Annotated in this window: 95 protein-coding genes, 12 tRNA genes and 2 pseudogenes (2 of these 109 cut by a window edge); 63 read left to right on the forward strand and 46 right to left on the reverse strand. The window is 40.6% G+C overall.

Translation table 11 applies throughout. The features are described 5' to 3' along the window. From prfC to deoD, 7 genes are all read left to right on the forward strand, one after another. Positions 1–705 carry the end of a peptide chain release factor 3 gene (gene prfC / locus HQQ94_RS05850; protein WP_173293526.1) on the forward strand. It extends 882 nt beyond the left edge of the window, so only the last 705 of its 1,587 coding nucleotides appear in the window; its start codon lies off the left edge, out of view; the stop codon is at positions 703–705. A 272-nt stretch (positions 706–977) separates the two neighbouring features. Then, a complete protein-coding gene (locus HQQ94_RS05855) occupies positions 978–1,742 on the forward strand; it encodes a TatD family hydrolase (protein ID WP_173296536.1) in 765 nt (254 codons plus the stop codon). A gap of 176 nt (positions 1,743–1,918) precedes the next feature. Next, positions 1,919–3,178: a NupC/NupG family nucleoside CNT transporter gene (locus HQQ94_RS05860; protein WP_173293527.1), complete on the forward strand. Its 1,260-nt coding sequence runs from the start codon at positions 1,919–1,921 to the stop codon at positions 3,176–3,178. 227 nt (positions 3,179–3,405) lie between these two features. After that, a complete protein-coding gene (locus tag HQQ94_RS05865; protein ID WP_173293528.1) occupies positions 3,406–4,245 on the forward strand; it encodes an outer membrane protein OmpK in 840 nt (279 codons plus the stop codon). A 175-nt stretch (positions 4,246–4,420) separates the two neighbouring features. Further along, a complete protein-coding gene (deoC, locus tag HQQ94_RS05870; RefSeq protein ID WP_173293529.1) occupies positions 4,421–5,191 on the forward strand; it encodes a deoxyribose-phosphate aldolase in 771 nt (256 codons plus the stop codon). 235 nt (positions 5,192–5,426) lie between these two features. Further along, entirely contained in the window at positions 5,427–6,644 is a 1,218-nt protein-coding gene (locus HQQ94_RS05875) for a phosphopentomutase (RefSeq protein WP_173293530.1), read from the forward strand. Between the two features lie 111 nt (positions 6,645–6,755). Continuing rightward, positions 6,756–7,466 (forward strand): purine-nucleoside phosphorylase, encoded by a 711-nt coding sequence (deoD, locus tag HQQ94_RS05880; protein ID WP_173293531.1) that lies wholly within the window; start codon positions 6,756–6,758, stop codon positions 7,464–7,466. Positions 7,467–7,563: 97 nt separating this feature from the next. On the opposite strand, the gene HQQ94_RS05885 is transcribed toward deoD, so the two are convergent. Continuing rightward, positions 7,564–8,196, reverse strand: a complete 633-nt coding sequence (locus tag HQQ94_RS05885; protein ID WP_173293532.1) for an AhpA/YtjB family protein — start codon at positions 8,194–8,196, stop codon at positions 7,564–7,566. 79 nt (positions 8,197–8,275) lie between these two features. Between HQQ94_RS05885 and serB the strand changes: the two genes are divergently transcribed. After that, positions 8,276–9,256 carry a phosphoserine phosphatase SerB gene (gene serB, locus HQQ94_RS05890; protein WP_173293533.1) on the forward strand — a complete coding sequence of 327 codons (981 nt, stop codon included), beginning with the start codon at positions 8,276–8,278 and terminating at the stop codon, positions 9,254–9,256. A 13-nt stretch (positions 9,257–9,269) separates the two neighbouring features. Here serB and HQQ94_RS05895 read toward each other — a convergent pair whose 3' ends face one another. Beyond that, on the reverse strand, positions 9,270–11,666 hold the full coding sequence (locus HQQ94_RS05895) for a PilZ domain-containing protein (protein WP_173293534.1): 2,397 nt from the start codon (positions 11,664–11,666) through the stop codon (positions 9,270–9,272). Between the two features lie 436 nt (positions 11,667–12,102). On the opposite strand from HQQ94_RS05895, the gene radA reads away from it, so the two are divergent. Next, positions 12,103–13,476 (forward strand): DNA repair protein RadA, encoded by a 1,374-nt coding sequence (gene radA / locus HQQ94_RS05900; RefSeq protein ID WP_173293535.1) that lies wholly within the window; start codon positions 12,103–12,105, stop codon positions 13,474–13,476. A 119-nt stretch (positions 13,477–13,595) separates the two neighbouring features. On the opposite strand, the gene HQQ94_RS05905 is transcribed toward radA, so the two are convergent. The 6 genes from HQQ94_RS05905 to HQQ94_RS05930 all read right to left on the reverse strand — a co-directional run bounded on the left by HQQ94_RS05905 (position 13,596) and on the right by HQQ94_RS05930 (position 22,176). Further along, positions 13,596–14,078 (reverse strand): GNAT family N-acetyltransferase, encoded by a 483-nt coding sequence (locus HQQ94_RS05905; RefSeq protein ID WP_173293536.1) that lies wholly within the window; start codon positions 14,076–14,078, stop codon positions 13,596–13,598. An 861-nt stretch (positions 14,079–14,939) separates the two neighbouring features. Then, positions 14,940–15,653 carry a hypothetical protein gene (locus HQQ94_RS05910; protein ID WP_173293537.1) on the reverse strand — a complete coding sequence of 238 codons (714 nt, stop codon included), beginning with the start codon at positions 15,651–15,653 and terminating at the stop codon, positions 14,940–14,942. 200 nt (positions 15,654–15,853) lie between these two features. Beyond that, a complete protein-coding gene (locus tag HQQ94_RS05915) occupies positions 15,854–16,330 on the reverse strand; it encodes a hypothetical protein (RefSeq protein WP_173293538.1) in 477 nt (158 codons plus the stop codon). A gap of 26 nt (positions 16,331–16,356) precedes the next feature. Further along, positions 16,357–17,307 carry a DUF2971 domain-containing protein gene (locus HQQ94_RS05920; RefSeq protein ID WP_173293540.1) on the reverse strand — a complete coding sequence of 317 codons (951 nt, stop codon included), beginning with the start codon at positions 17,305–17,307 and terminating at the stop codon, positions 16,357–16,359. Between the two features lie 355 nt (positions 17,308–17,662). Beyond that, entirely contained in the window at positions 17,663–21,418 is a 3,756-nt protein-coding gene (locus HQQ94_RS22965; RefSeq protein WP_173293542.1) for a hybrid sensor histidine kinase/response regulator, read from the reverse strand. 65 nt (positions 21,419–21,483) lie between these two features. Beyond that, positions 21,484–22,176, reverse strand: a complete 693-nt coding sequence (locus tag HQQ94_RS05930; protein WP_173293543.1) for a response regulator transcription factor — start codon at positions 22,174–22,176, stop codon at positions 21,484–21,486. Between the two features lie 258 nt (positions 22,177–22,434). On the opposite strand from HQQ94_RS05930, the gene HQQ94_RS05935 reads away from it, so the two are divergent. Together HQQ94_RS05935 and HQQ94_RS05940 are read left to right on the forward strand one after the other, a co-directional pair. Next, positions 22,435–25,926 (forward strand): tectonin domain-containing protein, encoded by a 3,492-nt coding sequence (locus tag HQQ94_RS05935; protein ID WP_173293545.1) that lies wholly within the window; start codon positions 22,435–22,437, stop codon positions 25,924–25,926. 149 nt (positions 25,927–26,075) lie between these two features. Next, a pseudogene (locus HQQ94_RS05940) lies at positions 26,076–26,525 on the forward strand (transposase); the annotation flags it as partial. A gap of 940 nt (positions 26,526–27,465) precedes the next feature. Here the strand turns inward: HQQ94_RS05940 and HQQ94_RS05945 are convergent. The 5 genes from HQQ94_RS05945 to rpsT form a co-directional block, all read right to left on the reverse strand. Beyond that, a complete protein-coding gene (locus HQQ94_RS05945; RefSeq protein WP_173293546.1) occupies positions 27,466–28,455 on the reverse strand; it encodes a hypothetical protein in 990 nt (329 codons plus the stop codon). Positions 28,456–29,283: 828 nt separating this feature from the next. Continuing rightward, positions 29,284–29,913: an MAE_28990/MAE_18760 family HEPN-like nuclease gene (locus tag HQQ94_RS05950; RefSeq protein ID WP_173293548.1), complete on the reverse strand. Its 630-nt coding sequence runs from the start codon at positions 29,911–29,913 to the stop codon at positions 29,284–29,286. 9 nt (positions 29,914–29,922) lie between these two features. Next, positions 29,923–30,993 carry a DUF262 domain-containing protein gene (locus tag HQQ94_RS05955; RefSeq protein ID WP_173293549.1) on the reverse strand — a complete coding sequence of 357 codons (1,071 nt, stop codon included), beginning with the start codon at positions 30,991–30,993 and terminating at the stop codon, positions 29,923–29,925. A 1,378-nt stretch (positions 30,994–32,371) separates the two neighbouring features. Then, positions 32,372–33,769 (reverse strand): M28 family metallopeptidase, encoded by a 1,398-nt coding sequence (locus HQQ94_RS05960; protein ID WP_173293551.1) that lies wholly within the window; start codon positions 33,767–33,769, stop codon positions 32,372–32,374. Positions 33,770–33,959: 190 nt separating this feature from the next. Further along, on the reverse strand, positions 33,960–34,226 hold the full coding sequence (gene rpsT, locus HQQ94_RS05965) for a 30S ribosomal protein S20 (RefSeq protein ID WP_173293553.1): 267 nt from the start codon (positions 34,224–34,226) through the stop codon (positions 33,960–33,962). 246 nt (positions 34,227–34,472) lie between these two features. On the opposite strand from rpsT, the gene murJ reads away from it, so the two are divergent. The 12 genes from murJ to HQQ94_RS06025 all read left to right on the forward strand — a co-directional run bounded on the left by murJ (position 34,473) and on the right by HQQ94_RS06025 (position 48,415). Further along, positions 34,473–36,032, forward strand: a complete 1,560-nt coding sequence (murJ, locus tag HQQ94_RS05970) for a murein biosynthesis integral membrane protein MurJ (protein ID WP_173293554.1) — start codon at positions 34,473–34,475, stop codon at positions 36,030–36,032. Between the two features lie 96 nt (positions 36,033–36,128). Beyond that, entirely contained in the window at positions 36,129–37,064 is a 936-nt protein-coding gene (gene ribF / locus HQQ94_RS05975) for a bifunctional riboflavin kinase/FAD synthetase (RefSeq protein WP_173293556.1), read from the forward strand. 35 nt (positions 37,065–37,099) lie between these two features. Beyond that, entirely contained in the window at positions 37,100–39,922 is a 2,823-nt protein-coding gene (ileS, locus tag HQQ94_RS05980; RefSeq protein ID WP_173293557.1) for an isoleucine--tRNA ligase, read from the forward strand. 116 nt (positions 39,923–40,038) lie between these two features. Then, positions 40,039–40,566: a signal peptidase II gene (gene lspA, locus HQQ94_RS05985; RefSeq protein ID WP_173293558.1), complete on the forward strand. Its 528-nt coding sequence runs from the start codon at positions 40,039–40,041 to the stop codon at positions 40,564–40,566. 5 nt (positions 40,567–40,571) lie between these two features. Then, complete coding sequence (fkpB, locus tag HQQ94_RS05990) at positions 40,572–40,994, forward strand: FKBP-type peptidyl-prolyl cis-trans isomerase (protein WP_173293559.1); 423 nt, start codon at positions 40,572–40,574, stop codon at positions 40,992–40,994. 3 nt (positions 40,995–40,997) lie between these two features. Next, on the forward strand, positions 40,998–41,948 hold the full coding sequence (gene ispH / locus HQQ94_RS05995) for a 4-hydroxy-3-methylbut-2-enyl diphosphate reductase (RefSeq protein ID WP_173293560.1): 951 nt from the start codon (positions 40,998–41,000) through the stop codon (positions 41,946–41,948). Between the two features lie 202 nt (positions 41,949–42,150). Next, a complete protein-coding gene (pilV, locus tag HQQ94_RS06000) occupies positions 42,151–42,726 on the forward strand; it encodes a type IV pilus modification protein PilV (protein WP_217274002.1) in 576 nt (191 codons plus the stop codon). Next, complete coding sequence (locus HQQ94_RS06005) at positions 42,727–43,707, forward strand: PilW family protein (protein WP_173293561.1); 981 nt, start codon at positions 42,727–42,729, stop codon at positions 43,705–43,707. 46 nt (positions 43,708–43,753) lie between these two features. Further along, positions 43,754–44,182, forward strand: a complete 429-nt coding sequence (locus HQQ94_RS06010; protein WP_173293562.1) for a PilX N-terminal domain-containing pilus assembly protein — start codon at positions 43,754–43,756, stop codon at positions 44,180–44,182. A 2-nt stretch (positions 44,183–44,184) separates the two neighbouring features. Then, positions 44,185–47,712, forward strand: a complete 3,528-nt coding sequence (locus tag HQQ94_RS06015; protein ID WP_173293563.1) for a pilus assembly protein — start codon at positions 44,185–44,187, stop codon at positions 47,710–47,712. Between the two features lie 26 nt (positions 47,713–47,738). Further along, the gene (locus HQQ94_RS06020; RefSeq protein WP_173293565.1) at positions 47,739–48,125 is read left to right on the forward strand and encodes a type IV pilin protein; all 387 of its coding nucleotides are present in this window, start codon (positions 47,739–47,741) and stop codon (positions 48,123–48,125) included. Continuing rightward, on the forward strand, positions 48,125–48,415 hold the full coding sequence (locus HQQ94_RS06025) for a TapY2 family type IVa secretion system protein (RefSeq protein ID WP_173293566.1): 291 nt from the start codon (positions 48,125–48,127) through the stop codon (positions 48,413–48,415). The genes HQQ94_RS06020 and HQQ94_RS06025 overlap by 1 nt, the downstream gene beginning before the upstream one ends. 52 nt (positions 48,416–48,467) lie before the next feature. Here the strand turns inward: HQQ94_RS06025 and HQQ94_RS06030 are convergent, their stop codons facing one another. Further along, entirely contained in the window at positions 48,468–48,995 is a 528-nt protein-coding gene (locus HQQ94_RS06030; protein WP_173293568.1) for a GspH/FimT family pseudopilin, read from the reverse strand. A gap of 130 nt (positions 48,996–49,125) precedes the next feature. Further along, positions 49,126–49,638, reverse strand: a complete 513-nt coding sequence (locus HQQ94_RS06035) for a GspH/FimT family pseudopilin (RefSeq protein WP_173293569.1) — start codon at positions 49,636–49,638, stop codon at positions 49,126–49,128. Between the two features lie 306 nt (positions 49,639–49,944). Here HQQ94_RS06035 and glnB point away from each other — a divergent pair, with 306 nt between their 5' ends. Next, on the forward strand, positions 49,945–50,283 hold the full coding sequence (glnB, locus tag HQQ94_RS06040) for a nitrogen regulatory protein P-II (RefSeq protein ID WP_173293576.1): 339 nt from the start codon (positions 49,945–49,947) through the stop codon (positions 50,281–50,283). Positions 50,284–50,363: 80 nt separating this feature from the next. On the opposite strand, the gene HQQ94_RS06045 is transcribed toward glnB, so the two are convergent. Next, positions 50,364–51,404, reverse strand: a complete 1,041-nt coding sequence (locus tag HQQ94_RS06045; protein ID WP_173293578.1) for a LacI family DNA-binding transcriptional regulator — start codon at positions 51,402–51,404, stop codon at positions 50,364–50,366. 424 nt (positions 51,405–51,828) lie between these two features. On the opposite strand from HQQ94_RS06045, the gene HQQ94_RS06050 reads away from it, so the two are divergent. From HQQ94_RS06050 to nagP, 6 genes are all read left to right on the forward strand, one after another. Further along, positions 51,829–54,450, forward strand: a complete 2,622-nt coding sequence (locus HQQ94_RS06050; protein WP_173293580.1) for a TonB-dependent receptor — start codon at positions 51,829–51,831, stop codon at positions 54,448–54,450. A 326-nt stretch (positions 54,451–54,776) separates the two neighbouring features. After that, positions 54,777–57,449, forward strand: coding sequence for a family 20 glycosylhydrolase (locus HQQ94_RS06055; RefSeq protein WP_173293582.1), 2,673 nt, complete (start codon positions 54,777–54,779; stop codon positions 57,447–57,449). A gap of 378 nt (positions 57,450–57,827) precedes the next feature. Beyond that, positions 57,828–58,745 (forward strand): N-acetylglucosamine kinase, encoded by a 918-nt coding sequence (gene nagK / locus HQQ94_RS06060; RefSeq protein WP_375335691.1) that lies wholly within the window; start codon positions 57,828–57,830, stop codon positions 58,743–58,745. Between the two features lie 49 nt (positions 58,746–58,794). Next, positions 58,795–59,931, forward strand: coding sequence for an N-acetylglucosamine-6-phosphate deacetylase (nagA, locus tag HQQ94_RS06065; RefSeq protein WP_173296538.1), 1,137 nt, complete (start codon positions 58,795–58,797; stop codon positions 59,929–59,931). 99 nt (positions 59,932–60,030) lie between these two features. After that, positions 60,031–61,167, forward strand: a complete 1,137-nt coding sequence (gene nagX / locus HQQ94_RS06070) for a transmembrane glucosamine N-acetyltransferase NagX (protein ID WP_173293585.1) — start codon at positions 60,031–60,033, stop codon at positions 61,165–61,167. A 241-nt stretch (positions 61,168–61,408) separates the two neighbouring features. Then, positions 61,409–62,716: an N-acetylglucosamine MFS transporter NagP gene (gene nagP, locus HQQ94_RS06075; protein WP_375335692.1), complete on the forward strand. Its 1,308-nt coding sequence runs from the start codon at positions 61,409–61,411 to the stop codon at positions 62,714–62,716. A gap of 372 nt (positions 62,717–63,088) precedes the next feature. Here the strand turns inward: nagP and HQQ94_RS06080 are convergent. The 4 genes from HQQ94_RS06080 to HQQ94_RS06095 all read right to left on the reverse strand — a co-directional run bounded on the left by HQQ94_RS06080 (position 63,089) and on the right by HQQ94_RS06095 (position 65,748). Next, a tRNA-Thr gene (locus tag HQQ94_RS06080) sits at positions 63,089–63,164 on the reverse strand. A gap of 7 nt (positions 63,165–63,171) precedes the next feature. Then, positions 63,172–63,247, reverse strand: a tRNA-Phe gene (locus HQQ94_RS06085). A gap of 507 nt (positions 63,248–63,754) precedes the next feature. Continuing rightward, entirely contained in the window at positions 63,755–64,939 is a 1,185-nt protein-coding gene (locus HQQ94_RS06090) for a hypothetical protein (protein WP_173293587.1), read from the reverse strand. Between the two features lie 482 nt (positions 64,940–65,421). After that, complete coding sequence (locus tag HQQ94_RS06095; RefSeq protein ID WP_217274003.1) at positions 65,422–65,748, reverse strand: helix-turn-helix domain-containing protein; 327 nt, start codon at positions 65,746–65,748, stop codon at positions 65,422–65,424. Between the two features lie 83 nt (positions 65,749–65,831). Here HQQ94_RS06095 and HQQ94_RS06100 point away from each other — a divergent pair, with 83 nt between their 5' ends. The 4 genes from HQQ94_RS06100 to HQQ94_RS06115 all read left to right on the forward strand — a co-directional run bounded on the left by HQQ94_RS06100 (position 65,832) and on the right by HQQ94_RS06115 (position 68,254). Then, positions 65,832–66,122 (forward strand): YciI family protein, encoded by a 291-nt coding sequence (locus HQQ94_RS06100; RefSeq protein WP_173293589.1) that lies wholly within the window; start codon positions 65,832–65,834, stop codon positions 66,120–66,122. Positions 66,123–66,622: 500 nt separating this feature from the next. Then, on the forward strand, positions 66,623–67,048 hold the full coding sequence (locus HQQ94_RS06105) for a GFA family protein (protein ID WP_173293590.1): 426 nt from the start codon (positions 66,623–66,625) through the stop codon (positions 67,046–67,048). Positions 67,049–67,138: 90 nt separating this feature from the next. Continuing rightward, positions 67,139–67,984: an MBL fold metallo-hydrolase gene (locus HQQ94_RS06110; RefSeq protein ID WP_173293591.1), complete on the forward strand. Its 846-nt coding sequence runs from the start codon at positions 67,139–67,141 to the stop codon at positions 67,982–67,984. A gap of 108 nt (positions 67,985–68,092) precedes the next feature. After that, the gene (locus HQQ94_RS06115; protein ID WP_173293592.1) at positions 68,093–68,254 is read left to right on the forward strand and encodes a hypothetical protein; all 162 of its coding nucleotides are present in this window, start codon (positions 68,093–68,095) and stop codon (positions 68,252–68,254) included. A gap of 6 nt (positions 68,255–68,260) precedes the next feature. Here the strand turns inward: HQQ94_RS06115 and rpiA are convergent, their stop codons facing one another. Then, a complete protein-coding gene (rpiA, locus tag HQQ94_RS06120) occupies positions 68,261–68,917 on the reverse strand; it encodes a ribose-5-phosphate isomerase RpiA (RefSeq protein ID WP_173293593.1) in 657 nt (218 codons plus the stop codon). 266 nt (positions 68,918–69,183) lie between these two features. Here rpiA and HQQ94_RS06125 point away from each other — a divergent pair, with 266 nt between their 5' ends. The 3 genes from HQQ94_RS06125 to HQQ94_RS06135 all read left to right on the forward strand — a co-directional run bounded on the left by HQQ94_RS06125 (position 69,184) and on the right by HQQ94_RS06135 (position 73,261). Beyond that, positions 69,184–70,113, forward strand: a complete 930-nt coding sequence (locus tag HQQ94_RS06125) for a DUF808 domain-containing protein (protein WP_173293594.1) — start codon at positions 69,184–69,186, stop codon at positions 70,111–70,113. Positions 70,114–70,396: 283 nt separating this feature from the next. Further along, complete coding sequence (locus HQQ94_RS06130; RefSeq protein ID WP_173293595.1) at positions 70,397–70,972, forward strand: phosphoribosyltransferase; 576 nt, start codon at positions 70,397–70,399, stop codon at positions 70,970–70,972. A 420-nt stretch (positions 70,973–71,392) separates the two neighbouring features. Then, on the forward strand, positions 71,393–73,261 hold the full coding sequence (locus HQQ94_RS06135; RefSeq protein WP_173293596.1) for a methyl-accepting chemotaxis protein: 1,869 nt from the start codon (positions 71,393–71,395) through the stop codon (positions 73,259–73,261). A 73-nt stretch (positions 73,262–73,334) separates the two neighbouring features. Here the strand turns inward: HQQ94_RS06135 and lnt are convergent, their stop codons facing one another. From lnt to miaB, 5 genes are all read right to left on the reverse strand, one after another. Beyond that, entirely contained in the window at positions 73,335–74,876 is a 1,542-nt protein-coding gene (lnt, locus tag HQQ94_RS06140; protein WP_173293597.1) for an apolipoprotein N-acyltransferase, read from the reverse strand. 40 nt (positions 74,877–74,916) lie between these two features. After that, positions 74,917–75,792, reverse strand: a complete 876-nt coding sequence (gene corC / locus HQQ94_RS06145; protein WP_173293598.1) for a CNNM family magnesium/cobalt transport protein CorC — start codon at positions 75,790–75,792, stop codon at positions 74,917–74,919. Positions 75,793–75,843: 51 nt separating this feature from the next. Further along, positions 75,844–76,320 carry an rRNA maturation RNase YbeY gene (ybeY, locus tag HQQ94_RS06150; protein WP_173293599.1) on the reverse strand — a complete coding sequence of 159 codons (477 nt, stop codon included), beginning with the start codon at positions 76,318–76,320 and terminating at the stop codon, positions 75,844–75,846. Continuing rightward, positions 76,317–77,354 (reverse strand): PhoH family protein, encoded by a 1,038-nt coding sequence (locus HQQ94_RS06155; RefSeq protein ID WP_173293600.1) that lies wholly within the window; start codon positions 77,352–77,354, stop codon positions 76,317–76,319. The genes ybeY and HQQ94_RS06155 overlap by 4 nt, the downstream gene beginning before the upstream one ends. A 141-nt stretch (positions 77,355–77,495) precedes the next feature. Continuing rightward, positions 77,496–78,920, reverse strand: a complete 1,425-nt coding sequence (gene miaB / locus HQQ94_RS06160) for a tRNA (N6-isopentenyl adenosine(37)-C2)-methylthiotransferase MiaB (protein WP_173293601.1) — start codon at positions 78,918–78,920, stop codon at positions 77,496–77,498. 442 nt (positions 78,921–79,362) lie between these two features. Between miaB and HQQ94_RS06165 the strand changes: the two genes are divergently transcribed. The 13 genes from HQQ94_RS06165 (at position 79,363) to HQQ94_RS06225 (ending at position 84,375) form a co-directional block, all read left to right on the forward strand. Further along, the gene (locus HQQ94_RS06165; protein ID WP_217274131.1) at positions 79,363–80,499 is read left to right on the forward strand and encodes an FAD-dependent monooxygenase; all 1,137 of its coding nucleotides are present in this window, start codon (positions 79,363–79,365) and stop codon (positions 80,497–80,499) included. Positions 80,500–80,644: 145 nt separating this feature from the next. Next, positions 80,645–81,229, forward strand: coding sequence for an aminoacyl-tRNA hydrolase (pth, locus tag HQQ94_RS06170; RefSeq protein WP_173293603.1), 585 nt, complete (start codon positions 80,645–80,647; stop codon positions 81,227–81,229). Between the two features lie 145 nt (positions 81,230–81,374). After that, the gene (gene ychF / locus HQQ94_RS06175) at positions 81,375–82,466 is read left to right on the forward strand and encodes a redox-regulated ATPase YchF (protein WP_173293604.1); all 1,092 of its coding nucleotides are present in this window, start codon (positions 81,375–81,377) and stop codon (positions 82,464–82,466) included. Positions 82,467–82,733: 267 nt separating this feature from the next. Continuing rightward, positions 82,734–82,810 (forward strand) — tRNA-Met (locus tag HQQ94_RS06180). A 109-nt stretch (positions 82,811–82,919) separates the two neighbouring features. Then, positions 82,920–83,004: transfer RNA gene (locus HQQ94_RS06185), tRNA-Leu, on the forward strand. 42 nt (positions 83,005–83,046) lie between these two features. Next, positions 83,047–83,121: transfer RNA gene (locus HQQ94_RS06190), tRNA-Gln, on the forward strand. A gap of 16 nt (positions 83,122–83,137) precedes the next feature. Further along, a tRNA-Met gene (locus HQQ94_RS06195) sits at positions 83,138–83,214 on the forward strand. Between the two features lie 187 nt (positions 83,215–83,401). Then, positions 83,402–83,486, forward strand: a tRNA-Leu gene (locus HQQ94_RS06200). A 41-nt stretch (positions 83,487–83,527) separates the two neighbouring features. After that, positions 83,528–83,602: transfer RNA gene (locus tag HQQ94_RS06205), tRNA-Gln, on the forward strand. Positions 83,603–83,741: 139 nt separating this feature from the next. Then, a tRNA-Leu gene (locus HQQ94_RS06210) sits at positions 83,742–83,826 on the forward strand. 41 nt (positions 83,827–83,867) lie between these two features. Further along, a tRNA-Gln gene (locus HQQ94_RS06215) sits at positions 83,868–83,942 on the forward strand. Positions 83,943–84,174: 232 nt separating this feature from the next. Continuing rightward, a tRNA-Leu gene (locus tag HQQ94_RS06220) sits at positions 84,175–84,259 on the forward strand. 41 nt (positions 84,260–84,300) lie between these two features. Next, positions 84,301–84,375 (forward strand) — tRNA-Gln (locus HQQ94_RS06225). Between the two features lie 196 nt (positions 84,376–84,571). Here HQQ94_RS06225 and HQQ94_RS06230 read toward each other — a convergent pair. From HQQ94_RS06230 to lolB, 3 genes are all read right to left on the reverse strand, one after another. Further along, on the reverse strand, positions 84,572–85,519 hold the full coding sequence (locus HQQ94_RS06230; protein WP_173293605.1) for a ribose-phosphate pyrophosphokinase: 948 nt from the start codon (positions 85,517–85,519) through the stop codon (positions 84,572–84,574). Between the two features lie 66 nt (positions 85,520–85,585). Next, positions 85,586–86,440 carry a 4-(cytidine 5'-diphospho)-2-C-methyl-D-erythritol kinase gene (gene ispE, locus HQQ94_RS06235; RefSeq protein ID WP_173293606.1) on the reverse strand — a complete coding sequence of 285 codons (855 nt, stop codon included), beginning with the start codon at positions 86,438–86,440 and terminating at the stop codon, positions 85,586–85,588. Beyond that, positions 86,437–87,084 (reverse strand): lipoprotein insertase outer membrane protein LolB, encoded by a 648-nt coding sequence (lolB, locus tag HQQ94_RS06240; protein ID WP_173293607.1) that lies wholly within the window; start codon positions 87,082–87,084, stop codon positions 86,437–86,439. The genes ispE and lolB overlap by 4 nt, the downstream gene beginning before the upstream one ends. 265 nt (positions 87,085–87,349) lie before the next feature. Here lolB and hemA point away from each other — a divergent pair, with 265 nt between their 5' ends. The 8 genes and pseudogenes from hemA to HQQ94_RS06280 all read left to right on the forward strand — a co-directional run bounded on the left by hemA (position 87,350) and on the right by HQQ94_RS06280 (position 93,717). Then, complete coding sequence (gene hemA / locus HQQ94_RS06245; RefSeq protein ID WP_173296541.1) at positions 87,350–88,600, forward strand: glutamyl-tRNA reductase; 1,251 nt, start codon at positions 87,350–87,352, stop codon at positions 88,598–88,600. 12 nt (positions 88,601–88,612) lie between these two features. Continuing rightward, positions 88,613–89,698 carry a peptide chain release factor 1 gene (gene prfA / locus HQQ94_RS06250; protein ID WP_173293608.1) on the forward strand — a complete coding sequence of 362 codons (1,086 nt, stop codon included), beginning with the start codon at positions 88,613–88,615 and terminating at the stop codon, positions 89,696–89,698. 60 nt (positions 89,699–89,758) lie between these two features. Further along, positions 89,759–90,601 carry a peptide chain release factor N(5)-glutamine methyltransferase gene (gene prmC / locus HQQ94_RS06255; protein WP_173293609.1) on the forward strand — a complete coding sequence of 281 codons (843 nt, stop codon included), beginning with the start codon at positions 89,759–89,761 and terminating at the stop codon, positions 90,599–90,601. A 98-nt stretch (positions 90,602–90,699) separates the two neighbouring features. Continuing rightward, positions 90,700–90,969 (forward strand): annotated as a pseudogene (locus HQQ94_RS06260) (GFA family protein); the annotation flags it as partial. Between the two features lie 158 nt (positions 90,970–91,127). Beyond that, positions 91,128–91,535, forward strand: a complete 408-nt coding sequence (locus tag HQQ94_RS06265) for a GNAT family N-acetyltransferase (protein ID WP_173293610.1) — start codon at positions 91,128–91,130, stop codon at positions 91,533–91,535. A gap of 63 nt (positions 91,536–91,598) precedes the next feature. Then, positions 91,599–92,636: an oxidoreductase gene (locus HQQ94_RS06270; RefSeq protein ID WP_173293611.1), complete on the forward strand. Its 1,038-nt coding sequence runs from the start codon at positions 91,599–91,601 to the stop codon at positions 92,634–92,636. Between the two features lie 230 nt (positions 92,637–92,866). After that, positions 92,867–93,256: a cupin domain-containing protein gene (locus tag HQQ94_RS06275; RefSeq protein WP_173293612.1), complete on the forward strand. Its 390-nt coding sequence runs from the start codon at positions 92,867–92,869 to the stop codon at positions 93,254–93,256. A gap of 188 nt (positions 93,257–93,444) precedes the next feature. Further along, positions 93,445–93,717 (forward strand): demethoxyubiquinone hydroxylase family protein, encoded by a 273-nt coding sequence (locus tag HQQ94_RS06280; protein ID WP_173293613.1) that lies wholly within the window; start codon positions 93,445–93,447, stop codon positions 93,715–93,717. A 42-nt stretch (positions 93,718–93,759) separates the two neighbouring features. Here HQQ94_RS06280 and HQQ94_RS06285 read toward each other — a convergent pair whose 3' ends face one another. Continuing rightward, the gene (locus HQQ94_RS06285; protein ID WP_173293614.1) at positions 93,760–93,936 is read right to left on the reverse strand and encodes a hypothetical protein; all 177 of its coding nucleotides are present in this window, start codon (positions 93,934–93,936) and stop codon (positions 93,760–93,762) included. 232 nt (positions 93,937–94,168) lie between these two features. Between HQQ94_RS06285 and HQQ94_RS06290 the strand changes: the two genes are divergently transcribed. From HQQ94_RS06290 to HQQ94_RS06300, 3 genes are all read left to right on the forward strand, one after another. Then, complete coding sequence (locus HQQ94_RS06290; protein ID WP_173296542.1) at positions 94,169–96,046, forward strand: SgrR family transcriptional regulator; 1,878 nt, start codon at positions 94,169–94,171, stop codon at positions 96,044–96,046. Positions 96,047–96,555: 509 nt separating this feature from the next. After that, a complete protein-coding gene (locus tag HQQ94_RS06295; RefSeq protein WP_173293615.1) occupies positions 96,556–97,407 on the forward strand; it encodes a hypothetical protein in 852 nt (283 codons plus the stop codon). A 71-nt stretch (positions 97,408–97,478) separates the two neighbouring features. Beyond that, positions 97,479–98,516, forward strand: a complete 1,038-nt coding sequence (locus tag HQQ94_RS06300) for an IS110 family transposase (protein WP_173293616.1) — start codon at positions 97,479–97,481, stop codon at positions 98,514–98,516. Positions 98,517–99,642: 1,126 nt separating this feature from the next. Here HQQ94_RS06300 and ltrA read toward each other — a convergent pair. The 4 genes from ltrA to HQQ94_RS06320 form a co-directional block, all read right to left on the reverse strand. Beyond that, on the reverse strand, positions 99,643–100,848 hold the full coding sequence (gene ltrA, locus HQQ94_RS06305) for a group II intron reverse transcriptase/maturase (RefSeq protein WP_173293617.1): 1,206 nt from the start codon (positions 100,846–100,848) through the stop codon (positions 99,643–99,645). Between the two features lie 457 nt (positions 100,849–101,305). Beyond that, on the reverse strand, positions 101,306–102,337 hold the full coding sequence (locus HQQ94_RS06310) for an IS110 family transposase (protein WP_173293618.1): 1,032 nt from the start codon (positions 102,335–102,337) through the stop codon (positions 101,306–101,308). A gap of 334 nt (positions 102,338–102,671) precedes the next feature. Then, complete coding sequence (locus HQQ94_RS06315; protein ID WP_254304012.1) at positions 102,672–103,412, reverse strand: RNA pseudouridine synthase; 741 nt, start codon at positions 103,410–103,412, stop codon at positions 102,672–102,674. A gap of 195 nt (positions 103,413–103,607) precedes the next feature. Then, a complete protein-coding gene (locus HQQ94_RS06320) occupies positions 103,608–104,972 on the reverse strand; it encodes a Na+/H+ antiporter NhaC family protein (protein WP_217274005.1) in 1,365 nt (454 codons plus the stop codon). A 378-nt stretch (positions 104,973–105,350) separates the two neighbouring features. Here HQQ94_RS06320 and HQQ94_RS06325 point away from each other — a divergent pair, with 378 nt between their 5' ends. Continuing rightward, positions 105,351–105,884 (forward strand): DUF3087 domain-containing protein, encoded by a 534-nt coding sequence (locus HQQ94_RS06325; RefSeq protein WP_173293619.1) that lies wholly within the window; start codon positions 105,351–105,353, stop codon positions 105,882–105,884. A 23-nt stretch (positions 105,885–105,907) separates the two neighbouring features. Here HQQ94_RS06325 and HQQ94_RS06330 read toward each other — a convergent pair whose 3' ends face one another. Then, entirely contained in the window at positions 105,908–106,372 is a 465-nt protein-coding gene (locus HQQ94_RS06330; RefSeq protein WP_173293620.1) for an Lrp/AsnC family transcriptional regulator, read from the reverse strand. Positions 106,373–106,490: 118 nt separating this feature from the next. Here HQQ94_RS06330 and HQQ94_RS06335 point away from each other — a divergent pair, with 118 nt between their 5' ends. After that, complete coding sequence (locus HQQ94_RS06335) at positions 106,491–107,453, forward strand: hypothetical protein (protein WP_173293621.1); 963 nt, start codon at positions 106,491–106,493, stop codon at positions 107,451–107,453. Positions 107,454–107,541: 88 nt separating this feature from the next. On the opposite strand, the gene HQQ94_RS06340 is transcribed toward HQQ94_RS06335, so the two are convergent. The 11 genes from HQQ94_RS06340 to HQQ94_RS06390 all read right to left on the reverse strand — a co-directional run. Beyond that, a complete protein-coding gene (locus tag HQQ94_RS06340) occupies positions 107,542–107,802 on the reverse strand; it encodes a DUF5062 family protein (protein WP_173293622.1) in 261 nt (86 codons plus the stop codon). 163 nt (positions 107,803–107,965) lie between these two features. After that, positions 107,966–108,277: a VOC family protein gene (locus tag HQQ94_RS06345; protein WP_173293623.1), complete on the reverse strand. Its 312-nt coding sequence runs from the start codon at positions 108,275–108,277 to the stop codon at positions 107,966–107,968. A 232-nt stretch (positions 108,278–108,509) separates the two neighbouring features. After that, entirely contained in the window at positions 108,510–109,508 is a 999-nt protein-coding gene (locus tag HQQ94_RS06350; protein WP_173293624.1) for a hypothetical protein, read from the reverse strand. Between the two features lie 24 nt (positions 109,509–109,532). After that, positions 109,533–110,633, reverse strand: a complete 1,101-nt coding sequence (locus tag HQQ94_RS06355) for a cysteine protease StiP family protein (protein WP_173293625.1) — start codon at positions 110,631–110,633, stop codon at positions 109,533–109,535. Next, complete coding sequence (locus HQQ94_RS06360; protein ID WP_173293626.1) at positions 110,630–111,352, reverse strand: hypothetical protein; 723 nt, start codon at positions 111,350–111,352, stop codon at positions 110,630–110,632. The genes HQQ94_RS06355 and HQQ94_RS06360 overlap by 4 nt, the downstream gene beginning before the upstream one ends. Continuing rightward, positions 111,349–112,479 (reverse strand): phosphoribosyltransferase domain-containing protein, encoded by a 1,131-nt coding sequence (locus HQQ94_RS06365; protein ID WP_173293627.1) that lies wholly within the window; start codon positions 112,477–112,479, stop codon positions 111,349–111,351. Before HQQ94_RS06365 ends, HQQ94_RS06360 begins: the two co-directional genes overlap by 4 nt. Positions 112,480–112,536: 57 nt before the next feature. Continuing rightward, on the reverse strand, positions 112,537–113,115 hold the full coding sequence (locus HQQ94_RS06370; RefSeq protein ID WP_173293628.1) for a TerD family protein: 579 nt from the start codon (positions 113,113–113,115) through the stop codon (positions 112,537–112,539). A gap of 62 nt (positions 113,116–113,177) precedes the next feature. After that, positions 113,178–113,783, reverse strand: a complete 606-nt coding sequence (locus tag HQQ94_RS06375) for an HAD family hydrolase (protein WP_173293629.1) — start codon at positions 113,781–113,783, stop codon at positions 113,178–113,180. A gap of 12 nt (positions 113,784–113,795) precedes the next feature. Then, positions 113,796–114,245, reverse strand: coding sequence for a tellurite resistance TerB family protein (locus HQQ94_RS06380; protein ID WP_173293630.1), 450 nt, complete (start codon positions 114,243–114,245; stop codon positions 113,796–113,798). Between the two features lie 25 nt (positions 114,246–114,270). Continuing rightward, a complete protein-coding gene (locus HQQ94_RS06385; RefSeq protein ID WP_173293631.1) occupies positions 114,271–114,876 on the reverse strand; it encodes a TerD family protein in 606 nt (201 codons plus the stop codon). 48 nt (positions 114,877–114,924) lie between these two features. Next, positions 114,925–115,343, reverse strand: partial view of a DUF475 domain-containing protein gene (locus HQQ94_RS06390; protein ID WP_173293632.1) — the final stretch only. The gene runs 613 nt beyond the window's last position; only the last 419 of its 1,032 coding nucleotides appear in the window; the start codon falls outside the window, past its right edge — the gene reads right to left on this strand; it ends in the stop codon at positions 114,925–114,927.

The raw sequence follows: 115,343 nt of genomic DNA on the forward strand, positions 1-115,343 counted from the left end.
TTCAGTGGCTTTGTGTTTAAAATTCAAGCCAACATGGATCCTAAGCACAGGGACAGAGTTGCATTTATGCGTATTTGTTCAGGTCGTTATGAGCAAGGGATGAAGATGCATCATGTGCGTCTAGGCAAGGATGTAAATGTCAGTGATGCTTTGACCTTTATGGCTGGCGATCGTAATCGTGCTGAAATAGCGTATCCTGGAGACATTATTGGCTTGCATAACCATGGCACAATGCGCATTGGTGATACTTTTACCCAAGGTGAGAAGTTTCGCTTCACTGGGATCCCTAATTTTGCTCCTGAAATGTTTCGACGCATTCGCTTAAAAGATCCTCTTAAGCAAAAGCAGCTACTTAAAGGTTTAGTACAGCTTTCAGAAGAGGGGGCTGTCCAAGTATTTAGACCTATCGACTCTAATGATCTTATCGTTGGTGCCGTTGGTGTGCTTCAGTTCGAAGTGGTTGTTGGCCGCTTGAAGAGTGAGTATAAGGTCGAAGCTATTTATGAAGGGATCAGCGTGTCTACCGCACGTTGGGTCTATTGTGACGATGATCGTAAATTGGAAGATTTTCGTCGTAAGTGTAGTAATAATTTGGCACTTGATGGTGGTGATAACCTAACTTATATTGCCCCTACGATGGTGAATTTGAATTTGTCGATGGAACGTTATCCCGACATTCAATTTGCTAAGACTCGCGAAAATTAATTATTAGCGCTGAAATGTGTTTTTTTAATTAAGCTCTGAATGAAAATTTGGGGCTTTTTTTATGTTTTTATGAGTTAAGGTTAAATAGCAATATAGCGAAGTCAGGCTGCTTGATATGATCATATGCTACTATCACAGAAGCACAAAAGCGATTGACTTATAAGCTTAATAAAGCTTATCTCTACGTGCTTTGTGCGTAAAAGCTGAATAGTGTTTAAAGAGAGAATAGGAGAGTTATGGTTGACATAATCACATCTCATTACAGTTCAATGATCATAGATAGCCATGCCCATCTGGATTTTCCTGAGTTTGATGTCGATCGAGATGCTGTGTTTGAGTCCATGAAAAATATTGGCATTGAAAAAGTCATTATTCCGGGCGTATCTCACTCTCATTGGGATAAGCAGCTTCAAGTCGCCTCTCAATATTGCTGCCCCTATGCACTTGGTATACATCCTTGGTTTTGTGATGAAGGCTGTTCGTTGACACTGTCTAAATTAGATAAGCTTGTCGGTGATAAACACCATGATAGTGATTTTATCGCCATTGGTGAGTGTGGGTTAGATAAACACCATCACAGTGATTGGCACACCCAAGTTCATGTGCTCAAACATCAATTAATGTTGGCAAAGACCCTTAACTTACCAGTGATTTTACATGTCGTTAAGGCCCACAATGAAATGATTATACTGCTAAAACACTATAAGCTGGCCAGAGGAGGGGTGATACATGGGTTTTCTGGTTCAGTAGAGCTTGCCAATGAGTATATCAAATTAGGTTATAAGCTCGGTATTGGCGGGTTGATCTTAAATCATGAGGCGAGAAAGCTTAGAGCTTGCGTAACTCATATCGGTCTTGAATCTATTCTCATTGAAACCGACTCACCAGCAATGGTGCCTAACAATAGCTTAGAAAAACGTAACACTCCGCTTGTTTTGCCAGCGATTATTGATGAGATTGCTAAATTACAGAAAAAATCGAGTGTTCTAATTTCAGAACAGGTGAGATTAAATGTAATTCAAATGTTTGATTTTTAATTTATTTTACCAAAACAAACCCTACCCAGTGTCTGCTCGGCAGTAACATATTGAAATTAAACTCCAATAGTTTGAGTTAAACGATCATTTTAGTCTTGTCGTCGGGTATAATGTGCTCGAAAAAAAAGGTTGGTTAACAACATAAATAAAAAGTATTAACAATAGGGTGATGGTTAATGGATATTGTAATGAGTTTAGTCGGGGTGGTCACCTTGCTAACAATAGCGTTCGCGCTGTCTAATAATAAAAAAGCAATTAATAAGCGTACTGTTTTTGGTGCATTAGCCATTCAAGCTGCATTTGGTGGCTTTGTTTTGTATGTGCCAGTCGGTAAAGATATCTTGAAAACGGCATCAGATGGCGTATCAAACGTTATTGGTTATGCGCAAGATGGTATTAGTTTTATCTTTGGTGATTTAGCTCACTTTAAACTAGGGTTCATTTTTGCGGTCAATGTACTGCCAATTATCGTGTTCTTCTCTTCACTTATTGCAGTGCTTTATTACCTCGGTATTATGCAATGGGTTATCCGCATTATCGGCGGTGCACTGCAAAAACTGCTCGGTACTAGTCGTACAGAGTCGATGTCTGCTACCGCTAACATCTTTGTCGGTCAAACTGAAGCGCCATTGGTGGTTCGCCCCTTTATTCCAACGATGACGCAATCTGAATTATTTGCCATCATGGTGGGCGGCTTAGCTTCTATTGCGGGTTCTGTTATGGCAGGTTACGCGCAGATGGGCGTGCCTATCGAATATTTAGTCGCAGCTTCATTTATGGCGGCACCAGGTGGCCTATTAATGGCTAAGCTGATGCACCCTGAAACTGAAATAGCTAAAAATGACATGAAGGACTTACCCGAAGATCCGGATAAGCCGACTAACTTGCTTGATGCGGCAGCATCTGGTGCATCATCAGGTATGCATTTAGCGCTTAACGTTGGGGCAATGTTATTGGCATTCGTTGGTCTTATCGCCATGCTTAACGGTATTCTTGGTGGACTGGGTGATTTCATTGGTTATGAAGGATTAACCCTTGAGTTGATTTTAGGTTATCTGTTTATGCCGCTTGCCTTCCTTATTGGTGTGCCTTGGAATGAAGCATTGGTTGCAGGCTCTTTCATTGGACAAAAGATCATTGTTAATGAGTTTGTCGCTTATTTAAACTTCGCACCATATTTAAAAGATATAGCGGATGGTGGGTTATTAGTTGAAGCGACTCAAGCGGCAATGACTGATAGAACCAAAGCCATTATCTCATTTGCATTGTGTGGTTTTGCTAACCTATCTTCTATTGCCATTCTACTTGGTGGATTGGGCGCTATGGCACCGACACGTCGTCATGATTTAGCAAAAATGGGGATCCGTGCGGTTATTGCAGGCTCTCTAGCAAACTTGATGAGTGCAACATTAGCGGGGTTATTCTTAGCACTTTAACGCGAGATATATCCAGAGTTTTTTACTTTGATTTACGCCCTGTTGATGTGAGCAGGGCGTAAATTCATAGAACAGATGTCTGTTTGAATGTTTACAACAAGTGTTCGCTTTTTTACATTAATAATCTTGTGCTTTAACGCACAATAAGTAAAATGCGGCGCCATAAAAAGAAATGCTGACTCTTTTATAAAAAAGAGCGCAATATAATAAAACAAATGGGGTTGATGATGAAAAACGTTAAAACTTTAGCGCTGGCAACAGCAGTTGCAGCAACAGCAGCAATGTCTGTACCCACGTTCGCAGCAGATCGTACTGATTTACGTGCAGGTGATTACAGTTGGATGCAGTTCAATGCAATGTACGCCATTAATGAACTTCCACGTGATGGTTCTACCGATGATGGCCATGATTACCTTGAAATGGAATTTGGCGGTCGCGCGGGTATTGTCGATCTTTACGGTTATGTTGATGTGTTCAATGTCACCAACCGTGATTATGGTGATAAAGGCGCTGGTTCAGGGAAGAGCAAATTGTTCATGAAGTTTGCGCCACGTTTCTCAATTGATGCGATGACAGGTTGGGATCTTTCTGTTGGCCCGATTCAAGAAGTGTATTTCTCGACGCTATTTAACTGGGATGATCGAGTTGGTGAGGGTGTGAACTCTACATTTTGGGGTTTAGGTGCCGATGTGATGGTGCCATGGTTGGGTAAAACAGGTATGAACCTGTACGGTTACTATGACCTGAATGCAAAAGAGTGGAACGGTTATCAATTCTCGATGAACTGGTTCAAGCCTGTAATGAATTTTGACAATGGCACCTTTATCGCATTCCAAGGGTATATCGATTATCAGTTCGGTGCAGATGCTGATTCAACCGCTTTCGTTCCTACCTCTTCTAATGGTGGTGCAGCTTATTTAGGTCTACATTGGCACACTGATAACTATGCACTAGGTTATGGCTTGAAAGCATACCAAGATGTTTATTTGGTTGAAGATGGTGTTGGGGCTCTTAATCTTGAGTCAACAGGTTTCGCCCATTACTTCACTGCCACGTACAAGTTCTAAGACGTTATCAATATAAGTAGAGCCACGTATACGTGGCTCTACTTTTTTGCTAACTCATTATCGTTAACAGGATGAACCTTTACTTAAGTAGGCTTTTTATCAGTCTATTTAAGTCAAGTTTTATTAATAATTACGTCGTGACGAGTTTATTTCAATTGCGTTTTGGAGAGTGACTATGATTGATGAGAAGCAGGCGAGCGAATTAAAAAAAACGGCACAACAGGCGCTTGAGTTGATGGACCTTACCACGCTCAATGACGATGATACTGATGACAAGGTGATTGCATTGTGTCATAAAGCCAAGACCCCAGCCGGTAATACCGCTGCAATTTGCATCTACCCAAGGTTTATCCCTATTGCACGTAAGACGCTTAACGACATGGACTGTGAGGATATTCGTATCGCAACAGTGACTAACTTTCCCCATGGCAATGATGATATCGCGATTGCGATATTAGAAACCCGCGCTGCAGTTGCCTATGGCGCCGATGAAGTTGATGTTGTTTTTCCCTACCGTGCGTTGATGGAAGGTAATGAAACGGTTGGTTTTGAATTGGTAAAAGCGTGTAAAGAAGCCTGTGGTGAAGATGTCATTCTTAAGGTGATCATTGAGTCGGGGGCATTGCAAGATCCTGCGCTTATTCGTACAGCATCTGAAATAGCCATTGATGCTGGGGCTGATTTTATTAAGACCTCTACCGGTAAAATTGCCGTTAACGCGACATTAGAAGCGGCAGAAATCATGATGACAGTGATCAGTGAAAAAAACACTAATGTAGGCTTTAAACCTGCTGGTGGCGTTCGTGATACTGTATCTGCGAGCGAATTTTTAGCGCTCGCGGCGCGTTTATTAGGTGATGATTGGGCTACCCCTGCGACGTTTCGTTTCGGCGCCTCAAGCTTACTCGTTAACTTGCTTAATACCTTAGAACTTGCCGAAGCATAGTCGATTTTTTCGTTGAATGTATAACAGATTTTTCATCATAGACAATAGCATGACATACTGGCTCCTGCATTTTGAGGCAGTGTGGATATAGAGCAGCTGAAATATTCAGTGGGATGATATTAGTATGTGGCGGTGCAGCAGGTTTTATTAAAACTCACATGTACCTCTGTCAAAATCAAACATTTATTATTATATCCGCGCTGAAGATCTGTAGCGTGAAGAAGCAGAGGATAATATGAAAAGAACAATCATAATGATGCTGGACTCATTTGGTGTTGGAGCTGCAACCGATGCTGAAACTTTCGGTGATGTTGGTGCCGATACCTTTGGTAGTATCGCCAAAGCGTGTGCAGAAGGACGAGCCGACATTGGCCGTGAAGGTCCACTAACATTGCCAAACTTAGCTAAATTGGGTTTGGCATTGGCCGCGAAAGAGAGCACAGGCGCTTTTGCTGCTGGCTTTAGTGATGATGTTGAAGTGATTGGTGCATATGGTCATGCAGATGAACTGAGCACTGGTAAAGATACGCCTAGTGGTCACTGGGAAATGGCCGGAGTGCCTGTTTTATATGAATGGGGCTACTTCAGTGAACTGACTCAGTCTTTTCCTAAAGAACTTACCGATAAAATTCTTCAGCGAGCAGGGCTTGATGGCTTTTTAGGTAATTGTCATTCTTCAGGAACCGTGATTCTTGAAGACTTGGGTGAAGCGCACATGCGCACTGGTTTTCCTATTTTTTATACCTCTGCAGATTCTGTTTTTCAGATAGCCTGTCATGAAGAAAGCTTTGGTTTAGAAAACCTTTACAATTTATGTCTCATCGCTCGTGAAGAGTTAGCGGATCACAACATAGGCCGTGTTATCGCGCGTGCATTTGTCGGCACGAGTGCTGATAATTTCGAGCGCACGGGCAATCGACGTGATTATGCGGTAGAGCCGCCAGCGAAAACCGTGTTGGACAAGCTCAAAGAGTCCGGTGGTGAAGTGGTCAGTGTGGGGAAAATTGCTGATATCTATGCCCATTGTGGCATTACTAAAAAGGTGAAAGCGACCGGTTTGGCAGCACTATTTGACGCCACGCTTGAACAAGTCAAACAAGCGGGTGACAGAACAATCGTTTTTACCAATTTTGTCGACTTTGATTCTCACTACGGTCATCGCCGCGACATTGCTGGTTATGCTAAAGCCCTTGAATATTTCGACTCTCGCTTACCTGAGCTGTTTGAATTATTAGAAAAGGATGATTTATTGCTACTGACTGCCGATCACGGTTGTGATCCTAGCTGGAAAGGCAGTGATCATACCCGCGAACGGGTCCCTGTGTTGGCCTATGGAGCGGGTTTAAAAGCAGGCTCACTGGGTCGTCGCAATAGTTTTGCCGATATTGGCCAGTCAATAGCGAGTTATTTTACGCTAGAGCCAATGGAATATGGCGAGTCATTCATTAAATAAAGTGAATCAGACCAGTTTGAAAGATTTTATATTTTGTCGGTTAGATGATGACCGTTAGCGATAAGACGTAAATCAATAAATTTAAGCTATAAATACAAAGGGGTTATATAGATGGCTACACCACATATTAATGCGGCAGATGGTGCTTTTGCTGAAACAGTAATTTTTCCTGGCGATCCATTACGCGCTAAATACATTGCTGAAACTTTCCTCGAAAACGTTGAGCAAGTCACTGATGTACGTAACATGCTAGGTTACACAGGAACTTATAAAGGAATACGTATTTCAGTGATGGGTTCAGGTATGGGGATCCCTTCATGTTCAATTTACGCAACAGAGTTGATCAAAGACTATGGCGTAAAGCACCTTATTCGTGTTGGAACTTGTGGTGCGATAAGTACAGATGTAAAAGTGCGTGATGTCTTGATTGGCATGGGAGCGTGTACTGACTCTCAAGTTAACCGTTTACGTTTTAAAGGCCAAGATTATGCCGCTATTGCAGACTACAGTCTTCTTAGTGCAGTGGTGAAAGCCGCTGATGCCAAAGGAACTAAATATAGCGTTGGTAATTTATTTACAGCAGACTTATTTTATACCCCTGATCCTGATATGTTCGATGTCATGGAAAAGATGAATATTCTGGGTGTTGAGATGGAAGCGGCAGGCCTTTATGGTGTGGCGGCTGAATTTGGTGCCAAAGCCTTATGTGTTGTGACGGTATCTGATCACATACGTACAGGTGAAGTGACTTCTTCTGAAGAGCGTCAGTCAACGTTTAATGAGATGATTGAAATGACATTAGAAGCCGCTATTACTCTGTAGCCTATGTCGATGAAAGTGTTCCCGTAAAGGAAGGTAATGTCAATAAACGGGCCATATCAATGTGCCCGTTTTTATTTTAGATAGTAACGACAGTTCATTATTTGTTGAGTTTATCTGGCTTTTTTCTTAGCTTAAAGCGCGCTTTACGACGGTCGAAGTCAGCGCGTTTGAATGAGAATGACCGCGACACTAGCATACCAATTAAACCTGCGATAATTAACATAATCTGTTGCTGCTTCATATTGTAAAGATGAGCTTCTTTTATTTCATTAAAAAATAACTGAGGGGCTAATCTAACTTCAACAAAGCCTAAATTGCTGCCATCTTGAGATACCGCTTCAACATAAGGCGGGTATGGGGCGAGCAGTGTACCTAATGCTGCTGAATCAGGTGCTAATTCCTCGGAAGTGATGCTTTGAGCAAAAGAGAGCCTCTGACCATCTTTACTAAAGATACTGGCAGACATCACTTTAGGGTCTAATACAAGAGCACTGGCTAACCATTGTAGCTGTTCATCATTTTGGAGCTGTAATGCCGGAGCGGCACCATAAGCTGTTTGCTGAACCAATAATCTGGCCATTTTTTCAGTTTGGGACTTTAGAAGCTGCTGTCCTTGTAGTAGGCTTGCTTCCCATAACTGGATAAGACCGACAGCCAAGGTTAGTGCGATAGCTATTTGTAGTAGTCTGCTAACTTGATGACTCTTTTTCAGTCCTTTTAAAAAAAACACCTTGATACCTGAATTTGTTGTGGGTTGAGTTAATCATAATTGATTATAGCGTCGCCCGATAGTTGGAGAAGCATTGTTAATGGAAAGTCTAAGCCAAACCCCTCTTTTTTTGTGGTTGAAAAACGAACAAACCTCTCATTTTCATCATCATGCGCTGGTTATTTCTCGCCACCTAGAGTCAGATGCGCCGAAAGGTACACTGAAGTATCGATGTGTGTATGCTAAAGCAGCCATTGAAATACAATTAACGGCGCTGATCCAAGCGTTTTCTTCAACGGTGAGTCTTGCCCATATTATTAGAGAGAATGATTTATATTGTATTGAATTTTGTTTAGTTAACCCCCTTAGTGTTGATCAATGTGCGCAGTTCTTATCTATCCCAGAGCTTGATTTTTTTGCCATCAGTGCGAGCCAACCTGTGCTTAATCGCCCTGGGTTGTTAGTCATGGATATGGACTCAACGGCCATAGAAATTGAGTGTATTGATGAGTTGGCCGTTATGGCAGGTGTCGGTGAGGCTGTGGCTAAGGTGACAGAGCAAGCGATGCTTGGTGAGCTGGATTTTGAAGAAAGTCTTAAAGCGAGAGTCGCTCAGTTAGCAGGGGCTGATGCAACGATTATTCGCACCTTGTGTGACACGCTGCCTTTAATGTCAGGTTTGAAAGAAATGGTCAAAGAATTACAACATTATGGTTGGCGACTCGTGCTTGCATCAGGTGGCTTCACCCCGTTTGTAGCGCACCTTAAGCAGTTACTTGATTTAGATGCTGCGTATGCCAATGTGTTAGTGATAAATGATGGCAGGCTGACAGGTCAAGTATCAGGGCAAATTGTCGATGCTCAGTATAAAGCGGATACGTTAGTGCGTTGTGCTCAACAATGGCAGATAGCGCCAGATCAGAGGTTAGCTATCGGTGATGGAGCGAATGACATACCTATGATTAAGGCTGCAGATTTTGGGGTTGCCTATCATGCTAAGCCTGCGCTTGAAGCGGTGGCAGATCAGGCGATTAAACATGTAGATTTAAAAGCGTTACCTTATTTGTTGTTATTAGCTTAGTGCTTAGTGTGGGTTAGCTTTGACTGGATTGATCATAAATATTGGGGTATCTAAGCAGCACTTCCTCTGTGATATCGAGAAATTCCCCTACCGCAATGATTTGGTTTAAGCGGTCATGCAACTGCTTAGCTTTATGGTGAGCATGGATAGTAATATGCTCTAGTTCCCTTCTAATGTAGGTTAGATCGGGTTTGGTGGTGACGCCTAGGTAAACTCTCAATGCCATAAAGCGGCCGACCTTATGGCTTTGGTTAATAAAATTCTCTTTTGCTTGGGTATCTCCAATATCATCAGGTGAGAGGCAGTCTATTTGTATCTCACCTTGATATTGTCTGGATATTTGTAGGTATAATTCAAAATAATTGAGTCCATCTTGGGGCTTCATAGCACGGATTGGTTCGATAAAGGATTGCTTTAATCGTCCATCTTTCAATATGGATGACAAATTATACTGCAGTGGTTCTGAGGCTGAGCCTGCAAATAAATCCGTTATCTCATTTTTATTCGTCCCGATACCTAAGGTGCTTAATTTAGCGGATTTAACCGTTTTTTCTATAAAATACGGCACAGAATCTAGATGGCGTACCAGTAGATTTTTTAGTCCATCCGCCAGTTCTTTCATTTCACTATTGGCTTCGGTTAATTTTTCTAATTTGTCGCGGTTATTGTTTATGAGTTTATTCATAAATTCAACACCTACGTGTGGCGTGTGACCTAATATTGCCGCTAGATGCATGTTTGAACCGGCGTCTTTTGTTCTAATCAGCCGATAGGGCAATTGGTTTAGTTGGATTTTCCCCGCTATCGATTGCAGTTTTGGGAAGGCAAGTTGCAGAGGTATTGCTTGATCAAAATCTGCAGGAAGTTCTAAGGCCAGTTGTAGCCCTTTACTGGATATATCATGAGTGGTCCCGCTGATACTTTTTGTACCTTGATTGATGGTGACTTTTGTCTTAAAAGCAAACCTAGCTTCATTTCTGCGTTCGCTGAATTGAAGAGAAAGTAATTTAGCAGAGTTGTGCAGTGCTTTTTTTTGGCCAAATATTTTTAAGTCATTGGCAGTTTTATCACATATTTGGCTCCAGTTTTGATAATGCTCTTTGGCGTGAGGATCAGTGAGGTCAATCAGTTGCAGTACATGAGTAAAACGCTTAAGTTGGGCCTCTGTTAACGGAGAATAACTACTGTCATCTCCAGGAAGTACACTCGACTTATAGGATTTACTGTGATCAACAGCATGGTGAGTCACTTTTAAGGTTTTCCATGACGGCTTGGCAGAGCCGAAACTCAAAAATAAAGAGGTCAGCTGATTTGTCTTAAGCTCAGCTAATGTGGCAGAGTAAAAAAAGATCCTGCCATTGCTGTGAAAAGTGAAGCAGAAAAATAACCCGTGGTCTTTATTATCCGGTTCACTGACTAAGGATTGTATTCGATCACTGGTTAACAATTTTGGCAGCTGACTAATTTGTTGCTCATCTTGGAAAAAGTACTGTAATTGCTGATTATCTCGACTGAGCAGTTTGTGGGTGATCTCGTAACTGTCTTCTTTTTGCTCTATAAACAAGGGGAGATGGGGAAGATGTGGTAAGTAATGACGCTCAAATCCGAGTCCCGTAGCAGCGACTAAAATATCGTTAATATCGACTTTGTACCTAAATTTATGGCCTTTAATTAAGTTTGAAAGCATGTCAGAAAGTGCCGCACTGCCACCTATCCGTTTAAGCCGCATCCAGCAATATTCAGAATTGGTCTGGCTGTCGACGATGTGGTAATCGACCCCTTGCTGCAGATCTTCAAAATAGAACTCTTCACTGAGTTCAAGTAATTTAATTTTTAACGGGGCATCAAGATCGAAATTGTGTTTTAAAGGTAAGCGAATACGGGCACCACACACAGATAAATCAACGGTGATACCTTGTACTTCAGCTTTTCCTACTTGGGCTGTAGAGATACGAATACTGTAATTCATTCTCTCTTCACTGCGGTTAAAATAGCTGCCCAGAACCACGCCTTTGGCAATAAAGGGATCTGAAATTGAACTTTCATTGCTGCCCTGTTCTTGCTGTTTCGTTTTACGCTTGCGGTGTGAATCGATAACAGCTTCATAAACGCCGAGTGTATAACTGTTATGATAGAGAGCCATCGATTCGGCAAAGCTTTCTTTAGCAGGCTCATCTAAGTAGTGATGGTAGTCTTGTTGACTCACTTCTTCACAAGGAAGTTCAGACTTATCCCTTAAATCGATAACTCTTGTACAAGGCGTGGAGAGCCTATTAAGCTCCATTTTTAACAGGAAACGGGTAGAATTTGACTCATTTTTTGTCAGCATGTCGAAAAGAGTCTGAAAATCAGGCTGCATTAAAAGGGGCTTTAGCTGTTCAATTAAGTCACTGTGCTCGTCTAAACTCATTACTCACTTCTTATTTTGTAGGAAATTTTCTTGTTTTAGTTGATGTGTATGCTAAGTAAAGGAGATGATAAAGACGACTTAACATTCACTCTTTAATATTAGGGCATAACTGGACTTTGCTACACCCATCTGAATACTTCTTTTAAGGTGATAATTGCCTCCATGCCTGATAGTCTTATGATGTGATAATTATATGTCGGCCATTTATCGGATTTCTTGATAGTTATTTTTCCTTCCCGTGTTGAGGTAAGTTTTTGTTATTAAATAACTAACCCTAATTTTACCAAGTAAAGTAGAGCACGATTTTATTGTAATAATGGCAGGCTCTTAGATCATTATAGGCAATAAAATCAATGAGTAAATTTAGTCGTAGTATCTCAGTTAAAGGTGCTTACTAGGATTGATTTACGTATTAATATACCAATGATGATGAGATATGGCTAAAAATAAAACAGCATATGTGTGCAATGAATGTGGGCAAGATTTTCCGCGTTGGCAGGGACAATGCAATGCATGTCAGCAATGGAATACGATCACCGAAGTGCGTATCAGTACCAGCAAGCCAACTAATGCTTCTGTTGCGGGGTATGCCGGCGCTGTTGGCGGTGGCTCAAAAAAACTGAGTGAAGTTAAAGAATTTGAAGCTGAAAAAATGCTCACCGGGATCGGAGAGTTAGATCGCGTATTGTGTGGCGGCCTAACCACAGGATCGGTGAATATTATTTCGGGTGATCCCGGTGCGGGTAAGACGACCTTATTGTCTGATCTTGTTGCTCGTATGTCACAAATTATGCCTTCCCTTTACTGTACCGCCGAAGAGTCACTGTCTCAGTTTAAGAATCGCGTCAAGCGGCTTAAGTTAGACTGTCATGAAGACAATTTGTACCTTATGGCTGAGACCAGTGTCGAAGCCATTATTGCTGAGTTAGATGCTAAACAGGTCAAGTTTGCTGTTATTGATTCTATTCAAGCAGTGGTGACAGATTTAGCCAATGGCAGTCCGGGTTCGCCTTCCCAAGTAAAAAGCAGTGCTCAGTCGCTGACGCAATATTGTAAGCAAAACAACGTGACCATGTTTCTGGTGGCTCATGTCAATAAAAACAATGAAACCGCTGGACCGCAGACGTTGATCCATATTGTTGACTGTTTGACTCATCTAGAATGTAACGATGGTCAGGTACGTACCCTCAGAGCCAATAAGAACCGTTTTGGCGATGTCGATACCGTGGGTATTTTCAAAATGACAGAGCGAGGCATGATAAGCGTCGATAATCCGAGTGAAATTTTTCTGTCTGGATCAACCACCGAATCGGCAGGTGCAACGATCACCTGCATTCGTAAAGGAAATCGAAATTTACTTTTAGAAATCCAATGCTTAACGACTGAGACTGAAGGTGAGTTTCCCCAGCGTGTCTGTGTTGGTCTCAATATGAATCGAATTAAAATGCTGACAGGCATACTGCGAAAACACACTAAAACGAAGATTTTTCACGATACGTATTTTAATATCGTTGGCGGCTTGAAAATTGATGAGTCTGAAACCTGCATTGATCTTGCTCTGGTGACGGCACTATTGAGCAGTTTACATGATTTTGTGGTACCAAGAACCACCTGCATTATGGGCGAGCTTAGTTTAAACGGTGATGTTCGCCCGATAGACAGTGGCGTCCCGCGAGTCAAAGAAGCGGTGCAACACGGTTTCACTGAAGTTTTTATCCCTTTTCGAAATTACCATAAATCAATGGAAGGGCTAGGGGCAAAAATCAACCCAGTGAAGACGATTCATGAGCTGATTGAGTTAATTAATTAGCGTGTAAAATAATACATTTCGAGTTTTTTGATTGGACTGGTTGGACAGGTGGGTTTGATGTTGGATCCGCTCGCTATAAACTTGAGCCTCAGCATACTCTGTGGCTCACGTTTGGTGAATTACAGTGCTTTTAGCATCCAGATATCACAGCCATGGTGAATGGTACCTTCAAGTGGTTTATCAAGATGTGTAAACCCTAGCTTTTCATACAGAGAAATGGCTGGCTTCATGCTGGTTAAGGTATCCAGATAGCAGCTGGTGTATCCTTTGCTCTTAGCATAATCTAGACAGGCTTCAGTGAGCTTTTTACCCAGGCCTAAGCCACGGCTTTCAGACAGTAAAAATAACTTACGCAACTCACAAACGTCATGACTGCCATTAAACGATCCTATACCACTTCCGCCTACAATATTGCCCTTTACTGTCGCCACTAAATAGCGGCTAGCGCTTTCATCTTTATAGTGCTGACTCATGGCAGTAACTTCTGGATCAGAAGGGCCAAAACCTTCGCCGATGGCGCCATACTCTTCAGCGACTTTTTTGATGATCTCATAAACCTGACTATCATGCAGCGGTTTGATTTCCTTAATGTCATAATTCACACTCTATTCCCTTTAGCAGATGTAGAGCATCGAGTGTATCACTGAATTTGGTGGGTTTGGTATTCCATTCAGCACTTGTCGGATCAACCTTTGTCAAAAGCAAAGTATGGTTTCTTCGATTTGGGTTTTAAGATTGCTAACTTGGTTACCTTGTCGGATAACAAGTTTCAAATCTCTTTTTGATTGGGTTCATTGGGCAGGTTTGGTGTTTGGTTAGCTTATTGATGAACCAAAGCCTCATTGGTGTTTAACGCCTGTTCGGCGAGAACTGTGCGAACACTTCAGTGACACGGCGTGAATATATCCCTATAGCCTCTGCCGTGACTTCCCTGTCACGGAAGGTCACAGCCACGTTCACACCTTTGTCAAAAGCAAAGCATTGTTTCTTCGATTGAGCTTTTATGGTTGCTAGCTAATTTATGGACAAAAATGAGTTAATTTGTCGGATAACAAGTTTTAAATATCTTTTGGTTGGGTTCATTGGGCAGGTTGGGTGTTTGATTGGCTTATTGATGGCCAAAGTTTCAAATTTTATTAATCACCTGCCGTGGGCCTATGTGTAGACACTTCTGCGAGACGCTGTGAAGCCATCCATGGCCGCTTTACGGTTTCATCCTTGAAACCGAAACTCGCAGCCGTATCTACACCTTTGTTAAAAGCAAAGCCTTGTTTCTTCGATTGAGATTTTATGGTTGCTAACTCGATTATGGACAGAAATGAGCTAGAGGTTTTGCTCTCACTTATGGTATTTAGATGAGAAAAGGTATGGTAATACCGTACTAACTATGTGGGCAGCGCAGCCACATAACTCTAACTATTGCACCTTAAGCACTAAACCCAACATTGAATGGATTTTGGGAATTATTTCATAATTTCTTCACCATTGAGGGCAAAAAGAATAAAGATTAGGAAGGTTATCGCTTTATAGCTATTAAGCTCGCTTACATAGTCTGTATGAATACCATGAAGTACACCATGTCTATTAGGAAGTAATAGCTCTCTTTCAACAATATTGTCTGTTTTCTTTACTATATCACCATCCGTCTTAGATAAAATATCTGAGTAAACTTCATTGATAATTCTCCGAAGTAGACTGCCATCTTCATAGTGCGCGCTTAAAACTTCAATTGAGTCTCGACTAATAAAGTCATTAAGCTCTAAACAAAATTTGTTTTTAGCAATACCGAATCGATTACTGTATAAATTCACACCAAATTTATCATAGAATAAGCCATCAGCTTGACTAAAACTTAAATGTATCGCTGCACCATACAAACTCAACTCATGGCACCGTTTAATTTCCATAAATAGCTCTTTCCTGGACGGTCGATACTCAACTAAGTTATTCCAGTATTCGTCCCAGTCTTCATTTATAAGCTCAATGACCGCATCATTTAATCTATCATTTGCAATAATTGAACCATTAAGAGTAAATATTAATACCTCATTCAAATACCAGCCCTGCTCATATGCTTGAGTTGATAAAAGTTTCATATCCTCTATTTTTTTAGTTGGCCATTTTATTGCAAAATCAGTAATTTCCTGCATAATCTTTGATTTTTTTGAATCACTCATTTATTCTCCTTGGATATCATCCTATGAAACATGCTATACCAAAGCTTCTGCATCACACCTAAATCACCAACAAATCAATGCACTTAATGGATTTTAACCTGTAACATTTAATAATTGCATAATCACTATTCATTGATGAGATATTGCAAACAGGTTGATGCTCTTTTTCTAAAAAACCACCGTCTTTAGACGGTGGCTGTTTAGAATTTTTGGGCTGCTATGAAGCTAGGAACGTCAACTTTTACCTTACTATTCGCAAAGTGTTCATCGAATGTATAAGCAATTTTTTCTAAAGGAGCTCCTGCATACCCTTCACTTTTAATCTCAGATATATATTTTTGGAGAAAAGCTATTGCTCCTAAATGCTTCCACTGCGCTACATGAACAAGTTCATGAAAGTGCAATCGTAGGTTTCCAGCTACTTCAGGGACTATATAGTACGTATTTTTATACGTGATCCCTTGAACTTCCATATCAAGAAAATCACCTAGTCCAGCTTCACGTAACTCAGGGAAGTCAGGCTTAGGAATAGAATCAACAACTACAAAAAATGACTCACTTAAAAACTCTGAGGAATAGAAACCTACAAATTCTTCTGAAAATTTAGTACAACTTTTACGTTCTCCGGAAAATAGTTTGTTTGTAGTATCAATCCACTCTTCAATTTTATGTAACATAGTGAACTCCGATAAATATATCCGTTTTATAGCTCCGAGGGAATTTCAAGTAAATGGCCAAATACTTCAAAACCAGAGCAAGCGGTGTGAGGCAATGAACTTGGTTCTTTAGTATCTATAAGCCGTTCCTCTAAATCAAAAGTTCCCCGTGTTTGATATATTTGGTAAAAATTAATTCCATCACCCCTATTTTCAAGCGATGCTATTACAGAATGTCTAACAGCATCAGTACACCTAAGACCAAACGTAATATCTTTAAGCGCTAAAACCGAGTCTTGAATTCCACTCTTCCCAAATAAACGCCACTCATCTTCATATGACCAAGGTTCTGCTTTTCGTAGAAGAACATTTTCATCTAACCTTTTTTGATATTCTAAATCCTCTTCAATTATTGCTTTGGCTATTAAATTTGTATGTACTATTCGATTACCGTTATATATGACTTTGTGCAAATCTGGTTTTGGTTTTCTATTTAGGTCATATCCAGCACAAAATCCACGGTGTTGATCTCCATAGTGACTCCAAAGTAAAGGGTTATATTTATTAGATGTAAAGCAACATATACCGCGATCATATTTCTTTAATAGTTCCCTTTCTATTTCACATGTAAGTAACCAACATTCATTGTCAAAATAACTACTTTCACGCTCGGGATCTTTTGCATTATATTTAATATCTAATAATTCATTTTCTGCAATTTGTTTTGCTATTTCTTTCGCATGTTTAATGGAGTTTTCACCAGTAACCTTTGCTTTAGTAAGTGACGATAAAATTTCAGCTTCTACCCTCTGCTGTATTTGTGTCGTCAAGACTAAACGCAACCTATCTATATTAGAATCTGATTCAACACTTGGTTGACAGTCAAGCGGATCGTTAAATGATCTTGGCTCAGAAAAATATAATTGATCATGACACAAAGCACCGATACTTAATGCACTAAACTTTTGATAGCGATAAATTTTATCAGGTTGATCCATTTCTATTTACTTATAAAGATTTATAGACCATAAATCTATAGCACAAGTTGGCTAATGACATCGCTTTATCGCTAAAATTATCTTCGTATTGATGAGAAAAGTATTGCAAAGGGGGAGACATTAAAATAAAAGATGGGACAGGCATAACTTTATAGACTACACAAAAGCCTTTTACATTAGCTTTTCTAAAGCAAAAACCTTATTCAGCTTACTTGCCTTTTATCCTGTAAAAATGATAAAGGGGCAAAAATCAGTTATACCTACCTCTTCAAGATAGCGCCTGTTTTACCTCGTAAATCTGTAAATCCATAGCCAGCCATGGTTAATCAAAATAACACATCATAGCCAGCCATTATCAATCATTAAGCGTATCCTCTTTGAGCTGATTCAGTAGCGTTTTCAATAATACGACTTTGTTAACAATCACCTCAAATGAAGACACTAACACTCCGTTCTCAATCTCAACTAACTGTTGATATAAGGCATCCAGCCCTAACTGGCCAGTTGAACTTTTGTATTTATGAACTATTCGGCATAAATCCTCCACATCATTATTATCAACAGCTTTATTGAGTACATCGATAAGTTCCGGAATACCAGTTGCGAACACCTTAATAAATCTTTTTTTTCTGGCAGAAAACACGCTATCTTCGACGGACAAAAATTGACTATTCATTTCACCTGAAGTTAACCGCTTAATAGCAGAAAACAATTGTGGGAAGTCTATCGGTTTACTTTGGTATTCATTAAAACCTGCAGTTTTACTTTTCTCCTTATGCCCTGGGGTTGTATGAGCTGATAGTGCAATAATTGGAATGTTTTGTTTATTTTTACCAACAAAGCCTTCACGAATTAGCTTACAGCACGTCAATCCATCCATCACTGGCATGCCTAAATCCAGCAGAATAATGTCAAAGTGATTCTCTTTCAGACTGTCTAGTACCTCTTGACCATTATTAACACAAGTCAGCTGAGCGTTAACATCCTCAAAATACACTTCGACTACGGCAATATTAGTTTCGTTATCATCCGCCATTAATATATGTAAGCCTTCTAGATCATAAGTCTGATTGCTTTCATCATTTGGCTGCACAGTGAGGTGACTAACTTCACCCAAAATAATTGGAATGCTCACTGAAAACTTGGTACCTATGCCATATTGACTCGCCACAGTAACATGCCCTTCCATTAATTCTACAAGTTCTTTAGTGATCGCTAATCCAAGACCTGTGCCTTCATATTTTCTTGTACTGGCATTGTCGATCTGTTGAAAATTATTAAACAATAATGGTAAGTCTTTTTGTTTAATCCCTATCCCTGTATCGGTAATTTCAATGTTAACGACTGAACTCTCATGCTCTGAAAATTGGTAATCGACAGCCACTAACACATGGCCTTTTTCAGTAAATTTTATGGCGTTATTGATGAGGTTGAAAATAATTTGCCGCATACGTCCTTCATCGCCATAAATAATGTTAGGTAATGAATGATGATAATCAAACCCAATATCTAAGCCTTTATCTTGAGCTGTTAGTCTCAATGTATCGACTGTAAACAACAAACATTGATGCAAATCAAAATATGAACAATGTAAACTCAACTGCTTGGATTCAATTTTAGAGATATCTAAAATATCGTTAATCACAGTTAGCAAATGTTCACCTGAAGAATTAATCATGTTAATTTGTGACAAATGCTTATTGTCGATATCGACACTTTTTAAATTTCGAGATAAGTTAATAATGGCATTAAGAGGTGTGCGGATCTCATGACTCATGTTTGCCAAAAAAATGGATTTTGCCTCATTCGCTTGTCGTTCTATATTTCGAGAGGAGATAAGTGCAACCTCATTTATCTTAAGTTCTTTTTCAGTTTCTTTTATTGCTAAAAGCTGTTTTTCTAAGACGATGGTTTGAGCTTGCACTTTATTTTTTAGTACTCTGATAATCCATAATAATGTGAATATTAACGCCACAAAAGATGCAATATACAAAAGATACGCCCACCATGATTTCCACCAGGGCGGTAAAATAGAAAATTCGATCACTTGAGTGTGGCTAACTAAAGGTTCTAAAAACTGACTCCCGGCTAGCGCCTTGACGTGAAACCGATAGTTACCGGCAGCTAAGTTGGTATAGCTGGCTTGATTAATCGTGGTTTCTTTTTGCCATTGTGATTCAAACCCCTCTAAATAATATTGATATCTAAGTGTCTTTGGCTTAGTAATATAAATACCGTTGAAATGAAATTTCATGTTATTTGAGGAGTAAGCGAGTGGATTTTCTATCCCAGACTTTATTTTTTCTCCATTAATTTCTATACCTGAGATATCCAGCCCAGGAGGTTTTTTTTGTTGTGCTGTTATATCGACTTTAAACTTTGCTAAGCCTTGGTATGTGGCCGCAAAAAGATACTCTCCATTACTGGCAAATCCATGAAGATGTATCTCATTGATAGGCAACCCGTCAGCGCTATCAAGATGCAAGTCGATTTCATCATTTGAATTAATTCGGAATATTCCTTCGCTGTTACCATTCCATAGTTTTTTATTTTTATCTAAAAAAATTGAGGCGTGCACTAAATTAGCTAGGATAGGTGATGAACTAAAACGGTTATTTTTCCAAATTGACATGCCGTTATCGGTAGCAAAGATTAAACCTCGTTCAGGATCTTCTATTGCTGCCCATACCGGAATGTCGTCAAAGCCGTTAGTATTGTCAAATAACGTCCACTCATGACCATCATACTTGGCGAGTCCTGCTTCGGTACCTGCCCACAAGTTATTTTTCTTATCCCTAAATAAGGTCCAAATGACATTACTTTTTAGCCCTGAACCTGTGCTGTGTGCTAATGTGATCTTGTTGTCACTTAAAGAGTAGAGTCCTGAATAAGTTCCGATCCATTGCTTATTAGGCTCAGCGAATAAAAATGCGGTACTGCTGCCTTGGCCAATATCAATCGTTTCTAAATGTCTACCGTCAACATGCCAACGTTGAACACCTATTTCATCACCACCTGTGTATATAATGTCATCAATCTGATAAGCATAGTTGACGAAGCCTTGGTTATACCGTTGAATGATGTCTAAATTTTTACTATAAAGAGCCGTACCTTTATCACCACTGATTAATATATTTCCATCATTATTTATCGAGACACTTGTGACTAAGTTTCCGGTAATCAAGGAGGTAAAACTTTCAACGTCACGATTAGTAATAACAACAACGCCTCCCGATGCGGTAACTATCCAATTACCCTCACGATCTTCAATGATATTTGAAGTCGATGGACTGCCAAATTGTTCCCCACGGTACACTTTGCTTTGTTCCGACAGAGAATAGAACCAGATGTCACTGGCGGACAAAATCAGAAAATCTCCTTTTGGGGTAACATTGTAGGTGTATATAGGGCTTGAAAGCGGCGAAGTCGCGAGGACTGTCAACTTTTCATCTTGATAGCGATACAAGTGTGACTTATCAATAAAAAACAGCGCATCTTTTTTTTCATCAAAGTGCAATGCTAAAGGTTTTAGATCGATATTGTTAAGCCTAACGAGTTTTCCTGTTTCAGCATTCAATTTAGCAATGCCATCAGTTAAGGCTATATAGACATCGCGAGTTTTTGAAATAGCAAGTACATGGTCACGGACCTGTATATCTTCAATGGCATAAGTGGTAAATTTATCGCCATCAAAATAACTGACGCCTTTTTGAGTTAATGCCCACACGCCGTTAACTGGATCAGCCACAAGATTATTAACATCATTTCCCAGTAATCCATTGTCCGGTCCATAATTCACGATTGTTCCATCGACCAATTGCCCAATACCACCAGGAAAACCAAACCATAAATTGCCAACACTATCTTCAGTAATGGTTTTAATCACATTATTTTTAAGCTTACTATTATTGGTGGTAATATTTTCAAAATGATTGCCATCAAAACGGCTGATCCCGCCATAAGTCCCAAACCAAACGTACCCTTTTTTATCTTGATATAGGGTATAGCCATCATTTTGAACCAGTCCGTCGGCAGACGTATAGAGCCTGTGAGGTAATTGACCTGCAAAAAGTGAACTGCAAACCGAGAGACTTAATAATAAAAAAGACACAGACCGCTTTAAGTAAGGCGCCCGTTGCTTTATGTAAAACATTCGTTTTTTCATAAAAAAAGTCATTAATTTTGAGTGAGACGATAGCCAATACCACGAACAGTTTCGATTAAACAGCCTCGCTTGCCGAGTTTTTTACGTAAGCGGGCAATATGCATGTCAACTGCGCGATCAGTGACTGGATACCCCTCTCCTCGACTAAAAGAAATAATTTTGCCTCGGCTATAAACTCGGTTAGGATTTTTAGCGAAAACATAGAGAATTTCAAATTCAGTTTTGGACAATATAATATTGCCTTCAGGGGTCGCGACAGTAAAAGTCAATGCATCTAAAACAATACCACCGACTTCTAATTGTTCAATTTTTTCTTTGGGTTCATTTCTTCGCAATACGGCTTTAAGCCTAGCTGTTAACATTTTGTCTTTATAGGGTTTAGTCAAATATTCATCTGCGTATGATTCTAGACCCGTGACAACATCTAAATCATCATTTCTGGCAGATAACACCATAATCAAAATATGTTTCGTTTTATTATTTTTCTTTAATCTTTTTGCAACCATAGCTCCGTCAATATCAGGCAATCCTAAATCTAGCAAGATTAAATCGGGTTGAAAACTTTCGGCTAAATATAAACCATTTTTACCATCAGCTGCTGTTTTAACATCATAACCTTCGTCTTCTAATAATTCTGCAGTCATCTCACGAATAATCAGTTCATCTTCGATAATCAGTATTCTTTTTAATCTATCAGTAATCATAAATTCTCAAAGTGGGCTGATATTTGGCCCAATTATTTGCAGTGACATCACTATAACACCATATATTTCTCCCCTGTAACCTAATGTCACCATGATGTGACATTAATGATACAAAGCATGGTTATAATAATAACCACTGATAGCATGCAAGTATTAAAATAAGCTTTAAAACCGATACTAGGTATTAAAACGTGGCTTACAAAACAAAACAAAACAAAACAAAACAAAACAAAAAACAAATTAAAGCGAGTAATTATCATGAAAAAACCTATATTAAAATCCGTATCAATCATTGCAACCCTATTGGGGTTCTCTTCTTTTTCGCAAGCCAGCGTGTATCAATATTATGGAGAAAATAAACAGTGTGATAATTGCGTTTTAGAATCTTCAAATTATTTAGCAAATGGTCAGTATCTTGTTTCAGCCAATAAAAAATTCTTTGTCGCGATGCAAGGTGATGGTAATTTTGTTATTTATAAAGGCTCTGGCCCTGCGGATAATCAAGGTTATATTTGGGCATCAAATACCAATCGTGGAGCGGGTGATTATTTTGCTGCTATACAAGGTGATGGTAAATTTGCGCTATATAATGGCACTGGTCCTACTGATAACCGAGGCACTATTTGGGCATCCAATACCACCTCAACAGATGCACAACGGTTAGTTTTACTCGACGATGGTCAGCTTGTCACGCTCGATAAACAAGGGCAAAAAGTATGGGCAACAAAAGAGACAACGGCAGGCACAGATATTTTGCTGCAAGTTGAAGACTTTACTCTCCCCAATGGTTTCAGCTCCGTGGAGGTTTCAGGGTTACCAACAGGTGTCACGATTAATGGCCAGGCACAATTACCGACCTTGGGTACCGACGGCTATTACACGCAAACGGTCGATTTGGACACCTTAAAAAATGACAAGCTGACTTTGAATGTCGTCGACGGATTTTTGGGCAGTATACATCTAGAGGTGAAAACAGTTTATCAAATTTCAAGCGAAATAGGTGTGATTACAGGAACTCATACCGTTGCAAATCCTCGCTATTATATCGCCCCTAAGCTGTCTGGCACTAACATTTTGCTACAGGTAGAAGACTTCTCCCTGCCCAATAATTTCCGCTCAGTGGTGGTTTCAGGTTTACCAAAAGGTGTTACCATTAATGGACAAGCATTATTGCCGAAGTTAAGTAAAGGCGGTCGCTATATGCAGATTGTCGACTTGGATGCATTGAAAAATGGCAAGCTTTTTGTAAATGTACCAGACGGATTTTTTGGTGATATAGACCTACAAGTGAAAACCGTTTATCAAACCTCAAGCGAAATAGGTATTATTACCAGTACCAGTACTGTTGCCACCCCTCACTACTCTATCGCGCCTAAACAAGCCGATTTTTTGTTTGCTCAAAGTGGCAGTGTCGACTTTTCAACAGTCATCGAAAACGTGGTTTATGCCAGTGAAGACCAGCGTTACTGGGGACTTCGTAATGGTGTTGATGGACAAAACAAGCAAGTTTATTCACGTACACAAAACAGTGAATGGCAACTTGTTGATGGCATGCTGACAGATATTGGCGTGGATAAAACAGGAAATGTATGGGGAATTAATGCCAACGGGCAACTTTTTACTCGCTCAGGAATAGAGGGTAACTGGTTATTAGTCGATGATCAGTTAACATCGATAGCAGTTCAAGAAAACGGTTGGGTCTGGGGAGTCAAAAACAACGGCGCTATCTATACCAGAACAAGTAACGTCTCAGAGCCGTGGCAGTCAGTGCCACTTGATGATTCGGCTAGAGATGTCGCCATGGGGCCAAATGGCAGCCTTTGGGTTATTGGATACAATGGTGCATACAGAAAAAACAATGGCGCCGAGTGGGAACTATTTTCTTCTATGCCTGTTATAGAAACTTTATCTGTTGATAGCAGTGGTCGTGCTTGGGTAACCAACAAATTTAATAAACACCAATATGTTCTCAGTACCAGTGATCGTCAGTTTCGTTTAGAGAAAAATAGATACCGTACTATCAAATCTACCTATGGGTTCGATAAATCGGTGCCTGTAGATATTATTGTTAGTCCTAAAATTGCCGCCGATTCGACAGTGACTATCTCTGGTATTCCTTATGATGTTCGTTTGTTAGATAGCGACAATAATGTATTAAGTTCGGGAGGGACTGTGTCACTAACACAGACCCAAGTTAAAGGGCTGATATTTGATGTCAGTAACTCAACCGCAGATTTTTATGTAGGTGTTGAGCTAAATAGCCATTATAACGGCGAAACGGTACTGGTAAATCAACAGGTATTTATCAACAATACCGACATAGAGCGTACGGTCAGTGGTACTCAGTTTAGGATGCCTGGCAACAGAGGTGACTTTACCATCAAACGTATTGGTAACTCGTTAGAAATTAGTGAGAAAGCCGACACAAGTAAAGTGACTCGACTGCTAATGACTAGCATCGATTATCTCCATTTTAGCGACAAACTGGTGTCAATAAGCGATTTTTATAGTCGTTATAAAATACCGGAAGCGATTGATTTAAATAGCGGTGTTGTCATTGTGGCTGGCATTCCTACCGGGGCAACGGTTAATAACTCAATTGCTTTAGGCAACGGTGTTTATGCTATACCTGCAATCGATATTCAAAACGGCGAGCTATTCATTGACTATTCGACCATAGAGCAGGCTAAAGATTTTGATATTAAAATCGCCATGACAACAGAAGCCAGCATAGAAACCACCTTTGGTACCGATGTGATGAAAGGTGCCCGCATTAATGGCTATGCAAACGCGAAAGTGTACGCCGAAGCAGGCGCTGAGATGTCATTTAATGTGGGACCCGACGGCGTTAGAGCTGAAGCGCGCGCTTATCGAAAAGCAGGCGCTGTTGCCACTGTCGGTGGATCGTTTGGTGTCGATGGTGTTGCCACAGCCGAAGGCGACGTCAATGCTGGGGTTTATGTGGAGCAAGAAGTGGCGGCGCAGGTCACGGCTAATTCAACCGAAACCTCGTTAGGCGTCAACACTGGTGTCCAAGCGACCGTCAGTGCTGAGTATCAATTAAGTGTTGAAGCAGACTTTTTCCCCGGTACCCGCTATGAAAAAACAGAAACAGTGGCATTAACCGCTTATGCCAATATTGGCGCTGATGGCCAAGTTTGTTATGGCGATGGCTGTTACGGTGGTTCGGCAGAGTATGTGGCTGAAGCGGGATTAATGGCAACCGCTACCGGTTATAGCAGTGTTTCAGTCGGGGGTGTTGGTGCCAATGGCGAAGGTGGTGTTGAAGCTGGTTTAGGCGCGGGATATGGCGGCGGTGCGACAGCGCAGTACAAAGATGGTGAATTAACTATCGGTGCTTCTGGAAAAATTGCCGCGTTAATTGGTGTGAATGCTGATGTTAACGTCGTTATTAATACCAACGAGACAGCCGAAGCTGGTGAGCTAGTAGGATCGGGACTGATGAGTGGTGCTGAAGCGGTTAATGCTGGACTGCTGTCCATGACCACAGCCATAAATGATTATCAAGTTGCCGTCACTCACTTTATCGATGAAGGCGTTATATCGGTAGCCGACGCGATAAGTCAGAATCTTATTTCTCCAAAAGATGCGGTGTTAGGGGGACTGATAAGTGTAGACCAAGCGATGAATACCTACGGAGCAGCGGCAGGGGATTTTGCAGGAACCGCTTATGAAAGTGCGGCAAATGACATTGCCGATTGGTTTGAGGACTGTCCAATTTTCTGTTAGGTTCTCTTACTTGAATATTAAGCTTATTTTTACTCGCTTCTTCTTGGCCTCTGGCCAGTAAAAGTGGAGTTGCATTAATAACAAAGTAAAGTGAGTTGAGGAAATCAAAAGAAAGCCACCTCTTAAAAAAGGTGGCTTTTTCTTTGTATCTACTGGCTTGTATGGCCTACGTTGAATTTAATCCGATTCGGGCTAAGATGATCAATACGCCAGAGAATTCAGACTACACCAGCCTACAATTGCGAGTCAAAGCAGCAATTAATGGAAAGCAGCCTACCAGATTACTGCCTTTTATTGGGGATGAACGGCTGAATCAACCCAAAGGAATAAACTTCGCGCTGAAAGACTATCTTGAATTAATTGATGAAACAGGCCGTATTATTCGAGATGATAAACGTGGAGCAATCTCAGCTAATGCAGATAAGATATTAACGAGGTTAAACATTCCTGCTGACAATTGGCTCAAAATCACCACAGAGTTTGGGCATCTATTTCATCGACCAGTAGGGACATTGCAAGAGCTAAGTCGCTACTGTGAACACCTAAATAAAAGACGACGGCATTTTTCCACGAGTTGTGAGTATCTGAAAGTAGGCTAGGCGCTGGATTCGCGTAATAAGTGCAACAGAGCTCAAATATATCCCCAATAAAATCTTCCTCAGTTTATCAACAGAGCAGATATTCCTTGTCTGAAAATCAATTTTTTATGACAAAAAGCCTCATTTTGTTAAGAGCACTCGGTTATATGAGCTTAACACTCCTTCCTCTCATGAGTTGATAGTTGCAGAACGTTGAAGGCTCGCGTGAATGTCGATATGTTATTGATTAACAATGGCTGGCTATGATTTTTCGGCTATGATTTTTTTTCTTCGATTGAGATTTTATGATTGCTAACGCGGTTTTGGACAAAAATGGGTTAACTTGTCGGATAACAAGTTTTAAATATCTTTTTTATTGGGTTCATTGGGCAGATTTGGTGTTTGGTCGGCTTATTGATAACCAAAGTTTCATTGGTGTTAATTGCTTGCAGCAGACTGATGTGTAAGTAATCACTCGGCACGCTGTGAATATATCCCTATACGCTCTGCGATTTCATCCTTGAAACCGAAGTCCTCGAGCTCACTTACACATGATTATTTATCTCTTCGATTTAGCTTTAGTGATTGCTAACGCGGTTTTGGACAGAAATCATTTAGTGCTTAGGCTTTAATATTTACAATTCACATTATCATGAGTAATGCAAAGCTTGAAGTAAGAGTTAAGAAAGCGGGTTTATTTTCACTAAGAGATGGGTGGACTGTCGTTCACTCTCGAAATCAAGAAGCTAACCAGAAAGTTTAGTTAGGACATTTTATTGTTGAGAGTAAATGAACTGCCCTCGACTCTGGCATCCTGCTTCGCCCTACCTCCTAAGTCTGACTTCCAAGGAAAGGAAGAAATGTCTGATTTTGTATGGAACAAAATAGACCATTTAGTCGTGTGCGGAGCCGCATGCAGGGTGGTGTGGGGGCTGGAGGTTAGAGACCTCAGGCTACCCGATTAGATTTTTTTCATTACGACATCTCTTTTATACTTACCAAGTAAATGTTTATCATTTGCCCAAGAATAAGCACGTCGAAACTCAACATCATTCAAATTATCTTCTCTAGTGAACCCTCGCCCGTATATTCCAAAACCCTTACCCATTTGTGAGTTTTCAATTTCTTGTAATATTAACCTAACTTTTTCCAACGTCTTTAAATATCTACCAACAACAGGAACCATATCCCGTGTTTTAATTGGCGAAATTATATATCTATGAACAATTATATTGCGCAAATTATATAGTTCACTCAACTCATTAACTATTGACTGGTTAATAACGTCTAACTGAAGAGCATCATTGAACACTGCTCGCTCCATTAATCCTCTTTCACCCTCGGCTTGAAACAGATACTTAATATCAATTTCATCGGTTTTATCTCTGAGCTGTTTGGTAATAACAATACCTAGTCTAAGGTACGCATCAATTATATTTGCACATACAATAATGCTTTCAATATTCGATTCAGATTCTACAGCTGAATTTAGGAGATCATGGGATGCACATAATGACGCAAGAAACTGATCGTACTTATCAAGATTTACAGCTAAAGGTCTGTCTTTTTCTGGAACAATTGTAATTGATTTTAATACAGCCTTAACAATCTCGAGCTGTTTAGTTACTCTTACATCACCTTGAAGCTCATGGTTATATATATACTTTCCGATCAATGCTTGATCGTCAATCTGACCGCAAAAAAGATGGGCATTAAACTCTTCATCATCCATTCTTGAGTGTGACCAACCAGATTTAGAGTTCCCCTTATTATTGGGAGCAAGCTCAGTCAATGGGTAGCAGCTTAATTGAAAGCATCCAACAAAATATTCATATAATTCAAAGCTATAAGGAGACTCTTCCTCAACATCTTCAAAAGCTGAGTTTTTATACTGCCATTCTATTGGAATCTGCATAATCAAAATTCCATTTGGTTCAGTCCAATGTTTCATTCATGATATCCAAGTTTAGAGCAAGTGAAATCTAACGCCTCATTAAGAGGCTAAAATGGAGCGAAGCGAACAGCACGCTGTATTTTAGTCCTGCTTGAATGACTTGTGTACGCCCAGTATGGGCATGAACTAATGAGGTGAAAGTCCTCTGTAGGAAGATCACCGTTACTCTTTCTAAAAGAGAATAACTTACTGTTATTAAACGCTAACTACTAGCGAATGGCAAGGGCTTAGCCGCGAGGCTTGGTCTGAATGACTGATATGTTGCTCCTGCAATATCTGCATTTCCACCATCCTTGGTGGTCAAGCCGCTAGCCCTATTTACGATTAAAGAGTGCGAGCTGATGAACAAGAACATCATATGAGGCGTAGGCTAGAGGTGAGTTGGCACAAGACGACGAAACCACGTGATCTAATAAACAGTTAACTAAGCCACCCATAGTTAAAACACTGACGTCATGCCCATACTTTTTTGCTAGTCTTCGCCAGTAATGACAGCTGCCACATCCTTCCATTGGGACTATTGATGTAGTCGATTTTGCCAGCAGTTCTTAGCTTCTTAGGACTAATGGCCTTATTTAATATTAACTCGCCATGTCTATCTATCTATCTATCTATCTATCTATCTATCTATCTATCTATCTATCTATCTATCTATCTATCTATCTATCTATCTATCTATCTTACAAATCTGGATAACGTTTTTTGCTAAATCAAGACCGATGATCTGAGTATTTATCATAAAGAACTCCTGTATTTTGTCATTCGAACCATCTTACCTTAGTTAATAGGATGGTGGAGTTCATACATCGATTAACAGCCTGTAACTCAATGTACAAGATACCTTTTTTGCTCAAAATATTTATCTGTCAATAAAATCACTTGGTTTAGTGAATCAAAAACAGCAGTTTTAATTACAGTTAATTCTTTATGAGTAGAATTACGGCAACATTCCTTAAACATAACCTCGCCATGTGCAATTTTGTTTCTCTTGTTTTTGACTATGACCAACTTTTCTTTATTTAAACTCGTTATTTTTCCTATTCCATAACGCCCCATTATTTTACTTAACTCTCTGGCATCGAGGTTGCCTGAAAAAAGGTTTATCTTTTTTGTAAGCTCATCAAAATCAGGAAATGTAAGAGAGTTACCAATAATCAAATTCAAAACTACTTGTTGCTTTTTTTTACTTTCATTGAACATATAGTATTCAACATAAAGCTTTTTTAGTTGCTCTGACAATTCTGAATATTGGTGACGAGAAACTTTCTCATGAACTCTCTCGAGTATTAAGACCGCTGTAGATTCTATTACATTGTAAAGAAGTATAATGAATGCCGATTTTAATATTGCTACTTTATTCACACTTCCTGTTTCGTTAGAAACATCTTGAATGTGATTAATTAAAATTTCTGCTTCCAGTCGTTTCTCTTCAAAATCATATTTAATAGTATACAAGGCTGCCACCTACCTATTAATTAACTGACGTTTTACAAAATCTATGCGCTTGTTAATTTTATCTGGGCTATGAGTACGGTGCGTACCAGAGATTAGACGTTTGAAACTTTGATCTTTAAGCCACTCACCTGCGTCCAGTTTTGATGTATTAAGGGCATTACCGTTTTGAAGAGCTAAATGTACACCAACAGAAATTGCTTCAAAGAGAATTCGAGTTATTGAACTTCCATGTTTCTTACGAAAGCCACTTTCAAAAACATCATCAACAAACTTTAACATATCATTAAATTGCTTCTGTTTTATTTCCTTTTCGTCAGAAGTAAAAGTCTTATTTTTAGCTTCCATATATTCGTCGAGCATTACACCAATGCCTCGTCCGTATGTAGGAAATTTAGGATATGTGTCCATTAATGCGAAAAACCTAAGAATTAACTCTTCGTGTTCTTGTCTATTTATTACACTTTTCCCTAAAGGAGCTAACTTAACAAGCAATTGATTTTTTGCACATTCTTTGTAAATAAAATCATTAAAGGTTCCTGGATAAATACCTTTCCTCTTCTCCATGTTACGTAGTAAATCACTTCCACGGTTTATACGCTCGAATAGATCATTTCGAACTTCTTCTGTAGCTGATTCAGAAAGAACGATCATTCTTATTGGGGTATTCTTAATTTTTTTCTGACGAGATTTAGGTAAATCACTAAACGTTAAATCATTTAGTTCCGTCAGCTTTTCGAGTCTCATTAGCTTTAGATCGTCCGAGATAAATGCAGCTAATGTTCTTATTCGCTGCGACCCATCTACAATTTCAAGTCGACCTTGAGCATCTTCAGCCATAAATACGATAGGAATTGGAAGCCCTAAAGTAATTGATTCTATTAGTCGTGATTGACGTACTTCATCCCATACAAAATCACGTTGATATTCAGGAACAAATATATCGTTTTCTTCTGTTTCAATATCGGTTAAATATTTTTGAACTAAGAATTCGATTGTAAATTCTCTTGTATCAAAATCTACAGTTTTCTTTTCATCTAATATTTGTTTTTCTATATCAGTTAATTTTTGTTCACTAAGCATGTTTACTCCATTTTGTTATGATGCTTGATAAATATCCACTCGATTCCAGTGAGGCTGCTAACAGCTTATTGATTAGCAGCAGGATAACCTCCTGCTTTCTTGTAAGTTTCTTCGCCAAAATATCACTTGTAAGTGTTTGTTGTAAATATATTATTTAACAAAAAATACAGGTTAAATATGACAATTTAGCAGATAAAAAAGATGCATAGGTGTTTACGAGGTCTGCATAGCACTTTTATATATATTACAAACCATTGATAATAATGAGTTAATGTTTAACAGTTAGTATTATCGATGCGCCAATCCAACGATTTATGAGAAGAGATGGGACAGGCATAACTTCTAGATTATGTAAAAACCTTTCAGATTAGCTTTTCTAAAGAAAAAACCTTATTCAGTTTGATTGTCTTTTAGCCTGCAAAAATGATAAAGGGGCAATAATAAGTTAGCAAGCTCAACCACAAGCTAAAATCGAAGAGACACGTTTACTTACAATCCAATAATGTTAACTCAGAAGCGTAACAATGTGTTTAGTCTTTATTCAAATTTTTCCGATTTTAGTGCTGCTATTTCATCGTTTAATAACGGTCGCATTTCGCCTTTTTTGAGCTGACCAAGCGGTAATGTTTGTATGCGTACCCGTTTTAGGTCAATCACTTTAAATCCCAATGTTTGAGCAGCTAACTAAGCCACCCATAGTTAACAACCCATAGTTAACATAAGGCAAACTTACCCTTTATAACCTACAATACCCCCCCCCGAGTATGGAAATCTCTAAGTTGTTGATTTTAAAGTGCATTTGTTATTGTTATTGTTATTGTTATTACTTAATCGCTGCAATTGCACTGAGTGGACACCCATAATATTTTTAACCTATCCTTGTGGTTAGAATATGTCCATCAGTTTTATGGACTGTCTTAAGGTTCTTGTGTCAGGATGGTTAGATAATCGTGCTAGATAAATCACTAATAAAGCCAAATTGAAGAGACACACTTGCTTGAAATAACGGGTGTAGATATGGCTGCGAGCTTCCAAAACAATGCTGGAAATGTTCCTTACATTTCTAGGCATTTCCCACATCCTTGTAGGTCAGAGGTTTTGGCAGAGCTCACTGGCCTATTCAGTTCCATACTGAATGAGGCATTGCCACCGTCCGTGGCGGTCAGATGTACTTGCAGCGTGTCACAGACCTTTGTTAAAAAAGGTGCACAGATCCCGCTGAGCAAGCGATAGGGAACCTGAAGGTACGACTTTCAACATTCCACCTAAATACCCAATATCCAATATCCAATACCAAATAAATCAAAACAGAAAATGTGATCTGCTTCATTCGAAGCGAAAAGCCACCGTGATGATAAACGATGGCTTAAGCTAACCGCTATTGAGTCGTCGCTATTGGGCGTAATTCAACATCCGATTGTGCCATCAGATAAGCAAATTGTACGTATGCGGCGACATTTTGCTGTAGTGCTGCAGGGTCTATTTTATCCAGTGTATCATTAGGAGTGTGATGATAGTCAAAGTAGTCTCGGCCATCTTGCTTTAAGGAGGCTACAGGCACACCTTGTGCTGGTAATATGGATACATCAGGGCCACCCGATGCTGTGTTTGATCCCAGTATCAGTCCATTATTTGTCATAACGGCACTGAGTTGGTGTAATGCCCCTAAGTTTGCTTCGTTGACGCGATAGTCTATTTGATAAATACTGCCTGCACCGAAATCTGACTCTGCGGCAATATAATGTTTAGCAAGTTCATGTTTATGTGCTTTAGCGTAAGCTTTAGCGCCAATGATACCCACCTCTTCTGCGGCATAAAGCACAACGCGTATCGTGCGAGCGGGTTTATTGGGGAGTTGCTGGATTAACTTTGCTGCAGCAGTGACGATGGCGACACCAGCGCCGTCATCAATCGCGCCTGTCCCTTCATCCCAAGAATCTAGGTGCGCGCCAATGAGTACTATTTCTTCAGGTTTACTGCTACCTGTGACTTCAGCAATTACATTATAAGAGGTCGAATCCCCTTGGCTTTGTGGTGACATGGTAAGGGTTAATACTACATTAGGATCGCGCTTAAGCATTAAGTTAATCTGATCAGCATCAGGATTAGACATTGCAGCGGCAGGAATTTTTGTTATTCCGTCTTGGTAGCGCATCATGCCAGTATGAGCCATGCGATCGTGATCGGTTCCAATTGAACGTATTACAATCGCAACTGCGCCTTTCTTTGAGGCAGCAACAGCCCCTTTAGAGCGTCCTCCTACTGTCTCACTGTATCCTTTACCTGTTATATACCTTTTAGTGACATCGTCGATAAAAACAATTTTCCCCTTAATGCTATCTGCTGGCGCTAACTCTAATGTTGCCAAGCTATCAAAACGCACAATAGGGGCGGTTATGCCTTGTGTTGGGGTTGCAATACTGCCACCTAAAGCGGTGATCACTATCGGCTGTGGGTAAGGGGAGATGAGTTCAGCTTTGGCGGATCCACGAGACCAAACGGGGACCTGAACCGCTTCTTTATATACCTTATCGAAACCTAATTGATTGAGTTTGTTTTCAGCCCAGTGAACAGCCACTAGATCTTTGTTGCTGCCCGCCAATCTTGGTCCTACTTCAACGGTTAATGATTCGACTAATTCATAGGCGAGGTTTGAGGTAAGGGCGCTTTGCTGTAGTTGTGCTGCCACGATGTTTTCGGGTTTGGGTGGTGACTGGCATGCTAACAGTGGGGTTAACAGACACGTGGTGAGAAAAATACGGCAATGCTTTTGCATAATGTCCCTTTTTTATTATGAGTATTTTATTATTTGACAATAATTTAGCAAAAAATATGAGCGGTGTCTCGATAGGATTGCTCAAGTGGTTATGTCGATTTTTTTAGCGTCATGCAAAGAGCGGGGGGGTATCGAAATAAAGAGTATAAAAAAACCGGCCTAAGCCGGTTTTTATCGCAAAATTAGAAATTTAAGCAGCAAGTGCTTTAATTCTAGTATTTAAGCGAGCCTTATGACGGGCAGCTTTATTCTTATGAATAAGGCCTTTAGTTGCCATACGGTCAAGGATTGGTTGTGCAGCATTAAATGCTTCAGTCGCCGCAGCGTGATCACCAGCGTGGATAGCTGTGATGACTTTTTTTACGTATGAACGTAACATTGAGCGACGGCTAGCGTTATGCTGACGACGCTTTTCAGATTGAAGCGCGCGCTTCTTTGCAGACTTGCTATTAGCCAAGGTGCAACTCCTATAAAAGGGTTAGATATTTTAAAGGTCGGGAATATGCCTCATTTTTGTCACTTTGTCAATGACAATGGTTGAATCTTTATCTTAAAGATAAATTAATTCAACCTGCTTGGCTATCTTCGACCTAACTCGTGTAATATGGAGCGCGATTCTAGCAGGAATTGCCGGAAGGTGACAGAGGATAAGCAATGATTGCGATTGTTTTACTGAAATTTTTGATACAATCTAGAGCCTATTTTGAATAAAAAATTAGTTAAGTCAGGGGTTATCGTGAGTGCGATGACACTCGTTTCTCGTGTCATGGGGCTGGTTAGGGATGTGGTTATAGCCAATCTCATGGGGGCCGGAAGTGGTGCAGATGTTTTTATTTTAGCCAATAAAATCCCCAACTTTTTAAGACGATTATTTGCAGAAGGTGCTTTTGCGCAAGCATTTGTACCTGTATTTACCGAATATCAGCAAAAAAATACCGATGCAGAAGTGCAAGAGCTTATCGCTAAAGTCACAGGAACATTGGGTGTTTTAGTGACGATTGTGACGGTGGTCGGTGTCATTGGATCGCCATTATTGATGGCTTTATTCGGCAATGGCTGGTTTGTCGCGTGGCTTAATGGTGAACCTGACGGTGAAAAATTTGAACTGGCTTCGCTACTGCTAAAAATAACTTTCCCTTATTTATGGTTTATCACTTTTACGGCGATGGCGGGGTCAATCCTCAATACTCGAGGTCGGTTTGCCGTTTCTGCATTTACGCCTGTATTTTTAAACATTACTATTATTGGTGCGGCTCTTTTTCTTGCGCCCGAGTTAGACAAACCTGAGTTAGCGCTTGCGCTTGGTGTTTTTTTTGGTGGGGTCATCCAATTTTTATTTCAGCTTCCTTTTCTATTTAGAGAAAAAGCCTTAGTTAAGCCCTCTTGGGGCTGGCATCACCCTGGTGTTGTGAAAATTCGAACCTTAATGATCCCAGCTATTTTTGGCGTCTCGGTGTCACAAATTAATCTTCTATTTGATACCTTTATTGCCAGCTATTTGATGACGGGATCAATCAGTTGGCTTTACTATTCTGATAGATTATTAGAGTTCCCCTTAGGGTTATTTGGTATTGCGATAGCCACTGTGATTTTGCCTGCATTGTCTAAAAAGCATGTGAATGATGAGGGTGACGGATTTAGAAAAACCATGGATTGGGGGGTTAAAGCGATTCTTTTATTGGGTATGCCTGCCATGTGTGGCTTGATATTGTTGTCTAAACCTATGTTAATGGTTTTATTTATGCGGGGGGCTTTTACTATTGATGATGTTGACATGGCTTCTTATAGCTTGATGGCTTATGGCAGCGGTTTGCTGAGTTTTATGCTTATTAAGGTGTTGGCGCCGGGGTATTATTCTAGACAAGACACCAAAACACCCGTTCGCTACGGGATTATTGCGATGGTAAGTAACATGGTGTTTAATGTGATTTTTGCTATCCCATTTGGTTATGTTGGCCTAGCAATAGCGACTTCGTTGTCGGCTTTGTTAAATGCGGCGTTGTTATACAGAGGTCTGCATAAAGCTCAAGTTTATCAAGTCAGTAAGCAAACAGGGCTCTTTTTTGGTAAAGCAGTGATATCTTGTATGGTGATGAGTATGGTGTTAATGCAATTTATACCGAATCAAAATAGTTGGTTGCAACAAATGTTTACCGAGCGTGCTTTAACACTTTTAGCCTTGATTGGGGCTGGTGTTGGGAGTTATCTTGTGAGTATGATAGTGCTAGGGATCCGCCCTTGGAAAATTAAAACGGGTCTGTAAATCACAGCGATACACGATACCAAGTCAGATCATTGCTGATAATCCATGTCAGCTAGTATATAATCCGCACACTTAGGCTTGCTAGTTATAAATGTAATGGAACTAATCCGCGGTATAAATAATATTTTACCAGCACATCACGGTTGTGTTCTCACCATTGGTAATTTTGATGGTGTGCATCGTGGTCATGCTGAAGTTATTTCAAAGCTCGTAGAAAAAGCGAGAAAGCTAAACGTACCTGCCACTTTGATGACCTTCGAGCCTCAACCGCAAGAGATGTTTAGGGGAGAAAATGCCCCCGCGAGATTAAGTACTCTGCGGGATAAAATAGTCTTGCTTGAAGAGCTCGGCATAGATCGCTTAGTGTGCATCAATTTTAATGCTAGGTTTGCTGAAATGTCAGCGAAAGATTTTATTGACACCTTACTAGTGAAGTCTCTTGGGGTTAAATACTTAGTTGTCGGCGACGACTTTTGTTTCGGTAAGGAGAGAGCTGGCAATTTTGAGATGCTTAGGTCGGCAGGCGAAAAACATCAATTTGCCGTGGTGAGCATGCAAAGTTTCCTTCTTGGTGATAAACGCGTGAGCTCTACAGAGATTAGAGAGTTGCTTGCTAAAGGAAAAATGGAGCAGGCAAGGCGCTTATTGGGTCATCCTTTTACTTTGTGTGGCCGGGTTGCTCATGGTCAGAAGATAGGACGCACCTTAGGGTTTCCTACGGCAAATATTGCTTTGAAGCGTCAAGTGAGTCCGGTAAGGGGCGTATTTGCGGTGACCTTGTATTGGGACAATAGTGATGTTTATGATGGTGTTGCCAACGTTGGCTTTAGGCCTACGGTAAATGGACAAAAGTGCCAATTGGAAGTACACATTTTTGATTTTGATGGCGATCTGTATGGACGTACGGTCGAAGTTGAATTAGTAGCAAAAATTAGAGATGAACAGCCTTTCCAGTCTCTGGAAGCGCTGAAAACACAAATTAACAATGATGTAAATAAAGCCAAAGATCTGCTTGGCTTCGATGCAAGCTAAACCTTAAATTAGCAAACATGAATGGTATAGGATTAATGAGCGACTATAAATCTACTTTGAATTTGCCGGAAACAGAGTTTCCGATGCGTGGTAATTTGGCTAATCGTGAGCCGGTTATGTTGAAATCTTGGGCTGAAGATGATCTGTATCAACAGATCCGTGAAAGTCGTATTGGTCGTAAGCCTTTTGTTTTACATGATGGACCTCCTTATGCGAATGGCAGTATTCATATTGGTCACTCAGTCAATAAAATTTTAAAAGACATTATTATTAAATCTAAAACCTTGTCTGGTTTTGATGCCCCTTATATTCCAGGTTGGGATTGCCATGGTTTACCTATTGAACTCAAAGTTGAGCAAAAAGTGGGTAAGCCTGGGCATAAAGTGACCGCGGCAGAATTTCGGATTAAGTGCCGTGAATATGCAGCAAAACAAGTTGATGGACAGCGTGATGACTTTATCCGTCTAGGTGTGTTTGGTGATTGGTATAATCCTTACCTGACAATGGACTACAGCACAGAAGCGAATATTGTGCGGTCTTTGTCAAAAGTGATTGATAGTGGTCACTTACACAAAGGTGTTAAGCCTGTGCATTGGTGTATCGACTGTGGCTCAGCTCTTGCTGAAGCAGAAGTTGAGTATGAAGATAAGACCTCGCCTGCCATTGATGTCGCTTTTGTCGCTGTTGATAAAACCACTTTGTTGACTAAATTTGGTGTCGATGAGTGCCATGGTGAAATATCCATGATTATCTGGACCACGACCCCTTGGACGCTGCCTGCTAACCGTGCATTATCCATTGCATCTGACATTGAATATGCCTTAGTTGAGTGCATGATTGGTGATCAAACCAGAAACCTGATTTTGGCTGAGCCTTTGGTTGAGTCATGCATGGAGCGCTATGGCGTTAGTGCGCATAAGGTATTAGGTAAAGCTACTGGTTTATCCTTGGAGTTATTAAGATTTAATCATCCTTTTTATGATTTTGATGTGCCGGTTATTTTAGGTGAACATGTCACGGTTGATTCAGGTACTGGGATCGTGCACACAGCACCAGGTCATGGTCAAGATGATTTCGTGGTCGGTCAGAAGTATGGAATTGAAGTGGCCAATCCTGTTGGCGATAATGGGGTGTATAAATCAGACACTGATATTTTTGCCGGTCAGCATGTATTTAAGGCAAATGACAACATTGTTGCGTTTCTCAAAGAGAAGAATGCCTTAATAAAGCATGAAAATATTCAGCACAGTTATCCACATTGCTGGCGCCATAAAACGCCTATTATTTTTAGGGCGACGCCACAGTGGTTTATTTCTATGGAGCAAAACAGCCTTAGAAAGCAAGCGCTAAATGAAATAGATAAGACGCAATGGATCCCAGATTGGGGTCAAAATCGCATTGAAAAAATGGTAGAAAACCGCCCTGATTGGTGTATTTCTCGTCAGCGAACTTGGGGGGTACCAATCGCCTTATTTGTTCACCGTGAAACCGAAGAAATCCATCCAGACAGCACTTCATTAATGGAGCGAGTGGCCAATAAGATTGAGCAAGAAGGGATCCAAGCTTGGTGGGATCTTGATGCAGCTGAATTATTAGGTGATGAAGCGGAACAATACCGTAAAGTGACTGACACGTTAGATGTCTGGTATGACTCTGGTTCCTCTTTCTCATCGGTTGTAGCTTCACGTCCTGAATATCAAGGCCATGAGATTGATCTTTACCTAGAAGGTAGCGATCAGCATCGTGGTTGGTTTATGTCATCTTTGATGATCTCTACCGCGATGAATGGTAAGGCACCTTATAAACAAGTGCTGACTCATGGTTTTACCGTCGATGGTAATGGCCGTAAAATGTCAAAATCTATCGGTAACGTGATAGCGCCTCAAACGGTGACCAATAAACTTGGCGCCGATATTTTGCGTTTATGGGTTGCCGCGACTGATTATACTGGCGAGATGACGGTGTCTGATGAGATTTTAAATCGCAGTGCTGATGCGTATCGACGTATTCGTAACACGGCAAGATTTCTACTTGCTAATATTAATGGTTTTGATCCTGAGCAAGATACAGTACCAGTCGAAGAGATGGTTGCACTGGATCGTTGGGTTGTGCGCCGCGCGACAGCGTTACAAGAAGAACTACTTGAAGCTTATGAGCAGTATAACTTCCATACTGTGACACAGAAGCTAATGCAGTTCTGTTCAGTCGAATTGGGCAGCTTCTACTTAGATATTATTAAAGATAGGCAGTACACCGCCAAAGGTGACAGCCATGCTCGTCGTAGTTGTCAAAGTGCTTTGTATTTAATTTCAGAAGCGATGGTTCGATGGGTAGCACCTATTCTTACTTTCACAGCCGATGAAATTTGGCAATTACTGCCAGGTAAACGTGAAAAATACGTGTTCACTCAAGAGTGGTTTCAAGGGTTGAGATCCGTGACGACAGAGACAGATCTTAGTGACGAATATTGGTTAACACTATTAGCGGTACGTGCTGAAGTCAATAAGGTCATTGAGCAAGCGCGTCGTGAGAAAAAGGTCGGTGGGTCACTTGAAGCTGAGATCACCTTATTTGCTGATGAAGCGCTAGCGTCGACTTTAGCCACCTTAGGTGATGAACTTAGATTTGTATTGCTGACATCTAAGACTCAAATTTTCGCGTTGTCAGCGGCACCTGCCGAGGCTATTGAAACCGAATTAAGTTCGCTTAAATTGGTGATGAAAAAGGCTGAAACAGAAAAATGTGAGCGCTGTTGGCATCACAGGGAAGATGTGGGGCAAGTTGAATCGCATCCAACCTTGTGTACTCGCTGCGTCACAAACATCGAAGGTGATGGCGAAGTTCGTCAGTTCGCTTAAAGCTAGAGTAACGGCTCTTCGGAGCCGTTGTTTTTTTGCAATGTTGTTGTGAGGTTTTAAAAGTTCTATTTTTAAAATCTTGATCATACCAACCTAAGAGTAAAAAGGATCGATAAATGCCAACTAACTGGAAAGAGAGTGGTTTGCGTTGGTATTGGGTTGTTGTATTGGTTTTTATTGCCGATCAATTATCTAAGCAATGGGTATTAACTCATTTTGAATTGCGTGAATCTGTACAGCTATTGCCTTTTTTTAATTTTACTTATTTACGAAATTACGGCGCGGCTTTTAGTTTTTTAAGTGATGCTGGTGGTTGGCAACGTTGGCTATTTACGATTGTCGCGTTAGGTTTTAGTACTCTCTTGACGGTTTGGTTAAGAAAGCAACCGTTGCAGATGTGGCGCTTAAATGTAGCCTATACCTTAGTGATTGGTGGGGCTTTAGGCAATTTGATTGACCGATTGCAGCATGGGTTTGTGGTTGATTTTCTACATTTTTATTGGAAAAGTAATCATTTTCCTGCGTTTAATATTGCTGATTCTGCAATTTGCATTGGTGCAGGTTTAATTATCATCGATTCCATTATTACAGATAGAAACGACAAAAAAAAGCAAGCTCAAAATAATCATTCTGCGAAGGAGTAATCACATTGGCTGATACACGTTCTATATTATGTCATATGAATATCATACTTGAAGATGGCTCGACTGCTGATAGCACTAAAGCGTCAGGTAAGCCTGCTAAGCTTAATGTGGGGGATGACACGTTAAGTCCAGCATTTGAAGCTCAGATAATAAACTTATCTGAAGGTGATAAACATCGTTTTACACTCCAAGCTGTGGATGCTTTTGGTGAGTCGAATCCAGATGCGATCCATCATATGGACAGAAGTAAATTTCCAGCAGATATGTCACTTGAACCTGGTGTCATTGTTAGTTTTGGAGGACCTGGTGGAAGTGAGATCCCCGGCATGATCCGTGAGATTGCTGGTGACTCAGTGACCGTTGATTTAAATCATCCATTAGCAGGACAAGTGGTGACTTTTGAACTTGACGTTGTGCAGGTGTTATAGCATATGCAAGTAAAGAATAATCTTCAGATTAAACTGGCGAATCCACGCGGTTTTTGTGCGGGTGTCGATCGGGCAATTAGTATTGTTGAACGTGCTTTGGAGTTATTTCCAGCGCCCATTTACGTTCGTCATGAAGTGGTACACAACCGTTATGTTGTGGAGGATCTGAAAGAGCGAGGGGCAGTGTTTGTCGAAGAGCTTGATCAGATCCCTGATAATAGCATTGTGATTTTCAGTGCCCATGGTGTGTCTCAATCGGTGAGAGCTGAAGCTAAACATCGCGGGTTGAAAGTATTTGATGCAACTTGTCCTCTTGTAACTAAGGTTCATTTACAAGTCACTCGAGCAAGCCGTAAAGGGATTGAATGTATCCTAATTGGGCATGCAGGGCACCCTGAAGTTGAGGGAACCATGGGTCAGTACGATAATCCTGACGGTGGCGTCTTGTTAGTTGAATCGCCAGTCGATGTTGAATCACTCGTGGTCAAAAATCCGGATAATCTTTGTTTTGTGACCCAAACAACCTTGTCCATGGATGACACTGCAGATGTTATTGAGGCGCTGCAAAAGCGTTTTCCAAGCATTGAAGGGCCGCGTAAAGATGATATTTGCTACGCGACTCAAAATAGACAAGATGCGGTCAGAAACATTGCTGATGATGTAGACTTGTTTATTGTTGTAGGTTCTAAAAATAGTTCTAATTCTAATCGTCTTAGTGAGCTGGCTCAGAAAAGAGGAACCCAGTCTTATTTAGTCGATAATTCAGATGACATAGATTCAACGTGGTTTAAAGGTGTGGCAAAAGTCGCTGTTACTGCAGGGGCATCAGCTCCAGAAGTACTTGTTCAGCAAGTGGTAAAGGCTATTGCTAAATTAGCACCCAGTGTCGTGACAGAAGTTGAAGGACGCAAAGAGGACATTGTTTTTGCGGTTCCAGCTGAATTAAGACCTTAATTTAGAAAGTTTATCTTTTAAAAAAAGGAGGCTAATAGCCTCCTTTTTTATTGCTGCATTTTCACTTGTGTTCTAGTTAAGGTATTTTTTAGACATTAATATTCCTAGGTAAGATCATCAATTAAACTACCATTAATCTAAGTGGCGATTGTTGTCGCTGATGTTCTATTTTTGAAAGAGCAAAATAGGTAAAGAGGTAACTTTGACGTATGTAAATAACCAGACAAAGGGGTTCTCTTTAATTGAAGTGTTAGTGTCGCTGGTGATATTAGTGATAGGCCTGATCGGTATTTTTAATCTACATCTTGTTTCTAAAAGAAGCAGCTTTGAATCATTTCAACAGACTCAAGCCTCTTATTATACTAATGATATTATCAATCGCATGAAACTGAATCGCACACAATTACTGACCTATAATGGCATTTATACGGGGCAGCTTACACAGCCAAGTACCTCTTGTGATATTGCAGTGGGTATGGCTACAGTGGTGTGCAGCAATGCAGAAACTCGTGCGTGGGATTTGTACAGCTGGGAACAATTATTCAGTGGGGCTTCTGAAAAAATTAGTGGTCGCGATGTTGGTGGCTTAGATACTCCTACTGCGTGTATTGAAGCTCAAGCCAATGGTCAGGTCCTTGTGGTGATGACGTGGAGAGGGATCCGATCGCTTTCAGATGGTGCAGAGAATGCAGCAGGTGATGGCGCTGCTTTTATTAAGAATTGTGGCAGTAGCAATAAACGGCGCCGCGTTTATTCAATCAATACAGTGATTATATAGATGGCAAATCTCATCGGCCAAAAACAGAAATTCGTGACAGGTTTCTCGTTAGTTGAGTTGATGGTTGCTATGGTGATGAGCTTATTTCTTTCTGCTGGATTGTTCTCGATGTTTACTATGTCTGCAACTAATGTAACAACAACAAGTCAATTCAATCAACTGCAAGAAAATGGTCGAATTGCACTGGCATTAATAGAAAGAGATATTAGCCAACTGGGCTTCATGGGAGACATGACAGGAACAGATTTTATACTGGGGACTAATACGCAAATTCCTGCAGGGGGAGTTAACAATGATTGTGTCGGTGCTGGGGCAAACAATGCGTCGTTACCCAATAATAATCCGTCTCATTTTAGGCGTCTCTGGGGTTACGAAAGTGGGGTAAGTGGTGATTCTTTTACCTGTCTTAATGGGGTTAATAGTGGCACCGACGTATTACAAATAAAAAGATTTATCGGTCCAGCGACCACGACGCCTAACCTTACTACTCGATATTACGTTGCTGCGACGCCTAATCAAGCGATATTTTTTGCCGGAATATCAGCTTGGCCCGTGTTACCAAATGCAAGATTTTGGGAGTACCAACACCATATTTACTATATCGCTAACGATGATGATATTCCAGTATTAAGACGGAGAACATTAAGTGTTAATAACGGGATGGCGAATGAAGATCAACTGGTTGAAGGTATTGAAAATATAAGGTTTTTGTATGGGTTTGATAATGATGGTGATAACACTGCTGATAGCTTTATGCCGGTGCAAAATGTCACTAACTTGATGTGGGACAATGAACTTTTTCAACGCCTTGTTGCGATAAGGGTCTTTGTGTTAATAAGGGCGGTCGAAGAAGATAATCACTACACTAACAATACCAGTTATACATTGGGTGATAAAACGATTTTAGCCCCCAGTGATCATTATAGACGAAAAGTGGTGTCGACTACCGTGGTACTAGAAAACCCAGTGTTAATGAGGTAAACACAGTCTGTTTCACATGCTGTGTTAAATTGTTTGGAGTCAATTAATGAAAAATCAAAAAGGAATCGTCCTGTTTTTTTCACTGATCATATTGGTCATCATGACTGTGATTGGCACCGCTCTTGCTGTTAACTCTACTCAATCCATCAGAATGGCAGGAGCAGGCTCTGAGCGTATTGAAGCTATGGCAGCGGCTCACGGTGCCTTAGACAGTGTTATCAATACTCATCAAGGGGTCGCGCTTTCCAATTTAACGGACGTCTTTAATGCTGGTACGATCTTAGGGGTTACCAGTACCATTACTCCTTTACAACTTGACGATGTAAGTTGCCAACGCAGTGCAAACTCAAGCTCTGTCAATTTAGTCAGTTGTCGTCGCTCGGAGATCTCTAGCGTGTCTAGTTTTGGAAGAAGCAATATGGGGCGGTTAATCGTCGTTGCTGGAGTAGAGCAAGAAGTGCTCTCTGGGGGGTAAAGATGAAGATTAAACGTTTGGTGTGTGCAGTTTTATTTGCTTTAGTGGCAATGTCGGCAGGGATATTTGCTGATGATACTGAGCTTTATGTTGTGGAGTCCTCATTACGAACAGGCGCTAATCCTAAAGTGCTGATCATTTTTGATAACTCTGGCAGTATGGGGACGATTGAAGAGGATACTCCTGACGCATATGATGCGAGTGAAACTTATGAGGCAATCAGCTCTGCACATGCGTATCAAGATGATAAAATCTATTTTACCAAAGGAGCTGGTATTGATAATGCTGGAACTGATATACCTCTAAGCCCTTCAGATTCAAAACGTTTTTTAAAAGATATTAATGGCTGCCATCAAAGCTGGGCGCTCATTGAGAAGTATGGCCGTTTTACTGGGTTTGTTGGAGAGTATCGACTGCAGGGGCAATCTGGATCTTGGGGAGAGCTTAGAGATAACAGTGGTGCTAATTTTGATACGATAGATTGTTTAGAAGATATTCAAGAAAATGACCCAGTAAATGCTAAAAATAAAGATGGAACTCCCCATCCTAATGGTTTCCCTATTGACGGTGTTAAGCAGGGCAATACTCCTCTTCCATACAGTACGACAGGGGCAGATACACAGCTTGGGTTAGGTGAAGCGGTGACGTTATACACGGCTAATTATCTTCGTTGGCATGCGGCTGCAGTAGCAGGAGTACTGCCTACCGGCCCCGCATCTCGCTTAGATATTGCTAAGGCAGCGATAGAAACGGTGATTAATACTAATACTTCTGTCGATTTTGGTTTGGCTTTATTTAATATGGATTACCCCTCTGAAGGGGATAGAGATGGCGGTCGAATTGTATCTAAAATTCAGAAAATGACCACCTCATCCAAAAGTGCCTTATTATCGACCATTGATGGCATACCTGCTGATACTAATACGCCCTTGTGTGAAACTCTTTTTGAAGCATATCGATATTTTTCTGGTAAATCAGTTTTATATGGTAAAAAGGATTCCGATTATTCAAATTGGTATGATGGTAATAATCCCCCAAGAGATATTACAGCTGAATCGGGTTCTAATTACATATCCCCATTTAGATTATGTCCTGATGGGGCTTATGTTATTTATATCACCGACGGTGTGCCAAGTCAGGATACCTTTGCCGATACTGATATCGCCTTATTGACTGCAAGTGGGGTGACAGAACAAGCCGGTGATAAAGTTGTCGCGCCATTGTACACCTCTTTTTCAGAAAGCCTTTCTACTCCAAATTATCTCGCAGCCTTATCCAGTTATCTTTACCATAATGATTTAATCATATTGCCAGAAACTTTGAGTGACGGCACGACCACTGAGCATATGCAAACGGTTAAGACCTTCACTATTGGCTTTAGCGCAGGGGCTGCAGATGCTGCACCATTATTGAAAGAAACGGCAAGAAGAGGGGGTGGGCTGTATTTTTCAGCAACAGGTGGGCTAGGATTAGCGGCCGCTTTGAATGAGGCTTTACTTACTATTATGGAAACGGATGCGAGCTTTACTTCCCCCAGTATCGCCAGTAATAACTTTGATAGAACTCAAACATTTGATTCTGCCTACTATGCCATGTTTCTTCCTGGAAGAGGACCAAGGTGGAGTGGTAACCTGAAAAAGCTCAAGGTGACAGGAAGTGGTGTGCTAGTGGATAAAAATGGCGCGGTAGCGATAGGCGATACGGGGGATATTAAAGATACTGCTTGTACCTTCTGGAGCTCATGTACGCCTAAGGCTGATGGCAAAAAGGTCATAGAGGGCGGTGTGATAGAGGCCCTGCAACAAGCAACCCCTTCAACGGGTAACAGTGCAAGGGTTATTTATTCTAACCTTACTAATCCTATGTCTCATTTATCTCAGGTTGCTAGTTCAACGTTGTCGACGAATATGGGGATCGTTGAAGCTGATGTGAATGATACTGTTAAATGGTTATATGGCTATGATGTCGATCTGGATAATTCTGGTGGCAGTGTCACTGATTTTAGAAGTGATATTATGGGCGATCCGTTACATTCTAAACCGTTAGCGCTAAATTTTGGTACAAAAGCAAACCCAGATATTCGTATTATATTAGGCACTAACCAAGGTTTAGTGCACATGTTTAAGGATAGCGGAAGCGCTGTTGAAGAGAGTTGGGCGTTTATACCGAGCGAGCTGTTGAGCCATGTGCCTATTTTGAGGAAGAATATCGCCAATGGTGGCCATTCAGTTTACGGTATGGATGGCTCGCCTGTGGCCTATACTGAAACAGATGCAGGAGGCAAGGTGAATAAAGCTTGGGTATTTATGGGGATGCGGCGTGGTGGCTCATCTTATTATGCATTAGATATCTCATCGCCTGATTCACCAAAAGTAAAATGGATTATTACGCCAAATACCGATGGTTTTAGTGAGCTTGGACAAACTTGGTCAGATCCTATTGTGACTCATGTGCCAGGGCACACTGGGCCGGTTTTAATTTTTGGCGGTGGATACGATAGCTCTCTTTATGATGCAGCAACGGTTCCTGGTACTGCTGCGATTAGCGGTAAAGCTGTTTATATTGTTGATGCTGATTCTGGTGGGTTAATTCATGCTTTTACTGGTACGGGCAGTGGTGGGACTAAAATTGCTGGGATGCTGGATAGTATCCCCAATTCAGTGGCGATTTTAGACAGTAACAATGATGGTGCAACCGATCGTATTTATGCTACTGATGTGGGGGGGAATGTATGGCGAATGGATTTAGATAGCGCCAATATGGGTCAATGGAGTGGTTATAAATTTGCTGAATTAGGTGGGGGCACATTAACCAGTGATAGACGTTTTTTTGCTGAGCCCGTAGTGGCTCAGACCACATTCAGTAATATTTCAAAAGTGGAGATCACAGATGATACAGGTACCACGACGACGACTTCATATCAAAATGTGCCTTATGATGCAGTCGTCATAGGCAGTGGTAATCGTCCTCACCCAACTAGCTATGATACCTTGGATAAATTTTTTGTATTGCAAGACCGTAACGTAACAACACGAAGTTTGGTGGGTGAAACCGCCCCAGAGGTTATCGACTTTAGTTTACTTTATAACGTTACTTCGGCCCCCCCAGTAACTGAGTCTGAGAACATTAGCTTTGGCACTAAGCTTGGTTGGTATTATGATTTTACCTCAGCGGGTGAAAAGTCATTAACTGCAGCCTTGATAGTCGATGGGAAAGTGTTTTTTACATCATTTGTTCCATCGGTTAATGCCATTTCTGATCTGGTATGTAGTAGTTCTGGGCAAGGTAGACTTTACCTATTTGATTTACATAAAGGCACCAGAAGCTATGAGCATATTTATTATGAATTAGGAGAGCGAGTGCCAGATACGCCACAAATAGTGATCCCAGCTCCAGATGAGGGGGATGAATCTCATATTTATATTATCGGTGTGGGTAAAGGAGACGTAGAAGATGGGGAATCAACGGGAACAATTAATGTCGGTGCAGGGCTAGGTGTGAATAAAATCTATTACCATGTAGATGAGTAGATGAAGTGACCAAAGAGAGAGGGAACATGAATATTAACAAGGGTTTTACGCTAATAGAGCTGATGGTTGGTATTGCGATTGTAGGTATCTTAGTGGCTGTGGCTTATCCTTCATATATTGACAATGTTGCCCAGAGTGCTCGCTCGGAAGGTCAAGCTGCGATCCTTCGGATCGCCAACTTGCAAGAGCAATATTATCTTGATAATCGAGTCTATGCTGAAGATATGAATGCACTGGGTTTGGGAGCGGATCCTTTTATTACCGATAATGCTTTATATAGCATTGATTCAACAGGTACCGCTGGTTATTTGATTATCGCAACGGCGAAAGGCATTCAGGCGACTCGAGATACCGTTTGTGCAACCATTCAAATGACAGATACGGGGGTTAAAACTCCTGCGGGGTGTTGGTAATGAAAACCTTTCATAGTTTGTTACTTGTTTTATTTTTTTCTGTGCCGCTTTTTGCCAGTGAAAAGCAAGATTATAAATGCTTTGTTAAATCAACAGATGGCGATAAGATTGTGTTTTATCGATGGCAAGTAAAAGAGATTAAATTAAATATTGCGACTTTAGTTGGGCGCACCAATAAAAATAATAAAGGTAAGACATATTATATAAAAACTGTTGATGAGTGTGTCACAATTGAACAAGATTTTAACGCTATCGATGCACAGAAAATGGATAAAATAACAGTTTATTAGCCGTCGTCGTTAACACTTTTTATAAATGTTATCTCGTCGTAGAAGGAGGAGGTTAATTACAGTTGATAGCTGCTTCAGAAAGCTGAACTCGCCCAGATAAGCTGACTTCAACCCCTCTTGAGTTGTTACTGCTTTTTGAACCAGGACAATAGGAAAATGTACCTGCTGTAGAGTTAGTGGATATTAACCCATCAGGTGTAAAAATAATGGAGTTTCCTGTATAGGTAATAAAATCGTTGTCATTAAATGGCGCAATTTGTTTAATCACGCGATCTGTTACACCATCGGTTGTATCTATATTTGCTGGTGTGCCATTATCGATAAAAATACTGAATCCGTCTTTCCAATTCGCATTGCAAGCTGCGCCTGAAATAGGGCATAGGGTGACTCTTGCACCATAACTGATGGCTTGGTTTTTGGCGAACATGAGGGATTGTTGGATCTTTCTTATTTCACTATCAGCTCTATAGGCTTGATACATATTGGAGAAGGAGGGAACACCAATAGTGATCAATGTTGTCCCTATAACAAGCGCTACCATTAATTCAATGATGGTGAATCCTTCTTTTAACGTTAGCATGGTAAGAATCCTCGCATGTACTGCTTTAAGTATAAGCGTAAATAGGTATTTTATCTGTCGCTCAAAAGAAAAACTCTAAACTAATGAATTTACTTTATTTTTTATCTATACTTGCAATAGCCTGTTACCCTTAATTACCACAAGTGATATTGTTCTTTTTTGAAAAGCGAATTCGACCAGCTTGACTGATTATTATCGCTTTGGAGTACTCACTGTTTATTTTAGATGGGCAATAGCGCAAGGTACCGTTAGTGCCGGAAGCAAGTCCAGTTGGTTGAAATCGAATTGATCGCCTGTTATATATGATGAAATCTTTGGATGAGAAAGGGCCTGTTTTATGTATTATATTGTCGGTACCGTCAATGGTGTTTTTTTCACCTAGGTCAGTAAAAATAGTGAGGCCAAGTTGCCAATTACGGGAGCATTTGTTGCTTTCAATAGGACAGACTGTTACCTGACTTGAATAACTGATCGCATAATTTCTCGCTAACTTAAGTGTTTGTTGTATTTTTCTTGTTGAAGTGTCACAGCGAAAATATTCATAAAGTGATTGAAAATTCGGGACACCGACAGAGATGACAATGGTCGATATGGCTAATGTGGCCATGGCCTCAACCAATGTGAGGCCTATTTGCTTCTGCATGTTTCATCCTTGAAAGTTGCTTGGCTAACATCCTGTTAGTCAGTGTTCAGCTAAATTGGTAGACAACGACCAATAAGCTAAACTCATTTTATTATAGACGACATTATTTACGGGCCAGTATTTTTTATAAAGAAGATGACTGACTCGTTGTTGAAGTGAAAAATAAGTTTCTTATCGTTGTTTTTATCTGTTGGAAGGAGTCAGGTTTCAGTGAGGTGACATTTTGCCTTTGGGGAAAGCCTGCCACATGTTAAGCTGAGTGACTCGATAGTTTTACCCACTTAAGCAAGTAAATAGGAGAGTTTGATGAAAAAGGTCGAAGCCATTATTAAGCCATTTAAATTAGATGATGTGCGGGAATCACTTGCTGAAATAGGTATCACAGGAATGACTGTTTCAGAGGTTAAAGGCTTTGGTCGTCAAAAAGGCCACACAGAGCTTTATCGTGGGGCTGAATATATGGTCGACTTTTTGCCTAAAGTTAAGATTGAACTGATTATTCAGGATGATTTACTTGATCAAGCCATAGAGGTCATTGTCGACACTGCGAGAACAGGTAAAATAGGCGACGGCAAAATTTTCGTAACAGAGGTTGAGAGAGTCATTCGGATCCGTACTGGTGAAGAAAATGAAGAAGCAGTTTAATTATATAGTTCAATTATCTAGGCATTTTTAGATAGGCATCTGAGACAAAAACGCCGCACACAAGGTTACGGCGAATTTGTTTATTCCGATGTGGTATTTAAAAGTGGAACTTGGCTACTAGAATCTCTGAACACAGGTTCTGGAACAAATATCATGGCTTTTTTGGGGCTGATGGATCGCTTTTTTGCAATTAATAATTCTGTCGCCATTTGAGCAATTTTTTGATTAGGTTGATGTACAGTTGTCAGTTTAGGCCATGTTTGTCTGGAAAATGGGCTGTCTTCAAAACCAACGATTGAAAGTTGATTTGGAATATCGAGTCCTGCTAAGCGAGCAGCAAAAAGAGCTCCCGCTGCAATTTCATCATTACAAGCAACAATGGCTGTAGGTCTGGTATTATCCTCTCTTCTTAGCAGTTCTTTTGCCCCCTCAACACCAGACTCAAAAGAGTATCGCCCTGCAATAATATTTTCATTTTCAACAATCAATTGGTTATTTTTCATGGCTTGTGTAAACCCTGATAGACGTTCTTTTGTCGATTGATGGTGTTGATCGCCACTTAGAAAGGCAATGTTTTTATGGCCGAGATCGATAAGGTGCTGAGTAATGGATATTGCACCATGTTTATCGTTTATTAATATAGCCAGTCCAGTATCCGGTGTTACCTGCTCTCCGGCGATGATGCGAACATAATTAGCGTCAATGCTATCCAAGGCTTTTAATACTTTTGGGTCTTCGGATAAAGGCGGTGTTAACACTAAACCAGCTAATCTAGCATGTTTGACTAACGTGATTAATTCATCACAAATATTATCAGATTTTGCATTACAGGGATGGATGAGGAGTTGGTAATCTAATTCTTTACATGAAGATAAAATACCATTTTGCATATCAATGACATAATAAGCGTTTGGATTATCGTAGATAAAACCAATGATATATGATTTGGTACTCGCCAGGTTTCTAGCTGATAAGTTAGGTTGGTAATCTAAAAACTTTATCGCTTCATTGACTTTTTCGATGGTTGATTGTTTCACCGAAGGTTCATGGTTGGTGACCCTAGACACTGTTTTAATCGAGACACCCGCATGTTTAGCGACGTCATTTATGGTTACTTTCATTCTTTTAAACACTCTTTATATCAGTGTATTTAGGTATAAAACTCAGAGTTTTAAATAGATGCTTAAGCATTTTTCCTTGCTTTGCAAAGCAAGGTGCTTAATGCGTTATTTGCTATATTGCGAGCTTTTACTCTAATTAGCAAACAAGAAATTTAAATTCTATATGGTGAAAATTAAAAATTGTATAGATATTTAAACACTTTATTATGCCAAAAAACCAGCAATCTAGTCGTTTTAGTTTGAGCTTTTATTAATATCTTGACAGTTATTTATAGCGTAAAAGATGTTTACACATCGGACTAGTTATTTTTATGTAGATTAAGTGTTGCTTAATCTGTAGTCTTTTCTTATGAATGACAGCGTTGTCATCAGATTAATACTAACGAACATTAAAAATAAAATAACGTTATAGAAGGGAAGCAAAATGCGAACATCTAACTTTAAGATAAGTGTATTAACGACAAATCTGGCTTTAACGCTGCAGACCCTAGTGTCTGTGTTGGCAATCGCAGCTGAAGTAGAAGTTGACTCTGTCGCTGATGACAATATTGAAAAAATTGAAGTGCATGGCATGCGTGCCTCTATGAAAGCGTCTGTTAATGCGAAGCGATTCTCAAATTCGGTTGTTGATGCTGTATCTGCAGAAGATATAGGTAAATTCCCTGATGGTGATGTGGGTGAGTCATTAGCACGTATTCCTGGTGTTGCAGTTAATCGTCAGTTTGGTCAGGGTCAGCAAGTGTCAATTCGTGGAGCCTCTTCTCAGTTAACTCGAACCTTATTAAATGGTCATTCTGTCGCTTCAACAGGTTGGTTTGACCAACAAGCGATTGACCGTAGCTTTAACTACTCACTTCTTCCACCAGAAATGATAAGTGGAATTGAAGTTTATAAATCTTCTCAAGCAGATATTACAGAAGGTGGCATTGGCGGCACTGTGATAGTTAAGACTCGTAAGCCACTTGATTTAGAAGTTAATACCCTTTTTTTTAGTGCGAAGGGAGACTACGGTAGTATTTCTGAAGAGATGGATCCAGCATTATCTAGTTTGTACAGTTGGAAAAATGACGATGAAAATTTTGGGGTATTAATTTCAGCTGCGGCTTCGCAAACTGAGTATCAGCGTAATGGAATCGAAACACTGCTTGCCTGGGGAGAAATCGTCCCAACCACTTTCCAACAAGATCGCCAGCGCACGGCCATTAATCTCGCAACGCAATATCGTCCAATGGATTATTTAGAGTTTGGGTTAACTTTTACGAGTTTAGATCTTAACGCTGATAACGCTAACACCTCTATTTTTTTGTTTCCAACACAGCAAGGTGAATCAAGATGTCACCAAGTGAATGCTGCTGGTATTTGCACTGATATTACACACTCAGGGGTTAATGCTTCTGCTTTTGCTCAAACTTGGGCGCGTAAAGCTGAAATGTCATCAGAGACTTACGATTTCGATGTTAATTTTGAAGCTGATAACTTTATTTTAACAGGTAGGATAGGTAACACTTCTGCTAAAGGCGGTACTAGCTTAACTTCTAATTATGGTAACTCAATCGGTCAGGAAAGTGACTTTGCTGGTCACTATGACGCTACTGGTGACAAGATTATTATCGATACCGCTAATAAAGTATTTAATTCAAGTGACTTTAACGGTGAATTGACCTCCGCTGAATGGGCTCTGAAGAAGCAACCAAATACAGATGAAGAAACGTATGCGCAATTTGATGTCACCATTCCACTTGATTTTGAGGCCATCACTGCATTTAAAACAGGTATCCGCTATGCGGATCACGATGTCACTCAGCAAACTGACCAAGCAATAGTGGGGGATATTGCCTCTCGCAATGCTTCATATTACTACAATGGAACCATGTCATCCGGTGCCGGTTTTACTCTGCCAAAACCTAATTTTGACGCTATGATTTCAGATGCTCATTCGGCAATTAATGGTTTTACTCGTGACAAGTCGGGTTATGGCTCATTAAATGAAAAGAATTTAGCTATTTATGCGATGGCTAACTTTGACACTGGAGGTCTGCGAGGTAACTTAGGCCTTCGTTTTATATCGACAGATGTCGAATCCAATTATTATCAACTCAGTAATACAGGGCAGTTTGCAGATTCGATAAGCACTGATAAGACAAGTTATAGCGACGTGCTGCCAAGTATTAATCTCGTGTTCGATTTAACGAGCGATCTCATTTTTCGCACTTCTGCGGCTCAGGTTATCTCTCGTCCTAATTATTCTGAGTTATTTGCGACATCAACGCTACCAGGTTTAAATGATGGCACTCCAGGTAATGAAAAGTTAAATCGTGGCTCTGTAGCCTTAGACCCATTTAAAGCGACTCAAGCAGATGTTAGTTTTGAGTGGTATTTCAGTGATGATGGCCTTGCAGCAATCACCTATTTTATTAAAGATGTGAGTTCATTTGTTTCTACTCGACAAAAACTTAATCAGCAGATTGGTATCGAAGATAATGATTTGGTTATTGCTGGTGGAAGCACATGCGGTGCTGGTGTTTACGATTGTTGGGCCGTAAGTGAAAAGTACAATGCAAATGGTGGGCGTATCGAAGGCATAGAGCTTCAGCTACAAGATTCTTTTACAAGTGGATTAGGTTACTCTGTTAATTATACTTATGCTGACGCAGGCTCCCCTGCTGAAAATTATCCTGATCAACTCGGAGTATTCTCTGACTCTTCTGAGCATACCGTCAATCTTGTAGGATATTATGAGACTGACAATTTTAATGTACGTTTAGCTTATAACTGGCGTAGTGAATATATGATGCGTGAATTGCCCGGCTTTTACGGTAACCGTCAGCATCAGGATTATGGCACTCTAGACTTTAGTGCTGGTTACAGTGCCACACAATGGATGGATATTACTTTTGAAGTGGTTAATTTAACACAAGAAGATAGCATTCAAATTGGTGTAGCCCCCCTCAACGCTGACGTTATTTCCGAGTTCAAGTCAGATTATCCAGTCTTTAGTTTTGATGGCGAAGCGCGCTACAAAATAGGTGTCGCATTACGCTTCTAACTTATGTTAATTAAATGTATCAATCTTGCGTGTTATTGTGTATCTTTAATGACAGCGCTGTCATTTTGTTGTTTTGTTACTCTTTAACTAGGTCAATATCGTGTAGGAACTGTTTTTCTTATTCATGTTTGCCAAAAACTTAGGGTATCAATTGAGTAGATTTATGTTTGACCATTTTTCTAGTTTCTCTCCTAAAACTAGTTTTGGCTAAGTGTTATTTTCATTTTCGAATATGACACTTAGTCATTTTTTTTATTTTACACATTAGCGTTTATTGTCAATTGAATGAGTTATTTTTTAGATATCCAAATTGATAGAGGAATACTATGAAACATGATCTACTGGTCGTCGTCATTATTTTTACCTTGGCAACAATGGCCTGTTCTGGGCAGTATGTTACTGTAAAAGATAGCGCAGCCACTCAGGGTAAAGCACTTGTTTCAACCACCATGACCCAAACTATGCTTAATCAATTGGGAGGCTCACTTGATGTTAAATACCGTCTTTTAACAAATTTTCCTAAAAGCTGTTCGACAACGGGTGTCGATGGCCGATGTTTTAGTGCTCAGATAGAATTGACCAGTGATGTCGATTTAATGAGTTCTGATTGGGCTATCTATTTTAGTCTGATGAGACCTGTGCGAAATGTATTCTCGACCGAGTTTACGATACAAAGAGTACAAGGCGATTTGCATAAAATAATCCCCACTGCTTTATTTACAGGTTTAAAACAAGGGCAGACTAAGAAGATAGGTTTTCTTGGTGAGTTTTGGCAGTTATCAGAAATTGATGCGATGCCAAATTATTACTTAGTGTCTGGTGATTTGCTCCCAGCGTTAATTAAGAGCACTGTCGTTACTCGCGATCCTGAAACTGGTATGGAAATTAGACCCTATGTTATCGCGTTTTCTGATGCAGAGAAGCATTATAAACGTAGCGATCGAGATGTAATAAAATGGGCGACTGCAGACGTGATTTTTCAAGCTAATCAAGAGATAAATTTACAAACTCATTCAGCGATAAATACCATCATACCGACACCTAATAAGGTCGATATTACGTCAGATAATAAACCTGTTTCACTATATTCAGGGATTAAACTTGAGCTTAACGGACACAAGAAAGCTCCGATTGCTGCTGCTTTGCTTAGGTTAAAGCGGATAGGGGTGAGAGAAAACAAAGAGGGGATATCGATTGTTTTTAGCTCCCTGGCTAATCCAAGTAAAGCAGGCGCTTATAAGTTAGAGATAACTGAGCAAGCGATTATGCTTGCCGCAGGCGATGATGCTGGGTTCTCTTATGGTTTATCTTCATTGGCAAGTTTAGTCGACACCCAAGATCTCTCCATCAATACCTTATTAATTGAAGATACACCTCGATATGATTTTCGTGGTATGCATATTGATGTTGCTCGTAACTTTCACAGTAAGCAGTTAGTGCTGGATATCTTAGATCAGATGGCTGCGTACAAGCTCAATAAGTTACATTTACATATGGCAGATGATGAAGGTTGGCGACTGCAGATTGATGGTTTGCCAGAATTGACTGATATCGGTAGTAAGCGTTGCCATGATCTTAATGAAACGACCTGTTTACTACCACAACTTGGTAGTGGTCCATTTGCAGAGACAGAAGTGAATGGTTACTACACTAAAAATGATTACATTGAGATACTAAAATATGCATCAGCAAGACAGATCCAAGTGATCCCATCTATGGATATGCCGGGACATTCAAGAGCGGCAATTAAATCAATGGACGCGCGTTATAATACATTGATGGCTGACGGTGATAGCGTTGCTGCTAATGCATATCTGTTAAGAGATTTAAATGATAAAACAGTTTACTCATCTATTCAGAATTACGACGATAACACTGTAAATGTGTGCGTAGAGTCAACATTCAATTTTGTTGACAAAGTGGTCGATGAGATAGCTAAGCTCCATGAAGCAGCGGGACAACCTCTGACTATTTACCACATAGGTGCCGATGAAACTGCTGGTGCATGGCTAGACTCGCCTGAATGCCAATCATTTTTGGTTAATAATACCCATAATGTGACCTCTTTTGATGACTTGGGTGCTTACTTTGTTGAGAGAGTCGCAAATATACTCAGTGATAAAGGGATAAAACCTGCAGGCTGGAGTGATGGTATGAGTCATACACGTGTTGAAAATATGCCATCTAAGCCTCAAACAAACGTGTGGGATATCATTTCACATGGGGGATATAAACGAGCACATATGCAAGCTAATTTAGGTTGGGATACCGTTTTAGGCATGCCTGAAATACTCTATTTTGATTCTCCTTATGAAGCAGATCCCAAGGAACATGGTTACTATTGGGCCAGCCGTAATAGCAATGAGCGTAAACTATATGGTTTTATGCCTGATAATTTACCAGCCAATGCTGAGCAGTGGACTGATATTCAAGGGTTGGCATTTGAAGTTGATGATACTGAGAAACGTGATGAGAATGGTAAACGTGTGAGTGGTCCCATAAAAACAGACAAGGGTTTTACCGGAATACAGGGACAAATTTGGAGTGAAACCTTAAGAAGTGATGATCTGGTTGAGTATATGATTTTTCCAAGATTACTTCTTTTAGCTGAAAAGGCGTGGCATAAAGCGAGTTGGGAAGTCCCTTATCAATATTTAGGTACTATTTATAACCAAGAGACTGATTTTTTTACAGATGAAATGCGTGACAGTCAAACTAAGCAGTGGTCAGTCATTGCTAATACCTTGGGTCAAAAAGAGTTAATTAAACTTGATTTGGCTGGCATCAATTATCGAGTTCCTACTGTTGGGGCAATGATTCAGCAAGGTCAGCTTTATACTAATATTATTTATCCAGGCCTTAAGGTGGAGTATCGTGTTCCAGGAGGGGAGTGGCAAAAGTACCTATCACCAGTCAATGTTAACGCTCAAGTTGAAGTGAGAGCAGTTGCTGCTGATAATGATCGAAAGGGTCGCGCGCTAATTGTCGAATATCACTAAGTCGTATACTCAGAGTTTATGTTGGTGGGACTTTATCTGTGAGCGTTATTTTTAATATAAGGTTTTGAAAATTAAGTTTTATTGTATGTGTTACAGCTTAATAAATGGCTTTTTATGATCAATATCTAGAAGATGATTTAATACCAGAGTGTGGAAAAACCCCAACACAGCTGATTTGATACCGTATTGACTTTATATACTATGGTAATACCATTTCTACTAGGTGTTAAAAATGCATGAATTAATCATTAATAAGTAAATTTATGACTTTTTATCACAAGAAATGACAGCGCTGTCACCAATGTTGTATTATTAGGTTGGTTTTAGTCTGTTAGCAGAGCGTCATTTGGTTTATGAGCGTGTTAAACAAAACAGTCAATGAGGTCTGTTATGGTAAAAAATCAGCCAGCTAAGTCCCTTTTTTTTATCGGTATTGATGGTGGTGGCAGTAAATGTAGAGCCACTATTTATTCAGCTGAAGATAATGTGATGGGAACTGGTGTTTCCGGGCGTGCTAATCCACTTCATGGCTTATCGCAAACATTTGAATCTATACAATTGTCTACAGAACTGGCCTTAAAGGATGCGGGCATGTCTTTAACTGACTGCAAGTATTTAGTTGCGGGCCTTGGACTTGCTGGTGTGAATGTTGCTAGGCTTTATCAAGATGTTGTTAATTGGCAGCATCCTTTTGCTGACATGTATGTCACCAGTGACCTCCATACAGCTTGTATTGGTGCGCATAAAGGTGGTGATGGTGCCGTTATTATTACTGGCACAGGCTCCTGCGGTTACGCTAATGTTGAAGGAAAAGATATCAGTCTCGGTGGTCATGGTTTTGCTTTAGGGGATAAAGGGAGTGGTGGTTGGTTAGGGTTAAAGGCGGCTGAACAATCTTTGTTGCACTTAGATGGTTTTATTGAGCAAACGACTCTGACAAGGCGTTTGTGTGATCATTTAAAAGTAAACAATGCACTTGGTATTGTTGAAAGTTTAGCGGGTGAAAGTTCGAGTGTGTATGCTAAATTAGCCCGAATTGTCCTTGAGTGTGCCAATCAACAAGATCAAGCTTCGCAAATCATAGTGAAAGAGGGGGCTGCATATATTAGTGAGCTTGCTCGTAAATTATTTAAGATCAATCCGCCACGATTTTCCATGATAGGTGGTTTAGCTGAGCCTTTAATACCTTGGCTTGATAAAGATGTTATTGCAAGATTATCACCAGCACTAGCCCCGCCGGAGCTAGGAGCGACTTATTTTGCCCGTGCGCAATTTGCTCGTAAAGTGAGTCAGTAAAAGTCTACTTAGACATAAAATGGTTACTGCATAAATTGAGAATTAAATGATGAAACAAACTTTTATTACAAAGCAATTTTTCGATGGTAAAGATTTTCATCATAATCATCCTATTACAGTTCAGGATGGCCAGATACTTGCTTTTGATACATGCTCTGGCGCTAAAGAAGTCAAGCTTGATGGCATATTAGTGCCGGGTTTTATTGATGTTCAGGTTAATGGTGGTGGTGGAGCTTTATTTAATAGCGATACTTCGGTTGAGTGTATTGAGACCATTGGTGCTGCGCATGCAAAATTTGGCACGACAGGTTTTTTACCCACATTAATAAGTGATAACATTGATGTGATGCGCAGAGCTGCAGACGCTGTGTCTGCATCTTTAATTAAAGGTTGCGCAGGTGTTCTAGGTGTACATTTTGAAGGTCCGCATCTTTCAGTTCCTAAAAAGGGGGTGCATTCTCAAGCTCATATACGGCGTATTTCAGATGCTGAACTTGAGGTTTTTAGTCGTAATGATTTAGGCATTAAAGTGGTGACTTTAGCTCCTGAAAAGGTCTCTGTTGAAGTAATTAAAGCCTTAGTTGCCGCAGATGTGAAAGTGTGTTTAGGTCACTCAAATGCTGATTATGAAACGGTAGTTGCAGCTTTAGAGGCTGGAGCTATTGGTTTTACCCATTTGTTTAATGCCATGTCGTCTTTAGAGTCTCGAGAACCAGGAGTTGTCGGTGCGGCAATTGAAAGTCGCGATGCTTGGTGTGGGTTAATCGTTGACGGTCATCATGTTCATTCCGCTGTCGCAAGATTGGCTGTTTATGCAAAACCTACAGGTAAATTGATGTTAGTCACTGACGCTATGCCGCCAGTAGGGCTTGAGGATAATGAAGCGAGCTTTGAGCTTTTTGGCACTCAAGTGATCCGCCAAGGTGATAGATTGAATGCTGTGACTGGTGAACTTGCTGGCTGTGTTTTAGATATGGCTGGTGCGGTTCGTAATACCGTCAATATGCTAGGGTTGAGCCTTGATGAGGCAATAAGAATGGGTTCATTTTATCCTGCACAGTTTTTAGGGATAGCAAAGCAGCAGGGGCAACTATCGGTTGGTAGTCGAGCCGACTTTGCTTTGCTTAGTCATGATATTCAAGTGCAGCAAACTTATATAGCCGGTCAATGTATTTTTAAGCGTTAATATTTTTAGTGATAATGACTGCTTTGTTTAGTCACTGTACCATTGTTTTGTCACGTGTATCGCTTAGGTCTAAATCAGATAATAGATTAGGGAGCTATTATGCAAACCACTCAAAGTAAAGCAGGCAAAAGGAGGCTAATGTCGCTTGATGCATTGAGGGGGTTTGATATGTTTTGGATTCTAGGTGGAGAGGCTATTTTTTCAGGGTTATTTGTTTGGACTGGTTGGCATGGATGGCAATGGGCTGATACCCAAATGCATCATAGTCAATGGCATGGTTTTACCTTTTACGATGTCATTTTCCCCTTGTTTATTTTCCTATCCGGTGTGACGTTAGGCTTGTCTCCTAAGCGTTTAGATAAACAACTTTTATACCAAAGGATCCCGTTTTATAAGCAGTCTATCAAACGTCTATTGTTGCTGGTGTGTTTTGGTATTCTGTATAACCATGGTTGGGGAACTGGGGCGCCGTTAATTCTTGATGAAGTCAGGTATGCTAGCGTTTTAGGACGAATAGGTTTTACTTGGTTTTTTGCGGCTATGCTGGTTTGGCATACAGGTTTACGTACACAGATAATTGTCACCTTTGGGATCTTGGTTGTGTATGGACTCGCGCAGTTATTTATTGTCGTTCCTGGTTATGGAATGGGTGATTTTTCTGTTGGAGGGTCAATTAATGCTTATGTTGATACCCATTTTTTGCCTGGAATAAGTTATCAGAATAGAGCCGTTGATCCTGAAGGAATATTGTCAACTTTTCCAGCAGTGGTTAATGCAATGATTGGTTTTTTTGCTGGATGTTATATCGTTAAAGATCACCCTAAGGGGGAATGGTTTAAAGCAATGAGCATGTTGCTAGTCGGCATATTAGCACTGGTAAGTGGTTGGTGCTTAGATTTTGCTATCCCAGTCAATAAAGATCTATGGACCAGTTCATTTATTTTAGTGAGTTCAGGGTGGAGTATTATACTGTTAGCTATTTTTTATGTTGTTATTGATGTATTAAAATGGCAGAAAATAGCATTTCCATTTATGGTTATTGGATGCAATGCCATTATTATCTATCTATTATCGAGTTTAATTAATTGGCAGTACACTGCTACAAGCTTATTTGGTGGCGTGATGAATGCCTTCCCTTCTTTATCGCATAACCTTATCGCTACCTTTAGTCTATTATTTGTCCAGTGGTTACTGCTTTTTTTGATGTATCAGCGGAGAGTGTTCTTTAAGGTTTAACTAGCTGTATAAATAGTTTTTTTACTTTCTAAACGATTCTTTTACTGTCATTTAGGCATAAGTTAATGACAGCGTTGTCTTTTGAGATTGAATGTTTTAACATCAATGAAACAAGGCCTGCTCTGTGTAGGTGAAGAAAACTGTATTAATCAGACCTGTTTGACTACCGAACTATATAAAAAAAAAGATATCTTGTTGTTTGGATATTACCAATTAAAAATATTATAAGAAGTAGACCTCTATGGAAATGACATTTAATAGTGAAAGAAAACAGACTAGTATTATCCCTATGACGATAGTTGCTGTGCTATTTTTCGTATTGGGTTTTGCAACTTGGCTCAATGGTTCATTGATGCCGTATTTGAAACAGATCCTTCAGTTAACTCCATTTCAAGCATCACTTATTTTATTTTCCTTCTATATAGCAGTGACGTTTACCGCTCTACCATCAGCATGGGTGATTAGAAAAGTGGGCTATAAGAATGGTATGGCTCTTGGGATGGGGGTTATGATGATTGCTGGTTTGTTATTTATCCCTGCAGCTAAAACTCAGATTTTTGCTTTATTCCTGTGTGCTCAACTGGTTATGGGGGCTGGGCAGACTTTGTTGCAAACGGCTGTTAACCCATATGTTGTCCGCCTTGGTCCCGAGGAGTCGGCCGCGGCAAGGGTAAGCGTTATGGGAATTTTAAACAAGGGAGCAGGTGTCATTGCTCCTTTAGTATTCAGTGCTTTAATCTTAGATAGTTTTAAAGACCGAGTCGGTTTAGAGTTAACTCAACGTCATATTGATGAAATGGCTAATGGATTGGTTATTCCATATTTGGGCATGGCAATATTTATTGGTGCCTTAGCCTGGGTTGTTAAGAAGTCACCTCTACCTGAGTTATTAAACGAAGATAATGATGCTGAAATTAATAGTGTTGGACAGATAAAAGAAGCACTCTCTCATCCAAGTCTTGCATTAGGTGTTGCCGCACTGTTTTTCTATGTGGCTGTAGAAGTCATAGCCGGTGATACGATAGGCACATATGCCCTTTCTTTAGGGATAGCAAGTTATGGGGTGATGACCTCTTATACGATGATTTGTATGGTATTGGGTTATACATTAGGTATTTTGACTATCCCTCGTTTTATTTCTCAACCTACAGCCTTAATGATTTCTGCCATATTGGGTGTGTTATTAACGTTAGGGATCATCTTTGGCGATAATGAATCTTATGTTGTGGCTAATACTTTGCTCGTGCCTTTTGGTGGTGCACAACTTCCTGATACCTTACTAATGATAGCTTTTTTAGGTTTAGCAAATGCGATCGTATGGCCAGCTGTTTGGCCACTTGCTTTATCAGGTATGGGGAGGCTTACTTGTACCGGTTCTGCTCTGTTAATCATGGGGATTGCTGGTGGTGCATTTGGTCCATTATTTTGGGGATTAACAAGTTCAATTTCATCAATTGGCCAACAGGGAGGCTATATGGTGATGTTACCTTGCTACCTGTTTATCCTATTTTATGCCGTTAAAGGCCACAAAATGAAAAGTTGGCAGTAAGATCTGATCCCAGACCTAATCAATTAGTTAAATAAGTTAATAAAAGAGTCTTATACCAATGTGGCTTTAACTGGTTATATATAGGTTAAGGGCTCCGGTAGGATAGCTAAACAAGGTAGCGTATCCACTTCTAGATATCGATAACACAGTACAGGTATGCTATTTCTTCGTTATGAAATATTGAATTAAAATAACTAACCCATTAATTTCTGAAAACACCATGGATGGTGTGAATGTAGGAGTGATTAACGTCCTCGAACTCTGTCACTCCCAGTATCTTGAGGTAGTTTTGGGATAGTTAATGTGATTTTTACATATAAAAAATCCTCGATAATATTTATTGTCGAGGATTTATGTTCTTCATATAAATGATGGTGCCTGCACCAAGAGTCGAACTCGGGACCTACTGATTACAAGTCAGTTGCTCTACCAGCTGAGCTATACAGGCTAAATATTGGTGCCCGAACCCGGAATCGAACCAGGGACACGAGGATTTTCAATCCTCTGCTCTACCGACTGAGCTATTCGGGCAACTAAACTAAGCGTTAGTTAACTACTGAAGAGCATAAGGTATAACATATTTACCCCTCTGCTCTAGAGTGCGCGTATCATATAGCTATGATCAGAGACGTGCAAGGAATTTTTTTTTAAAGGTGGTTAACTTACCAAAAAATGTACAAAAGGTGGTTTTTGAACTAACGGTGAGCAGTATGTGATGAGTCTTGAGCATAACCGAGAGGAGATGTTAAAGTGAGATTGTCGCCATTGATTTTTTCTATTTTTACCGTCCGGATAATGTTATTTCAGCTGCTCACACAGAGCCTTTCTCTTAATACCTAACTTTTATGGTATCAGGAGTTAACATCGTAAAACGTTCACATGGAGGTTGGGCGGCTTCGATAAAACAGCTGCTGACGATTGGCTTATCAATTACAAATCTTGTTGTTAGCGTAAACTTAATATCAGCAGAGGTTATATTCTAAAGCAGCTATGATGAAATTAGTATCATAATAGCTCTCTTAGGCGACCTAATTTTACTTAAGATAAAGAATTAAGCACATCGAGAAGTGATAGCGTCCCTGTGGCTTGGCTGATTTGTGGGCATGCAGCCTTTGCCGCATCGTATTCTCTTTGTGCAGTACTTTCTGCTGATTTAGCAGCTGTCAATTCTCGTGCGGTGTTTGTTTTAGCAGCCGTCGCTTCTGCTAGTTTTACTCCAGCTACAGCGCTTTTACTTGTGGCAACAGCAAGCTTAGCAGATGCAGCTTCTGCAGCAGCAGTGGCAATTTCACTTGTCGCTGCTGCTGTTTCTTCTGCGGTCCCCGCAGTGGATTCAGCGGTGAGTGCAGCGGACTCTGCTGCTGTTGCTGCAGTGGCAACACCTGCAGCAGCTGTTTCTGTTGCAGTTGCTGCTGTAACCCATGCCGTTGCGGCGGCTGTCGCGGCCTCTGAAGGACCAAAATCCCATCCTGGGATAGCATTCGATGCAATTGCTGCTGCTAGGGCTGCCGTTGCAGCGGCCAGATCAGCTGTTGCAGCAGCTAATGTTGCAGTGGCTGCAGTTTCAGCCACCGTTGCAGCACCAAGGATACCAGATGCCGCTGCGGTTGCTGCAGTCGCCGCACTTAATGCAGCGTCGGCTTCAGCAGCAGCTGCAGTGGCCGCTTGAGCCGCTTCAGCTGGGATAGCAAGCTTTGCTGCTGCTACAACCGCAGAGATGGACTTCTCAGTGACGTTTTCTTTAGCACGAGCATCTGCTTTTTCAGCGATACTCTCTTTTGACTTGGCTATGGCTAACTGTTTTTCGGCCTCTATTAAACGTTCTTGGGCTGGTGTGTTTTTAGCATTTTCAGTAGCGCTGTTTGCTGATTTTTTTATAGATGATATTGTTGATTTACATTCAAAAACAAAGGTATGTTTACCTGTGATTAATGACAGTTTTGATTGCCCATTTAACGTTTTTTCTGTTTCAAATCTATCTTTATATGCAGGAGAAACAATATCTTTTAGATTCATGAATGAAGATAATAAATCATTGTCATCTTTGGGGTGAGTAAGAGCTGATAAGTACTTTATAGCATCATTTTTACTTTCTCCAGAAAACCAATCTACCGTTTGATTTAGCATTTCTTTTGAATTATTGATATTTTGAGTATTGTAACTTCCACCTAAGTCATTAATGTTATTAGATCTAGTGCTTTCTAACCCAATTGATGTGGACATAATAACTCCTTTAAATTATCGAAAAGATATTGAAGTAAATATATTATATGGTCGTTAGTTCACTGCATATCAGGTGAATACCTGATTAATGTTTGAGCTGTTTATTGAAGTGGACGGTCGACAGATGATATCGTGAGTTCCACTGGTTTTTGGATTAACGATTGGGTTTAGTTTTGGTTTAAAGTGTTTGGAATTGATACTCACATGAGCATTTTGATGTGACTTGGGCATAATTGGACACTAATTATTTAGGACATTATTGTGGATTCAGGAAAGAATAAATGTTTAATTATAGGTTCGGCTTGTAGCGGTCTCGCTGCTTTGGTTCACTTTGGGTGTGTTATTTTGGTTAATCAGCTCAGGCATTTGCTTATTTATTGGTATCCTATATGCGGTTGGCACTTTTCAGTCTTGGCCGCAATTAAGCATAAAAGTACTCACTGAGTAAAAATGGTCAGTCTGCATACCATGGTGAGTTTATTTCAACATTTTTTGGCATGCCATTGTGTGGCCCAATCTCTTAGTGGATCTAAGGTGTTCATCAGTGATAGACCTAGTCCTGTGAGCTCATAACCCGCAGAGGTTGTAACAAGCAGATTAGCTTGGCTGAGTTGTTTGATGCGATTATTTAATACTGAGGGAGAGAGACCGCCACAATCTTGTTGTAAGGCTCTAAAACTTAGAGCCTGGCTGCGAAGCTCCCACATTATCCTCATATTCCATTTACGGCCAAGCAAATCAAATAAAGCCATGATTGGAATGCCCGTGCTTGATCCTCGAACAGCATTTTTTTGTTGTGAAATAGTCATAACTCTTGCGCTTCTAAAAAAGTAGCGTTACGCTACGAAAGTAGTAGCACTGTATATTAATTAAATAAAATTGCGAGGAAAATATGTTTTTAGTAGATATGACTTTTACCAACATGAATAAAATTACCCCTGAATTGACGCAGCAGCATAAGTTGTATCTTGAACAAGAATATAAATCAAATAAACTCATGTTTGGAGGGCGAAAAGTCCCGAGAACGGGGGGAGTATTGTTATCACAACATGCTACAGAGCAAGTGCTCATCGAGATGTTAGAGGCAGATCCTTTCGTGAAAAGTGGTGCAGCTAGCTATTCAATTACTGAGTTCGTTCCCGTGATGGCCTCTCTGCAGTATGCCAGTACCCTAGATAAATAATCAGGTTCTCTTAGCTGACACGTGGGATAGTATAACTATTCTATTGCATAGAGATAGGTCGTTACTCTATCTCAGATCAGTCTATATTCTGACAGCCTAACCAGAGGACATATTATCGTTACTTGTGGCACTTAGCCAATGATTGACATCGTCAGATAATGACTTCGATTTAGAAAGAAAAGAGTGCTCATGAAGTGGTTGGAGTTAACTGTGTTCAAATATAGTTAGCACCTTGTCTCGCAACCATAAAAGAGCCGGATCTCGATGATTTCTTGAGTGCCAGAACAATGCGACCACTTACACAGAGGATGCCAATGGTGAATTGAGATAAAGAGTGACATTTTGATATTGAACGACCAAAGATGAGTACATTTTTGCAGAAACTGATTGCTATTAAGTGGTAAGCTGCATTATTCACGATGACATTTTATATCTATTTATGTTGGTTTGCTCTGTGAAATCGCGATAGTAGGCGTTTGCAGGCAGTGAGGATAGTCGAAATGGAATACCCCATCAAAGCTTCATGTCAATGCGGTCAAGTCAGCTATCAGTTAACAGTCCCACCTCAAAGGGTGATCGCTTGTTATTGTCAAGAGTGCCAAAAGCTCTCGACCAGTCCTTTTAGTATTACTGCGGTCGTTGCACGTAGTGCTATCGAGTTTACTGGTGAAATGAAGCAATGGAGCCGTATCGCAGAAAGTGGCAATGAAAACAGAGCCAAGTTTTGCCCTCAATGCGGGACAAGAATTTATCACTATAATCCGCAGACCCCCGAGCTCATTAAGCTAAAACTTAAGCCCGTGGGCGCTTCAGTTGACACAAGTTTTGCGCCAAGTCTTCATATTTTTATCAGTGAAACTCCCAGCTGGTATCAATTACCCCAAGGGATCACTGCCTATAAAAAGGGTGAGGGCGCGCCTAAATAACCCCTATGTGTGACAAAAGTGATGAAAAATCTGCTCTGCAGAGAATGAGACACATTTAAATAAAAAATAATAATAAATAATAGGAAGAGAATGCAACTGACCACTTTAGTTGAAAACACACGACTCGATAATAGACCTGATCTCACGGTCGAAAGAGGGCTGTCGTTCCATGCCACAACAATGGGCAAGCAAATATTATTTGATGCCGGTAACAGCCAAGCCTTTTGTGATAATGCTGAATTACTTAACATCAATATTCAAGAGGTTGATGCGGCAGTGATCTCACATCGCCATCATGATCATTGCAATGGGGTTACGCATTTTCTAACACGGAACATTCAAGCTCCGGTATACTTTCGAGACTGTGAAGACACTGAGTACCTCTTTAAATCTTTCGGCTTTAAGCGTAACGTCAGCATCAATAAAAAGATGTTTAGCCAAGCGCCTCAAAGGTTCAAATTTATCAACACGCTGACGGAAATATATCCCAATATCTTTATCGTCACCGAGATCAGCAATAAATATCCACGCCCAGAGGGAAATAAGTATCTTTTTACTCACAAGGGCGATGATTGCCATTTAGATGTATTCGAACACGAATTATTACTGATAGTGAAAGAACATGACGGCGTCATTATCTTTACTGGTTGTGCCCATAGTGGTGTTCTCAATATGATAGAGACCACAATTCAGTTATTTCCAAATACACGTATTAAAGCTGTTGTGGGCGGTTTTCATCTAGTGGGCCTCCCTCTATTTAATAGCATCGGTGGGAGTAAAAAAGACATTGAAGCAATGGGTGAAATATTACTCAGTTACCCTATCGATAAATTATATACAGGTCACTGCACTGGGATGAAAGCCTATGGAATACTCAAAAAAGTATTAGGTGACCGTCTTGAATACTTGCCTACAGGTGGCAGTGTAAGCATTTAGTGGCTATTTGCGTATGAGGGTAGATTTTCTGTATTTCTAATAGAACGGGTGTATAGAAACAACCTATATGCGGCAGCAAGCTTCGCGTGTCTCGTTCTGTGATTGATAATGCAATCTACAGTAACTGAGATCACTTTGTTTGATATAGTGAAGATGTTTAGCATCAATGGCTATTGGTTAGAGAAGTATCCCATACACAGAACGTCACCCGTTAAGGTGGTCTGTGTATGTGGCCCTAAATACGTAGCACCTAATGACAAGCAGCAATAGAGCGGATTATTTAACCGTGTTAACGCCATCTGGGGTACCGACTAACAGAATATCTGCTCCGCGTTTAGCAAATAAGCCGTTAGTCACCACGCCGACGATTTGGTTGATCTGTTCTTCAAGTTTCTTGGGATCCATTATTTTCATGTTGTATACATCAATAATAATATTACCGTTATCAGTGAGCACTCCATCGCGGTATACAGGATCTCCACCTAATTTAACCAATTGGCGTGCAACATATGAACGCGCCATAGGGATAACTTCAACAGGCAGTGGGAACTCACCTAAAATATCCACTTGTTTGGTGTTATCAACAATACAGATAAACTTAGCAGCAACGGCTGCGACAATTTTTTCACGAGTCAGTGCGGCTCCCCCGCCTTTGATCATGTCCATATGGCCATTGATTTCATCTGCGCCATCGATATAAACAGAAATTTCATTGACAGAATTAAGATCAAACACAGGGATCCCAAGGGCTTTCATTTTTTGTGTTGATGCTTCAGAGCTAGACACTGCACCTTCAATATCGGCCTTCATTGTTGCTAGGGCATCGATAAAGTGATTGACGGTAGAACCTGTGCCAACACCCACTATACTGTCACTTTCTACGTATTTAAGTGCTGCCCAACCTGCGGCTTTTTTCATTTCATCTTGTGTCATACTAGCTTCCTGTAGGGGGACTTAGTAAAATATTGTTTATACTCAAGTCACTTAAATATTCTTAATTCAGTGGCTTGAAGTCGCTTGGGTATATTATACCTTTGTAGAATCGTAACTTCAGTATTATCCTCGCATTTTTAACGCTATTTTGTGGGAAATAACGCTGTCATTCGACTTAATGAGATAATCGGTTTCTATTCGTTTGAATAACCATTTTTTAGACGCCATTACATTAAATGTGCAGTGGATCACTTGTAGGAGTATTTATGGCTGGAGCGAGCTTACTGACATTGCTGGATGATATTGCGACTATTTTAGATGATGTTGCTTTGATGAGTAAGGTTGCGGCGCGAAAGACGGCTGGAGTAATAGGTGATGACCTAGCGCTTAACGCGCAGCAAGTTGCTGGTGTTAGTGCCGACAGAGAGCTGCCGGTAGTATGGGCTGTTGCCCTAGGCTCGTTGAGGAATAAATGTATTTTAGTGCCAGCAGCGTTGCTTATTAGTGCGATTATTCCTCAAGCTGTTATGCCTCTGCTTATGTTTGGTGGACTATTTCTTTGCTTTGAAGGCTTTGAGAAGCTCCACCATAGTTATGTCCAAAAGGGCATAAAGCAAGTTGATGAGGGGCAAGATATTATTCTAGTCGTTGATGATTTAGCTGCTTATGAAAAGGAAAAAATTCAAGGTGCGATCCGTACTGATTTTGTCTTGTCAGCTGAGATCATCGCGATCACTCTGGGTATTGTGGCTGATGCTAGTTTTCTGATTCAAGTATTCACTTTGTCTTTCATTGCGTTAGTGATGACGATTGGCGTCTACGGTTTAGTGGCTGGAATAGTTAAATTGGATGATCTGGGCTTATATCTAAACAGAAGAGAGGGTGGGGGCTTATTGACTCGATTTGGACGTTGGTTTGGCGCCTGTTTAGTCAATACTGCTCCTTATCTGATGAAAGGGCTGACTGTGGTTGGTACTGTGGCTATGTTTATGGTTGGTGGTGGCATTTTAACGCATGGTTTGCATGCGGTGAGTGAGCTGTTTATTGATGTCGCTAGTTTAGTGGCAGGGCTAGCCGTTGTTGGACCTGTACTTTCCTTCATTACTCCTAGTCTGCTTAATGCATTATTTGGCGTTATTGCTGGTGCGTTGGCATTGGTGTGTGTGTCGGTGATCCATAAAGTACGCAGTAAATAGTTTTTTTCAACCTGTAAGCTTAAGGTATGCGAGTCTGATTAGAGTATGGGTGACGTGAGTTTATTTATTTTATAAGTATTAATAATCTTTTTAAATCAAGTTCTTTAGTATAAAAAATAATATAAAGTATGTTCCAATAGGCAGTTTTTCACTTTAAATAGAGCATCAATCGCATTGTTAGTTTAAAATGTTGCTCCCAAATCTGGTAGGTGCTGAATAAAGCTATTTTTGTGGCGAGCTCACCTACCTTACATTATATGAACAACAAAATGAGAATGGTTCGATGTCAGATAAACGATATATTACAGCTCAAGAGCTACTTGAGGATTCATTTCGCTTAGCAGCACAAGTATATGAGAGCGGTTTTCGTCCACAGTTTATTGTTGGTATTTGGCGTGGTGGTGCTCCAATTGGTATCGCAGTTCAAGAATATTTTGATTTCAAAAAGGTTGAAACCGATCATATTGCGGTGCGTACTTCGTCTTACTACGGCATTGGTACAGATAAGCAAAATAAGCAGATCAAAGTACACGGTTTACATTATATTGTTGAGAACGCTAATGCTGATGATGGTTTATTAATTGTTGATGATGTTTTCGATTCAGGTCGTAGTATTCATGCGCTTAAAGAAAATTTGAGTGATTTAATGCGATTAAATATGCCTAAAGATATTCGTATTGCTTGCCCTTATTACAAGCCTAAAAATACTGCAGTGGCGCTAAAGCCTGACTACAGTATCCATGAGTCTGATGAGTGGCTGGTTTTCCCTCATGAAGTTTCGGGGCTAACTCCTGATGAAATTGCTGAAGGTAAAGGGGATCTAAAAAACATTCAAGCGCTTTTTCTTCAAGGTAAATAGAGAGCACTTTATGGTGATTTTTACCGGATCATATCGCACTGACTAGCTAATGGCTCTATTTTGAATATTTATCAAATAAGGGCCGATTACACTGTTCCATTAACGGACTAGAGGCTCGGTCACTTTTTAACATATTTATCCCAATTTTTTGACAGCGCTTGATGGCTCACCCTAGAGGAAACTATTGATATATTGGCTATGACCGTGTCTAAGTCCTTATCAAGTCACATAATATTAATCATATTAAATATTTAAGCAATTTTGTATTCTTCTCTTACTTATTATCAATTTTTACTATACTTACGTTCGTAAATTATTTTTTTACGGTCATTGGATCGTCGTCTGTACTGTACTTAGAGAGCTTTTGATAGAATCAGAGTCATTAGTTGCTAGTTTATGTGTGTCTATGGGGGGGAGAAAATGCGATTTGTTCATAAAATAGTGATTGCAGTGAGTTTGATTTTAACTTTATCTCTAGGTTCATTATCGACTTATCAATATATTAAAATTAAAGGTCAATTAGAAGAACAAGTCACGAGTAGTGTGGCTGAGCTTGCTGGTTCAATGACAAGTAACATTGAAGCAGTGATGTTTGAAAAAGCGAATCTAACGGCTTATGCGGCGTCTTTATTACAGGCAGATTTTTCTGATGAGCACTTCTTAGATATTCTAAATCAACCTGTGATAAAGCAACATTTTATCTTAGCTGGAATGGGTCTTGATACCGGTCATTTTGTTGGCAATGATCCAGCTTGGGATCCAGGTTCTAGTTATGATCCGCGTAAAAGAATGTGGTATCAAGAAGCTCAAAAACAAGGCAAGCAATTATTTACTGAGCCTTATGCGGATGCAACTACTGGAGATATCTTGGTATCTGTTTCTGCTCCATTATTTGAAAATGGCCAATTTAAAGGGGCATTGTTTACTGATGTGAGTCTGGAAAGTTTGGCTAAAATTAGTAATGAAGCTCATTTGTTTGATGCTGGTTATGCCTTTATTGTTGGTAAAAAAGGTAATTTTATTGCTCATCCTGATGTCACACAAAATGGGCAATCGATGAGTAAATTTTTTGGTGAAGCATTAGACACTACAACAGCATTTAATGAAGTCACAATCGATGGACGAGTGCATATTGTAAACTTTAGTCCGCTGTCAGGCTTAGATTGGACTTTAGGCATCGTGTTGAATGAAAGTATCATATTTGCTGCCGCAAGTGAGTTAAGAAATGATGCGATTTTGTATTCACTGTTGTCTTTGGTGATGGCAACCCTGCTTATCAGTGGGATCATTAGTCGTTTGATGAAACCCTTGGAAACGTTAAATAAAGCGATGGCAGATGTTTCAACAGGAGATGGGGATCTTACTCGAAGATTGAGTACAGACTCCGATGTAGAATTTGCTACTCTAGCGAGTAATTTTAATAGTTTTGCTGTCAAGCTTCAGGAAATCATTCAAAAAGTTAAAGCGATCGGTGGAGAAGTGAATGTAAGCTCTGAGAGTATGCTTTTGGGGGCTAGTTCAGCGACAAAAGCAATGGGGCTTCAGACACAAGAAGTAGAGATGCTCGCAACGGCTATGCATGAGATGGCAATGACGGCTTCAGAAGTAGCACAGAATGCTCAAGGTGCAGCCACTGCGGTACAAGAAGCTGATAATGCCGTGACAGACGGCACTAAAGCAGTATTAGAAACCACAGAGTCAATTGAACATCTGTCTGTACAGATAGAGAAAGCAGTTGTTGCCGTTAAAGAGCTTGAAGCCGATACGGTTAGTATAGAGTCAATATTAAGTGTGATTAATGAGATTGCAGGTCAAACGAATCTGTTAGCACTTAATGCAGCGATTGAGGCTGCAAGAGCTGGAGAGTCTGGTAGAGGATTTGCAGTTGTTGCAGATGAAGTTCGTAGTTTGGCTGCACGTACTCAAGAGTCAACTTCAGAGATAAAAGAGAAAATAGAGAAGCTACAATCTGGGGTTGCTTGTGTGGTGAGTGTGATGGCTGAAAGTCGGAATACGACAGTGACAACAGTTGAAAAGGCTAAGACTGCAAATGATACGTTAAATGATATCCGTAGAAGTATTGAAGAAATCACCGATATGAATCTACAAATTGCTGGTGCAGCGAAAGAGCAAAGCCATGTAGCTGAAGAGATGAATAAGAATACCACTAATATTAGGGATTTTTCTCAGGAGGTTGCTGAGAATGCAGAGCAGTCAAGAATTTCTGCCAGTGTACAACTTGAACATGTCAAAGAGCAGGAAGGTTTGTTGAATCAATTTATTGTCTAAATCTAGAGTTAGTCATTAGTCATGTAAAAATACCCGCAGTGGCGGGTATTTTTATAAGGCGTCACGTCATTTGTTATTGCTTTGTGAAATATCTATAAAAGAATAGGATAAGCAAGAATGATGACCATATCAGGATTGGCCATTGTCCCCATTTAGAAAACGCTGTCGCACCTTTCATTAATGGGATCTCAGCCATGAGAACACCAGACTGAAACTGTGGTAGTTGATGAGTAATATTTCCACGTTCATCGACTACAGCAGTTACGCCGTTATTGGTTGCCCTGACTAACGGGCGACCTAGCTCAATTGAACGCATTTGGGCTATCTCCATATGCTGTAATGGTCCGTTCGAATGACCAAACCACGCGTCATTAGATACAGTGAGAAGGAGTTCTGTATCTGCATTAACGTTTGCTCTTAATTGTTCAGGGAATGCAATTTCAAAACAGATGGCTGGGGCAATTTTGTGACCAATGACAGTTAAGTTTGTTTGTTGATATTCGCCTCTGCTAAAGGATGACATGGGGAGATTAAAAAATGGGGCTATGGGTCTGAGTAAGGATTCAAAAGGAACGTATTCACCAATAGGTAACAAGTGGTGTTTGTTGTATTTATTGCTATTTTCTATTGAACCATCAGTTAAGCTTTGTTCTGATGTGTCATCCTCTCCAAGTACAATCAGTGAGTTATAAAAGTCATCTTGTTGTTTACTAATGATGCCTGTAATGATGGCTGTATTGTTTAGGATTGCGACTTTTTTGGTATTATCAAGAAAATCTGCCACGATAGATTCAGGAGCTGGGATCGCAGATTCCGGCCAAATAAATATATCGGTATCAGTAAATTCTGGACGAGAGAGATCCATATATTTAAGCATCGTAGGCCACAATGTTTCTGGTTGCCATTTCATGCTTTGTGAAATGTTACCTTGTACTAAGGTGACTTTAATTGTTCCACCTTTAGGCTCAACAGTTGAGAGCAGAGGACTTAGGTAAGTTCCAATGGCTAAAAGAGGCACTAAAACAGCTAGGCTGTACCAGCGTTTTTGTAAACACAGTGCCAAGGCACCTGCTAGCATTGCGATAAGATAACTCAGCCCCAGCCCCCCGATAACACTGGCAATATCCTTTATCGGCCCTTCTGTTTGAGAGTAACCCGCCCATAACCAAGGAAATCCAGTTAGAACCCAGCCTCTTGCCCATTCAGTAAGTGTCCATAGTGCTGGAAAAAGAAGAATATTTCTTGTAAACGCAGTTTTGGGTGATAGCTTTTGTAATAAATAACCAGCTAATGCTGGGTAAAGTGCCAGATAAAAAGCCAGAATAGCCATTAATCCTATGGAAGCGACGAGTGGAAGTCCACCAAATTTGTCGATACTGACATGGACCCAGCTTATTCCCACTGAGAAACAGCCAAAACCAAAACTCAGCCAAAAAGTAGCACTTTCTTTTGGCGATAATATTCTGCTTATATGCAGGGCAGATGCCATGGCGATCAAATAGACTGGCCATATTGAATAGGGAGCAAAAGACAGTGCAGTACTGGCACCTGCAAGGTATGCCAGTATCAGACGTATTTTAGGACAATGGGCAAATGCCCGAAGTTTATTCAGCATTTAAGCCTCATCATAAAAGTCTACCGAGTTTTAAAAAGTGCTATGCGCTTTTCTCTTCGGTATTAGGATCGGGGAGCTTAACTCTAAGTTGCAGCAATCGACGTGTATCTGCATTAATAACTGTAAATTCAATGTCATCGATAATCACCTTCTCATTACGCTCTGGTAGGTGTCCAAAGGCATGAGAGACTAAACCGCCAACTGTATCGAACTCTTCGTCACTAAATTGGGTATTGAAGGCATTATTAAAGTCTTCAATTGGCATTAACGCTTTGATCATATAAACAAAGCTACTGACTTTACGTACTTCAGTTTCTTCTGAGGAGTCATGATCAAATTCATCTTCGATTTCACCCACAATTTCTTCGAGAATATCTTCAATGGTGACCAGTCCAGAGACTCCACCATATTCATCGACGACGATTGCCATATGATATCTTTGGGAACGGAATTCTTTGAGAAGTACTTCTACTCGCTTACTTTCAGGTACCACGACGGCCGGCCGGATAACTTGCCCTAGTGAGAAAGGCTCATCATTGTTTTTAAACCCATATGGGAGTAAGTCTTTTGCAAGTAAAATACCTTCAATGTGATCTTTATCTTCGTTAATCACAGGGAAACGAGAATGGGAAGTTCCTATGACAGTAGAGAGTAGTTCAGTTACTGAATCATCTATTTGCAGCGCCACAATCTGCGCTCTGGGGATCATAATGTCCCTAACTCGTAGATCTGATACTTCTAAGACGCCTTTAATCATCTCTCGTGTATCTTCGGATATCACTTCACGCAGTTCTGCATCGTGGATCACTTCAACAAGATCATCGCGACTTTGGGGGTCGCCCTGAAACAACTGACTTACTTTCTCTAACCAGCTCTTTTTCTGGGCGCTGGTACTCGGTGGGATATCATCACTCATAGTTTTTCTCAGTCTAAAACATTTAGCATTGTATTGCTAAATATTGACCTGTTACAGCTCCTTGTATGGATTGTTAAAACCTAAGCTTTCAATAAGTTGAGTCTCTATTGACTCCATTTCTTCAGCTTCGGCATCGTTAATATGATCATACCCTAGCAGATGAAGACAACCATGTACAATCATGTGAGCCCAATGTGCTTGCAATGACTTGTTTTGTTGTATTGCTTCGTGTTCAACAACCGATGCACAGACGACTAAATCACCAAGTAAAGGGATGTCTATTTCTGGCGGGGCGTCGAATGGGAATGAAAGAACATTGGTTGGTTTATCCTTACCTCTATAGGTATGATTAAGCTGCTGACTTTCTATCACATCGACAATACGTATTGTTAATTCAGCTTCTGTCATTGTGTTTTTGAGTGCGGTTAGCACCCAAAGTTCAACGTTTTCTTGTGTGGGTAGACTATCGTTGTCAGTCGCTATTTGAAGATCCAGCTCTAGCTTAAAATCTGTGCAAAGGTGACTCATTTTTCTGCTGTTTCCTGTCGTTTTTGTTGATTATCATGCTTAGGGTTAACTATTTGAGCACGCTGTTCATATTTTTCATAAGCTTCAACTATTTTGCCGACAATGGGATGACGAACGACATCTTTTGCTTGAAAAAAATTAAAACTGATCTCTTCGATTTCACTTAATACTTCGATAGCGTGGCATAGTCCTGATTTTTGATGTTTAGGCAAATCTATTTGAGTGATATCACCCGTGATCACTGCATGAGAATTAAAACCAATGCGAGTTAAAAACATTTTCATTTGTTCTACGGTTGTATTTTGACTTTCATCGAGAATAATAAATGCGTCATTGAGCGTGCGGCCGCGCATATATGCCAGTGGGGCCACTTCGATTATATTACGCTCTATTAAGTGCTCAACTTTTTCAAATCCTAGCATTTCAAACAGTGCATCATATAATGGACGCAGATAAGGATCTACCTTTTGGCTGAGATCGCCTGGTAAAAAACCAAGCTTTTCTCCGGCTTCAACTGCGGGACGAGTTAGCAATATACGGCGTACTTGTTGGCGCTCTAATGCATCGACTGCAGCAGCCACTGCTAGATATGTTTTTCCTGTTCCCGCAGGCCCTATACCAAAACTGATGTCATGGTTGATAATATTGGTAACATAATGGTTTTGGTTTGGATTACGAGGTTTAATGACACCTCGCTTTGTTTTTATATAGAGATCTTTATCATTTTTCGGTAATTCAACCTCATGGTTTACCGCCTCTTGAATCGCAAGGTGTACACGTTCAGGTTCTAGATCAGGTGTACTGCCTTTGAGAGATTGAGTTTCGACATAAAGCGTTTTAAGTAAATTATTTACGCTTAAGCAGATTTTTGGCTCACCTACAATTTGAAAATGATTATTTCTATAGCTAATTTCAACACCCATTCGGCGTTCTAATTGTTTAATGTTGTCATCGTAAGGTCCGCACAGAGATAATAAACGTCGAGTATCAGCAGGCTCAAGGTACAAAGTAAGCGTGGTTAGCTTGTTAGACAAAAACAACTCCAAATGGGCGTAAACTTATACTACAGTTTACGAGTGAAATAGGACAATTGCTAATTCTATTTATGAGTAAACAGTGATTCATTAGATAAAAAAAGCGGCATAAATTGTGCCGCTTTTCTCATTGAATGTGTATTAAGGAATATACTGAGTAACACCTATTTCATCATCTTTTTTATGTTTTGCAACAATATCCGAAGGTTGCAGGGAACGACGAAGTGCCATTTCATCTTCGCCACAAATAAAGATACCTCGTAGCGAGTTGGTATATACATCGACAATCTCTACGTCAACAAAGCTGCCTATATGTCTAGGATCGGCTTCGAAATTAACAACGCGACTATTTTCAGTACGTCCTCTAAGTTCCATGGGGTTTTTGACCGAAGGTCCTTCGACTAAAATACGCTGAACAGTGCCTAACATTTGGCGACTATAACGCATGGCTTGCTGGGTGATCCTGTCTTGTAAAATAGCTAAACGTTCTTTTTTTTCATCGAGGCTCACATCATCAGGTAGATCTGATGCCGGTGTGCCTGGACGTGCGCTGTAAATGAAGCTGAAGCTATGATCGAACTGAATATCTTCGATTAATTTCATTGTGTCTGCAAAATCTTGCTTAGATTCGCCGGGGAAACCTATGATAAAATCAGAGCTGACTTGTATGTCTGGGCGTGCTTTGCGCAGGCGACGAATAATAGATTTATATTCGATAGCCATGTGACCACGTTTCATCTGAGTTAGAATTCTATCAGAACCTGATTGTACCGGTAAATGAAGAAAACTAACGAGTTCAGGCGTGTCTTCATAAACATCAATAATATCTTGCGTAAACTCAATTGGGTGGCTGGTGGTAAAGCGTAATCTGTCGATCCCATCGATCGCAGCAACATAACGAAGCAGCTCTGCAAAGGTACAGATGTCATCGTCATGGGTTGTACCACGATAAGCATTAACATTTTGGCCTAATAGATTGACCTCACGTACACCTTGTTCTGCAAGTTGCGCGATTTCAAGAATAATGTCGTCTAGTGGACGACTGACTTCTTCACCACGAGTGTAAGGTACAACACAAAAAGAACAATATTTACTGCATCCTTCCATGATAGAAACAAATGAACTTGGACCATCAGCACGTGGTTCAGGTAGGCGATCGAATTTTTCAATTTCAGGGAAACTGATGTCGATAACGGCTTTGCCCCCATGTTTGATTTGATCAATCATCTCAGGTAAACGGTGTAATGTTTGAGGGCCGAAAATTAAATCTACGCATTGGGCGCGATCTTTAATGACTTGACCTTCTTGTGAAGCAACACAACCGCCTACTCCAATAATGAGATTTGGTTTTTTGTCTTTTAATTTTTTCCAGCGCCCAAGTTGATGGAACACTTTTTCCTGAGCCTTTTCACGAATAGAACAGGTATTTAGCAAGAGAATGTCGGCCTCTGCAGGATCGTCTGTTAGCGTATATCCTTTATACTCATCCATTAGATCGGCCATCTTTGATGAGTCATACTCATTCATCTGACAGCCCCAAGTTTTAATATGGAGTTTTTTACTCATCAGTTTACGTCACTCTTGGAACCACGGGAAAAATAGCGCAACATTTTACCTCTTGAACAAGGTACTGACCAGCTTTTGGGCTTTTTTATTGAAAAATATCTATTTCGAGCCAACTTTTTTCTTTGTTATGGCTAATTTGTTACTGAAAACGGTGAGGTTTTGCTCATTTTTATCATGATGGAATAAGAATATTCATCGATATTGACTCTGTTGAGTACTCTAAAATAGACTGATATTTCCGTCGGATATTGATATAGGGCATAATCTATCTCAGTTTACGTGGGGTAATTGTTTGAGATACGTATGGTGAATTGTCAATATTTCTGTCATCACAGTTAACGGTTTAAATTCTGATAAAAAGAGATGTTAGTATGGGGAGCCAATCGTGAATGAACCACAAGTTAAGGTTATAAGCAAAGATGTCGTCATCCTTGGTGGAGGCATGATTGGCGCAGCTACAGCTATTGGTTTAGCGCAGTTAGGGTTAAATGTTGCTGTTATCGAAGCATTTCAGCCCAAGGCTTATAGTGATAAGCAAGCAATCGATATTCGCGTTTCGGCAGTGAGTGTAGCGTCGGAAAATTTACTGGATCGTCTCGGAGCCTTAACACCGCTAACTCAGATGAGAAGAGCGGTATATTTAGGCTTGGAAACGTGGGAAATAGATGGTGTTATGGCCCAATTTCATGCTGATCAAATCGGCATGACTCATCTTGGTCATATCGTTGAGAATCGCCTCATTCAGTTGGCGCTTTGGCAACAATTTGAGGCTTTTGATAATATCGAATTATTATGCCCTATTACGGTTGAACGTTTTAGTCGTAGAGATAAAGCCGTTCAACTTCATCTTCATGATGGACGTTGCATAGAGGCGGCGTTACTCGTAGGGGCTGATGGAGCTAACTCACAAGTTAGACAGTGGGCAGGGATTGGATCAACAGGTTGGGATTACGCCCAATCTGCCATGCTAATCAACATTAAAACAACTCAATATCACGATGTCACTTGGCAGCAATTTACCGCAAATGGACCTCGTTCATTATTACCATTACCGGGCAATAATGCCTCTTTAGTTTGGTATGATGATGCGAGTCGAATTGCACAACTTTCTCAAATGAATAATCAGGCACTAGCCGAACAAATCAAACAACATTTTCCAGCTAGATTAGCTAGGGACTTTGAGGTGTTGCAACAGGGCAGTTTTTCACTTAGTCGACGCCATGCACAGTCTTATTACGCCGATAATCTGGTGATCTTAGGCGATGCAGCCCATACAATTAACCCATTGGCTGGCCAAGGCGTTAATATTGGCTTTAAAGATGTTGATGCCTTAATTTCCATGGTTGCGTCTAAGATTTGTCAAGGTGAGTCTTGGTGGGAAGAGGAAGCTTTGGCTTCATATGAAAAAAGCCGTTATAAAGATAACCAACTAATGATGACGGCAATGGATGTATTCTACGCAGGGTTTAGTAATGAAATTTTGCCATTGAAGTTAATACGAAATGTGGCCCTAAAAGTAGCAAATATTAACTCTCCCATTAAAAAACAAGTGCTTAAGTATGCTATGGGGCTTAAATAAAAGGTTAATTTTCTTATCGTTTGTTGACTTGAGCATAGAGTGTTAAAATGCCGCGTTTTATCGGTACCTCATTTTAAGGTTGGCGAGTATGTCGAGGTTAAAATGTTTTTTGTTATAAATCGTAACTAACGAAAGAATAGACAGTATGAGTAACATAAAACTGATAGTTGGACTTGCAAATCCAGGTGAAAAGTATGCATACACTCGGCACAATGCTGGTGCATGGTACGTACAAGAGTTGGCTAGAGTGTGCAGCGCGACGTTAACCGCTGATAGTAAATACTACGGCTTAACGGCTAGAGTGACTTTACATGGAAAAGACGTGCGTTTGCTTATACCGTCAACATTTATGAATTTAAGTGGTAAATCTGTCGGGGCGATGGCTAACTTTTTCGGTATCGAAGCTGATGAAATTTTAGTTGCTCATGACGAATTGGATATGGAGCCTGGTATTGCCAAGTTTAAACTTGGAGGTGGACATGGTGGCCATAATGGTTTGCGGGATATCATCGCTAGCTTGGCAAATGACAAAGGATTTTACCGACTTCGTATTGGTATCGGTCATCCAGGTGATAAAAATCAAGTCAGTAACTATGTTTTGGGTAAAGCGCCAGCAGTAGAGCAGACAGCGATTGAAACCATTATTGATGAGGCAGTGAGATCAACAGAAGTGCTATTTAATGATAGTATGGCTAAGGCCATGAACCGACTGCATTCCTATAAGATTTAAAAGTAATAAATGCCTCTTTACCTCATTCATTATGTGTGATTAAAGTTGGACCAAATTTGATTAAGTCGCTTGTTGCGGCTTTTAATAAGTAACTTAACTAACGAGTGCTATTGTTAGTTTGTAATTGATATTAAAGGTAAACAATATGGGTTTTAAATGTGGCATCGTAGGCTTGCCAAACGTAGGTAAATCAACCTTATTCAATGCATTAACTAAAGCAGGTATTGAAGCCTCTAACTTTCCTTTTTGTACTATTGAGCCAAATACCGGCGTCGTACCTGTGCCGGATGTTCGTTTAGATGAATTAGCCAAAATTGTTAATCCTGAGCGTATATTAGCCACGACAATGGAGTTTGTCGATATTGCAGGTCTCGTTGCTGGCGCTTCTAAAGGCGAAGGACTCGGTAATAAATTTTTAGCTAATATCCGCGAAACAGATGCGATTGGTCATGTGGTTCGTTGTTTTAATGATGACAATATTGTTCATGTAGCGAATAAAGTTTCACCTGCTGATGACATTGAAGTGATTAACACAGAATTAGCATTAGCAGATCTCGATTCTTGCGAGCGTGCTATTATGCGTCAAGCCAAACGAGCTAAAGGTGGTGATTCAGAGGCTAAATTCGAAGTTACAGTGCTTGAAAAGATGCGTCCAGAGCTTGACCAAGGCAATATGTTGCGTTCAATGGACCTCAGTAAAGAAGAATTGGCTGCAGTAGCCTACTTAAACTTTTTGACACTTAAACCGACGATGTATATTGCTAATGTTGCTGAAGATGGTTTTGAAAATAACCCTCATTTAGATATTGTTCGTGATATTGCTTTGAAAGAAAATGCAGTCGTTGTTGCTGTTTGTGCTGCGATAGAGTCCGAACTTGCAGAAATGGAAGTTGAAGAGCGTGAAGAGTTTATGGCCGACCTTGGTCTAGAAGAACCCGGTTTAGATCGCGTGATCCGTGCGGGTTATGACTTATTAACTTTGCAAACATACTTTACCGCTGGTGTTAAAGAAGTACGGGCGTGGACTGTTCCAGTCGGAGCAACAGGACCTCAAGCAGCAGGTGTTATTCATACTGATTTCGAACGTGGTTTTATTCGTGCACAAGTAATGGCCTATGATGATTTTATTACCTATCAAGGTGAGGCTGGTGCAAAAGAGGCTGGTAAACTAAGAGTTGAAGGAAAAAGTTATATCGTTAAAGATGGAGATGTGATGCATTTCCTCTTTAATGTATAATATTATCGTGTAATTAGTTTTGCTATCTGCGTTCAAGACGGCTTAATGAGTGATTGAGTCGTTTGTTATGTTTAGTTTTTAACTAATGTTAATATTTATTGAATACAGAGATTGGAAGGGCGTTAAATTGAGTATCTAGCCATCATTTTGGTGAAGTTATAGCCGAACGATTGTGAACATTAAGAATAGCGAAAAAAGCTATTGACCTCGATGAGCTGAATAAGCATAATACGCCCCGTTCCTCAACAAGAGAGGAAAAGAAACAATGGCAATATAGCTCAGCTGGTTAGAGCACAGCATTCATAATGCTGGGGTCGCAGGTTCAAGTCCCGCTATTGCTACCATCTTACTCTAAGATATAAAACAAGAGTTACAGTAATATTTTATATTGATGTCTGATATCAAATTTTTGTTACTGTCATCTAAATCAAGATGTAAATTATGATAATCAGTGCGGGAGTGGTGGAATTGGTAGACACGCCAGATTTAGGTTCTGGTGCCGTAAGGTGTGAGAGTTCAAGTCTCTCTTCCCGTACCATTATTAAAACAATATGCTTAGCATATTGTTGAAAAGTTAGATTGGGATATCGCCAAGCGGTAAGGCACCGGGTTTTGATCTCGGCATTCCCAGGTTCAAATCCTGGTATCCCAGCCATTTTAAAACGTTATTTGGCAATATAGCTCAGCTGGTTAGAGCACAGCATTCATAATGCTGGGGTCGCAGGTTCAAGTCCCGCTATTGCTACCATCTTCTCTAGATATAAAACAGAGCAATGCAGTTTTTGTTGTGTTGATGTTAGACACGTCAGATTACTAACTGACATCTATATCAAGATGTAAATTATGATATTCAGTGTGTGAGTGGTGGTGTTGATGTTAGACACGCAAGATTGCTAACTGTCATCTATATCAAGATGTAAATTATGATATTTAATGCGGGAGTGGTGGAATTGGTAGACACGCCAGATTTAGGTTCTGGTGCCGTAAGGTGTGAGAGTTCAAGTCTCTCTTCCCGTACCATTTTAAAACAAGATGCCTAGTGTCTTGTTGACAAGTTAGATTGGGATATCGCCAAGCGGTAAGGCACCGGGTTTTGATCTCGGCATTCCCAGGTTCAAATCCTGGTATCCCAGCCATTTTTTATCTTGATGTTTAAATAACATTGCCTTGTATTTATAGCAATATAGGCAATATTTAAATTTGAGTGAAATCTGTCTATGCAGCTAAAATTTAAATCAAGCTCTAAATTGTTTGGAAATGTAGAATAGATACAATGCGGGAGTGGTGGAATTGGTAGACACGCCAGATTTAGGTTCTGGTGCCGTAAGGTGTGAGAGTTCAAGTCTCTCTTCCCGTACCATTTTAAAACAAGATGCCTAGTGTCTTGTTGACAAGTTAGATTGGGATATCGCCAAGCGGTAAGGCACCGGGTTTTGATCTCGGCATCCCCAGGTTCGAATCCTGGTATCCCAGCCATTTTTACGTTAACGTTAGATATACAATATCTTATACGTTTCATCTATATCAAGATGTAAATTATTATATTCAGTGTGAGTGGTGGTGTTGATGTTAGATACGCCAGATTGCTAACTGTCATCTATATTAAGATGTAAATTATGATATTCAGTGTGTGAGTGGTGGTGTTGATGTTAGACACGCCAGATTACTAACTGTCATCTATATCAAGATGTAAATTATGATATTTAATGCGGGAGTGGTGGAATTGGTAGACACGCCAGATTTAGGTTCTGGTGCCGTAAGGTGTGAGAGTTCAAGTCTCTCTTCCCGTACCATAATTAAAACAATGTGCAGGTATGTTGTTGACAAGTTAAATTGGGATATCGCCAAGCGGTAAGGCACCGGGTTTTGATCTCGGCATCCCCAGGTTCGAATCCTGGTATCCCAGCCAAATATAAAAAACCCGTCTTTTGACGGGTTTTTTATTGGATTGAATTTAATAAGTTAAAATAATCCGACTTCCCTATAGAAGATTAGATAGGATAGAGAGTTTAATGCTATTGTTAATAATGTATAAAAAAAATGTATTTTAGACATAAAAAAACGCACTCATGAGTGCGTTTTTTATTGGTATTCAGTCATAAAGCTTAGTGTTTGAACATAGCGGATATGGATTCTTCGTTGCTGACGCGACGAATAGCTTCAGCCATTAAGGTCGACATTGTTAACTGAGTAACTTTATCAAGTGCCTGAATTTCTTTACTTAGAGGAATAGTGTCTGTCACTATCACTTCATCGATCACAGATTCGGCAATGTTCTTAGCTGCATTACCAGAAAATACAGGGTGTGTCGCATAAGCAAATACTCGGTTTGCCCCATGTTCTTTTAATGCTTCAGCCGCTTTACACAATGTGCCACCAGTATCGATCATATCATCAACGATAATACAGTCACGTCCTTGTACATCACCAATAATATGCATAACCTGTGCAACATTCGCTTGAGGACGGCGTTTATCGATAATAGCGAGATCTGAATCATCAAGCAGTTTAGCGACAGCACGTGCGCGAACAACACCGCCAATATCTGGAGATACGACAACAGGATTTTCAAGTTTCTTATCTAACATATCTTCAAGTAGCACAGGGCTACCAAATACGTTATCAACAGGTACATCGAAGAACCCTTGGATTTGCTCAGCGTGAAGATCACAGGTAAGTACGCGGTCAACTCCTACGCTAGAGAGAAAGTCTGCTACAACCTTAGCTGTAATAGGCACACGGGCGCTTCTAACGCGACGATCTTGACGAGCGTAGCCGAAATAAGGGATAACGGCTGTAATACGTCCAGCAGAAGCACGACGAAGTGCATCAACCATTACGATAAGTTCCATTAGGTTATCGTTAGTCGGTGCACAAGTAGATTGAATGATGAAGACATCCGCACCACGTACATTCTCGTTTATCTGGACACTGATTTCACCATCACTGAAAACGCCAACATCTGCGTCTCCTAGTTTACAAAATAGACGGTCAGCTATTTTCTTAGCGAGATTTGGTGTTGCGTTACCAGCAAAAAGTTTAATGTCAGGCACTGTATCAACCTCAGGCGTATGCTTCATTTAATGGCTGGGACATATAGACTGCCCCAGAAGTGTCCTTTAAAGCTGCGCTAAACGCAGCTCTAAAGGTGATATGTTTGTCCCTTTAGTAACAAAGCCCGCCATGCTGTTTGGCAATTTAGCCAAGGCATCTAGTGCTTGTTGCTGAAGCTCGAATTCCCCGAAAACACAAGCACCTGTTCCCGTCATTCTAGACGGCGCATATTCTATCAGCCAGTCCAATGCTTTGGCAACTTGAGGGTATCTTTTTACGACAAGTTCTTGGCAGTCATTTTGCCATTTACTACTCATTAATGTATTGAGATCCAATTTAGGAGTATTACGCGGCAGATCAGGATCTTGAAATATCGAAGCTGTAGAGACATGGACATCGGGTGTCAAAATTAGATACCAATATTCTTGTGGTGAAACGGGAGTAAACTCTTCCCCTACACCTTCTGCAAAAGCGGATAAACCTTTAACAAAAACAGGGACATCAGCACCAAGTTTTAATCCTATTTGAGCCAGTTCTTCTCGGCTTAATTGCGTTTTCCATAATGCATTTAAGGCAACTAAACAGGTAGCAGCATCTGATGAACCTCCGCCTATTCCTCCCCCCATTGGAAGGCATTTATTAAGCCATATTTCAGCACCTTTTTGTGTTCCTGATGTTTCTTTGAGCAATTTTGCGGCACGCAGAATTAAGTTATCTGTATCGGCGACAACATCATTAATATGTGAATGGAGCGTTAATGTTGAGTTCTCTGTGATTTTAAAATCCAATACATCGCCATATTCAACAAATTGAAACAGAGTTTGAAGTTCGTGATAGCCGTCTTCACGCCTATGATTGACGTGTAAAAAAAGGTTTAATTTAGCAGGTGCAGGCCAGCCGAGTGATATGTCATTGCTCATTTAGAGATCTTCTGGTTATATGCAGGTGCTGCCTTGGCCGCTAGCGCTTGCCAATGGTTGATCTGTATCTTAAGTTTAAGCTGGCTTTTTGTCAGTTGTAATAATTTTGGTAATTGGGCGCCACTTTGTTTTTGCCAACTTTTGAATGTGACTTGCCATGGCGGTGAATCACTTAAAGAAAGGAGTACGTTGGGTCTTAATTGTTCATCTTGGCTGATGATTTTATCATTGTTATCCGCTTGGCCGGTTATCCATAGAGGCAAAGAATCGACTGGAATAGACCAACCAGTGATTTCAGTTAGCAACTTTTGGGCATCGTTATGCTCATAGACCTTACCATCAACCTCTAATTTTGCTATACCTTGTCTTGTCGTTAAAGACAGCACCGTGGTACCCAACATGGTGGTGAGTTTTAATTCATTGCTGTCTGGTGTATGTAGCCAATAGAGATTAGCACTTACTTTGCTATCGGGAGTGTTAACGGCAAGTTTACCTTGCATTTCCCAAGATGGTGCTTGTGATACATGATTAACCTGTATGGGAATGAGGTTATCGGGGATTTTTGTCGCACAAGCTGAAAGTAAAGATGCGCACAATATGATCCCGAAAAGCTTGATTTTTGTGAAGTAGCTCAAATTATTCATCTATTGCTGCTAGTAGATAGTTTCCTATGATACGAGGGCCTGATGAGATTACAATCTAAATCAATAAATTTACTCAATTCCTTGCTGTATCAAGTTTATGAGTCTTTTTGTAAAAGCTTTTATCGCCGTTTAAAGGGGTCTTAATTGTAAAAATGGATAAGAATTGAGATTATTATTCGGTTTTGTTACGCATATTCTGTTTTTAGTGAGTTCAATTCAGTAGAATGGATCATAAATGAGATGCCTAGAGACTAAAACGAGTCAAATGAGCCTTGTAGCAATTGGTATTAATCATAAAACAGCCACGATTGATTTACGTGAAAAGGTTGCTTTTTCTCCTGATGAAATTCATGAAGCAATGAAGAGTCTGGCGAAATGCACCAGGACTGGTGAAGCTGTGATCATATCAACCTGTAACCGTACAGAACTTTATACCAACACTGGTGATGAGGCTGAGGTTATTCGTTGGTTTGAAAACTACCACCAACTTACCCATGAACAAGTTGAGCCCTATTTATATAAGTTCGAGGGGCAGACGGCTGTAAAGCATTTAATGCGCGTCTCTTCAGGGTTGGATTCATTGATTCTAGGTGAACCTCAAATCTTAGGGCAAGTAAAACAGTCTTTTGTTAAAGCGAAAGAAGCTGGCTCTATTGCCATTACTATTGACCGTTTGTTCCAAAATACGTTTTCGGTTGCCAAAAAAGTGCGCACAGAAACAGAGATTGGTGCTGCTGCTGTGTCGGTTGCGTTTGCTGCTGTGAGTATGGCAAAGCATATTTTTTCATCAATCACCTCAACAAAAGTGTTGCTGATTGGTGCGGGAGAAACGATTGAGTTAGTTGCCAGACATCTAAAAGATAATGGTGTTGCTAGTATGGTGGTGGCAAATAGAACCCTTTCACGAGCTGAAAGCATGTGTCAGGAGTTTGCTGCCAAGGCGATTAAACTGGAACAGATACCAGATTATCTCGCTCAGGCCGATATCGTGATATCATCCACCGCGAGCCCTTTGCCTATTATAGGAAAAGGGATGGTAGAAAAAGCGCTTAAGCAGCGTCGTCATCGACCTATGTTGTTAGTAGATATAGCCGTTCCTCGAGATATTGAAGCTGAAGTTGCTGATCTTGATGATGCTTTTCTCTATACCGTTGATGACCTGCAAAGCATTATTGAACAGAATATGGCCTCACGAAGAGAGGCTGCCGAGCAAGCTGAGATCATTGTTGAAGATGAATCACATCTTTTTATGGAGTGGCTGCAATCGCTAGAGTCGGTTGATAGCATTCGTGAATACCGTACCCAAAGTATGGCGATAAGAGATGAGCTAGTTGAGCGTGCGATTAATAAGTTAGCTCAGGGAGGAGACAGTGAGCAACTATTACTCGAACTGGCCAACAAGCTAACCAATAAATTGATCCATGCGCCAACTCAAGCCTTAACAGCAGCAAGTCGTCAAGGTGACTTGAATAGCATTGGTCAGCTCAGAAGCGCGCTCGGACTAGATAAAAATTAAGGTTACGTTTTAATGAAGGATAGTGTGATTCGCAAGCTTGAAGGCTTGCTTGAGCGTAATGAAGAAGTGTTAGCTTTGCTTAGCGATGCGAGTGTTATCGCCGATCAAGAACGTTTTCGTGCGTTGTCTAAAGAGTATTCTCAGCTTGAAGATGTAGTGAAACACTTTACCGCCTTTCAATTGGCAATGGATGATCTCGCCGCGGCGAAAGAAATGCTCAATGATGATGATCCAGAGCTAAAGGAAATGGCTCAGGATGAGATGAAAGAAGCAAAGTCGGTACTAGAGAGGCTAGAAGATGAGCTTCAAATTTTACTCCTTCCTCAAGATCCTAATGATAATAATAATGCATTCATTGAGATCCGTGCCGGTGCCGGTGGTGATGAGGCGGCTATTTTTGCCGGTGATCTTTTCCGCATGTATAGCCGTTATTGTGAGTCTAGTCGCTGGCAATTAGAAGTGATGAGTGCCAATGAAAGCGAACAAGGAGGTTTTAAAGAAGTCATTGTTAAAGTGTCTGGTGAAGGGGTTTACGGTAAGCTTAAATTTGAATCTGGTGGGCATAGGGTACAACGTGTACCAGAGACTGAATCTCAAGGTCGAGTTCATACTTCAGCATGCACTGTTGCCGTACTGCCTGAAGTGCCTGAAGCGGATGCGATTGAAATAAACAGTGGCGATTTAAAAGTCGACACTTTTCGAGCATCGGGAGCGGGGGGACAACACGTCAACAAAACGGACTCCGCTATTCGTATTACCCATATACCATCAGGTATTGTCGTCGAATGCCAAGATCAACGTTCTCAGCATAAAAACCGGGCCCAAGCCATGAGCGTGCTATCAGCACGTATTCAAGCCGTTGAAGATGAAAAGCGTCGTAGTTCAGAAGAAAGCACTCGCCGTAATCTCGTAGGCAGTGGTGATCGCTCTGAGCGTATTCGTACATATAACTTTCCTCAAGGCCGTGTAAGTGATCACAGAATCAATCTAACTCTGTACCGTTTAAACGAAGTAATGGAAGGTGAGTTAAACGTGATTATCGAGCCGCTAATGCTAGAGAATCAAGCTGATATGTTAGCGGCGTTAGCTGAAGATTAATCTGAGAGGGTTAATTACTTAATCAGCTTTTTAAACAGGCTTTTACATTAAGGACATCATTTGTACCAGACACTATCTGAGGCCCTAGCGTGGGCCTCACCTCAATTGCTTGATGTTTCTGATACACCTAAGCTTGATGCTGAGGTGATGTTGCTGCATATCATACATAAACAACGGGGTTATCTTTATACTTGGCCTGATGAGCGTTTAACATCGGAACAAATAGACGATTACACCAAGATGGTCGCCAGACGTTTGCTCGGTACACCAATAGCCCATATTGTTGGTGAGCGTGAGTTTTGGTCACTGTCTTTTATGGTTAATCCGACGACATTGATCCCTCGGCCTGATACCGAGATTTTAGTTGAAACAGCGTTAAATCTACCTTTAGCTGAAACCGCTAAGGTATTAGATTTAGGCACGGGAACGGGTGCTATTGCCCTGTCTTTGGCGTACGAAAAGCCTTTATGGCAGATAACCGCTGTTGATAACATTATTGAAGCGGTTGCATTGGCTAAAGCGAATAGAGCACATCTGAAACAGCCACAAGTTGATATTATTCAAAGTGATTGGTTTGATTCAATTAGCTATTACGATTTTAGTCTTATAGTGTCTAATCCTCCTTATATTGATGAAGCGGATGCACATCTCGAAGAAGGTGACGTGAGATTTGAGCCTCACAGTGCTTTGACTGCATCTGAGCATGGATTTTCTGATTTATATCATATAGCCAGTTGTGCTCGTGATTATTTGACGCCAGGGGGCTATTTATTGCTAGAGCATGGTTTTGCACAAGCAATACAAGTAAGAGATAAGATGATTGAGCTAGGCTATAAAAATGTCGCCACAGTGCGAGATTTTGGTAGTAATGACCGTTGCACACTGGGTCGTTGGCCAAGATAGTTTTTTAACGCATTCGTTTAACAATAACGCCATGGATATTTTCATTCTCATGGCGTTTTTATGAACAAGGAAGTGGTATGATTAAAAAAGTAGGCAATCGAAAAGGTGCCATTGTCGGATCTGTTGATCTTAGTGGGATCCGTATCTTAAAGGGAGTTGAGATACTGAAATTGTATCAATTTAACACTCATACTGCTAAACACTATTTTTGTTCAAACTGTGGTATTTACACCCATCACCAACGTCGTTCAAATCCTACAGAATACGGCTACAATATTGCTTGTCTTGAGGGGGTTAATCCCTTTGATTTAGAAGACGTGGTGACAAATGACGGTGTTAATCATCCTTCAGATAGATCTGTTTTATGATTAATTGCACTCATTGTATTAAATGTAAGGTCAATGCAGAGACTTTTAAACTTTTTTAATTCAAAGCGTTATTTACTCAATGCATCTTCAAATACACTTGGATGTTGTGCTTTAGTGCTATAAAATCGATAACATAATCGTTATTATGGGCAGTAAATATGGATATTAAAATTGTACTCAACGGTCACATTGATGAATCTGAAGTGATTGAGTTATACCGAGCCAATGAATGGTCATCAGCTGATAAAGCAGAGTGGCTAATTCCAGCGCTGCGAAACTCTCATACACTTGTTACAGCAAGACTTTCAGGAAAATTGGTTGGTGTGGGCAATGCTATCTCTGATGGCTATCTGGTGGTGTATTATCCTCATATGTTGGTTCATCCCTCAAATCATGGTCATGGCATCGGCCGTAAAATGATGCAGGCGATGCAATCGGTATACAGTGGTTTTCACCAACAAATGCTAACTGCTGATGGTGAATCTATCGATTTTTATAAAGCGCTAGGCTTTGAGCGTGCGGGTAACACAGTGCCTATGTGGGTATACGCAGGGACAGAACATTAATCGATAGTCAATTCAGTATAGGCTGTTGCATCGCCACTGTCTCATCAGTAAAGAGTTGTATCAATGATAAAAGTAGGTGTGGTAGGTTATGGCTATTCTGCAAACACATTTCATATACCATTAATTGAGTCTACAGTCTCAATGCGGTTGACTGGCATCAGCAGTACGAAATCGAGTATTGTAAAAGTTAGCCATCCATCAGTAACCCTATTTGATTCAGCAGATAAATTAATCACCAGCGGAAATATTGATCTGGTGATTATTACTGCACCAAACCATGTGCATTTTAGGTTAGCCAAATTATGCTTAGAAAGTGGCGTGCATGTTGTTGTAGAAAAACCGATGGTAACGACGAGTGCAGAAGCGCAAGAGCTAGTCTCTATTGCTAAAAAGCGTGCTCTAGTATTATCCGTGTTTCACAATAGGCGTTGGGATGGTGACTTTTTAACAGTACAAAAATTATTGAAAAATAATTCATTAGGTGAAATTAAATACTTTGAATCTCATTATGATCGCTTTCGCCCAACGGTTCGCCAGAGGTGGAGAGAAGAACCAGGCCCTGGTAGCGGTATTTGGTATGATTTAGGATCTCACTTGGTAGACCAAACCATAACGCTTTTTGGTTTACCACAGGCATTAACAGCACGATGTTTATCGTTAAGAAATGCTTCAAAAACCACTGACTATTTCCACGTACAACTGCATTATTCTGAACATGAAGTCGTGCTTCATGCCAGCTCGTTTACCGCAGCACCCAATAGTCGATTTCGACTTGAGGGGAGCAAAGGTAGTTTCATTAAATATGGATTTGATCCCCAAGAAAAGCAGTTGCAAAATGGTTTGATGCCGGATCAGTTAGGCTATGGTGTTGAGGAAAAAGCACAATACGGCAGCCTATATGGTGAAACTTCGGTTGAACCCATCGAAACTGAGATGGGGTGTTACCAGCAGTATTATCAAGGTATAGCGAGTGCAATTAATATTGGCAGTCGTAATCCGGTTAATCCTATTGATGCCGTTAACGTGTTAACAATACTTGAATTGGCAGAGATGAGTAGCCGTGAGAGGAAAACCTTGCCAGTATGGGGGCACAAGCGATAATCGTCACTTCTTTTAACATGAAAACTGTGACAAGTGTTGATGGTGAGCCTGCTGGTGAAAAAAATGTGCTAACGGGAAAAGCGATCCACTTTCAGTGAATGTTCAGCGTGGAAGGCTGATGAGTTGTTAGTAAGTATCTGAAATGTTGTATTTTGGCTTAACTTTTGTTCTTCTACAGAATAATTGTTGAAATTCACTATAAGTCAGTCGTTATATACAGGGAGTTGTCAGTGTCAAAGTCTACAGCAATATCGATTAAGCATAGATTTACTCAAGTTACACGCTTTGAAAATAGAACACCTGAATCGTCAAATGAACAGATGCAAGATGCGTTTATCAAACTTGCGGATTTCGATCAAAGTGCTATCTATCTCACGCACTATTCTGGGTACAGTGAGTGGGAAAGGCACCCCGCTGGTGATGAATTAGTTCAAGTGATTGAAGGTGAAACAAGGTTAGTGCTCTTAAATGCAGGTGAGGAATCTAAACATACGCTTATGCCTGGCGAATTTTTTGTCGTACCTCAAGGTGTTTGGCATCGATTTGAGTCACCGAAAGGATTAAAGGTACTCACAATTACTCCGCCACCAACAGAGCATAGTATTGTTAAACCACAGTAATATTAAGCGTAGCTTCTCCCCCTAAATTTTGGGTTAGACAGCAATTGAAATGGTAGAGGACACACCATTATCCAATGAGCTAATACTAAAGATGAAATATTACTAACGAAGAGAGCTAGGTCACTGCCGTGAATTAATATAATGGAAAAGATAAACTAGAATGAGTGAAGTTATGAGTTGTCGTCTGAATGAAAGAAGTTGAAAGAATAATTCGTGTAGATCATGCTGGAGAATTGGGTGCTATTAGCATTTATAGTGCTCAACGTAAAATGGCCTGCTTTTTTTACAAAGATATTGTAGACAAATTAGATGAAATGCTCGCACATGAAAAGGAGCATTTTAATACGTTCAGTGCATGGTTAAAAGTTGTAAGTCGTATACGAGGGATGAATTCGACAGAATCCTTGCTGACGAAGGTCACAGCTTTATCTACACTCGATGATTACAAACATAGAGCCTAAATTTTAGTAAATAAGTGAGCATCAAACTTTCCATAGTATGATTTATTTTGAGTCTTCATTTTGTTGTTTTTCCTGCTCATTGAATGACATTAACACGCTTAGGCTCAAAATGGCCTCAACTTCAAAAACATTGCGAGTCGCTTGCAACCGCGATTGGTAATACTCCGCAAGTGGATTGGTTGATGTATTATGGAAAATGGTTTTAAGTGTCTCTAGCATGTTCATTCCTCTGATCGTTATTGGCTTAAGTTTTTGTCTACATCTTAATCTAAGCTTTTTTATTTGAGATAATTATCACTCAATAAAGGGGAGCTAAAAAGAGAGTGAGTTATATTATTTACTTCCGGTTAAAGTCGTAATCTTGGCTATAATGGCTTTTCAAGCCGACTTTTGGACTAAATGAGGAAGTTTTGATGGTGAGCTGGTGCCTGTTTTGAATAATGATAAAAAAATGTTGCATTTTTCTCGGTTAAGTCAGTTAGGTGTTAAACAAGAAATCGCCATCACCTTGCAAGAAGTGGCTGAAGTGATGTTTACCAGTTCCCGACATTGCCGCAGCTTGTTAAACGAGATGCGTGATGTAGGCTGGGTAGAATGGACACCTAAGGCGGGTCGTCATCAACGTTCTCGGCTTTACCTCGTTTATGCTGTCGATGAGCTGAAAGCAGAGCTGGCGCAGCAGATGATTGCCGTTGGCAAATATGAAAAAGCACTGATGCTTATTGATCATGATCAAACCTTGTTTGGGCGATTGCTACAAAGCACATCGGGCGCGGTACAGCGTGAAGGTCGTTTACACATTCAGCTCACTTACGCGCGTTCTTTTTCAGCTCTACTTCCGCATATCGCGTTAAGAAACAGCGAACGTTTTTTGTTACGTCAGGTTTATACTTGTTTGGTGCAGTGTGATAAAAATGGCATCATTAGCCCCCAGTTAGCTCATCATTGGGTTTACAATGAAGACAAGCTGTGTTGGCGGTTCTATCTGCGGCCAGCACTAACTTTTCATGATGGTAGCGCCATTAATGCTGATAAAATTGCGGAGTTATTTAACCGCCTAAAGCAATTGAAGGCATACCAAGCTGAACTGGCACATGTTACTTATATCACTGCGATAAATACCTTATGTGTCGATTTTCAACTTGATCAGCCAGATCCAGGTTTTGCAGGTCTCATTGCTGATGTAAAATATTCCATTCAGCCGTACTCTCAACTTAACCCACAACCACATTCTTTACCGTATCCTCACTTTAAGGCAACAGCAGCGATTGTAGGCAGTGGTGCATTTAGGGTACAAGAACACACGCAGCAGTATTTGCGATTGCAGGCCTATGATAATTATTATGGCTATCGCCCACTTACTGATACTGTGACGATTTGGCAAGTCGCTTCACCACAAAATAACTCATCGTGTACTAAAGGTATACAGGCTAATACGGTGCAAAAAACCAGTCAGATCCGTTCAAATTACGCCGCCAACTACCTAGCTAACAGCTTAGAGCAAGAAAGCAGTCTTGAACGAGAAAACAGCCCTGAGCAAGAAAACTGTCATGAACGGGAAAGCAGCCTTGAACGGGATCGCCCCTCAGAACAAGTAGTGGGCAGCTCTCAAAAGAGCCGGATAGAATATGGCTGTTTGCTGGCGATGATAAACAGTCATGCCAAGTTGTCGCTGGCGCAGAGAAAATACCTAAGCCAATTGCTTGCTGCTGATAATCTGATGCTTGAATTAGGTAAATCAACGAACCCGATTGAAGCCATCCCAGCATATAACCTACTTTCCAATTGGATAAACATTATTTCGATAGGGACCACTGAGCAGCCTTTACCAAGCAAACTGACTATCGCCATATTTGAACACCCTACCTTAAAAGAGTGTGCGCAGGCGATGAGCGTATTACTTGAGCAAGCGGGGATCGAGTGTGAAGTTAATGTCTATAGTTTTGAGGAACTCGTGCAAAAAGCCAATGCCAATACGCTGATAGAAGATCTAATATTGATCAGTCTGGACTTTGACGACAACCTGCCTACTTCGGTATTTAATTGGATGTTATCAAATGCAGTACTCAATCAAAGTCTGTCTGAGGAGGCGAGTCACTGGTTACATGCTCAATTAGCCAGTATTCGCCAACAGCAGCCATTAACAAATTATCTCACTAAGTTAGAATCTATTAGCACTACAATGATCACCGAACACTGGATGATCCCTATGTTACATCACAGGCAATGGCTGTATTTTCAAGGCGTACTAAAAGGGGTATCGATAAATGTTTGGGGTTGGCCAGACATACAAGATGTTTGGTCAGAAGAATACGCAGAGGTTGAGTGATGACTGGGGGATTAAAGGTCGATGCCTCATGGCTATTTATTATCAAGGTGAGTGCGGTATTGGGTAGAATGTTGAAGGTCGCTGCTTCACTTTTATTTATTGCCTCCAGCGGGTGCCGTGCAAGGTCTTGTATGTTCCAGACATACATTAGACATTCTCCTTCATCCATGAAGGTCAGACGCACTAATGTCGTGTTCACATGAATGATAGAGTAGCACTCTGTGCTACTTCGCCCTGAAATCGAAGTTAGGAGCTGCATATACATCTGTCTACTTGTCTCTTTTGGTTAGTTTTCTGGCTTATTTATGCCCCTTTATGTGTTTCCCAGCTCAAGAGACAACTTGTCCGAATATAGCTTTTGCTATAAAAAAGCTAATGTGAAAGACTTTTGTGTAGTCTAGTCTATAAGTTATGCCTGTCCCATCTCTTTTTATATATGAGCGTGACATCGGCAGAAATATGCGCGATTCGCGTACTATAAAATTGTTATAACCCAATTGGAAATCGAGATGGACTTGAAACAACAGTATGAAACATTGATGCGACAGGAGTTGCGGTCTCTTGGATGCAACAAGCAATTAACAGATGAACAGCTTGAAAAAAGAGATAAGAGAGATAGCTCTATTACCTCTCAAATTGAAGGTTATGAACTTTCACTACTTTCAAATTTTTTCTACTCGGTGACTCATCGCCTATTTATACAGAAACCGAGGCAGGTTATTAAGTATCGTGGGTTTGACGATAAAGGTAACTCAATAGGTATCGCTAATTTGGAGAAAAAAATAACTAAAGGCGATTCTCTAGTGCCCCATCTTAGCAAATCTATTTTCGATATTGATCAAGCTAAAAATAATGATTCAATGCTAAACGAATGGTCGATTTATCATTTTCATATCCCTACATCAGACGGAAATGGAGCATTCGTCACAAGAAGTAATGACCTTCTTTTTGCAATAATCACAAATGAAAAATTTATATTTCTGGATATTCAGCCACACAGTGACAGTGCCGGAACCTATGAGCCTTGGGTTGATATTAAAATCATTGAAAAGATTGAGCAGCATTATCCGGAATTATTAGAGCAACATTTTTTAGGCGAAGGAAAGGTACCTTTTACAGCCGAGCAAAGACAGAACCTAAGAGCCAGAAATGCTAATACCAATATCATTACAAGCAGTGGCAAAGAGTATCGTATTCCTGGTTGCTGTTCGGTTGCAGCTGGTCTTCCTGTAAATGCAGTCATTAAAGGTGATATGGCCATGAACGTTATTAGAGGTCTTTCAGAAGGCTCTGGTAACTCTTCGGTTACGTTATCTTTCGATGACAACTATGGTTTGGTAGCAGCGAGCAAAAGGTTATAATCGATGTATGAACTCCACCATCCTATTAACTAAGGTAAGATGGTTCGAATGACAAAAAACAGGAGTTCTTTATGATAAATTCTCAGATCATCGGTCTTGATTTAGCAAAAAACGTTATCCAGATTTGTAAGATAGATAGACATGGCGAGTTAATATCAAATAAGGCCATTAGTCCTAAGAAGCTAAAAGAACAGCTGGCAAAATCGATTACATCAATAGTCGCAATGGAAGGATGTGGCAGCTGTCATTACTGGGGAAGACTAGCAAAAAAGTATGGGCATGACGTCAGAATTATTAGCCCTAAAAAGGTAAAAGGTTTTTTACAGGGACAGAAAACTGATGCCAATGATGCGTTAGCTATCTGTAATGCAGCAATGCAAATAGGTATGCTCTTTAGCCCTATAAAAAGCGAAGAACGGCAGTCATTACAAACCTTAGAGTCAAGTCGTCAGTTTTTGACAAAAGAGCTAACAGCATTAAATAATCATATCCGTGCTTATCTGTATGAATATGGAATATCAATACCTAAAGGCCGTAAAAGTTTAAGAGAAAACATTGTATTGGTATTAGACAGTGAGGATGACCGATTACCTAAATCCCTTAAAAGTAGTCTACATGTATTATGGGAAAGGTATCAGTTGACCCTCTCCCAACTCAAAGCAATCGAAACAGCAAAAGAGACTTTGGTTAAGCAGTTAGAGCCTTGTAAAAGGTTAATGAAACTAGAGGGAATAGGGCCTGTCTGTGCTGCTATGTTGTACACTAGCCTTGGTGATGCCAGTGAATTTAAAAATGGTCGTCAAGCTTCGGTTTATGTAGGGTTGACACCAAAACAGCACAGTTCTGGCGGAAAAGTCTACATGACGGGGATTAACAAACAAGGTGGAAATAAACCGTTAAGAGCAGCTCTGTATCAAGGAGCACTTTCGGTTATTTCCCAACTAAGTGATGTTCCTAAAACTGTTAAAGAAGCCTGGTTACTTGAATTGGTAAAACGTTCAGGGATTAAACGAGCATGTATCGCTTTGGCAAACAAAACGGTTAGAACAGCATGGGCATTACTGTCAACAGGGAAAGACTATACGCCAACTTTACTAAATCAAAACTGAAAATTACAATTTAATGATGCAATTGTTTCGATATTTATTTGATTAATTAGGTAAAAGCAAAGAGTTCAGCAAGAATAACTAAACATAAACGGTAAGACCAACCTACCAAAAACCTGTGCTACCCGAAAGCCGTTATAGGCTGTCTAATCGAAAAGGATGGTAGGTGCGAAAACATCGAAGGCTAGAGGGTAGCTCCCTCAACTAGAAGCCGTATATACGCAAGCAGTTTACAATTTATGTTAATTATTATTGCTCAACAGGTGGAGTTCATATACGCTTTGGCAAACAAAACGGTTAGAACAGCATGGGCATTACTGTCAACAGGGAAAGACTATACGCCAACTTTACTAAATCAAAACTGAAAATTACAATTTAATGATGCAATTGTTTCGATATTTATTTGATTAATTAGGTAAAAGCAAAGAGTTCAGCAAGAATAACTAAACATAAACGGTAAGACCAACCTACCAAAAACCTGTGCTACCCGAAAGCCGTTATAGGCTGTCTAATCGAAAAGGATGGTAGGTGCGAAAACATCGAAGGCTAGAGGGTAGCTCCCTCAACTAGAAGCCGTATATACGCAAGCAGTTTACAATTTATGTTAATTATTATTGCTCAACAGGTGGAGTTCATATACGCTTTGGCAAACAAAACGGTTAGAACAGCATGGGCATTACTGTCAACAGGGAAAGACTATACGCCAACTTTACTAAATCAAAACTGAAAATTACAATTTAATGATGCAATTGTTTCGATATTTATTTGATTAATTAGGTAAAAGCAAAGAGTTCAGCAAGAATAACTAAACATAAACGGTAAGACCAACCTACCAAAAACCTGTGCTACCCGAAAGCCGTTATAGGCTGTCTAATCGAAAAGGATGGTAGGTGCGAAAACATCGAAGGCTAGAGGGTAGCTCCCTCAACTAGAAGCCGTATATACGCAAGCAGTTTACAATTTATGTTAATTATTATTGCTCAACAGGTGGAGTTCATATACGGGTAGCCGGAGGTGTCTAGCCTCCAGCCCCCACACCACCCTGCATGCGGCTCCGCACACGACTAAATGGATTTAGGAGGTAGGGCGAAGCAGGATGCCAAAGCCGAGGGCGGTTCATTTAGAACGCCTAACCTAACTTTCTGGTTAGCTTCTTATTTCGAGAGTGAACTGCGATCCATCCATCTCTTAGTGAACATAACCCCGCTTTCTTAAGATAGTCATTACTCAGCGCTTGCTGGATCCCTGGTGTTTTCGAGCTTCGCCATGGACCTTTACTTGTGATACCACAAGCGACAGCTGACTGGATCCTGACGCCACGTTTAAGTAAGTTTTGCACCTTAGTTCGTGGTTTTCGCCACTGGCGCCAGTAGCACATACGTACGCGACGGCGGATCCAGTGGTCTAAGTCGACACACCCTTGGTAAGCGTTAGCGATGCCAAAGTAGTTGATCCAGCCTTGCATGTATTGCCGCACTTTAAACAGCTGATAACCCATACTCACGCCCCAATTTCGGTTCGTCAGTCGTCTCATCTTTTGTTTGAAAATATGCAGCGTTTTAGCGTGCCACTGGATCTTCCCTCGGTTAAATGTAAACCCTAGGAACTTGCTTTGACCTACCTTAACCACTTGGCTTTTCTGTTCATTAACAACCAGTTTTAGCTTAGTGGCAAGGTAGCGAGTAATGCTCTTTAGTACCCGTTCACCCGCTCGAATGGATTTAACCAAGATGATAAAATCGTCCGCATAGCGGGCGAATTTATGCCCTCGGCTTTCCAGCTCTTTATCCAGACTATCCAACATAATGTTAGATAGTAATGGCGAGAGTGGACCGCCTTGAGGCACATCTTCAAAACTTGTTTCAAATTGGTCGTTGACCATCACACCCGCTCGAAGGTATTTACCAATAAGCGCCAACAGACGCTTATCCTGTACCTTGCTCCTCAGCTGAGTCATCAAGAGATCATGATTAACTCGGTCAAAGAACTTAGACAGATCAACATCAACGGCAAATTTGCGTTTCTGTTTGATGATATCCCTTACTTGCAGAACCGCTTGTTTGGCATTTCTGTTCGGCCTAAAGCCAAAGCTGTTAGCCGAGAAAAATGGATCAAACAGTGGTGTGAGTATTTGAGCTATCGCTTGCTGTATCACACGATCAATGACGTTAGGGATCCCCAATTTGCGTTTACCGCCATCGGGTTTGTCGATCTCTACACGCCTGACTGCTGAAGGTTGGTACTCACCTAGCTCAAGTTGACTTTTACACTGTTGCCAGCCGCCTTGTTGCATCCAAAGCGGGAAGGCATAACCAAGGAAACAAGTGCCAGACATTCATCTTCTACAAGTCTCCTTTTTTCAACATTACAACAGTTAACTAAGCCATATATGGACGCTCCCGGTTAGTCAAGCTAATACCTGCCTAACCAAGGTATTTTTAACCTCAGTTATCTACTTTCCTGCTACTAATCTCGTTGTCATTTGATGTGACTCTTTTCCGCTAAAAGCGGTTGTACTGCCATATATACGGGCTTAACAAGTCTTTTTTAAAAGGAAATGCGCCCCAAATGAAATCCGTACCCTTGCGCCTGTTAAAATTTAAACACCCATACGGATTATGTTTACTGCATATCCTTGGCCTGTTCTGGCTGACATTGGTTGGACTGAGCCATTACTTCATCGTTTACCACAACCTTGATTAGTTTTTAATGTGCTACCTTGCCGCTCTTATCACCCAGACGGGCTAAAAACCCTTGGCCTGACCGAGCTTGGCAAGATAGCTACAACACTTTTAACATGTGCCATGATAGCCACCATATTGAGCCTCATATGGGCTCTGTTTTTGAAGTAAAATCCATATCAGTCTTGCCAAACGATGTGCTGTTGCCACAACGGTACAGCATATGCTTTTTCGACCCCTCAGCTGATTTATCCACATGTTTAAATCATCTTGTTTTTTACTCGCATGACTGACGACTGTCCTTGCTCCATGGATCAATTGTTTACGTAAATAGCAATTACCTCTCTTGCTGATCTTACCGTTGACACTCTTATTACCTGAAGCAAATTGTTTCGGGGTTAACCCTAGCCACACTGCGAGCTCTTTTGGGCTGTTAAAGGCTTGGCCACCACCAATTGAGGCTGCAAATGCCGAAGCGATGATTGGCCCAACACCAGGGATTGTTAATAAAATTCTCCCATTAGGATCTCGCTTAACAATTTGCTTTATCAATGAGTTAATTCGATCAAGGCGCTGGTTGAGCGTTTGATATTCATCCCAAAAGTCATTGGCCATTAATTTTATCATTGGTCGCTGATGCTCATCACTCATAATTTCCCACATGGCTCTTTCAAATGCGCTGTAGCCTTGAGGAAAACTGAGGCCAAAATCAACAAATACACCTCGAACTTGGTTAGTACAGGCCGTTTTTTGTTTAACAAGGCGCTCTCTGATCCGGTGAAGCATTAATACTTCTTGCTGTTCCTCCGTTTTCACAGGTACAAAACGGATGTGAGGTCTGAAACTCGCTTCAAAAATAGCTAATACATCGTTTTTATCGTTCTTATTACCTCGAACAAATGGGGTCACATGTTGTGCTGGTATTAATTTAACGTTGTGCCCCATGGCAAGGAATTTCCGCCCCCAATAATGAGCTGAATAGCACGCTTCAAATATGACATCGCAAGCGGGTTGCTGCAGCATGAACTCAGCCAGTTGGGCTCGATTAAGCCGTTTATTGAAGACTGACTTTGCATGCTCATCCATACCAAGTACTTGGAAGACATTCTTTGCAAGATCGATAGCAATAGTGGTAACTTTCATAGTGGACGCTCCTTAATGTAACTGAATGGTGAAACATCAGTTTGGCGCATTGACGCCGAATTAGGGAGCGTCCATCTAATCACCCATAGTTAAAATACATTTACTGTTATCATCACTTAGTCGCTGCAATTGCACTAAGTGGACACCCATAATATTTTTAACATATCCTTGTGGTTATAATATGTCCATCAGTCTTATGGGCTGTCTTAAGGTTCTTGTGTCAGGATGGTTAGATAATAGTGCTAGATAAATCACCAATAAAGCTCAATCGAAGAGACACGTTTACTTACAATCCAATAATGTTAACTCAGAAGCGTAACAATGTGTTTAGTCTTTATTCAAATTTTTCCGATTTTAGTGCTGCTATTTCATCGTTTAATAACGGTCGCATTTCGCCTTTTTTGAGCTGACCAAGCGGTAATGTTTGTATGCGTACCCGTTTTAGGTCAATCACTTTAAATCCCAATGTTTGAGACATGCGGCGGATCTGTCGATTTAACCCTTGAGTCAGTATTATTTCAAACCTGTCTTCGCTTAAGCGTGTTATCAGGCAGGGGAGAGTGGTGACATTGCGATAGCTGACGCCTTGAGCCATCAAGAGTAAGAATGTATCGTCAAAGGCTCTATCGACGCTAACATGATAAACCTTACTATGACCGAAGTCTGGGTGCATCAGTTTTTGAGTGAGATAACCATCGTTAGTGAGCAGCAGTAAACCATGGGAATCTTTATCTAAACGACCAATAGGATACAGTCTAGGTTTGGCAGGCAATAGATGGATCAGACTGTTGGGGTCATCAGGTAACAGCCGTGAATCTATACCGACAGGTTTATTGAAGGCCCAATATTGTTTCGCTTCAATGCCAGTAATGGGCTTGCCATCGAATAATAGTGTTTCTTTGCTGCGATGAATATCAGGTATGTCGATAATGGAGATGGTGTCAATGTGGTTTGCTAAGCGTCCATCAATGGTTATCAATCCTTCTCGAATATAACGTGTTGCTGTTTTGCGCGAGCATAAGCCTGTTTGCGCTAAATATTTAGCGAGGCGCATTTTACTGGAAGGTTGTTCCATAATGATTTAGGCATGTATAAAATTTATGGGTTGAGTTTATCACTATCTTTCATTTTTGTGCGTAATTCGTTTTAGTTTATTGTCTATGGTTAACATGACAATCACGGGCTATGAGATGGGGGATATCGGCAATAAAAAAGGAGTGCGGTTATGCACTCCTTGGGGGGGTGATTATATCATTCAGTCTATCAAGGTTTAAGAAACTCGCTTGCGGACAATCACAATTGTGACAGCAACCACAGCCAAAATCATACAATACCAAGCGTGAGTTACGGCATCTAATGGCGAAATGCTAAAAATAGAAGCGATAAGCAGAGCTTGGGCGCCGTAGGGAATAAGGCCCTGAATGATGCAAGAGAAAATATCTAAGATACTGGCTGCGCGCTTAGGGGTCACTTGGTGCTTGTTGGCAAGTTCTTTAGCGATATCGCCAGTGACCACAATTGAGACAGTATTGTTGGCTACACATGTGTTAGTTAGTGCGACAATACCTGCGATCCCAAGCTCAGATGCACGCGTAGAAGCCCCGCCTTTAGACGTTGAAAATTGAGTAATAAGCTTTTCAATTTGCTGACTTACAAAAGCCAGCCCACCTTGTTGCTGCATCAGTGCTGCTAAGCCACCGACTAACATAGAGAGGAGAAAAATCTCCTGCATGTTACCGAAACCAGCATAGATGTCTTGACCAAATTGGATCACGCCGTAATCCAGGGTCAATAGCCCGGTTACCCCAGCTAATAAAATACCGACAGTCAGTACCACGAAGACGTTTAAACCGGAAACCGCCAACACTAGAATAGTTAAATAAGGGATAACTTTGATAAAATCTATCTCTTGGGCTGCGATATTAGCTTGTCCTTGGCCTGCAAAAGTGAATGCAATAAGCGTGATAATAGAGGCCGGAATAGCAAAGATTAAGTTCTCTTTGAACTTGTCTTTCATATCGCAACCTTGAGTACGTGTTGCTGCAATGGTGGTGTCTGAGATGATTGACAGATTATCACCAAACAGTGCCCCAGATATGACTGCACCTGCCATTAGCGCCAGCTCTATTTGCGCTTCATTCGCGACGCCTAATGCGATTGGTGCGACAGCGGCGATGGTGCCCATTGATGTGCCCATGGCGGTTGCGATAAAGGCGGCAATCACAAAGAAACCCGGAAGCAGTAAATTAGATGGCACTAAAGACAGGCCCAATGCCACGGTAGCATCGACGCCGCCAGTGGCTTTAGCAACAGCTGCAAAGGCACCGGCTAATAAATATATAAGACACATAGCGATAATATTCGCGTGACCTATTCCTTCGATAAAGGTTTCTATACTCTGGTTCAGTCTTTGTTTAGAGATAATCAATGCCAAGATGATAGCTGGTAAAATGGCGACAACACTGGGCAGCTGGTAAAAAGCAAAGTCGGTACCTTGACTCTGAAAATAGAGTCCTGCACCGATAAATAGCACTAGAAATAAAAATAGTGGTACTAAAGCGAAAAAGGAGGCGATAGGTGCGCTACCTTTGGCACTAAGATGAGTGTTTGGTGGAGTATTCGCTGAATTTGTCAAAGTATTTTCTCTCTTTCTTCGTTTATTCTTTAATTGAACCATTACTCGCTAATGTTCTTCTTGCTGGAAGACGCCGCCATATACGATCATGGAATAAGCTGTAGGGTACATCTCAATAGTTGAGAGGATATGAGATTTATAGATGCCTGTCAATCTAGACGTCTAGATGTTTTTACTTCTATATCCTTATTGGGTGAGTTAATGGTAAGTGATAAGATAAGATGTAGCGTGAACGCTCTGAATTTACTTGATCAATATGCTTGCATTGCATAGGAGCAATGTTAGATCCTGCGTCTTGAGGTCGTTTAGGTTATGATATGTTTTCATCATTGTAATAGCGCATATAATCTGGTTAGTGGATCGATAAAGAAGTAACCCATGAAAATAATTGAAATTGATAAAAGCCTTTACAGAAAAACCCTTAACTTAATGACGATTGTGTTAGTGATAAGTTTGAGTGTTTTATCATTGGTATTTGGTACGGCTTTGATCGCCGCTTTTGGTGTTAACGGCAGTGAAAATGTGGTCTCTGGAGAGTCGACTGGAAATTTTCATTTGAATTTACTCGGTGTTGTACTTGCTGCTGCGACTTGTGTTGGCGTCATTATTTACATTAAAGACAGGCCATGGCTAAAAGAGGTTTATTATGTGTGGCGACTCAAAGCGTTGCATAATCGAATCTATCGTCGACTTAAATCCATTAACACGGCTGCCAAATTGGGTGATGTCAATGCCTTGACCATTTTGAGCTATTATTATACGGGCTTAAAGCAGGTATACTTTTTAGATAACAACACTTTGACCATCAGCAAGGTCGACAATGATATTGCAGAGCTTGCAAGTACGATAGCTGAGTATCAGCTCAAGGTGTCTGCGGAGCAGTTTTCTGTCGTAATGCTTACTGATTTCTAATGCTGGTAAGGGGATATCCTTAGCTATTCAGGAATGACGGCACTGGTATCAAATTTAATTCTGTTCATTGAAATGTGGGTGGTAAAATTTTTTATATTGTCATCACTGTATAAGTAACGTTGGCAAAAATACTCATAATCTTGCATGTTTTCTACTGTGACTAATAACACAAAGTCAATTTCTCCTGTGACTTGGTAGCACTGTTTCACTTCAATTGCTGCTTTCATGTGTTTAATAAATTCGTTGTACAAGTCTAAACGGTCTCTTTCCATCTTTATATTCACTAACATATGCAAGCATGTGACGAGTTTGCTTTGATCTAATAAAGTGACTTGGCTGACAATAATCCCCGCATTTTTTAATCGTTTAACGCGTTTAAAGCATGCTGGAGGTGAGAGGCCAATGATGGATGCCAGTTTCACATTACTCGTTGAGGCATTTTGTTGTAAATAGCGTAAGATGGTTTTATCGATTCGATCAAGAAACATAATTAACTTTATTGCCGCCAAAAAGAAATATATAACATCTTTTGGGGGTGATTAGTGAAATAATTTCTCACTAGTTGATTATAATAGCGGCTAACAGTCATTCCAATAGTTAATCAATATGCTTTCAAGAGTCATTTTAGTTCAGGGTGTCAAAACACTATTTATCGATGTTTGGCGAGTGTATTTCACCTTATTAAAAGTCATGGTTCCGGCCATTATTGCGGTGAAATTGTTAGATATGATGGGGGGGACACAGTGGTTAGCAATGGTGTTAGCGCCATTGATGGACTTAGTCGGTTTACCTGAAAAAATGGGATTAGTGTGGGCGACAGCGATGTTAACCAATATCTATACCGGGATGGCAGTTTTTTTTGATCTTGCTAAACACGAGTCTCTGACGGTGGCACAAGTGTCAGTATTAGGCACCATGATGTTACTTGCACATGCGTTGCCCATTGAAGGGGCAGTAGCAAAATTAACGGGTGTATCTTGGCGAGTGACGTTAGCATTAAGGATCGGTGGGGGGCTTATTCTCGCCATCATAGTGCACCAAATTTATCAATTCGGGAACTGGCAACAACAACCTGCGGTATTTGTTTGGCAACCCGTTGTGACTTCACCCAGTTTACTTGATTGGGGGATCAGTCAGTTAACGATGCTGATCACGATTTTTTTTATGATTACTGCATTAACCATATTTCTGCGATTATTACGATGGTGTGGTGTCGAAAAACTTATTCAAATCTTGCTTTCTCCATTTTTAAAAGCCCTTAGCGTAGGTAAAGAAGCCACCAATGTGTGTGTGATTGGACTGACATTAGGCTTGAGTTATGGTGCGGGTTTGTTAATTGATGAAGCCCGAACGGGTCATATCAATAAACGTGATATCTTTCTAGTGGTCTGTTTTTTAGGGTTAACTCACAGTGTAATTGAAGATACCTTGCTTATTCTATTATTAGGGGCCGATATTATGGCTGTTTTATGGGGACGCTTGCTATTTGCCTTGGCAGTGATTGTGATCTTATCCCGTTGTATTAAGCAAGAATCAACGCAAGAATTATGCACTAAAGAGGTATCGTGATGGTGCTTTACTTGCAAATAGCGTAGATGTTGTGAAGCCTAAAAGCTTAGAGGAGGCGTCACTGTGGCACCTTCCTTTGGATACATAGCTAGTTCAATAGTTCGTGATCGGTGGGAAGTTGGCGAGTGATCCATAAAATGAGTTTATGCTTCATGCTGGGGCCGTCTTCCTTATCTTTAGCTAAGGGCTGAATGAGTTTATCTGTGACCAATAATCGATAAATGCACTCTACCTTATCTTTAGATGAAATCCCTTTATCAAAATCAGCAAACCCCCTTTTTTTCGCATATCCAACACCAATTTCCATCGCGAGCTTTAATAACTGTGGGTCGTTTTTACCTTGCTTCATATCAGGCTCCTTATGGGGGTTATGACTCACATTACCTCGAAACTGATTATTCAGTATTGTGAGGTGACTTGAGTACGAATTAATCTACCCTAAATTTAGGAGATAGCAATAGGCGGTTACGGCATAATGGCGTGTCTGCTTATTTTGCAAACGATGTGTTTTTTTATGAGTACTCCATCAGTTCAACGGGAGCGCCATTGACTTCAATGAAGGCGACCCTAAGTCCGTGACTGGGAGAATTAGGTTTAATGATCACCTTTTTATCTTTGAGCTCATGATCTAGATTATCGACGACAAAAGCCACATGGGGGACCGTTTTCACTAATTCAGGATAAGGAGCATCTTTCCAATAACGTTGCCATTGGATCCCGTAAGGATTATTTTCATGATCAGAAACCGTCATTTTCAAATGGGGTAACTCTATTTCACCTTCAAAACTGCTCTGAACTGGAATGCCTATGTGGTTGAATTTCATGATTACCTTATTTAACACTAATCGTTTATTTACCTCGAATATGGGGCAAATTTACATGCCTATAATCTTACAGTGTAAATACCGAATATACAGCCTGTTAAGCACTATTTTTCATGGACTAATCGTTGCCGCATAAGAGGTGATCCCCAATATTGTAGGAGCACATACAGCCCTTACCTTCAGGGCTTTTCATTCTCGCTGAATGAACAATGACTTAATGCATTTGGTATGATTAAGCGTTAGAAAATCCGCTAATCGCCGCTATATCTTGGTAGTTGGTGAAATACTGGTTAACTAATTTGGTTTTTAACGCGCCCTTTGCTATTTCAAGTACCGCATATACATATATAGGAGTGTGAAGAGGCGAATCAATTACCTGTGTTTTGGATATACCGTTATTACAAAACTCCAAGCTTGCGCTAACATCCTCCCAGCATCGGCTTCCCTCAGTGATTTCGGCGCAAACAACATATTTATACATTTTGTGCACATACTCAGTGTTAAATACCAAAGAGCAGTTACCGCTATCATGGTCATTGGCTATTTGTGCAAATGGGATGCCGTGGTCAGATCCTCTGTCACCGTCATCACTTCCACCATGAATAATCCCTCGTTGACCACTTTTAAGGACGTACAAACAGCTTAAATTCAGGGTTGATATGGCGAGCGTGCCACTATCAATGTAAGCCTGAGATGTATTGAATGTCTCTGCACATGATGGACCCCAGTTAAGCGTGAAATTGAGTTTTGATAAGCTTGTGGGTTCTTGGACTGTCGAACTATCAATACTGGGAATTTTAATACCTCGGGAAGATAAAACCCCTTGCATGCCAGAGGTATAACCTTGGAAATATGATTTTATTTTCCACTGACCGTTAATGTTATAAATATGAACCAACTCGATAGCGTTTAAGGCTGTTTCAACCACGCCAGACTGACAACGGGCAACAAGCGTATTGACTAGCGAGCTAACCAAGCAACAATCGAAGGTGGCTGCTGATGGGCTATTACGCTGTGCGTAAAGCACTATCATGTTAACGGTCGGTTCAAGGTCGGATATGTTTAAAAAGAGTGTATCTTTAGACAAAGACAGGCCAGATTCTGCCCCTAACGTCTTAAAGCCATCTTTGTTGCCCAAAAGCACACCCAAGTCCCATCCTTGAGTTTCAACACTCAATTTATATGCAAGGCTTGCATCAATAACGGTATTTTGCCCTTTTATTAGTTCCACAATTCATTCCTTAGAGGTGACTTATTAATCCTTAATGTTGGCGATGATCGCCATTGCCGAGAACGGCATTGTTGGATCTTCTAAAACCGTGATCTCTTTCTCTGACGCTAATACTTTCAAGTGTCTGACATCAGGATCACAGCTATCTTTTACTATTAAAATTCGAGGGATACGGCGCAACATCACGCGGGTAGCCTCCGCGACGCCAGGTTTAATCTTATTGATGTCATCGACATTAAATTTTTCAATAACCTTGCTTAAAAAAACGGATAGGTTTTCTTGGCGAGACTTTCTCCAAGCTTGGGTTGAATTATCCATGGCGATACCGACGCTTTCAAAGCGAGAAACAATGCGGTCGACAAACCAATGAGTGAGATCGTGCTTGGCTAAATGCTCATAGACGATACATTGATGGTATCCCTCAACGTCATCAAGCATCATAGTGCGAGAAACCAAGCCCGATACCGTGCTATTAAGAACGCCGGATGGAATGGCATAATCGTCTGTTGTTGCTATGTATTCAGCGCTTCCGCTGAGGTCAGAAATGACACACAGTTCATCGCCAATGCAGTAATCACTTTTACGATTCCAATCATAAATCGCTGACTTGAGCTCCCGATTAATGACTCCCTTTGCTGTCCAGCCATCGACAAATACAATCGAGTTTGATGCACGACCTGAGTTGGATATGTGCTCCAGTGCGGCGCAATCAATTCCCCGATCGCGGATAATAGAAATAGAGTAATGTTTTACATCTTGGGTGTAATACGCTTTCAGTGCTCGGGTGATAAGGACGCCTATGGGGGTGCCAGCGCGAGCCAAAGAGACCAAGGTGATGTGATCCCCTTTTTGTTGATAAAGCTTTTTGGCCAGTAGTTTCACCTCTTCGGCCAGTCGATCCGCATACTGTGCAACCAATGCTTTGAACGTATCAAGGTAAGCTTGTGTAGGCACCTCTTCAGCGGTGATCATCTTTGAGTAATGAATGCCACCGCGCTGTAATAAACGCTCTTTTTCACTGATACTTAAGGGGGTGATCTCGGTTGTTTGCAGCAAAAACTCGCAATCTTCCGGCGAATAACTCCCGCTAAAAATCTCAGTTTGTTGTTCTGTTATATTATTCATGTGATGTTGTCTGATATTTGGCTAACACAAGGAATGATGTGAAAGTGGCATTCGGACATAAATGGCAAGTCTGACATACTGTCACCCAAGCCTAAGTACATTTGCTCACCTTTGAACTCTGTTTGATATCGCTGCTTAAGAAATTGCACAGCCCTTTGCTTGCTTGCATAAGGAGGTAGAAAGGCCAGGTTTCGATTGTTGACATGAACATAAAATCCATCGGTAACACTGCCGAAGTTATCTGGATGGATCTGACGTAAATCGTCAGTGTCGCCTTTGATACAAAGGTAACAAGGGTAGCCATAATCTTCGACAATTCGAACCCGCAGGTCTAAGTTACGGGACTTAATATGTGCGCAGGCTGCTGTATGTAACTCATCCATTTTTGCACTCCACAGTCCAACTTCAACATCGAGCACATGCTTCCATTCGGGGTGGATATTGTTGTCGGCATCCAAAATAATTGCGCCGTGGGAGGCGACCTTATCGCCACTAAACTGACATAAAACTCGACTTAACGAATCAGTACGTCGCCCAGTAACGGGCACTAGCAAGGCGTTGCGTGAGAGCATCTCAAGCATCTTATTCTGTGCGTGAGAGGCATAAGCACCAATGTCACCGTTGGGTAAAGTGGCGGCGACGTGCAGTCCTTCCATAGAATCAAATTGGCGAGGTGAGCTGAACAAGGTGTCATCAAGATCGGAAAAAGCGATGATCATGGGGCTTCCCCCAAAATAGCGGCTTGAGCGTTCAGGAGCTTGTGCAGCGGGCTGTGAATATATTGTTCTCTATTTTCATAGAGTATAATGGGAAGACGATCTTCTGGTAAGTTGTATAAATAGTAATTGGCTTCATTACCGGGATCGTAAAAGGTTAATTTTCTGGTAATGCTGCCGCCTTGGAGGATTGGAGAGCGGCCTGTCGATTCAAAAAGCACATCGATACCAGCTGTTTCCATTGCTTCAGCAAACAGGAATGGTTGATAGATAAATTCCCCCGTACCGATGACGATATACTTGGTTGATTTTAAAAGATTTTGAGGCGCAATGTGTTCACCTTCAGGTGAATAAAATGCGCAGGTATTTAGCTTGTCTATCGAGACACCCTTACGTCCAAGATCTACTCGGCACACTGCTTTAGAAAGTGTGCTAGCAGTGGTATTGGGAAGCTTAACCACCTTATTGCTGGTTTGGGAGAAATTAAATTCTCCTTTTAATAAACTGTGGAATTGAATGTCTACATTCTCGTCACTGTCAAAGATAAGGCTTTCGGTTTTTTCTGGCATCCAGTTCACAAGAGAGACCCAGTGAACTCGCGTTAAATTCGGTAGGTAGTTATTTATTCCCTGAGTTAATTGATTTAGGGTGTTGCCTGTGCTGATTTCATCATCAACCAAGACCACATCGGTAATGGTGTCAATATCGACATTCTTACTTATATCGTAAATCAAATGCTGAGGTGCGTGACTGTGGGACTCAAAAACATCAAACGCAATGGGTTCAGCACATTCAAATCGAGTGGTTTGTGCATAATACACATTATGTTGGCTATTATTTGAGAGTGCATCTGCCACACCAGCCCCTAGACCAGTAGCAGTTTCAGCAACGCCAAACACCAGACAATGACCTTCTAGTGTTATTTTATTGCTCAAATCAAGGTAGGTTTTACGCATGTCGGATGGCAGGCAAGGAATATACTTGCCTAACACTTTTGATAAAAATAAGAAGGCACGTTTGGGATTTTCTCTGGATGCGAATTCGAGTAATTTCGAGATGGAGTAGCTCGATGGCTGCACCTGAACTTCTAAATTTCCCGCACAAAGTGCGACTGTACATTGGTTTTGCATTCATCTTCCTTTAAAAAAAAAGAGAGCTAAGCCCTCTTTTTTTTCAAAATACAGTGTTTAACCTATGTTAACGCCGTATTCCTGTGCTAATGGCTTTAATCCGCCGTTGAAACCTTGACCAATGGCCTTGAACTTCCACGCACCATTGTGACGATATACTTCACCGAAAATCATTGCGGTTTCAGTAGAGTAATCTTCAGACAAGTCATAGCGAGCAGCTTCGGTACCAGTGGCTTCATCCTGAATACGAATAAAAGCATTAGACACTTGGCCGAAGTTCTGGTTACGTGCAGCTGCATCGTGAATGGTCACTGCGACAGCTAACTTATTAACGTTTGCAGGTACTTTTGATAGGTCCACTTTAATCGACTCATCATCGCCGTCACCTTCACCAGTGGTGTTATCACCAGTATGTTCAACTGATTGGCACACTGATTTCATGTTGTTATAGAAGATGAATGAATTATCATCAACAACTTTACCGCTCTCAGCCAGAAGGAATACTGATGCGTCCAAGTCGAAGTCAACGCCATCAGTGGCGCGAGAATCCCAACCTAAACCAATGATCATTTTCACCATACCTGGTGCGACTTTTTCCAATGATACGTTGCCGCCTTTTGATAAAGATACAGACATATTTCTTCTCCATTTGGATAGTTTATTGACCCTATTGGGACAGATTAAATTAAGGAATGCCCTTAAATTATGTGGTGCTGAACAATGGAACCTGCCGTAACAATGAAACCATGATCAACTTGCTCAAGCATATGTACATCATCGGGTTGATTACCGTAAGCGGTTGTGCTGAGCAGGCTCAGTTTATTTAATTGCTCTTTAACAGCAATCCACTTAGCGACTCGTGAGCACTCTTGCCCTATGACAATGCCACGTGTTAAGTCGATATGGGTACCAATCACCAAATCCACGTTAAGACCCATTGCATTGACAATTGAAGCAATGTAAACCTGAGGGGAGGCGGTTGCTACGATAACAAAATTCCCTCTGTTTGTTGCTTCAATCAATCGGTCAATAATGGGCTGGTTACTTGTCAGTGCCGCCGAAGCCATCTTGCCAGTGACTTGGATGTCGTTAACAGTCATGCCAGTTAGAATTTTCGAATATAGGCATTGCTTTACGGCTCGACGCAACTTGTAGCCAAATGTGAACGTTAACAGTGATTTGATCACCACAGGAACAGCATTAAGCCAATAGTAAGGGCCTGATAACTGCTTAAATAAAAAACCTAAGCTATTTTCAAGCACCATGGTTTGGTCGAAATCGAAAATGACGACATGGCGATCCATCTTTATCGTACCTTAAAGATCAAAATCACCGGCTGCTACGCCTATTTCAACTGCGATCTTCTTGGCTATCATCTTTTCAGAAGAGTCGAAATCACCATCAGACTCTGCAATGGCAATGATCATTCGCATTAGTGTGCGACATTGAACATCGTCACCGCGAATGGTATTTAATGCCTCGTAGGCTTTTGTTTGTCCTACATCTGCATCGAATTCAAAGTAACCAAGGTATTCGTTAAACACCTTAATGACAGCTTCGGTATCGAACACTGACAGGGCTTCATTACTACCAATCATACGCATCATTTTGGATTTTTCTTGTGATGAAATATCCCCATCAGCACGGGCGATTAATACAGAGCCTGCAGCCATAGCATTCATAAACTTTTTGTTTTTAAACTGTAACGCCGAGGTTTTTAAATCTTGTGCTGCGTCTTTTGCACCTTTCCATAATTTATTTAACATATACTGCTCGCTTATAAAGAGATGACTAGAGGTATAGCTCTGCAACCGTCTGCAGTGTACCTTTTAATTCGCGGTCTGCTGTCGGTTCGCCTACAGCGCGGAACTTCCAACCATTGTTATGTCGATACATAATGCCAAGGACCATTGCGACAGAGCCATTAAATTTAGCATCGTTAGCTATGTTGTAGTTTGCGATAACATTATCTACGCGAGTGGGTGTACCTTCATACAAGCGAATACTGGCAAACGGAATAGTTTTAAAATCGTGGCCCCCAAAGCTGTTGAGCACAATCGCCACTTTATCTACGGTTGCTGGCAGAGTATTCATTTTGATAGTGATAATTTCATTATCAAGACCATCATCACCATCCATGTCACCGGTTCTATCATCACCACTATGTGAAATGGCACCATTGAAGGCTTTCAAATCGCCAAAATATACAACCGCACTGAGTTGCTTATTAGCATCAAAAGCGCCGACACTTGCGTCAAGGTCTACCGCTTCTTTTTTTACACCACCAAAGAAACCTTTCTTTTCGATAGCTCCCCAGTTAACACCGACACAGACTTCGTTTAGACCACTGCCATTTTTCTCGAGACTGATCCGCTGTCCTTTCTCTAAACTAATCATGTTGTATTCCTTTTTTTTAGTGTGTTAGTCAATTAAATGTTATTTCAATTATGCTTCGGAAACTTGATTTTTTACTGCTAAGGAGTGAACAAAAGCCACCGCAATAAACCCTGCACCAATTAAGCCTGTAATGACTTCTGGTACATGAATGAATGTTTTCAAAAACATAATAATGGCGAGCGCGATAATGGCGTAGAAAGCGCCATGTTCTAAGTATCGATACTCTTCCAAGGCGTTCTTTTCCACGAGCATAATCGTTAGGGATCGAACGAACATGGCACCGATACCTAAACCAATTGCAATAATAAATAAGTTGGTTGTGATAGCGAAGGCGCCTATCACGCCATCAAAGCTAAATGAAGCATCCAACACTTCAAGATAAAGGAACATACCAAGGCCGCTTTTGGCTACTGCAGTGGTGGCATTGTTTTCTGAACGAGTTCCTTCATTATTTTCCATCAGTGATG

This window comes from Shewanella sp. VB17 (assembly GCF_013248905.1).
Lineage (GTDB): Bacteria > Pseudomonadota > Gammaproteobacteria > Enterobacterales > Shewanellaceae > Shewanella.

Coding starts and splice junctions, on each gene's coding strand:
- HQQ94_RS05860 (WP_173293527.1), top strand. CDS start 1,919: ATGGATATTGTAATGAGTTTAGTCGGGGTGGTCACCTTGCTAACAATA.
- HQQ94_RS05865 (WP_173293528.1), top strand. CDS start 3,406: ATGAAAAACGTTAAAACTTTAGCGCTGGCAACAGCAGTTGCAGCAACA.
- deoC (WP_173293529.1), top strand. CDS start 4,421: ATGATTGATGAGAAGCAGGCGAGCGAATTAAAAAAAACGGCACAACAG.
- HQQ94_RS05875 (WP_173293530.1), top strand. CDS start 5,427: ATGAAAAGAACAATCATAATGATGCTGGACTCATTTGGTGTTGGAGCT.
- deoD (WP_173293531.1), top strand. CDS start 6,756: ATGGCTACACCACATATTAATGCGGCAGATGGTGCTTTTGCTGAAACA.
- serB (WP_173293533.1), top strand. CDS start 8,276: ATGGAAAGTCTAAGCCAAACCCCTCTTTTTTTGTGGTTGAAAAACGAA.
- HQQ94_RS05895 (WP_173293534.1), bottom strand. CDS start 11,666: ATGAGTTTAGACGAGCACAGTGACTTAATTGAACAGCTAAAGCCCCTT.
- radA (WP_173293535.1), top strand. CDS start 12,103: ATGGCTAAAAATAAAACAGCATATGTGTGCAATGAATGTGGGCAAGAT.
- HQQ94_RS05910 (WP_173293537.1), bottom strand. CDS start 15,653: ATGAGTGATTCAAAAAAATCAAAGATTATGCAGGAAATTACTGATTTT.
- HQQ94_RS05915 (WP_173293538.1), bottom strand. CDS start 16,330: ATGTTACATAAAATTGAAGAGTGGATTGATACTACAAACAAACTATTT.
- HQQ94_RS05920 (WP_173293540.1), bottom strand. CDS start 17,307: ATGGATCAACCTGATAAAATTTATCGCTATCAAAAGTTTAGTGCATTA.
- HQQ94_RS05930 (WP_173293543.1), bottom strand. CDS start 22,176: ATGATTACTGATAGATTAAAAAGAATACTGATTATCGAAGATGAACTG.
- HQQ94_RS05935 (WP_173293545.1), top strand. CDS start 22,435: ATGAAAAAACCTATATTAAAATCCGTATCAATCATTGCAACCCTATTG.
- HQQ94_RS05945 (WP_173293546.1), bottom strand. CDS start 28,455: ATGAAACATTGGACTGAACCAAATGGAATTTTGATTATGCAGATTCCA.
- HQQ94_RS05955 (WP_173293549.1), bottom strand. CDS start 30,993: ATGCTTAGTGAACAAAAATTAACTGATATAGAAAAACAAATATTAGAT.
- HQQ94_RS05960 (WP_173293551.1), bottom strand. CDS start 33,769: ATGCAAAAGCATTGCCGTATTTTTCTCACCACGTGTCTGTTAACCCCA.
- ribF (WP_173293556.1), top strand. CDS start 36,129: ATGGAACTAATCCGCGGTATAAATAATATTTTACCAGCACATCACGGT.
- ileS (WP_173293557.1), top strand. CDS start 37,100: ATGAGCGACTATAAATCTACTTTGAATTTGCCGGAAACAGAGTTTCCG.
- lspA (WP_173293558.1), top strand. CDS start 40,039: ATGCCAACTAACTGGAAAGAGAGTGGTTTGCGTTGGTATTGGGTTGTT.
- ispH (WP_173293560.1), top strand. CDS start 40,998: ATGCAAGTAAAGAATAATCTTCAGATTAAACTGGCGAATCCACGCGGT.
- HQQ94_RS06005 (WP_173293561.1), top strand. CDS start 42,727: ATGGCAAATCTCATCGGCCAAAAACAGAAATTCGTGACAGGTTTCTCG.
- HQQ94_RS06010 (WP_173293562.1), top strand. CDS start 43,754: ATGAAAAATCAAAAAGGAATCGTCCTGTTTTTTTCACTGATCATATTG.
- HQQ94_RS06015 (WP_173293563.1), top strand. CDS start 44,185: ATGAAGATTAAACGTTTGGTGTGTGCAGTTTTATTTGCTTTAGTGGCA.
- HQQ94_RS06020 (WP_173293565.1), top strand. CDS start 47,739: ATGAATATTAACAAGGGTTTTACGCTAATAGAGCTGATGGTTGGTATT.
- HQQ94_RS06025 (WP_173293566.1), top strand. CDS start 48,125: ATGAAAACCTTTCATAGTTTGTTACTTGTTTTATTTTTTTCTGTGCCG.
- HQQ94_RS06030 (WP_173293568.1), bottom strand. CDS start 48,995: ATGCTAACGTTAAAAGAAGGATTCACCATCATTGAATTAATGGTAGCG.
- HQQ94_RS06035 (WP_173293569.1), bottom strand. CDS start 49,638: ATGCAGAAGCAAATAGGCCTCACATTGGTTGAGGCCATGGCCACATTA.
- glnB (WP_173293576.1), top strand. CDS start 49,945: ATGAAAAAGGTCGAAGCCATTATTAAGCCATTTAAATTAGATGATGTG.
- HQQ94_RS06045 (WP_173293578.1), bottom strand. CDS start 51,404: ATGAAAGTAACCATAAATGACGTCGCTAAACATGCGGGTGTCTCGATT.
- HQQ94_RS06050 (WP_173293580.1), top strand. CDS start 51,829: ATGCGAACATCTAACTTTAAGATAAGTGTATTAACGACAAATCTGGCT.
- HQQ94_RS06055 (WP_173293582.1), top strand. CDS start 54,777: ATGAAACATGATCTACTGGTCGTCGTCATTATTTTTACCTTGGCAACA.
- nagK (WP_375335691.1), top strand. CDS start 57,828: ATGAGGTCTGTTATGGTAAAAAATCAGCCAGCTAAGTCCCTTTTTTTT.
- nagA (WP_173296538.1), top strand. CDS start 58,795: ATGAAACAAACTTTTATTACAAAGCAATTTTTCGATGGTAAAGATTTT.
- nagX (WP_173293585.1), top strand. CDS start 60,031: ATGCAAACCACTCAAAGTAAAGCAGGCAAAAGGAGGCTAATGTCGCTT.
- nagP (WP_375335692.1), top strand. CDS start 61,409: ATGGAAATGACATTTAATAGTGAAAGAAAACAGACTAGTATTATCCCT.
- HQQ94_RS06090 (WP_173293587.1), bottom strand. CDS start 64,939: ATGTCCACATCAATTGGGTTAGAAAGCACTAGATCTAATAACATTAAT.
- HQQ94_RS06095 (WP_217274003.1), bottom strand. CDS start 65,748: ATGACTATTTCACAACAAAAAAATGCTGTTCGAGGATCAAGCACGGGC.
- HQQ94_RS06100 (WP_173293589.1), top strand. CDS start 65,832: ATGTTTTTAGTAGATATGACTTTTACCAACATGAATAAAATTACCCCT.
- HQQ94_RS06105 (WP_173293590.1), top strand. CDS start 66,623: ATGGAATACCCCATCAAAGCTTCATGTCAATGCGGTCAAGTCAGCTAT.
- HQQ94_RS06110 (WP_173293591.1), top strand. CDS start 67,139: ATGCAACTGACCACTTTAGTTGAAAACACACGACTCGATAATAGACCT.
- HQQ94_RS06115 (WP_173293592.1), top strand. CDS start 68,093: ATGCAATCTACAGTAACTGAGATCACTTTGTTTGATATAGTGAAGATG.
- rpiA (WP_173293593.1), bottom strand. CDS start 68,917: ATGACACAAGATGAAATGAAAAAAGCCGCAGGTTGGGCAGCACTTAAA.
- HQQ94_RS06125 (WP_173293594.1), top strand. CDS start 69,184: ATGGCTGGAGCGAGCTTACTGACATTGCTGGATGATATTGCGACTATT.
- HQQ94_RS06130 (WP_173293595.1), top strand. CDS start 70,397: ATGTCAGATAAACGATATATTACAGCTCAAGAGCTACTTGAGGATTCA.
- HQQ94_RS06135 (WP_173293596.1), top strand. CDS start 71,393: ATGCGATTTGTTCATAAAATAGTGATTGCAGTGAGTTTGATTTTAACT.
- lnt (WP_173293597.1), bottom strand. CDS start 74,876: ATGCTGAATAAACTTCGGGCATTTGCCCATTGTCCTAAAATACGTCTG.
- corC (WP_173293598.1), bottom strand. CDS start 75,792: ATGAGTGATGATATCCCACCGAGTACCAGCGCCCAGAAAAAGAGCTGG.
- ybeY (WP_173293599.1), bottom strand. CDS start 76,320: ATGAGTCACCTTTGCACAGATTTTAAGCTAGAGCTGGATCTTCAAATA.
- miaB (WP_173293601.1), bottom strand. CDS start 78,920: ATGAGTAAAAAACTCCATATTAAAACTTGGGGCTGTCAGATGAATGAG.
- HQQ94_RS06165 (WP_217274131.1), top strand. CDS start 79,363: ATGATTGGCGCAGCTACAGCTATTGGTTTAGCGCAGTTAGGGTTAAAT.
- pth (WP_173293603.1), top strand. CDS start 80,645: ATGAGTAACATAAAACTGATAGTTGGACTTGCAAATCCAGGTGAAAAG.
- ychF (WP_173293604.1), top strand. CDS start 81,375: ATGGGTTTTAAATGTGGCATCGTAGGCTTGCCAAACGTAGGTAAATCA.
- ispE (WP_173293606.1), bottom strand. CDS start 86,440: ATGAGCAATGACATATCACTCGGCTGGCCTGCACCTGCTAAATTAAAC.
- lolB (WP_173293607.1), bottom strand. CDS start 87,084: ATGAATAATTTGAGCTACTTCACAAAAATCAAGCTTTTCGGGATCATA.
- hemA (WP_173296541.1), top strand. CDS start 87,350: ATGAGCCTTGTAGCAATTGGTATTAATCATAAAACAGCCACGATTGAT.
- prfA (WP_173293608.1), top strand. CDS start 88,613: ATGAAGGATAGTGTGATTCGCAAGCTTGAAGGCTTGCTTGAGCGTAAT.
- HQQ94_RS06265 (WP_173293610.1), top strand. CDS start 91,128: ATGGATATTAAAATTGTACTCAACGGTCACATTGATGAATCTGAAGTG.
- HQQ94_RS06270 (WP_173293611.1), top strand. CDS start 91,599: ATGATAAAAGTAGGTGTGGTAGGTTATGGCTATTCTGCAAACACATTT.
- HQQ94_RS06280 (WP_173293613.1), top strand. CDS start 93,445: ATGAAAGAAGTTGAAAGAATAATTCGTGTAGATCATGCTGGAGAATTG.
- HQQ94_RS06285 (WP_173293614.1), bottom strand. CDS start 93,936: ATGCTAGAGACACTTAAAACCATTTTCCATAATACATCAACCAATCCA.
- HQQ94_RS06290 (WP_173296542.1), top strand. CDS start 94,169: ATGTTGCATTTTTCTCGGTTAAGTCAGTTAGGTGTTAAACAAGAAATC.
- HQQ94_RS06295 (WP_173293615.1), top strand. CDS start 96,556: ATGGACTTGAAACAACAGTATGAAACATTGATGCGACAGGAGTTGCGG.
- HQQ94_RS06300 (WP_173293616.1), top strand. CDS start 97,479: ATGATAAATTCTCAGATCATCGGTCTTGATTTAGCAAAAAACGTTATC.
- ltrA (WP_173293617.1), bottom strand. CDS start 100,848: ATGTCTGGCACTTGTTTCCTTGGTTATGCCTTCCCGCTTTGGATGCAA.
- HQQ94_RS06310 (WP_173293618.1), bottom strand. CDS start 102,337: ATGAAAGTTACCACTATTGCTATCGATCTTGCAAAGAATGTCTTCCAA.
- HQQ94_RS06315 (WP_254304012.1), bottom strand. CDS start 103,412: ATGGAACAACCTTCCAGTAAAATGCGCCTCGCTAAATATTTAGCGCAA.
- HQQ94_RS06325 (WP_173293619.1), top strand. CDS start 105,351: ATGAAAATAATTGAAATTGATAAAAGCCTTTACAGAAAAACCCTTAAC.
- HQQ94_RS06330 (WP_173293620.1), bottom strand. CDS start 106,372: ATGTTTCTTGATCGAATCGATAAAACCATCTTACGCTATTTACAACAA.
- HQQ94_RS06335 (WP_173293621.1), top strand. CDS start 106,491: ATGCTTTCAAGAGTCATTTTAGTTCAGGGTGTCAAAACACTATTTATC.
- HQQ94_RS06340 (WP_173293622.1), bottom strand. CDS start 107,802: ATGAAGCAAGGTAAAAACGACCCACAGTTATTAAAGCTCGCGATGGAA.
- HQQ94_RS06345 (WP_173293623.1), bottom strand. CDS start 108,277: ATGAAATTCAACCACATAGGCATTCCAGTTCAGAGCAGTTTTGAAGGT.
- HQQ94_RS06355 (WP_173293625.1), bottom strand. CDS start 110,633: ATGAATAATATAACAGAACAACAAACTGAGATTTTTAGCGGGAGTTAT.
- HQQ94_RS06360 (WP_173293626.1), bottom strand. CDS start 111,352: ATGATCATCGCTTTTTCCGATCTTGATGACACCTTGTTCAGCTCACCT.
- HQQ94_RS06365 (WP_173293627.1), bottom strand. CDS start 112,479: ATGCAAAACCAATGTACAGTCGCACTTTGTGCGGGAAATTTAGAAGTT.
- HQQ94_RS06370 (WP_173293628.1), bottom strand. CDS start 113,115: ATGTCTGTATCTTTATCAAAAGGCGGCAACGTATCATTGGAAAAAGTC.
- HQQ94_RS06375 (WP_173293629.1), bottom strand. CDS start 113,783: ATGGATCGCCATGTCGTCATTTTCGATTTCGACCAAACCATGGTGCTT.
- HQQ94_RS06380 (WP_173293630.1), bottom strand. CDS start 114,245: ATGTTAAATAAATTATGGAAAGGTGCAAAAGACGCAGCACAAGATTTA.
- HQQ94_RS06385 (WP_173293631.1), bottom strand. CDS start 114,876: ATGATTAGTTTAGAGAAAGGACAGCGGATCAGTCTCGAGAAAAATGGC.